Genomic DNA, 114,064 nt, shown 5'->3' with positions numbered 1-114,064 from the left:
TTCAAGTGTCCTATGAATAAAACTCCTGTACGCCAATCCTCTCTATCCTCCCAAATCCTCACCATCCTAATCGAACAAATTAGGAATGGCACCTTCCCTCCTGAGACCCCACTGCCACCTGAAAACCAACTGGCAGCCAATTATAAGGTCAGCCGAGCGACTATACGCAGCGCATTTGACCGCCTGGAAGCAATGGGGTTGATCATTCGTCGCCAGGGAGTTGGGACATTTGTCAGGAAAAGCTCGAATATCTCAAACCTGCTCAACCAGTTCATTGATTTCCCACGTTTGATCTCTGATAACGGCTTCGAACCTGGCTATAAGCAGTTGCGTACCGAATTGATCGCCATGAGCCCCGACCAGGCTGAGAGCTTCAAGCTCAATCCAGGTGATAAGCTCCTAGAAATCGAGAAGCTTTTTTTAGCCGACGGTAACCCGATTATTTACTGCATCAACCATATCCCTGAGTGGGTTTTCAAAGAGGCTTTCCCCGGTGAAGAAATATTTGAACCGGGACTCACGGAACCCATATTGGAATTCCTTGAGCAAAAATGTGGACAGTCAATTTCTTATTACGTCTCCTCGGTTAGGGCCGATATTCTAAAAAACTGCGGTATTCCGAAAATATTCAAAAAGATGGACTCCCTCACCCCGGTGCTTGTCATCGACGAAATCGGATATAACCGTGACGAACAGCCAGTTCACCAATCCATTGAGTATCACCCAGGCAACCGCATGAGCTTCAAATTGATCCGTTCGCGTAACGGGACATAAGTTTTCTTTGCCGGTTTCCTATCCGCGAAGGTTATTGAGCAGATCAATCCGTGATTGTGATGATCCCCATCAACACAGGTAATCCTGTCAACAGAAAACTTGCCTACCCAATTCAACTCATAACGCGAGGATCCCACGATGCCACTCAATGGATTTAAATGCAAAAAACCCTACGAGATCCTTTCAAAGGATGAAATTGAAAGGATCCATCAAGGTTCCCTTGATGTACTGGCAGAAACTGGGATGACCGTCGTACATGAACGTGCCTTATGCATCCTTGAGGAAGGTGGATGCGAGGTAGACCATGACATCCGCCGGGTGAGATTCCCTCAGGCAATTGTGGACTGGGCTATCCAACAATGTCCGGAGAGGTTTTTGCTCAAGGCCCGAAATCCTGAGCTGAGCCTCGATCTGGGTGGAGAAACCGTATATTTTGCTTCCTTCCCAGGATTTACCTGGCTTGACATCGACACCATGGAACGCCATGAAGCCACGGTAGACGAATGCGCCAGGCTTGTGCGCCTTTGTGATGCACTGCCCCTGGTTCACACGTTATGCCAGCCTGTAGCCCACCTGGGAGATAAGCCTCCCCAGGTTGAGCTGGAGTGGGTGCACGCCACCGAGCTGCGTAATACTGATAAAACGATCATGGGCACCGCATTCGGTGGCAGCTCGAAATGGCTGGTGCAAATGGTGGCAGTCACCAATCAGCAAACCTTGGGAGGCATATGCATCTCTTCCCCACTTGCCATACCAGCCGACCAGGCTCAAGGTATAATCGACTACGCTGAATCGGGCAATCCACAACTTATTCTAAGCGGTCCTTCAAAGGGAGCAACGGGTCCGGCAACCATGGCTGGCACACTTGTGCTTCAGAATGCTGAGATCTTGGGAGGAACCGTGTTGGCGCAACTGGTCAATCCGGGCTGTGGCGTAATGTACATGGGATACTCAACCCCCATGGACATGCGCTATGGCAGCATGGCCAGCGGTGCAGTGGAAGTGGGACTCATGGGTGTGGCAACAGCTCAACTTGCCAAGTATTATGGTATGCCATCGGGGGTTTTTTATCCCATGACTGATGCCAAGATTCCAGATCCCCAGGCAATCTTTGAAAAGCACTTGCAGACCTACCTATGTGCCACTGCTGGGGTGAACTACATCATGCCGCTGGGTGGCTTGGATAACGAAGGTTCGCATTCACCGGTGCAGATGATTATCGATCACGAAGTCTGTCGAATGGTGGGAAAAGTTCTGGATGGTATCAAAATTGATGAAGAACACCTAGCCATTGACCTGATCAAGCAAATCGGTCCACCTCCAGGCAATTATCTAAAAACCAAGCATACCCGCTCCCACTGGCAGGAGGAATATATTCTCTCGGATGTGATCGTGCGGGAGAATTATAAAGCCTGGGTGGATGGCGGTAGTCGTGGGATCGTGGAGCGGGCTGCAGAAGTTGCTCGACGCTTGATGGAAACCCACCAACCCAATCCCCTTCCTCCTGAATCAGACCGCGAGCTGGACAAAATCCTCCAGGCAGCTGAAAAAGAGAAAATCAGGCATTGAAATGGGCGGCAATAATGATCCACAACTATCCTGTACCTTTATAGAAAGGTGATACATGCACAACAACCGGCTTCCCCTTATCCTCGATCGCTCTGAAAATGGCCCTTTCATGAAGGAATCTGCCTATGATCTGGCATTGGCGCGCAAGACGATGGAGCTCGTGCGTAAGCATGGCATTAAATTCGACCGTTCTGTAGTCGTCCCATCAGACGATGACATGGCTGACCGTCTGTACCAGGCAGGGCTGGAGCTATTCCTCGATAAGGGTGTTTATAACCAGTCGACTGAGAGATGTATCCAATTCAAGACAGACGAAGTGGAATCTGCTGTAGCCGAAGCACCTGACACCATCACCATGGGAAGTGGCAAGGATGCACGCCAGGTGCGCCATCGAAAAGTCGAAACGGGTGATCCCTGTATCGTCCATAGTGGGCCAACAGGCACCCCATCTTCCGAGCGGTACCATCCATTGATCCTTTTCAGCTGTGCCCAAGAGCCACTGGTGGACGTCCTGGGCGGCGGGTCTGTATCCACCTATATGAACCAGCTGATTATTCCCGGCTCTCCCTCTGAGATCCTCGGCTGTCGCAAGCAGGCCATGGTTGCCCGGCAAGCCACCCTGATGGCTGGGCGGGGCGGGATGGGCATCAACGATGTCGCTGTCCCACTCACCTGTGCTGGAAAGATGTCGGCATACGACCCCGATACAGGTTTGCGCTCTTGTGACAGCATGCTGGTAGCTATCATGCCAGAGCTTAAGACCAATTATGACCAGCTGTCACGTGTAGCCTTCCAGCAGAGCGTTGGAATGCACATTTGCAACCTGATGACGCCGCTTATCGGCGGGTTAGGAGGTGGGGCAGAGGGTACAGCAGTCGTCACAGTCGCCAGCCATATCATGGGGGCGGTATGCTATAGCGCAGCCTATCACGACATGGGTCACATGAGCCTGCGCTGGTCCCACAATACCGACCGCATGGGATTGTGGATCTATGCCATGGTCGGGCAAGCAATTGCCCGCAATACCCCCATGATCACCACCAATGCCATTTACACCCGCAACGGACTTGGAACTGCAGAGCTGCTGTGGGAAGTAGCCGCCTGCGCAATCGCTTGCACCCCGTGTGGAGTCCACCAGATGGGTATTGGCACCACTGGCGGTAAGGAGACTGACCACACCAGCGGGCTGGAAGCGCGCTTCAACGCGGAGGTAAGCCATGCCGCCCTTGCCTTGAAACGCCAGGAAGCAAATGTGTGCGTGCTCAGGTGCCTTGAGTTTTATGAGAAAAGCATGGATCATCCCAACCCAGGGAAACCTTTCCCCGAACTATATAACACCGACTCGGTTGAACCAGGCGAAGCATGGTTATCAACTTACCAGCAGGTACGGGAAAAGCTGATCGAATTCGGCCTGGATATGGAAGGCGCCTGGAAAAGGGCTCGCAAGGTCTCCAAATTCGCATGAATCGCGCAGTGCAATTATCTAAAAAATATTGGGAACATCTGCACCCCTATGCATAACAACTACTTACCCGAAATCGTTAACAGATCAGAAAACGGCCAATTCATGAAAGAGCAGGCCTTTGACATGGCTCTGGCACGCAAGACCGCTGAGTTGGTTAAAAAACACGCCCTGAAATTTGATAAGCAGGTGCTGGTACCATCCGATGACCCCATGGCGGATCGCCTGTATCAAGCCGGACTGGAACTGTTCCTCGAGATGGGGGTCTACAATCAGTCCACCGAGCGGCGGATTACATTCACACGGGAAGAAGTCGAGGCAACCATTGCAGGTGCTCCAGCAGAGGTTATCCTGGGATGTGGCAAAGACGCGGTGGTTGAACGCCACCGTGAAGTCGAGAGCTTTGAGCCCTGCCGTATGCACAGTGGGCCAACCGGCACTCCTACAAGCGAGAAATATCATCCACTGATCTTGCAGTCCTGTGCGCAGGAGACATGGGTGGACTGCCTGGGTGCCGGATCTTTATCTACCTATTTTGGACGGCTGATCGTTGCAGGGTCCCCAAGCGAAATCCTGGCTTCGCGCAAGGAAGCTGCTGTTGCACGCCAAGCCGTTAGCCAGGCTGGCAGACCGGGCATGCACATCGAAGACGTAGCTGTGCCTCTCACCTGCGCCGGGAAAATGGCAACCTTCGATCCCCAATCTGGATTGCGCACATCGGATGGGTTGCTGGTATCTCAGCTGCCTGAGCTGAAGACGAATTACGACCAGCTTTCACGAGTTGCATACATGCAAAGTATCGGGATGCACATCGTAGACCTGATGACCCCCCTGGTGGGCGGGCTGGGTGGTGGTGCTGAAGGTACGGCGGTTGTAACCGTTGCCAGCCATATCCTTGGCGCAGTGTGTTATCGCGTGTCTTATCACTTCATGGGCCACATGAATCTTCAATGGTCGCACAACACCGACAGGTTGGGCTTGTGGATCCAATCAATGGCAGGCCAGGCACTGGCGCGCAACACCCCCATGGTGTGTGTGAATGACCTATACACCCGCTCAGGTCTGGGGACGAGCGAGGTTTTGTGGGAAGTAGCAGCTGGTGCCATTGTCGGCGCAGTCAGTGGAATGAACCAGCACGGCGTGGGAGCAACCTGTGGCACCAAAACTGACCACACCAGCGGGCTTGAAGCCCGTTTCCAAGCCCAGGTAGCCAACGCTACCCTTGGGCTGACACGCGAGCAGTCGAACAGCTATGTGCTGGATTGCCTAACACATTACGAACACAGCCTGGCAAATCCAAAACCCGGTAAGGCCTTCCCAGAGCTCTATAACACCGACACCCTCGAGCCTGGAGAGGAGTGGCTGGGTATCTACTACCAGGTCTGTCAGGAGCTGACCCGCATGGGTCTGGATATTAATGGAGTCCGGAGAAAGGTACAACATGACAATCATTCCCTCTGATCTGCGTGAAAAACTCGACACAGCCTTGCGGGTAGGAGATAGCGACCAGGCTGAAGCCGTTGCCAGGCAAATATTGGAGAATGGCATTGAGCCTCTTGCGCTGGTACAGCAAGCCCTCGTTCCCACCCTGACCGATGTGGGCCAAAAGTTTCAGGATTTTGAGATTTACCTGCCCGAGCTGATGATGGCTGGTGAAGCCGCCGAGCGTGTGACGGCACTTTTGGAAGAAGCAATGCTGAAAGCTGGCAAGGAAAGCCTCTCATTTGGCACGATCGTCCTGGGGCAGGTCGAGGGAGATATCCACGACATCGGACGGAACATCCTGTGCATCTTGCTAAAATCGCACGGTTTCAGGGTAATCGACCTCGGACGTGATGTAGCGGCTAGCGCTTTCCTCGAGGCTGCCCAGAAGGAAAAAGCCGATATTGTTGGCTTATCCGCTCTGATGACCACCGCCTTGCCTGCCCAGAAGAGGACGATCCACCTATTCTCAGAGGTAGGATTGCGCCATCAGGTCAAGCTCATCATTGGTGGAGGTGCCACTAACCAAACCTGGGCAGACGAGATTGGCGCAGATGGTTACGCACCTGATGCGGCCTCGGCGGTTGACTTATGTAAGCGCTTGCTCGACCAGCCATCGTCAATATAGCTATCTACTCGGAGATTTTTCTTATCCTATCCGGGATAACATCCCGCAGACAAGGCAATAATGATGATAAATACCCTTCGAATAATGGATGTTATTCAACGCAGCTTGAGAGGTCCCATTGTAGATGAGGAGCAGTTCGATCGCGAGCATGTCACCCTGGGTCTCCGTCAGGTGGTCAAGCAGTATGGTATTCGTCTGGATCGCTCGCACGTGGTCAACCTTGACAACGAGCTGGCTGACCGGGTATGGGAGGCAGCCCTGGATTTCCTGGCAAGCAGCGGCATCTACTGCCTCGATACCGGCCGGATTATCCAGTTCAACCGGGCTGAGATCGAGCATATCCTGTCAGAAGCCCCCCAGGAGGTAATCCTGGGAGCGGGCGATGATGCGGTACATGAAAAGTACCGCACGATTGGCGAGACCCGCCCACCACTCAACATGGGTGGGCCGGTCGGCACACCAATTAGTGAAGGGCTGTTCATTCCGGTTATGTTGAGCTACGTCCAAGAACCAGGTGTGGACGTGGTCTGCCCCGGAACACTGAGTACAACCAATGGAAGCGATATTCGAACGCGCTCGCCCCTAGAAATCATGGCTGCCTGGCAGGAATGCGACCAGATGATGCATGTGCTCCAAAAAGCTAACCGCCCTGGTATGGCCATCAACTGTGTTCAGATCAGCATTAGCGATGTCGGTTTCCTTTCTGCGATCAGTCGTGGAGGCTATCGTCCAACGGACATGCATACCCTGGGCATGATCAGTGAGCTGAAAATAAATTTTGAGCAGCTCAACAAAGTGGCGCATGTGATCTACCAAAATGGAATCATCGACCCGTTCGCCAACCCTATTTACGGCGGGTTGGGTGGCGGGAGCGAAGGTATTGCTGTGCTCCTGACTGCCGAGATGGTCGCACTTAACCTGGCCTTCATGGCCGTCTGTCACGGATCATCCCCCACTCACCCGTTCAACTTCAATGACACCAGCCGGGAGATCATGCAGGCCACCAGTCTGGCACTGCAAGCCCTGGCACGCAACAGCCATCTGATGACCAATATGACCGTTTCCCCGGTGGGTGGGCCAGGAACCAAGACCCTGCTCTATGAGTGTGCTGCATTCACCACACTCTGCACAGCCTCCGGTATCAGCCGCATCTTAGGTCCGCGCTCTGCCTGCGGTACCGTACAAGACCATGTCTCAGGCCTGGAGGCGCGCTTTAATGGGAAAGTAGCCCAAGCCGCTGCTCAGCTGAATCGCGAACAGGCGGATGAGATCGTCAAACAAGCCCTTGAAAATTATGAGGATTTACAGGATAAGAAACCATTCGGCCGACCTTTCCAGGAGGTCTATGAACGGGATACAATCCAGCCAACCTCGGAATGGCTGGCAATTTACGACGATGTCCTGGAACAAGTCTCCAACTGGGGTTTGCCGGTTACGTAAATAATGCGTGGGCAACCTTGACTGCCTCAATGGCGTTATCGCCATAGGCATTCGCACCTGCCTTATCGGCCCAATCCTGGCTCACCGGTCCGCCGCCCACGATCACCTTGAAGCGGCCCTTGTACTTCTCGTTCTCACGCAGGATATCAATCACGTCCTTCATCGAAGGTAATGATGGCAGCATCAACGCCGAGAGAGCAATGATATCAGCATTAAACTCCACAGCAGCCTTGATCACGCTCGCGGCAGGGACATCCACGCCCAGATCCCTCAGCTCGAAGCCGTTTACTTCAAGCATGGTTTTGACAATATTTTTTCCAATATCGTGCAGATCACCTGAGACAGTGCAGATTACAATCCTCCCCTTCCTAGACTGCGATGGCTCATCCGCCAGGTAGGGCAACAGCACCTCCTGGATCGCCTTGGTTGTGGAAGCGGAGTTCATCAACTCCGGCAAAAAGATATCCAGCCGGCTAAACTGATCGCCTACTTCTACCAGGGTCGGCTCGATACACTCAATGAAAATCTGAGGGACCTTTTTCCCACGATTCACCAATGCCAAGGCTTCTTTGATCCCGCTTTCTTTATCACCGGCGTGAATTGCTTCAGAGAGGGATTGGTATTCACTGTCCATGATTTACCTGCTCTTTCTTCGATTTGTATTTATTGCAGATTCCTCGATTGATAGAGTTCTCAAGGCTCACTAATCATCCATCACTGCTTTTGAAAAGAGATAATCACCTGGCCATTTTCTTGGGGTGCAGGAATGGAGCGATAATCCTATGCTCATGCACATCCACCAGGCCCATGTCAGTCAGACCGAGCTCAGGAACGGTCGGCAAGGAGATGAATGACAGGCTCATAAAAGGTGCAGGCAGCCTGCACCCAAGATCATAGGCTGCCTGGTTCATTTTTTGTAAGGCTTCGATCACCCATCCGGCTTTATGATCGCTCATTAATCCACCAATGGGTAGGGGCAGCTCAGCCAGGACTTCTTCCCCTTTGCACGCCACTAGTCCACCTTGCTGGCGCTCGATTGCCCTCACACAGCACGCCATGGAGGCATCATCAGCACCTACGACCACGATATTGTGGTGATCGTGCGACACAGAGGATGCCAGAGCCCCCATTTTTAGGTTAAAACCATTAACGAATGTGATTCCGATATTCCCATTCTTTCCATAACGTTCGACCACTGCCAGTTTAAGTACATCCCTTTCAAAATCAGCACGAACATAACCATCGACTACTTCAAGAGTGATTATTTCTCTTTTGTTAACGATCTGGTCAGGAAATATCTTGATCAACCAGGCGTCCACTGATGAGCCATCTTCATGTAGGTGGAAATCTTCAGCCTGCCGACCGTGGGTGATCTTTACCGTTTGGCGCAGCCAATTTGGGAATGGAGATGGATGGATCGCGCGGGTCATCCGACCACCTTCAGCCACCAGCTCCCCCTTGAAGAAGACTTTGTCTGGTCGCAGGTCGGTAAGATTCTTGGTGAGAATGATGTCTGCCCATCTCCCTGGAGTCAGGCTGCCGATATTATGCTCCAGGCGGAAGTGAGTCGCCGCGTTGATCGTCGCCATCTGGATCGCCCGCACCGGTTTCAGCCCGATGGATATGGCTTTCCGCAGCATGTGGTCGATATGGCCTTCCCGGGCGATGTCATCGGGGTGCTTATCATCCGTGCACATCATCCAGTGCCTGGTATCTGCTTTTGCCCTGACCAGCCCACCAACCAGCGCTTCCAGGTTGCGTTCAGTGCTCCCCTCCCGCACCAGGATTGCCATGCCCAACGCCAGCCTTTCCCTGGCCTCATCGTATGATATACACTCATGGTCGTCAGCAATGCATGCGCAAGCGTAAGCTGCCAGGTCTTCCCCGGATAACCCTGCCGTGTGACCGTTGGCAATCTTCCCAGCTGCCTGCGCTTCGACCACCTTCATCAAATATTCCGGCAATTTGCCAAGCACCTTTGAGGGATCCAGCTCCCCCAGGCTGATGGTCATTTTCCAGGACAGCATTTTCTTGGTATCTGCAAATCCCAGGCTGCCCCCGGTTGTTTCCAGGCCTGGGGCGGATGGCACGCGCGACGGCACCTCGACATAGAAATGGTATGGAAGCTCACCCGCAGATTTGACGAATGCTTCCAACCCGGCCATCCCTGCTACGTTGGCAATCTCCATTGGGTCAGCAAATACTGCCGTCGTCCCATGCGGTACGATTAGCTCAGCCAATGCGGATGGGGTAAGCAGGGTTGAATCAACGTGCACATGGGTGTCGATCAATCCGGGTAGGGCGAAATAACCCTTCCCATCGATGATTTGCTTGGCGGTTGACTGGCGATTAACACTCGGTGAAACAATCCGACCTCTAAATACCCCTAACGAGGTGGGCTGGATTTCACTTGAATGAACATTAACCAGCTGCACATCACAAATAACCAGGTCAAGCTCCCGCTCGCCGGAAACCGCTGCAACCAATTCAATGATATCGTCGACTGTTTCCAAGTTAACCGTCCAGTTTTACGATAATGCCGTTAAACCTAGTGTGTGCAATTCTTCTTTGACTTCTTCGTAAAGTGCCAGCCATTCCATCCGGGGTTCAAGGGTATCAAGGTCATAGGCCTGGGTAAAAGGTACACCAGGGTTGCCCGCCGGCTGGTTGAAAATATGCTCATACTTGCGGATCAACTGGTTGACGAGTGCATTGGCTGCTTGCCGGTCCAATCCCTGCCGCGTTACTGCCTGCCCGACCTCCCCCATCCAGCGTGCCTCTAATCCGGTGCAGTTCGGCAACAACCCATCTGCGCTGGCCGGACCTTTCAAATGACCTCCAGACACGGTGATGACGATTGCATTGGCTGCCACTTCATAAAGCAACTCCCTGGTGAGGGCGCCACTCTTTGGGTAAATGTCTCCGAAGATGATGCATGGTGCATGTTGAGCGAATGCCTGGCAAACCACACTTTCCACCCACAATACACTCCTGGTGGTCGTGGAAGTATGCCGGATGTGGATCGGATGGCAGCTGTGGAAATCCGAAAGACATGCCAGGTTGGAAAGCACAAATGATGCCACGTTTACTACTGCAGCACCAGGTGCATCCCCGCCAAGCCCACCAACCACAACGCACGCCAGGGATGAGTTGCGCATGCCATATTCGATCGAATTGGCTGCCTTCATCAGGCTGGTATGATCTACCTTTAGCTCGTTCTGCATCGGGATCAGGTGGGCATCGCAAGGCCGCAGGAACTTAAGATTTGCCACACCCACATCACCATAAGCCGAGACGGAGCTTTCGGCCCCCATCAAGCCCATCCCAGGCCTGCCGGTGTATTCGATTGCTTTCCTCAATAACGTTAACTCACGCTGGGTTGCCAGTAGCTCAAGAGGTGTCCCAGTACGCACCTCCCGTCCATCTACCGTAGCTAAAGACCCGGTTGACAGCATATCGATCAGAGGTTCTTTTGCATAACTGGTCTCGATCGCCAGGAAGTATTCCTCGGGTAGCGATGTCCCTGGGCTACCCCCCCAGACCCTGGGAGGCCGTTCATCCATCACCTTTCTGGAAAACAGGGTGCGTGAATCATTCCCCTCACCCATCGTCAGCTCCCCTGGCATTGACTCCATGCCTGCCTGAATTTCTTCCAGGCTGTACCTGGCAACGCAGTGAGTATCCCGAACATAAACCCCCAACTCGGCTGCCAATGCGATCCCAGCCTGGAAGATCGAGTGGATTAAATCGGGATTGTCCGGGATGAGGCATTCCGGTGACCATGCAATATTATATTGTCGCACTAACCGGCGGACTGTAGAGGCGACCCTTTCAAGATCCCAGGTCTCTTCATCCAGGAACTCGCCTTGAATAGAAAGGTCAAGCAGCTGCTCAAGCCTTTCCCGCTTCCACTCTTGCGAGTGGAACATCGATTAACCTTCCTCGCGAATATAGGGATATCCCAGGTGCTTGGGTGCCAGCGACCTGGCCCGGTTAGCCATCAGAACCACGATTGCTAATACGTAGGGAGCTGCCAGCAGAATTTGATAAGGCAGCTGAATCCCAATCCCCTGCAATTGAAGCTGGAATGCATCCATAAAGGCAAATAATAGGGCTGCCAGTAAGATCCTGCCTGCCTTCCAATTGCCTGCGATTACGATCACCAGTGCCAGCCAGCCTCGGCCAGCAGTAATTTCCGGTAAGAAACGCACCAGTGTCCCTACAGTAATAAACGCACCAGCCAAACCCGACATCACTCCACCAAATAATACCGCCAGGTATTGTAACCTGGTCACGTTTATCCCTTTCATGTCCACAGCACGCGGGTTCTCTCCCAGACTGCGGATCGCCAGGCCGGTATAAGTCCGGTAGAGGAAAAATGCAATCACCGGCACCATGATAAATGCAAGGTATGTGAGCAAGCCCTGATTAAAGAAGATTTGACCCAGGTAAGGAATATCTCCCAGGATGGGAATCTTGACCGTTCCCATGGTTTGGATCGTTGGAATGGATTCTGTACTGGTGCCTTTAAAGGCCACCCGGTACCAGAAAAGCGAAATCCCTGAAGCCAGCAGGTTGAGCGATAGGCCGGTCACGGTTTGATCAACTTTCAGGGTGGAAGCCATAAAAGCCATGATCAGACTCATCAATGCCCCGGTCAACATCGCCGCAGCAAGAGCCAATGGGATCGAGTTAGTATGATAAGCCACCAGGAAAGCTGTGAACGAGCTCATCAACATGGTGCCTTCGATGCCCAGGTTCATCACGCCTGACCGTTCTGTGACCAGCTCCCCCAGGGCACCCAACAACAATGGAGTGGCGATTCTCACCGTTGAAGCTAGCACATTAATAATGATCGCGGTTTGTAAAAGGCTAGTCAACACGTTCGGCTCTCCTAACTCGGAAGCGAGTGAATACCTGCGCGCTTAATAAAGATAACAAGACGATCGCCTGGATAGCAGATGTCAAAGCTGTCGGCACACCTGTCGCGATCCTCATCTGTGCAGATCCGTTGATAATTGCACCGAACAAGATCGCCGCCGGGATAACCCCAATTGGGTTTAGTCCCGCCACCATTGCCACGATGATCCCGGTGTAACCGTATCCAGGAGAGAGGTCGGGTCTCAAGCGATATTGGACTCCAAATAGCTCACCGGCACCTGCCAGTCCTGCCAATGCACCACTGATGAACATGGTGAGAATAATTATTTTATTGATATTGATCCCCTTGAATTTCGCTGCCTGTGGGTTTGACCCGAATGCCCGCAACTGAAATCCAAACGGTGTATGGTTCAGGATAAGGTAAACCAGCATACTGCAGAGGATGGCAATTAAAAAGCCGATGTGCAATCGCGAATTCTCAAATAGGATCGGGTAATAGGCATTCCCACTGATGGGTGCTGTTTGCTGGTAATAGGAACCAGGCTCGCGCCATGGACCAACGCCAGAAAGCAGGAAGGACAGTAAATAATCGATAATATAGTTGCCCATCACCGTGCTGATGATCACATCCACATTGAAATAAGCTTTGAGCAAGCCAGCAATCATACCGCCCACACCACCAGTGATAATCCCTGCCACAATGATGATAGGTACAAGGATGAGCGCAGGCAACCCCTCGAAAATGCGGTAAGCCCAGTATCCGCCGATAGCACCAAGGAAGAATTGACCCTCCTGGCCAATGCTCCAGATCTTGCCCTGGAATGCAATCACGGTGGCTAATCCGGTGAGAATTAACGGAGTGGATTTAACCAGGGTTTCCAGGATAGCGCGTTTATTGCCAAATGCCCCTTTGAATAAATTGGCGAATGCTTCTAGCGGGCTGGCGTTAGCCAGCTGGATCAGGATGGCCGAGATAAGCATCGCTGCAATCAGTGCGATGATGATGGCAATAATCCGCCCTATTGGACTCACGTCCTCTCTTTTTTCAATGCTCAGCTTTGCAAACGGTTTCATGAGGCTTCCTTGTCCACAATGCCAGCCATCAAGAGACCGATACTCTCAAGATTAGCTTCATGAGCATCAAATATTTTTAGGATCCTGCCTTTAAACATCACCGCGATGCGGTCCGATAAGTTGAAGATCTCATCCAGGTCCTCTGAGATCAGTAGGATCCCGATGCCGCTTCGTCTCATATCGAGCAGTTTATTATGGACGTATTCAATCACACCAACATCCAACCCACGCGAGGGTTGGTTGGCCAGCAACACATTAAGTGATTGGCGCAGCTCGCGTGCCAGGATCACTTTTTGCAAGTTGCCACCGGAAAGATAGGAAGTACGTTGCTTTATAGATGGTGTCACGATATCAAACTGGGTGACGCTTTCATCAGCGAATTTTTTTATGTAGGATTTATTCAGAAATGGACCTTTGCGGTAGGGTGGATTTTCTTCCAGGCCAAGGATCAGGTTCTCTTCTACGCTGAAATCCGAGATCAGCCCTGAGCCAATCCGGTCATCCGGTACATGCGCAAGACCTTCATTGGCAATCTTACGCGGGTTGAAACTGGCTACATTTTTTCCACGTAGAAGTACTTCTCCGCTCACTGGTTTCCGCACCCCCACAAGGATCTCAAATAATTCCTTTTGACCATTGCCTGCCACCCCTGCAATACTGAGAATTTCACTACGATGCAGGACCAGGTTGATCCCGTGCAATGCCTCCAAGCCCATATCGCTCTTAGCAAACAGGTCTTTTAACTCAAGGATGGGGTCTCCTCGCTTCACCTCATCTTTATTGACTCGGAAAACCACCTTGCGACCAACCATCATATAAGCCAATTGTTCGCTAGTTACGTCTGATGTATTTACTGTAGCAATCTTTTTTCCCTTTTGCAGCACCGTGACCCGATCAGAGACTTCCATGACTTCTCTGAGTTTGTGGGTGATGAAAATAATCGATAATCCCTCATTTTTCATCCTGCGTAGAACCGAGAATAAGCGATCCGCTTCGGGAGGAGTAAGCACCGCGGTGGGTTCGTCGAGGATCAACAGCTTGACACCCGTATACAAGGCTTTAAGGATCTCGACCCACTGCTGCTCACCCACCGAAAGCTGCCAGATCTTGGCATCCAGGTCGATTTTCACGTCATAAAGATCACATAATGATCTTAGCTTTTTTTCAGTGGCTGGTAAATCAAGCAGTATCCCCTTGTGATCCGTGCCCATAACAATATTCTCGATGACGCTTAGTGGTTCGACCAGAACAAAATGCTGGTGGACCATCCCAATCCCTAAATGGATGGCGTCATTTGGGGAATTAAGGTTACAGCATTCACCATTAAAGCGAATCTCACCTTCATCGGGCTTATAGAATCCATATAAGCATTCTGCCAGGGTGGTCTTCCCCGCGCCATTTTCGCCTAATAGACAATGGATTTCCCCTCTGCGGACATTGAAATCTACTTTATCATCGGCAAGCACCAGAGAAAAGCGTTTTGTTAACTGAACCGCTTCGAGTAAATAGGTTTCCGTATCATCAGTGGCGGCAGGAATGTTGTCTTGATCCAAAAAATCCTCCGGTATGGTAGTGCCCTCGTAAATCTTTTAGGATAAGAAAGACGAGGGCACCTAAATGATTGAACCTCTTTTACGTGACTCTCTAAGGTGTAGAAACAGGAACTTCGATATTTAATGCTACATCAAGCTTTCCATCCATGAAATCTTGCTTGGCCTGGTTGAACTTGTCCATACACTCCTGTGGGATCTTGGCATCTACACCATGAAAATCTGCTAGTCCGGATGCTCCATCTTTCATCAGGAACCAGTGTTTTTCAGCTGGTGCGTTGTATGGCTCACCGGTTGCCTTATGGCTATACCAACCATCGATCACCCACTTGATATCAGGATCCCAAAATGCAAGTGCACTGGTGAGTATATTTTCGGGGGCTGCAAAATTGTAATCTTGATATATCCCATAACAAAGGATATTATTCTCGACACATGGCTCGTAGGATTCGGCAATCATATCCATATGATCCACACCTGCCGCGATTTGAGCATTGCCAGCCTCTAGAGCCTTTGCAGGATCATACCAACTCTCAATAAAGGAAACCTTCTGCTTGACATCCGGGTTAACCGACTTGGCACCATCAAAGAAGGCGTTGATTTCATCGTTGACATCATCATAGGCATATGTCCCGACGGCGCCGATGACATTAGTCTTGGTTGAGCAGCCGGCCAGGATCCCCATCAGGTAGGAGGGTTCATGGATGCGCTTGTAAACCCAATAAACATTCCCACCCAGGCCTTCGTTACCAGAACCGACTACCACCCAGGCAATCTCGGGGAACTCATCTTTGAGATTCTTTACCTGGTCTGAATAAGTACTATGAGCCCAGATGATGTCATACTTGCCAGATTCAGCATACGCTCGGAGGACGGTTTCTGCCTCATCCCCCCATACGTTCTCAGTATAGTCCAGGTCAGAAATGGTGAGCCCATGGGGTTTCTCAGCCTGGACCCGTTTATAAGATTCAACAAATGTGCGGTCCCAGGCATTGTCGAGACCTACGGTCAATACAGCGGCCATGTGCATCTCCGTAGGCCCTGCTGCAGGGGCTTCGGTTGCAACAGCAACTGGCTCGGTCTCAACTGGAGCAGGAGCTTGGGTTGCGGTGCCACCACATGCGCTGATCACCATTGAAAGTAGTACGATGATGACTAGCGTTTGCAACACTGACTTTTTATTCATTTTTGGCTTCTCCTCACTTATATATTCGAGATAAATACTTGATGTTGATAGGAATCGTCAAGATAATTTGATTATCCTGATAACACCCTCCCTTCTAATCTGTGCCTCATGGTGAGCCTGCTGAAGAGAGGCGCGTAGATAATATTTAAGTGTTTCGGACACATACGGGGGTAATCAATAACGCTTTCGATCATACCAGCCATAATTTGTTCATCGTGGAGGAATCACCCTTCACCATAATTGATAAAGCGATCTGAGAAGTCCATCTGGCTTATCGGTTTCACAATATCATTAATTATATAGGTATTGAGGCCTCAGACAAAGCTTCTCTGAGAACCACATTATAGTCGGTACGTTGTTTCTCAGGTACGAAAAGGATGAGAATAAAATATGTGTTTAGTTTCCTCTTGTTCATGCCATGATATTGGATATAATAAGTATAATTGTCAGATGTCAGCCATCATACATCAATAATATACCAAATGGCATACTTTGTCAACGAGTATCGTAGATAACCACCTAACAAACGAAATGGATTAATTGTATGGACAGACTTACTCGTTTTCTTGATGTTATCGATAGAGCATATAGTGGCCCGATGGTGGAAGAAGAAGACTTCGACCTAAAGATGGTTGCTGCAGGGGTACAGCGTGTACTCCAAGAATATGACCTCAAATTTGATAAGGGTCATATTATTCAACAGGATGATGCGTTGATCGACCGGACTTTCGAAGCTGGCCTTGATTTTTTAGTTGAGTGCGGAGTATACAACCGTAGCACAGGACGGTTGATAAAATTCAACCGGCAAGAGATCATGGATACCATCGAAGCAGCTCCCACAAAGGTTGTGATCGGCGAAGGCCAGGATGCCCGCCTATACCGCTCCCGAAAAGTAGAAGACCCCACTCCCCCACAGGTGAGCGGTGGGCCGATTGGCACACCTCTCTCAGAGGATCAATACATCACGATCATGCAGTCCTACTGGCGGGAACCCATCCTGGATCTGATCGTCCCTGGGACCTTATCTACAACCTATGGCAGGCAACTACGGGCCAAGTCTCCGCTCGAGATTGCCGCCTCCTGGCAGGAATCTGCTTTTGGGAATGAGGCTGCCCGTAGGGCAGGCAGGCCGGGATTGTCGCGCATGTGCGTGGAGATGTCGATCAGCGACATCGGTCACCTATCATCGATCAGCAGGGGTGGATTTAAGCCTACCGATGTGCATGTCATCCCCATGATTGGCGAGATGAAAACCAATCACGAGCTGCTCAATAAGGTCGCACATAGTATCCATCAAAATGGGGTTATCCTGGGTTTTTATAATCCCATCCTGGGCGGATTGGCTGGGCCGGAAGAAGGCGTGGCTGTGCTCATTATCGCTGGTTGGATCGCCCTGCACATGCTTTACATGCCGGATAGCGTCGAATCATGCCCCACCCATCCATTTTCATTCAATTCCACGGCTCCGCAGATCCTGCGCGCGGTGAGTGTGGCAGCAGCAGCCTTCGCACGCAATACCCATCTGCTGACTGAATTCATGACGTCCCCGGTAAGTGGGCCAGGGACCGAATCTCTGCTATATGAATGCACGGCGATGGCCACCGTGGCTTCTGCCTGTGGAGCTTCGCGTGTTTTGGGTGTCCGCTCGGCGGTGGGGGTTGTGGAAAATCACTGCACCGGGCTCGAAACACGCTTTAACGGCGAGGTAGCCCATGCTGCGGCAGGTCTCAGCCGTTCACAGGCTGACGAGATCGTGAAACGGGCAGTGTCAGCTTACCTACCTCAAGTAGAATCAAAACCAGTCGGCCTGCCGTTTAACGATGTTTATGACCTGCAAACCGTCCAGCCCAAACAGGCCTGGCTGGATGTGTATAACAAGGTCAAAGAACAAGTCTCTGATTGGAGATTACCTCTTGGGTAAAATCCTGATCCATGACTGCCGCTACCTGGTCACCCGCCCGGGCTCGATCGATGGAATCATCGAAGATGGGGCTGTTTACATTGAAGGTTCACAGATTGTGGCCGTTGGGAAGACCCAGGAAGTTAGTGGGCAATACTCTGGACAGCCAGGCATTGATATCCTGGATGCCCGAAATAAAGTCGTGCTGCCAGGTTTGGTGGACGCTCATAATCATGTGGGTGAAGTCCACACCCTGTTGGTGCCAGGCTGGCTGGATCCACCAATCAGCGGAATCTTCGATGCCATGGATCGCATGTACTGGCCGGCCTATAACTGGCTGACCGAGCAGAGTACCTACGACCTGACCATGTTCGGATTAATGCACTTGATCAAGCATGGAGTCACTACCCACTCCGATGCCATGATCTTTCCAGAGGCGATCTATCGCGCATCCGTCGATGCAAAAGCCCGTACCGTCATCTACCCCCAGATGGTCTCCGATGTTCATCTAGCTGATGCACACGATGAGATGGAATACCTGGCTCACTCCGAAGCCGTGATAAGGGATTATCACAACACCGCAGGAGGCTTAATTCAGGTTGGTGTCCATCCCAGTGCCATGTTTAACTGTAGCGAAATGTTGTTAACGCATAGCATGGAAATAGCCCAAAAATATGGTGTGCAGCTCGTCACCCACCTGGCAGAGTCCCCCGAAGAAATGGCAAGGCATATAGAGATGTTCGGCAAGGTCGGCGGTGTTGTACGATATATGAACCTGATTGGTCTTCTTGGACCGAAAACGGTCATCTTCCACGGCACGATGCTAGACGAAGCAGATATCGATATCCTGGCTGAGACAGGCACAGCCCTGGTGCATTGCCCAGTCACGAACGCCTGGTTCGGTCACTGCGCTTACCTGCCCTACATGTTGAAAGCTGAGTTGCGGGTGGGGTTAGGTACGGATTGTATTACCCACAATATGTTCAGCGTGATGAACTCGGTCTTACAGCATCACAATATTATGCCCAGGAGGTTACGTGGTGTTGAGCCTGCCAGGATCTTCGAGCTTGCTACCCTGGGTGGTGCCCACGTGCTGGGCATGGAAGACAGCGTTGGCTCGCTCGAACCCGGTAAAAAAGCTGACCTCATCACCCTCGATTTGCATGATAACTCAAGTCTGTTCCCCTTGAGCCCGCAGGTGCTTTACGACATGCTCACCCTGAATGGAGCAGGCAGTGAAGCCTGCGACGTGCTCGTCGATGGGGTGTTTTTACGCCGCGATTCGAAATTCACTTTCCTGGATGAAGCCGCGATCATCGCCCGTGCCCGAGAGTGGTGTGACCGGTTTAGCCAGGATTATCAACGCATGAAACGAGCAAACCAGCCCATGTACCGTCAAATATTCAATGATTTTCAATACTCCTTTGGAGGTAAGAATGGCACGAATCCTGATTAAAGGCGGTTATCTGATCACAATGGATGATGAGGATCATCGTTTATTTGCTGATATTCTCATCGATGGAAATTCGATCTCACAGATCGGCCCGCACATCGATGCACCCACTGAAAAAGTGATCGACGCCAGTGGAAAGTTAGTGTTGCCAGGCTTTGTCCAATCGCATATTCACCTGTGCCAGTCGCTATTTCGTGGACAGGCAGATGACCAGAGCCTGATCCAGTGGCTGGTGACCATCACCACCCTCGAATCGCACCATACCCCTGAAACGCTGTACGCCTCGGCTCGTCTGGGATTGGCAGAGATGATTAAATCAGGTGCGACCGGCGTGATTGATATGGGCACCCTGCACCACCAGGATAGTGTCTTCCGGGCAATTGAGGAATCTGGCATTCGCGCCCAGGCAGGCAAAGCCATGATGGACCTGACCGAGAACCTACCCCCAGCTCTCCAGGAGACCACCGAAACCTCAATCAAGGAGAGCATGGACCTGCTCCACCGCTGGCATGGGAAGGCGAATGGACGTATCTGTTACGGGTTTGCACCCCGCTGGCAGCTGTGGAATACCGATGGTCTTCTCAAGGAGATCAAGCAGGAAGCCGATCGCCATGGGGCTGGCATCCATGGGCATGCCGGTGAGATCCGTGATGAGGTACCCCAGATGCTCAGGGAGCGCGGCCGGCGCAACCTCAAGTATTTAGAGCATATCGGTGTGGTTGGTCCGAACGTCCAGATGGCGCACTGTATCTGGCTGGACGATGCCGAGATGCGCGTCTTGGAGGAGACAGGAACACACGTCTTGCACTGCCCCTGCTGCAACATGAAGCTCGGCTCCGGGATTGCCATGGTGCCAGAGATGCTGGCGCGCGGCATCAATGTTGCCCTCGGCTCCGATGGCACCCCCAGCAATAATAACTTTGACATGTTCATTGAAATGCGCCTGGCATCACTGATCAATAAATATCGCCTGGGTGCTCAAGCCATGCCTGCGAGGACAGTCTTACGCATGGCAACTCGCAATGGTGCAAAAGCCTTGGATCAGGGTGGTGTCAGCTTCGGATCTTTAGATGCCGGTAAAAAAGCCGACATTATCATTCTGGATAACGGTGGACTGCATGCAGCTCCACTTCCAATGTATGATCGCGACGACCCGGTGAAGCGAATTGTCTCAGCCTACCAATCTGGCAGTGTACGATCCAGCATCATCGATGGAAACCTCGTCATGGAAAATGGCAAACTATTGACTATGGACGAAGACGAAATACTCGCTGAGGCTTCCACTGCGTGGAATGATATCGTTGCGAGGGCTGCAGCTAGTTAGCGCTGGCCATTCCATGTTCCACTGTAATTACCTGGCTCCCCATACTCTCGATGAGCTCCTGGCTGTGCTCCAACAGCATGGAAAGGATGCAAAGGTGATCGCAGGTGGAACGGATCTTATTCCGCAGATGCGGCTGGGCAGGCTTGCTCCACACATTCTGGTGGATCCACGCAGCCTGGCTCTCATCAAGATAACTGAAGTAGATAATGCCATCCAGATTGGAGCGGGCGTCACCCATACCCAGGTGCTGGGATCAGCACTGCTGAAAAACGACTTGCCCGCGTTAGTTAATGCCTGCCAGCAGGTCGGTGGTCCACCCGTACGCAACCGCGGCACCCTGGCGGGTAACCTGGCGAATGCTTCTCCCGCAGCTGACTCGGCCTTGCCCTTGTTAGCTTATGATGCTCAAATCGTGATTTCTCGCCTGGACGGAGAGCGTGAGATACCACTTGATCAGTTCTACCTGGGTCCAGGCCAGTCAGTATTGTCAGCAGATGAATTTATTCACCATATTCAGATCCATAAGCCACCTCCGAAGACAACTGCGGTTTTCATGAAATTGGGCAACCGCCGGGCAATGGCTATTGCTGTCGCCAGCGTGGCTGTCCGGCTATCATTTTCAGAGACTGGGCAGATCAATCTAGCTCGTATCGCCCTCGGATCAGTTGCACCTACTCCTATACGGGCATACCAGGCCGAGTCAATCCTTCTCTCCAACCCTTTGGATGGTTCGGTAATAAAACAGGCTGCCAAGGCAGCTCGCCAGGCAGCAGACCCCATCTCGGACCTGCGTTCAAGTGCTGATTACCGGAGCCAAATGGTCGAAGTCTTGACCAGACGGGCAATTAATCTGGCCATTTATGACTATTCCCCGGAGTTGGTGCATGCCTGAAATCGAACTCCACCTGGTTGTCAATCGGCAGTCGCTTACGGTCAAAGTTGAATCTGGCTGCACACTGCTAGAACTGCTGCGAGATAGGCTTGGTTTGACAGGCACCAAGGAAGGTTGTGGGGCAGGGGACTGCGGAGCCTGTGTCGTTGTCATGGATGGTCTGGCAGTCAATGCTTGCCTGGTGCTGGCAGCTCAGGCGGAGGGAACGGTAGTCATCACCATTGAAGGACTGGCGCAAGATGACACACTCCATCCGTTACAGCAGCAGTTCGCCGATCAGTGGGCCATGCAATGTGGTTTCTGCACCCCAGGTATGCTGATGTCATGTTACGCCTTGCTGCTCACCAATCCCAATCCCACTGCAGGCCAGATTCGAGAGGCAATTTCTGGTAACCTGTGCCGTTGCGGAAGCTACCAGGCGATTGTGAAAGCTGTCCATGCTGCTGTTGAGATAAACGAGGTCCACCGATGACCAAGTACGGTGTAATCGGTAAACCAACCAGGGCGTATGCCAGTCGCGAGATCGTCACCGGGCAGGCGCGCTACTGCCCGGATATCCGCTTGCCAGGCATGTTGGTTGGCAAGCTGCTTTACACAAAGTATCCTTGTGCACGCATTGCCCGGCTGGATGTTAACTCTACCCGGGCCATGCCTGGTGTGGTCGCCGTCCTTACCGCACACGATATCCCCGGCGAGAATAGCTATTTATACGCCCAGCCTGCTGACCAGCCCTTGCTAGTCAACGAGGTTGTGCGTTACCAGGGTGATGCCCTGGTAGCGATCGCAGCAGAGAACGAAGACGCTGCTCAGTCGGCCCTGGAGTCCATCCAGGTGGAATACGAACCACTTCCCGGAATATTTGATGCTGTTGAGGCGATGCAGCCGGGTGCGCAACAGGTGTGGCCCAATCACGGGAACATCGCTGACCACCTGGTTATTAATTATGGGGATATCGAAACTGGCTTCAGACAAGCCGATATCATCCTTGAAAATACTTTTTCCACACCCCTGGTTGAGCATGCCTTCCTGGAGACTGAAGGCGCAGTGGCTTATCCCGATAGTGACGGCACGATGGTCGTGTTTTCCTCCTGCCAGGCACCCCATCGTGACCGCATACAGATCGCCCGTTCGCTCAAGCTGCCTGAGAATAAGGTCAGGGTAATCACCCCCCATATCGGCGGTGCATTCGGCGGCAAAGATGAAGCGCATGTCCAGATCCATGCTGCGCTCTTAGCACAAGCTTCAGGGCGTCCGGTTAGCCTGGTTCGCTCCCGCGAAGACTCCATCCTCACCCATGTGAAACGCCATCCGGTGACCATCCGCATACGCAGCGGAATTACCCAGGATGGAAAGTTGACCGCAGTCCATGCCATGGCAATCGGCGATACAGGCCCTTACCTTAACGCCGGACGGGATGTGATGAATTTCGTGGCAGCTACATTGAGCGGTCCATATTTTGTGCCCAATGCCCGACTGGAAGCTTATACCGTCTTTACCAACAACCCGATCTGTGGTGCCATGCGCGGTTATGGTATCCCCCAAGCTGCCTTCGCTTGCGAAGCACAGATGGATGCCCTGGCGCGCGCCATTAATATTGACCCGCTTGAGATCCGCTTGCGCAATGGAATGGAGACCGGTATGCAGGTTCCCACCGGTGTCACCCTACGGGAGGCTGGCGGTATGAAAACCTGTCTTAACGAAGCCGCCCGGCTCTCAGGCTGGCAGGAGCGCAGGAGTTTAGCTCAGCAACCTGCTCCCCACCTGCGCCGCGGGTGGGGTATGGCATCCATCTGGTTCAGTATCGGTATGGGGCGCAACGTACCCGATCATGCGGCGGTAACGCTGGATATGCTTCCCGACGGCAGCCTCATCCTGCACACGGGTGCTGCAGACATGGGCCAGGGAGTCCACACCGTCCTGGCTCAGATCGCGGCTGAGGGGATAGGTGTCACGCTCGAAGCAGTCAAGGTGGTTACCCCAGACACTGACCGCACCTTCGACGCTGGGCCATCTGTAGCCAGCCGCCAGACCTTTGTCTCGGGGAATGCTGTGCTGCGTGCTGCCCAACCTATTCGTGAAACCCTTCTCCAAGCTGCCAGTGAGTTGACTGGGCTATCTGTGGAAATATTACAGATTAAGCAAGGTCAGCTTCTGGCTGAAGGTGAACTACTCTCGATCACAATTCCTGAGTTGGTCGCAAAAGCCATAGAAAAGGATTGCCAGTTACATGCTGATGGCTATTACGCCATGGAATACCCCGAGCAGCTACCTCCTGGCAGCTATCCATATGCGACCTCGGTGTTCACCTTTGGTACCCAGATCGCCCAAGTGGTGGTAGACATGGAGACCGGCCAAGTCAGCCTCGAGAAACTGGTTGCCGTGCAGGATGCGGGTAAGATTATCAACCCCGGTGGAGCACGCGGGCAAATCGAGGGTGGTGTCATCATGGGATTAGGATATGCCCTAATGGAAGAGTTGCTTGTCGATCACGGTGCCACTCGCAACCTCAACCTGGGCACGTATCTTATCCCCACTTCAAAAGATGTGCCCGAGCTAACCGTGAAAATTGTCGAGGTACCTGAGCCTTTTGCGCCGTATGGTGCCAAAGGGCTCGGCGAACCCCCCTTGACTCCGACTGCGCCAGCAATCCTGAACGCAGTCATTGATGCTATCGGTGTTCCACTATATTCAATCCCACTCACCGCTGAGCGAGTCCTTGGGGCCATCCAGTCAAACAAGGGTGACACTCCCGCAAATGTTGAATAACATAACTTTTGATTTTTGTAAATTGCCAAAGCCTTAGCATGCCTGAAAACCTGTTATTCCACAACGTTATCTTCGAAAGCAAACCAGTTGCTATGGATATTGCCGTCCGCTCGGGGATTATGAGCCAAATTGGTCCAAGTTTATCCACGGATGATTGCCGCGTTATCGATGTCAGCGGTACGATGGCTTCACCGCTCTTCATCGATCCTCATCACCACCTTGATTGTGCATTCCTCTCTGAACCCCCCAACTTATCGGGGACACTGGAGGAGGCTATCCAGATCAATGCCCGCGTGAAACAGAGCCGATCCGTCGAAGATGTTTACGATAAAGCCTGCCGCGCCCTGCGTCTGGCTCTGCAGAATGGTACCGGGTATATTCGCAGCCATACCGATATCGACTCAGTCTCTAAACTCAAGCTTCTTTATCCTATCCTGAAAGCTAAAGAAGAATTCCATGGCCTGGTGGACGTGCAGATCGCTGCTTTTCCACAGCTTGGATTGATTGCTGACCCCGAGAGCATCCAGCTCATGCGAGCAGCTATGCAAGCTGGTGCAGATGTGGTCGGAGGTATGCCACACGCAGAAGCATCACCTGATGATTCGGCCCGCCACATTGAGCTCCTGTTTGAAATAGCAGAGGAGTTCGATGCTGATATCGACATGCACATAGACGAGACCGATGACCCCAACTCGCATACGTTAGAGTTGCTTGCCGACGCCACCCTTTGCCACGGTTATGAAGGCAGGGTCACTGCTGGGCACTGTTGCGCATTAGCCGCTTACCCGGATGACTATGCTGCACAGGTGATCGAGAAAGTTGCCCAAGCGCGGATAAACATTATCACCAACCCACTTATTAATTTATACCTTCAAGGCAGGTACGATCAGCAGCCTGTGCGACGCGGTATCACACGCGTCAAGCAGCTGCTTAAGGCAGGTGTTAATGTGAGCTGCGGCTCAGACGACATCAGTAACCTGTTCTTCCCCTTCGGTCGCATGGACATGCTGGAAGTTGCTATGGTCACTTCGGTCGTTGCCCATCTCACCTGCCCGGAGGAAATCCAAACTGCTTTCGACATGCCACGCAGCCGGGCTGCACACGCCCTGAACCTGCAAGAATATGGCATAATGGTTGGCAAGCCCGCAAACTTTGTCTTGCTCGAAGCTATGACTGCCCAAGCGGCATTGCAGATCCAGCCAATTAAGCGGCTGGTAGTGCGAGAAGGACGTATTGTGGCAAGTCGTGATGTAATCATCAATAAAAATACTACCGAGGACGGTGCTTATGTCAGATAAGGAACTAATCGCTCAGATTACCCAGGCTGTTATTGATGGCGAAAGTGCAACAGCTACCGCTGCCACACGGGCTGCACTGGAGGCGGGTCTTGACCCGCTTCAAATTCTTAATGAAGGCTTGATGTCTGGTGCAGATGAAGTCGGCAAGCGCTTCGAATCAGGTGACTTTTTCCTACCTGAGCTGATGCTTGCCGGGCGAGCCATGAAAGCTGCCATGGAGATCCTCAACCCATCGTTAGCCGGGAGAAACCTTTCTCTCTCCGGTCAGGCAACTGGTAAGGTGGTCATTGGCACGATACAGACCGACATCCATGATATCGGCAAAAATATCGTTGCATCTATGCTAACAGCCGCCGGATTCTCTGTTACTGACCTGGGTGTGGATGTACCGCTCAAGACCATCGTGGACAAGGCAGAGGAAATCGGTGCGCAGATAATCGCCGTATCTGCATTACTCACCACATCCATGCCCTACATGAAAGACCTGGTCAACCTGCTCGAGAACCGCTCTTTGCGTAAAAAATATCTGGTACTGGTAGGTGGTGCTTCGGTGACAGATGCATGGGCACATGATATCGGATCTGATGGCACTGCCCGAAACGCAGCCCAGGCCGTGAGCCTGGTCCGTACCTTGCTGAAACCTGCGTGAGGTGAATATGACTGATTACCTCGAGATTCTTGAACGCTCAAACCAGGGTGAATATATTTCCGAAGAAAGCTGGGACCTGGATAAGGTAGCCCTAACCGCACGTCGCCTGGTAAAAAAATACCGCCTGGAATGGGATCGCAACCAGGTTGTTACCAGTGACTCTACCCTTACGGATGCTATCTATCAGGCAGGCTATGAGATGGCTGTGGAGCTGGGAGCATTCAGCCGCTCGACTGAACGCATTATCCCGTTGACGCAGTCAGAGATTGATGAGGGCATCCGCACCATGCCGCAAACTCTCAGTATGGGAGAAGGAAAAGATGAGCGCAAGCTCTATGCCCGAAAGTTAGGTGACGAACGCGCTCCAATGTTCTTCGGTGGCCCACCTGGCAATCCCATCCCACAGGCATACTTACTTCAAAATATGGTGTCCTACGTGCAGGAGCCCCTAATTGACCTGGCTACGTGCGGCACGCTGACAGAAGTGGATGGGTACCCAGTTCGCACTGGCCACCCGATGGAGATCGTTGCCACTCGCCGCGAGTCACAGATCATGCATACTGCCCTGGAGCGCATTGGCCGCCCTGGGATGGGCATGCTGGGGGCACAGTCAAGCGTCTCTGAGCTTGGCAACCTGGCTGCCACGCAGCCCCGTTACCTTCGCCCATGCGATTCACACCTGATCCCCTTGCTCAACGAGCTTAAGATAGATAACCGCAACTTCTCACGAGTGGTAAATTCATTGGATTACGGCATGATCAACGCCTCACTGGCGTGTGTACTCGTAGGTGGGTTGGGAGGCGGACCACCCGGTTCAGCGGTTATCACCGTGGCTTCATTCCTGGTCGCCAATGTCATCTGCAGAGCAGGCTACCATATCCTGCACCCCATCCACGTGCGCCATATCGCCACTTCCACGCGCGAGGTGCTATGGGTGATCAGTACGGTCGGGCAGGCTTTTGCCCGTAATGCACCTGCCATCATCGTTGCTGACATCTACCCCAAGTCGGGCACAGGGACGAGCGAATTGCTTTACGAGACCGCCGCGAATGCCATTGTCAACAGCACCAGTGCCTGCCATCTGGAAGGCTGTGGCTCAGCCGATGGTGCTCTACCAAACTGCTCTGGCTTGGAGGCGAGGCTTATGGCTGAAGTAGCCCTGACCGGCCACCGTATGAAGATGGACCTTGCTGAAGCCAACCAGTGGGTGCTCATGCTTTTACCATATTACGAGCACGTTTTTACCCAAGAAGGTGGTAACCCTGGAAAGCCATTCGACCAGGTCTATACCCTAGACACCGTCCAGCCAACTAAACATTGGCAGGGCATGTATGATAAGGTTAAAACCAATCTAAGTGAGATGGGCTTGAATTTATAACGATTTCAACCTATTCCTGCAGATAAGGATGGGGCTGACTCCAGTCACTTTTGGGTCAGCCCCGTATAGATATTACTGGATACCTTAAGATAAGTCTGGAGTAAAGAAGTTTTCGTACTTAACACCTAGAATTTCAATAATTTTTATAACTACAACCTAATTTACGCAAGCTTTGTTCGTAAACATACTTTGAGCAAGATCCGGAATAATTCTACAAAGTCCATGCAAGGATTTAAACATCGGGTAAGAATAGGGACCAACCTGAACCATGAGCATTACTCATCCAACGGGTTGCTCATCGCGCCAGAGACCTCCACCAGAGCCGTGCTCATGAGCCAGGCAACGACATGCAAGATTGTAGCCATCCTACAGACATAATCATCTAGCCAAAACGAATAGACCACGCCAGCCAGGAGCAAAATGAAAAACGCGATGGCACTTACCAGTTATTCCTGAAAGAGAAAAACACTGCAGGATACCCTTTGAGCATGGCAAAACAGGCCCCCATTTAAAGCCACAATGGACCATCACCTGCCAGCACAGATCTTCATTGTGCACCTGGTTGGTGCAATAATTGAAATTCGGTAAATGACCATGTGTTTTTAGCTTTCAATGCAGGATTTTTAAAACCACCCAGATCGCCAGCGGGGATTAAACGCTTTTGGTTATTTCGATCAATTCTTCCGGCACATGGACAACGTGGTCTGGCAGCGCCCCAACCAGCTTTCCCACACTTTGATGTCCCCAGCTGACCGCAATGCTTTTAACTCCCGCCTCCCTTGCCTGGCTGACATCGCTCACAGAATCCCCCACCATGAACACCGCCTCACCCCCTGCTGCAAACTGACTCTTCGCCATCAAAATTTTTTCCACCTTCGACCCTGGCATATCCACCCCATATACCGCGCGGACACAAGCTTCCAGCCCGTGTTCCTCCAAAAACACCCTAACATTCCTTTCTGAATTCCCTGTCACCACTGCAAGCACATGACTCGCTGCCAGTTTTCTCACCACCTCCCCCAACCTGTCAAATATCGCGGGCGGCGACTTCTTCTCGGCAAACTTCTCCGTGCACTTGCGGACAAACTCATCCACCAAATTTTCAGGTATCTCGCATGCCCGGCCAAAGGTTGCGAAGGACATCACTTCCAGCTCGCTCAAATCTCTTTGAACCACTGTATGTATCACCCCCAACTCGTCGCAAACTTCCTGCGCAAAGAGCAGCATATCCGCAAGGGTATCGGCAAGCACACCATCAAAATCAAAGATGACGAGGGACATACACATGATTATATTGCGTATCTCCCATAAAGATAGCCATCAAGTGAAAGTATCATCGCCGAAATATTTTCATGTAAATCCACTTGCAAACTCCAGGGGGAGGGTTATATGTGAATTCCGCTACAGGCAGCTAAACAATGTGTGGTGTGTCTGCACTTGGTTATACAAAAGGTGTGGGTTGAGCTCACAAGGTCGAGGAACACCTCAGCAAGAATCTGGTTCGCTCCCACGCCAGACTGGCTGGTGGGGTGAGCATACCGAAGTTACCTGTTGGTCTAGCAGTTTCCATAGGAATGGAAAGAAGCATTATTATTATCAGAAAGTAGGGTAATCTTATAAGGATTACTTTCTGAAATGAAATCTAAAAAGGAGGCAACCCATGACTCGCGTTATATTAGTCCGCCATGGCCAAACAGAATGGAACCGCATCGAGCGCTTTCGTGGGCGCGCTGATGTGCAGCTGAATGAGACTGGTATTGCACAAGCTGAGTCTACTGGACTCCGTATCAGCGGTGAGTGGCAGCCTAGCGCAATTTACTCCAGCCCTCTCTCACGAGCGATGAAGACTGCGGAAGTGATTGCCAAACACTCAAGTTTGTCTGTGCAAGCTCACCCGAGCCTGGTTGATATTGATTATGGCGAATGGCAAGGGTTAACCCCCGATGAGGTGCGAGACCGATGGCCAGCTGCACTGCATGCGTGGTATCACCAACCTGATCAAGCGATTATCCCAGGTGGAGAAAAACTGCCGCAATTACGTTCCCGTGGCATGCACGCTGTAAATGTGCTGTCTGCTCGACATACTGACCAGACCATTGTCTTAGTTGGACACACTGTTATCAACCGTATCATCCTTTTAGGCGTATTAGGCCTGGGTAATGATAGGTTCTGGTACATCAAACAAGACACCTGTGCCATCAACGTCTTCGAGGCCGAAATGGGCGATTTTGTGCTTGTGTCTCTGAACGATACTTGTCATTTGCACAACTAACAACTCACCTGCTTTGACTTACTGGAAGCGTGCAGGGTTTAGTCCGTTACCGACAATATTGCCAGTAGTGAACATGAGGGAGATTCCAAAATTGCTAAAGGTTGGCAAATTTTCTCAAGATGAATTTAAGAGACGTGAATCTCATGGCGAATAACCCTGAGAAGGAAGTATGGTTGTATACCTGTGCACGGAACGGGAAGATATTACAGGTACAATAACTATCGGATAGAGAGTTTTCATTTAAAGCGCGTGTCTGATTTTTGGGTTTTTACCTGTCTTTTTACCCGGTCAAGCCATCCTATCCGGATGTTTTGGATGTGCTCAAAATTTGGTACATAGGGCTTGATATCCAGAAGAGGGGTTTCATTTAGCACATCCAATCGGTCAACATAGATGAGGTTGTTTTCAAGGCGAATAAGATTAACTAAGGAGAGACCGATTGGATTTGGACGGCTGGGGGCGCGGGTGGCAAAGATACCCCTCGGCTCCTTATCGAGGAAGGGAGTCACAATCAGGCGGGATTGGTGTATCTCGTGGAAGTGATACAGTAGATAGACATGGGAGAAGCCTTCCAAATCCTTCAAGCCATCAATAAATTGGGGAAATATTTCGACGGTTCCTGATCCGCTTATGTCACTCGTAGGTTGGATTGGCATATCTTCCAAGCTATCAAACGGGCTATGAATAATACCTATGGGTTGATATTTGATATCCATGTACTTTTTAAGCCTTATTTTAGAGAATGCGACAGCCAACTGAGTATCAATTTTGCTTGGCTTATCGCATGCATGAAAATATATTTAAATCGTAGCAACCAATTAGAACTCTTTCCAGTGAGAATGAAGTGCTTATCGAGCTAGTTTCCGTCGTATCCACTTCTCAATCTCGATAATAACAAATGCCGCCAGACTCACCCCCAAGACATCTAACCATAACCACCAGGGGATGCTGGCACTGCCAAACAAGGTGTTCATAAACGGTGCATAGGTGAAAAGCATCTGCAACAAAACCATCAAGATTGCTCCGCCAATAGCCCATGGATTCGAGAAGAAACCCAGTTGAAATGGGGAACGCGTTAGCGACCGGGCATTGAATAAATATAGAATTTCGACAAATATCACAACATTCACAGCTACTGTGCGGGCTTGTTCAATCGAAGCTCCGCGCATGATCTCATACTCAAACAGGCCAAATGCACCCGCCAGAATGATCAGGCTGACGATCACAATACGCCAGATAATCGTGGGGGTCAATATGGGTGCACCTGGATCGCGCGGTTTTCGACGCATGATATCCGGCTCTTTTGGTTCCACCGCAAGTGTTGTACCCAGGAGTGCCGCGGTGACCATATTGATCCATAAGATCTGGATCGGCAGGATGGGTAGTATTGCACCGGTAACGATCGCTGCCAATAACACCATCCCTTCTCCAAGGTTGGTGGGTAGTGTCCAGGCAATGAACTTGGTCAGATTGTCGAAAACGCTTCGCCCTTCCTCCACCGCTACTTCGATGGTGGCGAAATTATCATCGGTCAACACCATGTCGGCAGCTTCTTTGGCGACATCGGTGCCGGTGATGCCCATGGCTATCCCGATGTTGGCTTGCTTAAGCGCCGGGGCGTCATTGACACCGTCCCCTGTCATGGCAACAATATCTCCATGGGCTTGCAGGGCTTCCACCAGCCGAAGCTTTTGTTCCGGTGCCACGCGGGCGAAGACATTTATCTGATGAGCCTTGTGGACCAGATCAATATCGGAGATTTCTACCAGTTCTGCCCCTGTAAGCACTGAGTCGCAATCCGATGCGCATAAACCGATCTGATTGCCGATTGCTGCTGCGGTCAACGCATGGTCGCCTGTGATCATCTTCACCTTGATCCCCGCTTGTTGACAAGCTAGCACTGCGCTGATGGCTTCAGGCCGTGGAGGGTCGATCATTCCCTGAAGACCGAGCAATGTGAGCTGGGTGATATCCGCATGGCTAATTTTCTGCCTGTCTGGCAATTCCAGGCGCGCAAAGGCCAGTACGCGCATGCCACGGGCTGCCATTTCCTCCATCTCCACTCGAAATTCGGAGCTTGCGCAGGTACTGTTTTCTCCCGATGGCGTCATGGTCCAAGCGCATCTTTCTAACAGGATTTCAGCCGCGCCTTTGATATATACCACCCCGTCTGTATGCAGGGTAGCCATATATTGGTGCTGAGAATCGAAAGGGATAGCATCCAACCGGACAGGGTAGGCCAGTAAATCAGGTGAAAGCTCTCCCTTTCGGGCTGCAGCGATAAGAGCACCTTCGGTCGGATCCCCCTGTACCACCCATCGACCATCCACTTCCACCAGCTGGCTGTCATTGCACAATAAGCCTGCCTGGAGCGTTTCACGGACAGCTTTATCACTCCGCCAATTGCCAATAATACCTCCCTCTGGAATGTAACCAGTACCACTCAAGGTATACTCACCACCCTGGGTACGGATTTCAAGGACCGTCATCTGGTTTTGGGTAAGCGTACCGGTCTTGTCGGAGCAGATGACCGTGGTTGAGCCAAGTGTCTCAACGGCTGGTAGATGGCGGACAACCGCTCGTTGTTTGGCCATTCTGGAAACGCCCAGTGCCAGAGTGATCGTCACCGCGGCAGGTAACCCTTCGGGAATCGCTCCGACCGCCAGAGCAATGGCTGACATCAGGGTATCTACCCACTCTTGTCCTCTAAGTAATCCGATGATAAATGTAATTGCAGCCAGTATCAAAATTACTATTAATATGACCCGGCTGAATTGCCCAAGTTTGCGGGTGAGTGGGGTTTCCAATTCAATTGTGCTTGAAATCAGCTCTGAAATTCTCCCCACCTCCGTTCGATCACCGGTAGCCACGACAACACCGCTGGCTGCGCCAGTCGTGACCAGGGTGGAGGCATAAGCCATATTTCGCCTCTCAGCTAAGACGGCTTCGACCGGAATCGCTTCGTCTGCATGCTTCTCGGCAGGCACCGATTCACCGGTCAGGGCTGCCTCAGTGATCTGTAGATCACGTGAGGTCAATAATCGTAAATCTGCTGGTACCCGCATACCCGCTTGAAGCGAAACCACATCACCAGGGACGAGTTCAGTTGCTGGGATACGGACCACCTGGCTGGTACGTATAACCGTGGCTTCAGTGATCATCGTTTTCGAAAGTGCGGTTAGCGCCTCTTCAGCACGTGCTTCTTGGAGATAGCCAATGACAGCATTAAGAAGAACCACCCCGAAAATCACTACTGCGTCCAGAGGATCTTTGAGCACTGCCGTTATAAGGCTTGCGAGGAGTAAAATGAGGATCAGCGGGTTGTTGAATTGACTTAAAAAACGCGCCAGAGAGCTTTTCCGCTTTTTGGGCGTCAATGCATTTAGGCCAAAATGCTTCTGACGATGCTGGATCTCGAAAAGATCTAATCCCTTGTTCGGGTTTGTTTCTAATATCTCAAGCACTTCGTTACCTGGTAAGTGATGCCAGTGATTATTTATCATTGTGTACATTTATTTGCATCCTACAAAACCCTTAATGATTTTAGTTTGCATGACTTTTTCACTTGGTTAGTGCGCGAACCACTCATAAAAAATTACATACATCACGGTGGCTACTAGACAGGTAACCAACATCACTGGCAGCCCGCGTTTGTTCCACAGATAAGAAGTGATCGGAGTATGAGTTCGTTCCGATAAGTTGGCAACAACAATATTTGCGGTTGAACCGATGATTGTCCCATTACCACCAAAGCCTGCTCCAAACACCAATGCCCACCATAATGGATCTGTGTTCATCCCTGACGCGCCAAGTCCCTGGATAATAGGGATCAGAGCAATTGTAACTGGCACATTATCAACCACAGCTGAGATTCCTGCAACCAGCCAGATTATAATCACACCAAACAAAACTGGTGCGACATTCCCTGCATTATTCAAGACGGAGACTAATGCATCCAATACACCTGTGGCTTTGATTCCTCCTACCATGACGAATAGGGCAGTAAAAAATACCAGGACGCTCCACTCAACCTGTTTGAGCACCTTGGATGGATCGGGACGTACCCATACGAGTGCAATTGCTGCAGCGCATAATGCAATAAAAGCTGGACTGATCTCCAATATGCCTTGAAAGAATAGGACGAATAAAGCCCCTGCCAAAACGATTACTACGCGCCTAGCTGTCACCCGATCGGTAAGGATTTCTGAAACATCCAGCTTGAAGATCGCCGCCGGGTTCTCTGGAAATGTAGCAAGCTCGTTTCGAAAGAGATAGCACATGATCAGCAGGGCAACCAACCAGGCAACTAGCACGATTGGTAAAGAATGGGTCAGAAAATCAACAAATGAAAAACCCGCAGCGGAAGCAATTAATATATTCGGTGGGTCACCTAATAGCGTAGCCACGCCGCCTGTATCAGAGAGCAAGGCTTCCGCCATTAGATATGGCAAGGGGCTGATCCCCAATATTTCGCTGATCAAGATCGTGACCGGCGCAATTAGCACAACTGTAGTCACGTTATCCAAAAACATGGAAAGCACTGTTGTGACCGTCCCTAGCAAGATCAGCAATCGGATGGGCTTTCCACGCGACAGCCGCCCGGCCCACACTGCCAGGTACTGGAAGACCCCGGTCGGTTCTAGCAATGCAACCAGGATCATCATGCCCAGCAATACGCCAAGGGTCTTAAAATCTATCGCGGCAAGGGCTTGTGTCTCAGAATAGAAACCGAGCACGCTGCCCAGCCCAACCATCAGCACCGCACCCGCGAAGGCTACAATCGTGCGGTTGATCTTCTCAGAGAAGATCAGCCCGAGGCAGGCGAGGAATAAAAGGGTGGAGAGAACGATGCCAGTCATGGCTATCCTGTATGTGATATTTTCCATCCATCTAGAACAGCCGCGCAGATATCTACGCGTGACGCCAATCCAACCAGCTTCCCGTCATTTGACACGACTGGTAGATCTAAAAGCTGATGCTGAAGCATTATTGCATATGAACGCAATAAACCGCATTCTTCATCAACGCTTATCACTGGTTGCATCAGGGAAGAAACTGGCCTGTCTAGCAAATGAGATGCCGGACGAGTGGTCTCAACCGCTCCAAAATCGTGGACGAAGTCTACATCATGTATGAAGTTGACGAAATCAGGTAATTCAAGGGTCAGGAAATCATGGACCCCGATTACGCCAACCAGCTTACCCTGACCATCAATAACCGGTAAAACGCCAATGTGGCGCTCAACAACGAGCATGGCTGCTTCCCGAATAGTCATAATCGGCGAAATGGTAGTCACATCACGTTTCATACAGTCTTTGATGATCATAGGACATCTCCGTTAATCATGGAATCTCTGACCTGGGATAGATGGATGTCGCTGTGCAGCCAGATTTACCAGTAAACTGCCAAATTGCCCGTAGGAGTATCCATCCAGCTCAGCTGCTAACACCAGGCTATTACCACAGCTTATATCGGCGTTATGATTCACATCAAGAACATAGAAAACGCCATCTCTTAGTCGCACATCCATGCGAGCATAATCACGACAGCTTGTGGCGCGGTATGCTGAAATTACGATTTTTTCTAGATTTTCTTTTCGAACTTGTGTTAGTCTTGCCGGAAAACACGGCATTGTCACACTATAGGCAAATGAGTTTTTTTCATAGTTTGCCTCAAAAGTACAGAGTCGGTCATGAATATCCGACATGGACGAGAAGTCGATTTCTGCGGGTGGTAATACGTGCAATAGCCCATTCCCAACCACGCCTATATGGAATTCCTGGCCATCAATAAATTCCTCTACAATTGCTGGTTGTTGAAACTCTTTGTAAATATAATTTACACGATCATAAAGCTCAGTATTTGTCATAACTACTGATTCGCGTGAGATTCCATAACTACAATGCTCGAAAGCTGCTTTTACAATCGCGGGAAAATACTCCCATGTAATTTCTTGAGAAGGCATATAGTAATTCCACTGTGGGATGGGTATCCCTTCCCTTTGTAACAAATGCTTGACCCTGCATTTATCCTGACCAAGCGATAATGCAGACGAATCAGCGCCAGTAAAGGTATATCCCATGTGCTCAAGCATTTCCGCAACTAAATACTCACTGTGTGGGACTCCTGGAAGTTCTTCACACCAATTAAAGACGATGTAATCGTTTGGATCAAAACTATTTAGGGGAGAGATCAGGTCATTGGATAGAATATCTATATCAATGACAGGATGCCCGATCACTGATAATGCCCTGATTAATTCGTGTGTTTCAACATCATAATCTGTAATCACCTGCGAGGACCATTTTGGATCCAGGTTATTAATGACAATTACAGGTAAATCTGTGCGCAGGCTTTTTGATTTCATCAAATTTTATCGATTACACCCTCATTAACATATGTAATCAGTTCATTCACACTTAATCCACTGATCCCCAATTTGTTTACAGTGCGACCGCGTCGCCAGTAATCCGTGTGGTGAATTATGCAGGCTATCCGGATGATGCTGTCCATCCCTCTCACAGAGACGCCATAGTGCTCCCCAAGGGAGGCAATCGGTACAAGGCTCATGGGAATATCCTCAAATATATAACGGTGGCTCAACGTACTGGGGGCTTTGATCCCGTAGTAGCCTGGCTGGTTGTGAATCGCTTCATGAAGATCTTCACCGGTAGTGTCGTAAGCGAGTTTTAACCATTCCATTGCTGTGCGGGCGCGTATACCCAATGACGATGCTACGGTGACACGCTCACGGTCGAGAGCTTCAAGCATCCTGGCGACTGAAGGTGTCACCCCATCGATATAGAACTGATAATCGCCATGAGTCGCTTCGATCCACCCGGCATTCAGTAAGGTAAGTGCTGGGTGGAAGATTGCCCCCATGTTATTGAGACCAGTGTGTAGCACATTCACACCATCAATGAATTGCGGGTACGCTTCATTGACTTTCTTCAGCACCTCTTCGGTACGCCTGGCTGGGAGCGCTGCCAAAGGTACAGCTTCTTTAATTCGAAAGATCCTCGCCTGTGCAGGTCCATCAGAACGTGATGCATAGATAAACGTTTCTGCTTCCGCAACGATGACATCCGCTGTGCAATCCATGTCTTGCAAGGTTTTTTCAAATTCCAAGGCGCCACAAGTGCGACCCGGATGTAGCACAATAATTTGCCCATCCTTTAGGTGCGGCCCGATGGATTTAGCGATATCCGCATGGGCTGATGAAGGCACCACAACCATGATCATTTCAGCATCGCTCAGCGCTTCATTAACATCAGAGGTGACTTTTTTCAATTTGGCAAATCCGCTCGTTCCTGGTTCACTGGACTCGAGTTCAATCCCACCACGTTTTTTAATCACCTCGACATGATCAAATGTACGGTTAAACAAAGTGACAGGAAAACCCATCAGCGCCAGATGCGCTGCCATTGCCTTGCCACCGTGTCCGGCACCCATCACGGTAATTTTTGTGTTCATGGTTACATCACTCCTCGGCTAAATATTTATCGATATACCTGATTCAATGACTGTAAACCTGGATGAAATTCATCGCATAAGCCTTGTTTTCAAATAATAGCTCAACCCTCGCGCCATCGAACTGAGCCCAACCTGCTTGGACTGCTCGATGCACTTTATCTGCTCCAAAGTGTTCTTCATAGCACTCCGGGCAATATGGGATCATATGTGTGATGCCCGGAAGGAGGCCAAATCCGATGCTGTACGTTGATAACCAGGGATTATTGATAATCAACCTATCGAAAACAAGATTTTGTTCATATCTATTGCAGGATGAACAACTGTCTGGCCAGACCAGGTCGCTCTTGTTATAAAAGGTAACCACGGTAAATCCACCTGTGGCAGGTCTTGTCTGAGGAATGGCGAATTGCAGCCCTGCCAGCTCACACAATCTTCGTGGGAAACGCTCGTTGATCTTTTGTTGTTCCTGCCGACTCAGAGAAAGCAGATCGATACCACCTGTATTCACACCCCCATGAAGTATGAAAATAGCTTCATCCGTGTCAGCGATGACTATTCTCAAGCCATACGAAATGGCATTTTGGCCATGATTGCTCATCACACATACGTCCACATTTTTGATCTTGCTCAATTTAATCGATTTTATGAGGTAGTTTTTTGCACCAATATCAAGGATGAGCACCCTCTGCGTGGTTAATAAATGCACATTACCGCTGAATTGCACTTCACCAGTTTCATGGCAAACCACCCGCTCGTCAGGCTCAAAGAGGGGTGCTTCCAGCAACAGGTTCTTTCGGAATGCAAGCAAACGCCGGTTGGTCAAACACCAGAGTTCATCGGTGTTTAAAAAGTCGAACAATCTCCTGTGAAAAAGGATTTCTTCTTCAGGATCAAGAAAAGCCATGATTGGCATCAACACTTTCGAAGCAGTTGTTTTCAATGTTCTAATATCCACATAATTGAAGGTGAATATCTTGTTCGTAAACCAGTATTACTTGGACTCCTTATTCATTTGTCCTGTCCGTTCGGTGCCTTCCTAAACCATATGATTGGCTCACCGGTACAACAAACAGGAATCCGGTATGGGGATCGTCTAAATCACCAATCACCTCCTGGGCAGTAGTCACCATTTTGTCCACCAATTCCTGGCTATCGACGACAGAGAGCAGGGTGCGGTGGTGAATTTCGCCAAACTGATATAAGTCATGTATGCTGGGCATCAGTGGAAGATCTTCACTTAGTCCCGCCCGGCGTATGCGCCCCAGTCCAGTGCTCTCAAGGATTGTAATTCCCAATACCCCTAACTCTTCCCAGGCGCTGAGGATTTTTGGACAATCGTCAATATCATCAACAATCAGAACAACCAAGTAATTCATGACTTCGATCCTCCCGGTTGGATATTTGTTCCGTCTGCCTTTTTCTGGTTGAAAACCAATCTTAAAAGAGGGGGGGTGATTAAGATTGTAACAATAACTAAGCCCTCAACAACAGAAAAAATGTTTTGATCAATCAAGCCTAATTCAATTCCTACTGCAGCAACAATTAAGCCCACTTCACCCCTCGACATCATCCCGACGCCAAGCTGTAAGGCTTCTTGCCTGGATAACCCTCCTAAAAACGCACCATAACCAGCTCCTAAGACTTTGCCGATCACTGCAACAAGGAGCATGACCAGGAATAACAATCCACTTTCCCAGGTCAGCCCGCGTACGTTGGCAGATAAACCGATATTTACGAAAAAAACAGGCACAAAGATACTATAAGCTATTGTTGATATGCCATTGTGAATATGATCCTTTGCCGGCGTACGACCAAACCAGATCCCGGCCAGGAATGCACCGGTAATCGCGGCCATATTCCCCAGTGACTCAGCCGTCCATCCATAAAAAAGCATGGTGACGAATGTAAATGCGATCAAGCCCTGGCTTATTGGTAGGCTACCGATCCATTGGCTTAATTTTGGAAATGTATACATGCCGACCAGGGACGCAATTCCAAGGAAAAGAACGACCCTTAATACGATCAACAAGATGCCAGCAATTCCAGCATCCGATGAGGGGAGGGCAAAGGCGGTAAAAATCGATAGTCCGAGCAAGACCAATATATCGTCGAAAACTGCCGCCCCTAATAATCCCACCCCTACGCGGCTACGTAAGACTTTCAGCTCCATCAACGTTTGAGCAGAGATGCTGACACTGGTGGCTGAAAGGATCAAGCCGGTGAAAATTGCCTGCGAAGTATCCATAGAAAATAGGAGACCGGCTAGCGTTCCAAACCCAAAGGGTAAGAGCATCCCCAGCACACCAGATAGCCCAGCCACCTTTCCCGAGCGGAGCAAATCTTTCAAATGAAGGTCAAGGCCAGCCAGGAACATGAGCAACAACACTCCAATCTCGGCCAGGTGTTTTATTGTTTCTTCGATGTGGACATCTGTGAAATAGGGTAGCTCAAAAAGATTGAGCACCGAAGGACCGATGATGATCCCAACAAACAGTTCTCCGAGCACAGCTGGTTGGCCGATACGATAGCTCAGGTATCCACCCAGTTTGGCGGCTGTGATAATAATCGTCAAAGCGATGGCTAGCTGTAAAAAGGGTGTCATAATTGTTACACCTTTTAGCTAGTTAAAGGCTATTGTCAATAACTTCGTCATGATGAAGATCCTTATAATGCAAGACACAAGATGAATACTCCCTTACAACTCATCCGGATAATTTACATGCTTTTCCGTCGACAAATCACGTAAAACAGCAAGCAAGTTCGCGGAAATAACTGGTAGAAGGATTGCCATTCCGAGCGCGATCCATATGATTCCCGGATTTATTTCCGAACCTTGCGGCCATAACAGCAGGAAACCAAATAGAAATAGACAGAGTTTTAACGCATTACGCCAATTTGTGATCAAGTGTTCGAAGCGCGACACACCAATACGCTGTCCTAGAAGCGCTATCAACAAGCAAGCAAGCAAACCAAGGGCTACCTCAGCCCACTGAACAAGTGCCATCGGTTGATGTGTTTGCCAGGCAGTGAAAACGAAGATTCCCAGAAGGACATAGAACGGAACTCTATTATCCAGCTTCGTTGGCACTATCGTTGTTTCTTTATCTTCTGGATGGAAGAGATAAAACTCGATGAAAACAACAACACCAATTAATACAGCAGCAATGGGCGATGTTTTTAACAAATAGGCTACCCAATATGTGACGTAGGCTTGAATTAGTAGAACCCATCGGAAGTGCACCACAGGCATTTTTTTCATAATAGCTATGGCTAAAATCGCCAGAAAAATCCCAATCCCTGCACCGCTAAATAGGGTTCCAAAATATAGAGTGGGTTCGTTCAGAGGAAGTGAGGTTTCGACAAGAAGGAATACCAATGTGAGTGGTCCAAAAACTTCCAATAGGCTGTATGTCTCTCCAGATCTAGATAGATTCCAAAACATGCTGGCAGCGACAATGCCCATGTAGACAGCCCTGAGCCAGAACAATCCTCCAACGAAATACACAATCAATCCAAGGCAGAGAGTAGCTAATAACCAAAGGTAAAATTCTCGCATTGGAAACTTCCACGAGATTTGAAGCGAATTCTGGGCACCTTGCGATAAGATCCACGGAAGGATTAAAGCAAGCAAGAACTCCCACGGGATTTTGATTCTAAAGAATGGGGGGAGTAACGTTAGCAATACCCCACCAATCAAGATGTAGAGGCTAAACTGATGCCTGTCACGCAAACCTATAAGCAGGAAGCCTAGAAGCAAAATCAAAAATAACGCATGTTCATAACCTGCCATTGTTACTCCGATAACCATCAATTTCCAGACCAGTGCCTCCGCTTATTATTCTCCTGCGGTAATACTACGGATGGCTTCCCAGGTAGCTTTCATATCCTGAACATCATTCTTCATAGGTTGGTTTTCGTTTTCTCTTATGAACTCGACTAATTCACGACGCAACAGTTGTAATTTTGATTTGCTTTTAGCGCATAATGTTTGATAAGTTGGCGTGTCCTGCATGAGTTCACTCGCCAGTCGTAAATGAGGCAGGCATAGATAATCAAAAGATGCTAGGTCATTACGTTTTACCTCATTATCAAAAGACCCCATCCAGACCGACAGAGCTTTGCGAGCAGCTCGGTTGCGTTCCTCACAAGCGGGACATAATTGTTGAGATTTACTTGTCAATTTCTTGCCTGAGAGCCATAAGGTCGTTTTACTCTTGGTATGATGGAGAAAGGAAAAGTATTTTTTCCTTGTTTGCAAAGGTTTCGGCTCAGCCTGCAAATCGTTGATATGAGTAAGAAGAATATCGTGGTATACCAATGAAAATGTCAGATCATCATTAACCCCAGAATCTAAAAATCGCCGAAAGTGTTTGAGGCATAAACCACGATTTGCGAGTAAGTCTTGGCGTAAACCTGGCTCTTTCAGGTAATTTTGAAGCAATGTGCTAAAGTAATTCTCTTCAGCAATTATTCCCAGGTGGCATATGGGACACCCAGGTTGTTTGATTGCATTCAATAGCTCAAGATAAATATTACCAACCACCATATACCATAAATCCTCCAGTAAACCTATAAAATTAAGGCTTACATCAGTTGGTAAGTTATATAAAAAGACTTCTATTTTTTGATCGGAAATCAGGAGTGATTTCCACCGGTGGATTCGCGGATCAGCAGCTTGGGCTGATACACCACCCGGCGTTCGGGGATAACAATTCCATGGATTTCAGAGATTAACATCCTTACTAGTTGGCGAGCTATGTCATAAATCGGAATATCCAGTGTAGTCAAGGGGGGCTCAGTATATCTAGAAGCCTGCACACCATCAAATCCCGCTACAGCTAAATCTCGACCAATTTGTAAATCCATTTCATGGGCTGCATGAAGGACCCCGAACGCTGTTTCGTCATTGATACAGACGATGGCATCAGGTGGGTCTGGAATGGAAAGCATACGTTTTGTTGCGAGATAACCACCAGAACTGGTCAGATCTCCGCCTATGACCAGGGTGAGGTCGTATGGTATTTCTGATCTTTCCAAGCCTTGCCGGTAACCATCATATTGGTCAGCCTGAATTTTCAATTCAGACGGCCCGCCCACAAAGGCGATACGGCGGAATCCGTGCTTATCCAGGTGCGCTATAAGTTCCGACATGCCTCCTTGCCGGTTGACCTCTACCCGTGGATAATCGTCTTCATCCAGGGTGTTTTCCAGGGTAGAATAAGGCACCCCTTGTTTTGATAGGAACTTCACCCGCCAATCATGCAAGTGCAGATGGGTCAGGATAAAACCATCCACCTTGCGGCTTTGTACCCAGTTCTGGTACATGCGTTTTTCTGCTTCTTCACCAGGTGGTGCAATAGATATAAGTAGATCGTAAGGATGTAGTGCAGTCTCGTCACCTAACCCGGCAATAAATTCAGAGAAGAATGGATCGGCAAACCGAGGTGTATTAGCTGGCAAAATATACCCGACTGCATCTGCTTTTCCCCGTCTCAGATGGCGCGCAGCCTGGTTTGGAACATACCCCATCTCATGGGCTACTCGGATCACCCTCTGCCGTGTTTCAACGGAGATATCTGGATAACCATCCAGGGCGCGTGAAACCGCCCCAATAGATAATCCCATTTTTTTCGCAATATCTCGAATCGTGATAGGCATTTAACAATCCTAATGAATACTGAAACGTTTCAGTAAAGTATATTATAAAGGATTTACTCCCCTTTTACTAGCTCCTGAAGCTGAATATCTTTTTTACTTGAGAAATTGTAATAACCTGAGGGTAGCCAAATTTATTCACATGAATTTCCCCAAATACACCTTAGTACGCGAATTTAGGTACAGCCGGTTGGCTCAGATTTAAACTGTCCAATCGATCGAGTACTTCGCTTGCAGGAAGATGGTGCCAGACTTTGCCAAGCTAACTGCTCATCGTAGCAGACAGATCAAAATTAGAAATGAGACTACCGGTGCGCGTTAAACTTGGGAATCAATACCGGCGTTCGTTTTTTATAGGCTTCATAATCTGCCTGGCCGCCCCATATCTGGTCAGCCTTCTTTTCAAGCAGTGGAATGCCACTAACGCGAGTCAGAAGCAGGGTGACAAATATTGGAGAGATCAGGGCCACCCACTGCCAGCCCTGCAAAACCGGCAGTGTGATGAGCATGATGCCAATCCATAAAACGATCTCTCCAAAGTAGTTCGGGTGGCGGGAGCGAGACCACAAACCCGAGCGAATGAACTTGCCCTTGTTATTGGAGTCGGCATTGAAGCGGCTTTTTTGATGATCAGCTATGACTTCCAGCGTAAAACCGAAAACCCACACCAGGAAGCCAATCAAGGCAAATAGGTCCAACTCTTTGCGATTGGTTGTGGTAATCGTGACCAGCACACCTACCATGGATAAGGTAACCCACAAGCCTTGCATCGTCCATACGTTCAGGAAACGGATAAATGAAGGTTTGATCTCATCGAAACGATCATCCTTACCCGCTTTTCGTATGCGCCTGAACAGGAAGGTACCCAATCGGACCGCCCAGATCACGACTAGAGCCCACACCAGGATCGCCCTGCCATCCAAGCCGGTGCTTAATAACAGGGCCAGTGTGCTGACAGTAATATACGTGAGGCTGCCTGTCAGGTCAAAGAACTTCTCGGTTTGCCGTAAGTACGACGGGATAAAGACCAACCATTGGATAAGAATGGTCAGGCCAACCAGCAGGGCAAAGACCGGAATCCCTGCGATCTGGCTGCCACCCTGGCTACCGGCAATCGCCACCAACATGCCGATCACAATCAAAACTGGCAGAACGAAGAAAGCATTACGATCAGATGATTTCACGATATAAATACCTGTTTGTTTCACTCATGATTCAATCAGTATGTATGCTTACATTATCAATTTATCCCACTTGTACACCAATAATCTTTAAACCATGGGGTCTTATCTCATTTTTTTACACGAATTACAGCAGCTTATCATGAAGCTCGACGAAACCTCAAAATTGTAATCAATTTGGTGCCTTAAGTTAAGTAAGGCCAGGACGGTTCGTATAACCCCTCTCCATATAATCGGCCAATTATTTAAGTATCCAGCCGGGTTCACGTGAATCAAGCCAAAACCTAAACAGACTAATCAGAGCCAGGGTGCCGGCTCCAATCACCCAGGCTAGCTTATTCTTCGAAGAGGCGATACTTACGTAGACCAATTTGCTTACCCTGTAGAGCCATGTTGATATCAAATATACTGAGAATGATAGGGAATCTGAAAACGGGAAATAGACATGAATGAGTCTATAGCATGAATAATCCGGTCACAGTTGAGCAGCGTTTCATAACGCTGCACAGTACGCGAGTGTGATGCTTGTTTGGTTTTTTGGTATCACGATAACTCATCAGCGAATCCATGATTTACATCGCGGTGATGGCTCTCATCTGCGCGGACGACAATTATCACGTCTCTCAACCTTGAATCCAATGCCAGGTTCCAATAATCAATTGCTATTTTCGGTGCAGGGGCGTTGGCTATTTTTCCACTGTCTATATCATTAAGGTACTCTGTGTAGCTATGGATTGCTTCCTCTTCAAAATAACCCACGACACGATGAGCAGTTCTTGACGATATTAAATATAGTAGAAAGAATCCGTTGAAGAAAATTCCCTGAGCCACTAGAATTATCAGACGCTCCAACCGCGTCGGTTGGGTGAAGTTTATAAAGGTCATCAAGTGCATGCGCTCGTTTTCGGCTTCTTCGAGCAAGGTACGGATCCAGCCTTTATCGCTTTCCATGCGACGCAAAGCACGCAAATGCTGTAAAACGCCTCCAACCATGCCCGGGACTGCAGCAACCGTTTCCAGGACAACCGCTCGGTTACCATAGCGACGAGCAAAAAAAATATCTGCGAAGAAGCGCGCCAACTTGGTGACAGCAAGTGCAAATCGATCCGAAATACTATCAGGTGAATGATGTCGTTTCAGCGAAATTTCAGTAGTCATTGAGGGTCTCCTATAAAGTTTACCTGCTCTGGTACGTTCTATGGCTACTATGTGAAAATATGTGAATATTATGCCATAACAATAGGATGACGAATAAATTTCTGGTTGTTTACAATTGCTTCAGGCTGGCAATGCCATTATTCGGTCATTTTTAAGGCTAGCATTTAGAATTACACACCTATTATGCACCAAAATCCGTCCGTTTCATGGTTTCTCCTCGCGCCATCTAATATGCATTTCGGCAACTTACTTGGAAGTGGGACAAAATTACATTTTAGAGACCACTCTGGTGCCTCAAGAGGGGTGGATCATAACGAATCTTACCACCCCTCTCTTATCAACCGATAATTTCACCTTTTCGAATCAGCGTTATCATGCAATGGCTTATAACCGGTTTTTTACTATACAGGTGCCAGGGTGCCAGCCCAGATCAGCCAGGCAAGGACGGTCTTCGCCGACAGGCTTAGGATGATATAGACGCGCTCCCCGAACAGGTAATCCTTCCATGGGCCGATCTTCTTATACTGAAGAACCATGTTGATGGCGAAGATATTGAAAAAAACAAACAATGTCGGGACAATGGTGTAAACAAACGGTGGTGGTTTGGCTTCCCCAGAATTGACCGCGCCCACGAAGTAGAGCATGATCACGATCCATGGGACAATCCCAGCAATGCATCCATAGATAAAAGCCGTCCAGTTTGTTTTCTCGGTGTGCTGGTTGTGCAGCTCCATCATGATGCCAAACAGATTCATCGTGGCGTTCACGGCGAAGATTAAGATAATTGCGCCAAGATCCCAGATGCCGACTAGCATGCCGATTAATACGATCATCAATGAAGAACTTAGCGCATATTCATAAAAGCGAGTGGAGTTCATGCCCGTCTTCAAATTTTTCACATAGCGCTGGTACCCAATTGTAGCCAGGTAGAAGTGTGCTACAGCTGAAATCAACAGGAAAAAAGCCACGGCGATACCAAACGGAACCTCATAAACTAGCTCAGCGTTAGGTTTCAGTGAACGAGTAGCGATATCGAAGTTCAGGAAATTAGTATAGATGGGGTAAGTGGTGTCATTGCTGACCGCGATCATAAAGATACCCTGGATAAGGTGCAGGATTCCCATTCCCAGGTTGAAGCGTCGCAGTCCGGTATACTTGCGCTCCATTACACTTGTTGAACCATCTGTTTCGTTACTTGTGGTTACCATTTAATATCCTCCTCATATAAAGAGATTTATTTATTACTGATTATCATATTAATTTAGCCGCTTGCCCGCTAGAAAACTGATGTAACTTACCAGAACGCTCAAGACCATTCCCCAGGCCATGTCTATCACGGTGATCAGTACAGGCCAGTTTTTCACGGTTGCTAGATTGGTCAGGTCGTAAGTGGCATAGGTAACCAGCCCAAACAATACCGCCCGGAGAAGGGTTGCCTTAAGTGAGCTATCTTGCAGCCCAGGCACGACAACAAATACCAGGATCCCCAGGATAAACAGCAGGTAGAAAAGTACCGCGGCGACCCAATTGGTTGTGGGAGCAAACAAGAAACCAAGATAACTCCGATAAAGTGTTCCTGCTACAAGTCCAAGCCAGACTATATCGATCACGAAGAATGTAATCAGAGTAATAAGGTATAGTTTGATATAGGATCGCACTATATAAGCTCCTTGGGTATACTGTCTTCTTTGAGTTTTGAGCTTGTTGCGTGAGCTGCGATCTGATCGATGAGCTTCTTATAAATCAATTTATGAAGTGGGTAGACCGCATACCAGTACAACCATCCCAACATTCCCTTGGGAGCAAAGAAAGAAGTTTGCAATAACAATGCACTTTCCTTACCTCTAGGGGTGACATGCCACTCTAGCCAGGCGATTCCTGGCATTTTCATCTCACTACGCAATCTCAACAAATGTCCCGGCTCCAGGGTTTCAACCCGCCAGAAATCAAGTGCATCTCCCACCTGCAATTCATCAGGATCGCGACGCTCACGCCGAAAGCCAACTCCACCAAATATCTGGTCCAGAAAGCCGCGCAGCTTCCATACCCACGTAATAGCAGGCCATCTACGCTTTCCCCCCAGGCCGGTGAAGGTATGATAAACAGTTTCTGCAGAAGATGGGACAACACGCTTGTGGAACTCCAAAATCATGCCTTCGTGAACAGTCATGGTTACGGCAGTTCCATCACCCCATGTGGCACTTAGGTAGTCAATCCAGGTGGAATCAATCTTCCCCGGTTCCAAGTCGGTGAGTGCCCGCTCTACCGATGTACGATAATCTACCGGCTGGACGTGGGGGAATAGCTGCCTGGCAATCGGATCGTGCACTGTGCTTTCGGTGCGCAATCCTTCTATGAGTGGGCGTGCCAGGGCTGATGAGATGGGAGTGACCAAGTTGACCCAGTAGGATGATAAACGCGGCGTTAGAACCGGTACAGGCACCATCCAGCGTTTAAGACCCCGAACCTCGGCATAAACTATCATCATTTTTCCGTAAGTAATGATTTCAGATCCTCCGACCTCGATAATGCGCCCAGAGCTCTCCGGCACATCTAGCGCTGTCGCCAGGTATTCCAAAACTTCCCCAATCCCAATCGGTTGAGTGGGCGTATAGACCCAGCGTGGGCAGATCATTACCGGTACACGCTCGGTCAGATATCGGATCATTTCAAAGGAGATGCTGCCAGAACCCACAATGACTCCAGCTCGAAATTCAGTTACTGGGATACCGGAACTACGCAGAGCGTCACCCGTTTGCAGGCGCGAGCGCAGGTGTTGCGATAAATTGGATGTGGTTTCAGCCAGACCACCAAGATAGATGAGCTGCTCGACTCCAGCCTCGCAGGCAGCCGTGCCAAAATTATGGGCTGCAACTAGGTCAAGCTGGTGAAAGCCAGAGCCGGCTGACATGCTGTGGATCAAGTAGTAAGCCGCGGATACTCCTTGCATGGCTGGCCCAAGAGTATCTGGCTGGAGCACGTCTCCTGTAACGGTCTCGACGGCACTGTGCCAGGCATATCTATGCAAGGGGGCCGGATCGCGCACCAGGCAACGGACGCGGTATCCTGGCTTTAACAACCGGGGAACAAGTCGCCCTCCAATATACCCGGTTGCGCCGGTCACCAAAATGAGACGATCTTTGTTGTTCTCCGACACCATTCTTTGCCATTGAGTACGAGGTTCATCGCTTGCGACCCGTTCCAATCATTCCTTCGCTTTTGGGGCGAGTTGGAGAAGTACCTGACGTAGAGCCATGTCCCCCTCCTGAGTATATGGACCGCGAGTGCGGAAGTACTCATACCCCTGGCGGTCTACAACTAATAAGTATATGTGCTCTTCATCCGGCATATCCAAAGCGGAGCGAAAATCCCTTTTATCGAGATACAGCGTGATCGTACGTTCACGGGTTTTTGGATTAGGGGTGCCAGCTCGCATGCCTTCATTGATAAACATCTTGTATAAAGAATTCCTGGTCTGTATGGTTGGCAGCTCATAGTAAGCCAGATAGTCAACCTGCTCTTCCATTTCCCTGACCAATGCCATCCAGGAATCTACCTCCGTCTGCTGCCACTGTTCAAAAGCGATAAAAACAAGATTGAATCTGCCTTGGAAATCCCGAGGCAGGGTCAGCTTCTCTCTGAGCAAGTTGGATCCGGTTACTATAGGAAATGTCATTTCTATGACTATCCCAAGATTTTTTGTAGAGATACTATTCTCAGAAGAATAATACCATCCAAATCTACTTTTTCGCTGTCAAATATTAAATTAATGTTGCCCACTTGATTCCCTTTACCAGAATTCCGGATGGAAAGAATCATCTTTCGGTGATTACTGACTTGATGCCTTAGAGATTGGCTTTATTGATTAAAACCAGTTTACCCTGGAAAATTCGTTACCGTATCAAAAAAATAGTTAAGATAGTAAAAAAACAGTTTTTGCATTATGATTATATGTAGATCCTAAATTATTTAAAGCTCCTCGATAATCAGACTTAGGAGGTGGTTACCACAGAGAAATCCTGGTGGAAATATTCTTTTTCAATTGACAAAAATTTTCTAATAGCAGTTGATCATTTCATAAAAGGAGGATGATTCTGTGAAAAAGTACCTACGTATTCCCATTTTTCTTTTAACGGGCATAATGCTTGCCTCTCTCATTGCAGGTTGTGCACAGGCAACAACACCGACACCAGAAGTTATCACCATAGAAAAAACAGTGGAGGTTACCAAAGAAGTCGTTGTTACTCCCACCTCAGCGCCTCTTCCCGAAGGCAGTAAAATCATTTTACGAGTGGGCACTGGCGACAGTGGTGAAGGACTAAACCCACATCAAGAGATCATTGCCGAGTTTGAAAAACAAAATCCTGATATCCTGGTGCAGCTTGAGGCTGTTTCAGGAAATGACTATTACACCCGCCTGTTGACCCAAATTGCAGCTGGTGACGCACCAGACATTATCCAGATTGGCGATGATGCCGTTCCTATGTTTGTTTCAAAGGGAGGGTTCCTGCCCCTGGATGATTTTATTGGTGGGAATTATGCTTTAGATACCAGTATTTACCTACCGGGTACGTTGGATCCTGGTAAATACCAGGGCGTACAATATTTCCTGCCCAAGGACTTCTCGCCTCTGGCCGTCTATTACAATAAGAAGATTTTTGATGAGTACAACGTAGCTTATCCAAAAGATGATTGGACCTGGGATGATTTCCTGGCAACAGCACAAGAGCTTACCAAGGATGTCGATGGCGATGGTCAGACCGATATCTGGGGTGCTCAACTGTCTGCCAATTGGACCAGCGGATTTGAATACTGGGTGGCAGCTGCTGGCGGTAGCCTGATCAGCCCTGATGGCACGAGCTATGTTGGCTACATGGATTCTCCAGCGACGATAAAGGCAGTGCAGTTCTATGCTGATTTATATAACAAGTACAAAGTAGCCCCTCCACCTGCTGATTTTAACTTGTGGGCTGGTGGCAACCCCGAGTTCGAGTCAGGGAAAGCTGCCATGCGCCTGTTCGGTCGCTGGCCCCAAACAGGCCTGCTCAGCAATCCGAACGTGGACCTGGGTACAGTAGAAGTACCCGCTGGTGATGTGAAAGCCAACGTGCTATTCTGGGGAGGCTTTGGCATCTTCAGTGGCTCAAAGAATCCTGAAGCTGCCTGGCGCTTCCTGAAGTTCTATGTTGGTGCTGAAGGCTCGGAAATCTGGAAATTACACGCTATCCCGCCTGTCGCCGCCGTGGCAGAAGCTGCCGGTATGACAACTGATCCGATTGAAGGTGCCTGGATCCGTGGGCTTGATTATCTGGCCCCTCGGGCGTATGTATCCACCGATTACTGGGGAGAAACAGGCGACCCTGCACTGCGTAAAGCTCTTGAGACGGTATTGATCGATCCTAGTGCGGATGTAGCACAAGTTATGCAAACCGCCGCCCAGGAAGCTCAAGCTGCATTGGATGAAAAACTGAAATAACAATTTCTGACCTGGGAGTGCCCACATGGACATGGGCACTCCCACCTACCCCCCTAAGGCATCCCTTCGTTTATTTCCTCCCATGAACTTGGCCTCAATCAAAACCGGCCTGCGTATCTCCAGGCTAAAATTGCGTCAGCGTGAGGCTGTCTTCTTCTATCTATGCATCTCTCCATGGCTAATTGGTTTCATTTTATTTTATCTGGGGCCTATCCTAGCCTCGTTTTATTTCAGCTTGACCGAATGGGATCTACTGACTTCACCCCAGTTTGTAGGAATGGACAATTATATACGCCTGTTCACCAGGGATACGCTGGCACTCAAATCATTCCAGGTTACCCTGGTATATACCTTGGTCTACGTACCAATGGATTTGATTTTTGGCTTGTCGCTGGCTCTCCTGCTTAATCAAAAGTTACGCGGAATCGGCGTATTCAGAACTGTATATTATTTGCCATCCGTGCTGAGCGGGGTTGCCTACGTTGTAATGTGGATGTGGATGTTCAACCCTCAACATGGCTTGATCAATACCCTGCTCTCTTATATTGGTATTCAGGGACCTCGTTGGCTGCTGGACCCTAAATGGGCATTGAGCGCCTTGATCATGATGTCTTTATGGGGCGTTGGCCGGACAATGATAATATTCCTCGCAGGGTTACAGGATATACCTATAGTTCTGTATGAAGTTGCAGAGATTGATGGTGCGAATCGTTGGAATAAATTCTGGAAAGTAACTTTGCCCCTGCTGACGCCATCGCTTCTATTCAACTTGATTTTCGGCATTATTCTGACTTTTCAAACCTTTACCAACGCTTTTGTAGCAACAAACGGTGGACCGTTGGATTCGACCCTCTTTTATGTGCTCTATCTGTATCGCAAGGCTTTTGAACACCTTCAGATGGGGTATGCATCAGCCATGGCCTGGGTGCTTTTCTTAGTCGTTTTAGGCTGTACATTAGTGATCTTCATGACCTCAGGTAAATGGGTGTTTTATCGCAGTATCGGAGAATGATGGATGGCTTCTAGAAATTCATTTAATGAGCAAGACTATTTGCACCCTGCTCATTGGCGTAGGAATATCTGGAACCTGATCGTTTATTTGATGTTGATTGTGGGCTCTTTGATGTTTATCCTGCCACTCTTTTGGGCTTTGTCCTCCTCTTTCAAATCTGATTACCAGGTCATGCAGTATCCCCCCCAGTGGATTCCCAGTCCATTGCGCTGGCAAAATTATCCGGAAGCGCTGACCTATGTGCCTTTTGGACGTTTTGCCCTCAACACCCTTTTTATCGCTGCCCTGGCTATCCTTGGAAATCTTTTATCCTGTACCATAATCGCATATGGATTTGCACGGCTACGCGCGCCAGGCAAGAATTTCTTCTTCATCCTCATGTTATCGACCATGATGCTGGTTGAACCTGTCCGGATTATTCCGTTATATATTGAATTTAATACGCTTGGATGGATAGACTCTTACTTGCCACTGATCGTGCCAGCCTTCTTTGGCAGTCCATTTTATATCTTTTTATTAAGACAGTTTTTTATGAATATTCCCCTCGAGCTTGAAGAAGCCGCCTTGATCGACGGTGCTAACCGATTGCAAATCCTATGGAAGGTGATTTTACCGCTCTCAAAGCCAGCTTTAGCCGCCATCGCCATATTTAACTTTCAAGGAGTATGGAACGATTTCTTGTATCCATTAGTGTTCTTACACAAACAATCAAACTATACCATCGCCTTGGGACTAAATTTCTTTCGAAGCACATATACCGTGCACTGGGGATATTTAATGGCAGCTTCAATAGTTGCGTTGTTGCCCATGGTAATCATCTTCTTCATTGCTCAACGATACTTCATCCAGGGTATCACATTTACCGGGATAAAGGGGTAATTTTTTCATAAAATACCCCAAATAGAGCCTGTGGTTGATAGCATGCATGTTTGTAATATAAACATCCTGGTGGTTGTGGCACAGGCTGACAATACATTCTCCTTTCATTGAGGTACGATTGTGAAGAATGCTCAACCCAATATACTGAGCAGGTGTTGATATATCATTCTATGCTTTTTTTGTTCGTGCCACCAGGCTGTCGATGAATACATCAAAGCGCAATGTGTTGAGCTGCCCATTAAATCAGGCGGTCAAGTAGGATTTATTCGCAGGGAACCTGGCAAGTCTTGTTGATTCCACAACTAAGCCTTATAAAGAGATGGCTGTCTTTACTGAAACCAGTTAAGCCAGCTCATGATAACAACCAAGGAGCACAGAGTAGAAGCTCTGATTCAGATTGCATTCGCCACAGGATTACGGGAATCAGAAATTCTAGGCTTGCGGTGGACCGACCTTGATCGGATGAAGCAGTCGTTCAAGGTAGAACGCTAGCTGGAGCGTCTGCATGGCGAAGGTGGCTAGTATTCCGGTCCCAAGACATCGTACGGGAACGTTTGTACAATACTTGCAAGCAAAACGATCTAGAGATTACGCCAGCATTACGAACGACAGCGACAGAACGTAAAGCGGTTGGAGAAAAATGGATTGAGTTCGATCTTATGTTTCCTTCGCATGTCGATACGCAGATTCACCAACATAATCTCCTGCATGATTTTCAGCACCTCCTAATGCAGGTAAGTAAACATAACTTCTGAATTCATGATCTGCGCCACACAAGCGCCTCCCTATTGCTCAACCATCATGTCCCAGTGATCATAGTATCGAGACGACTAGGGCATAAAACGGTATCGATAACGAGCGATGTTTATGGTCATCTCCTACCCACTATGGTGGATGAAGTCGATGAGATGATCGACGACCTGGTGACATTGACCGAAGTAAAGCTAGATAAACCCATTTCTGTCGATAGATAATATTAATCATGGTCGCAGCCGGTTACAGCAAATTTTATCCCTGTAGATAAAATCCTTCGTCATACCCCCATATATATCCGTAATTGAACAAAAACCCCCGCCTAAGGGGGTAATTAAGTGGACCTGGAGGGATTCGAACCCTCGACCTCTTCAGTGCGATTGAAGCGGGAAGGGTATTCCGCTAGTTCCGATGCCTATTTTTGGTCTTTTTACCCCTATAAATCCGGAAAAATGGGGTAAAAACCGTCCAAATCTTGATTATTTACCATGCTGAGCGCTTCTGGTTGCACACGGTTGCACACGGTTGCAAACGGCATGAAGAAGGAAATGCAGCCCTAGCTCTGTCCTGAGGCATAAGTCCATCCCCAATGTGGTTGATGGATTTCCTTGATTCAAATCCCTAACCATCAGAATAAATTCCCATATTGGGTCAAGGAACAACGGATGTTCCTCATCGTTTCGGTGCAGGAAAATACCAATATTTAAATCAGTAAATAACATACAACCAAACTAAATAATTAGAAAAGGATATCAATATGTTCAAGGAAAAGGATTTTCAGGATAATGTCTTAAGAATCAACACACTCCTCAAAGCTAAAGATGTGGCTGAAATATTGAAGATCAGCCGCGCGATGGCATATACTTTGATGCAAAGAGGAGAAATCCCTACGGTCAGGATCGGAAAAGCTCGACGTGTCCGTCCCGAGGATTTAATAAAATATATCGAAAGCAATACAAATTCGTTGAACCCATATTTTGAATAGATAAGTAGGATAATCCACAGCCCTTTCTTGGTTAATTGACCAAGAGAGGGTTGTGGACACTGGTGTAAACTAATAATTCATCCACCTCTTAGTATCGAAGGATTAAATGGTCTAGAGAAAGTAGAAAAAGACATCTATTACGTCTAGGAAACTATGTTATTAAATGCTCTTTAGAACACATTTGTGTTCAAACCCTGCCCCCAGTATGAAGCAATGAAAGGCAACCCGGAACGATAAAAACACTTCACCATCTGATTAAGAGATGCAGAATATTTATCCTATACAATATTGACAGTAATTTTTTGGTTATAGAATCTATTTTATGGAAGTATTTTTACCTACCTGCTGAGCGAATCGATTGATTTACAATAAAACTGCACCACACATGCACGATGTCAGGTTAAGAGTGAGAATGAGAAGATCAATAAAATAACTTAGCCGGTATGCGGTGGTCTACTTGTATAATCTGAGATATATTGCTACTAGCTAGATACTCTCCAAAGGATATCAATTTTCCTCGTATTTAAGAAAATGGTGCATGTCCGGCCAATTTATAAAAGTGATGAATATAGCAATCTCGTACCAGGTTCAATGAGCAGGATTGGTGACATACTAGGTTAGATGATCTCTCTGACACTAGTTGGTTCATCTCTAAAACTTTAGTAAAAAAACCTACTATGACCCTAATCCGGAGATGTTTTAAATTATATTTTAACAATCATCGTAGTCAATGAATCAATCGTTGATGCTATTTTTAGTGTTTATTCTACCGGTAGGGCAGTATAAAACGATTGGGCACGATTCGCACTTTGGGGATTTAGGAGTGCAATAGGTTCGACTAAGCATTATCATCCCGACGTGCAGATCCTTACGATATTTTTCTGGAATCGAGGCTTGTAATTTGTTTACATTTTTATCAGTAAGTTTTTCGCCTTCTTTCGCCCAACCCAAACGCTTGGAAACACGAAAACAGTGCACATCGACAGGGAAGACTGGAATATCGAGAGAGTACACCATCACACATCGGGCTGTTTTGAGGCTAATTCCTGGAAGAGATGTCAATAATTTCTCGACCTCGTCTCTAGTCATTTTCCTCAAAGGTTCAAGAGTAACCGTACCAAATAGTTTATTTAATTTCGCTGAAGACTCGATGATGTATGAGGCCTTCTTATGTTGAAGACCACCGAGTTTGATAGCGTCACTGACGTCTTCGATCCTAGCAGATCCAAGATCATCGTGATCTGGAAACTGACGTAACAAGGATTCGAATGCGGTGGAATAATTATTCGGAGGGGTTCTCGACGAGAGAATGATATACAATAATTCTTCGAATGGATCTGGTCGATTACCTAACGAAGGACGCCCAAATGATCTAACGAGCTCATCCGTTATTTTATCGACGTTTGGAAAATATGAGCTTCCATTTTCCATCCTCGTATCTCATATTTTATCCACTATATTTAATAGTTCCGACACTGCTTTATCTTTTTCGATATATTCTTGATAACCTTGCAATGCATCTGTAATTAGTTGATCGTAAAGAACATATCGAGCTCCTTCCAAGGATAAATGCTGAATATTAGTCTCAGGTTGACTCTTTGGTTCAGGATGATCTCCGAGGATGATTATGGATTCAATTATAGGCTTCTCATCAGGTAAGTGGGATTTTAAACATTTTTCCAATGCATTCCGATATTTCCTGATTTGAGGGATTAATTCATCTACGGTTACCTTCCGATCGTATTTCTTCAATTCAACGATAATGTGTTTTCCTGCTGCAGTTTTGTACCGTATGTCGATCCTGCCTTCTTTCTCCTCTTTAGTCAATTTCGCAGTGACGGCGTTGAATTCTTTTGTAACTGATTGCTCAATCCTTTGATTCGTCGATGCTCTATCCCATGAGGGATGGAGCAACCACAAGTGGTCGAAGATATGCTCTTGAAGGACCCTCTCCTTCACTGATGGCTGACTATCAGCTAGTTTTACTAGCTTCTGGATTACTGCCAAACGCCCTTTTACGATGGTGTGGTACTGAACACGTTCGATCTCGTCGATGCCATCGAAAAATCCTTTTATAATCGCAAAGTCGTTTTCATCCTGTATTAGTTCGAACGTACTCAAAGAATCAGTCAATCTCAATCTTTCGAAAGCGAGGATACTAGATCTATATAGTTCACGTTTCGATTCGTCGTCTAATCCCTTCAAAGATTCGATTCTTGTGAATAGCTTTTTTGCGATCTCTTTCTGATCCTTACCAATTTTCAAAAACCACTCTTTGATCGCGGGATTTTCCAGTGCTTTCTTTTCTGCAATTTTTGATCGAAATTTGCCCCAATCGGTATTTACAGTGTCCAAAGAATCACTTAGGAATTTTTTGACGGCTTCGTAACGAGGATCGTCTTCTTTGACGTGTTGCCTATCACTAGTAACGAGATCTGCCTGCTCTTCATCATCCATGAATTCAGCATCGATTTCACCAATCAAATACTTCGAAAAGACACCACCCTCTTTAAGATCCTTTAGAACGTCTTCTTGGATCAATTTCCCTCGTGCGAAAACGACGATTGCGTTATTTTGCTCGTCGATATCATCCTGTGTCTTCACTGTACCTAACCATCCTTCGACCTTATATCTTTTAGTTCTATCGACCACGTCATCTAATAGTTTAGAGGATTGTAAATTAGGACATTCTTTAAGATATTCTTCACTTTTTTTCCCGAAATACCAGAGGAATTCGATCTTAGGAAAGAAATCTCTATCTTTCGCCGATATTGATTCGCCATCGACGAACACTTCGAAATGGTACTGAAGGCCGATGATGCTAAATCTACGAGCGAGTCTTCTCCTCATCGATGTTTCTAATGCACTAATGTTCTTCTTGAGATTCCGCAAGACAATCTTCGTTCCAGTTTCGATAACAATTAGACCTGGTTCTAACGGTTCTGGATAATATTTATTACCTCCTGTGAGCTGCTTCTCCATATCGTCGACATCCATGATGAATCCGCTTCTATCCCCATCTTTGACACTCTGGACTTCGACCGTATTCGCTATAGAGAAAACCGATAGTTTTCCAATTCCTTTCCTTCCCATGACCTTACGACCATACTTTGGAGTGACGATAGGTTCGTGCTTTCTCCTGAGATAACCAACAGTCAAATATCTAGAGTTCAATTCTTCCGATGACATCCCGTGGCCATCATCGAGGATGGCGATCTCGCCTTTTGACGAATCGATTTCGATATCTACTCTGGATGCATCAGCATCGTAGGAATTGGCTACTACTTCTGATAGGACAGCAGGCACGTTACTATATAGTCCTACACCCAGATGTTCGAGGGCATCTAGGGTTATCGTCATCTCATATTTGTGGGTGCTAGATTCATCCATCATATTTCTCCAAGTGGCGCCTTATACTTCGTGCAATAACCCTACCCAGATCTACAGGTACCGCATTCCCAATCAGTCTTGCAACTGCATCGAAATAAACAGGTTTTCCAGGTTCTACGAATTTGTAATCGGCTGGAAAAGTCTGTAATAGGGCTGCTTCTCTAAGTGAAATCGCTCTATTTTGTTCGGGGTGACCGAACCTACCATTTCCATACCCGTGGCATTCTGTGGTGATCGTCGGAGAAGGTTGATCCCAAGACATCCGACCATAAACGCTTCTATACGATGCTCCAGATGCTTTCTTGTGGCAAGCAGCAATCAGATCTTCCCTCCAATCCCTCCAGGTTCCCCCTGGGTAAGAAGATCTGATCCGGCGCAGATTGATTTCAGATAATCTACTCGACCTGTGGATCGGATCCACTTTACTGATCTCTCCAGCTTCAATGTGCTCAAGATGATAAATCGTATCCCTGACTGTCTTATATTTATCGGAAGGATATTGAGGATCTTCGAGATTCACTTTTCCAAATTTAGATGCAAAAAAAATGAGGCGAGTGCGTATTTGAGGGATCCCATACTGAGGGCAGAATACCTCGGGATATTCCGAAATATAATAACCAACTTGCTTCAATTTTGTCACGAATGCATCGTAAACTCTTCCTTTTTCGTAGCGCACTAAATCGGGGACGTTCTCCATCGATACGACCTCGGGTTTAATACTGCAGATTAAATCTCCAAATAGATCAATCAATTTCCATTTCTCTCCTGGACTATTTTTCTTCTTGGTATAAGACGAATAAGGTTGACAAGGAGCACACCCGACGAAAATTTTGTTATGATTTTCGGGAAATAGATTCAGTATCTCATTGGGGGTTGTTTCTTCAATCTTCTTCAAATTGAATCTAGAACCGGGGTTATTAGCCTCATAAGGGTATTTACAATTCTCGTCTGAATCGAAACCTGCCACAACGGGAAAACCTTCCAAGAGGAAGCCATGTGTCATTCCCCCTACCCCAGCGAACATCTCGACTACAGTATATCCTTTCACTTTTTGCAATCTCTCCAGATTTCAATTGGTACTGGTCTCATAGTAGTTATTTTACTGGGAAATCTAGATCCCGTAATAGTATATCAACGATATGAACGAGTTATAAGGAATTGAGAAAAACAAGCAATCGTAAACGTTTTCCTCTCAGATTATAGAGCACATGAGGTTAACAAAAAAGGGGTAGCTAAAATTCTAATGTAGAAAATTTGTGGTTGGATAATTAGTAAAGTTGGGCGAAGGATTTGTTACAGTTAAAATCAAAATGAAGGGCGAAAGCAACTAACCTGGTAGAGCGAGTAGTGAAAAAAAGGGAACAAAATTTTCGTGATTACCTGTGAGTAGATGTGCCTACTACTGGTTGCCTCGGAGGATATCGGCTTCTCTCGACAGAAACCCAGGAATCTTCGTGAGCCTGGATGCACGGAAAAACAACGCTACGAGGACTTACTAAGCTCAATCTTCATCCGGCATTATGGAAGGCAAAGACGCATAATTCGCGATACAGTATAACCAGATTGTTACTACTGGCATGCAAGCGATAAATATGTCATATTATGGAATCCGGAATGTAATCGTAAGGACATGTCTCGAGATCAATTAGACAAGATTGCCAATAACCTTATCGAGTTCGGTAAGACGATCGGACCAGCCGAGCTTTTTCCAGTTGTCGAGCCTAATACATATGGCTTGGTGGTCATCGATCCCTATGCCTTCTGCATCAATCTCTACAACCAGTTAGACTGCTTATCCTCGGCTATTTTCTTAGCGAAGACCCAGTTTTATACTTACTTCGTAAGTTTGCTTTTTTCATTGATGATTCTGGAAAAAACGGACCCACGTATCCAGTTTCGTGAATCCTTGATTCCGGTACCACCAATAGCATGATCCCACTTATACATTCTACCCTCAAGCGAAGAAATATCTCTGCTGGCAAGTTCGTTATTTCCGCCTAAGAACCCCACAATAACATCATCGCCCATTTTCTCGCACAACTCGACAATCGATTTAAAATCAGTACGATCTGCGAAGTTCACAGCCCGATCCGTCTTCGGTACATGTGCAGATTGGCGATTACGCACACGCTGGGAGGAGTCATCAAGCGAACAAAGATGACTTCGGATGATGGTCCACTCCTTTGCAAAAGAACCTGTGATGGTATTTGATAACATCCCGAATGTGAGAACCTTGTCCGCGTGCCCTTGTACATTACACTCTACACACTTGGGAACCAGATAGATGATTTTTACATCGTGACATTCGGAAATTTTATCCTTGTATTGTGACACCTTTTCTAATATGTACTGGTACTTCCCATACTCTTTAGATGCACCTTTCAACTGTTCCAAGTCTTCGATAAGGAATGAGCCACCCTCACTTCTGATAGCCCTTTGTTTATTGTGATAAATCGCGTTCTGGTCTGCATCAACAGAGGTGTCAGATGTTTTCAGCTCGACGAAGAGGAGTTGTCTGCGTACTGTGTTGTACATAAGCCAATCAATATTAGTGGATTGCCTGTTACCTGATTTTTTGAGTGGGAACTCTGGGCAAATCATGGCAACAGGTCCAGACAAATCCGGATCATCCTTAAGGGTTTCAATCAGAACATCCTCTAAGAACATACTCAGAATGGGACCTACTGCTCGCTCAATCTGTGCTTTGGGGATCATCGCTGCTTCCATGATGTGATCCATGAGTGTCTCGACGAATGATGCACGCATAGCTTTCTCCTTTACCGCCTCTAGAAGCATCTTTCTGATTATTATAAACCTAGCATAAATTTAGTTTACAGATCATAACCACTGACCGCTCTTGAGAGCCCTTTTCTGCAAAATTTCTCTTCGTCCTAGGCTCGACCCTCTGGTATAAATTTAACTCAAAATCTATGTTGAGATGTAACTACTCAGCCAGTATCATGAGCTGAGCAGTTACCTTTTATGTAAATCACCATGAGTGATAAACTTCGGGCATGACAGATGGAGTGTATACCCCGATTATAGGTTAATCAAAAATTAGCGTAATGTTGTGCAATTATTCCTTGTTGACAACTTTCACACAATCTCTATGGGAAATCCCTACTGCACTGTATTTTTTGAGTTTATCAGAATAGGTGCCACCTTCTAAGTATTTCTTAACTCCCTCAACAGACTGAGCCAATGCTTCTTCCCAGGTACAATCGAACTGCCAGGAGTAATAATCGCGCCCTGATGAAAACACTTCATCCCAGGTCCACTTGTTGTCGTTTTCATCAAATCTGCTTGTTGTCGTTAATTGCAAAGACCAACGATTACTTTCATCCTCGTATAGGTTAAAACTTATCGCTACAGCACCCTTAGTCGACATATGCTTTAGTATCGGGTTCAGCCATTTTTCAAACTCCTGATACTGGAATTCTTTGATATTACTTTCTAATTTATGAGACTCTTGGGCAGCAATACCAAGCTGCCAGAACTGATCGTCGTGAACATCGCACCCTCCAAGGATGAGAAAATATAGGCTGATTGCCTCCTGGCGAATTTCTACAACCTTTTCAGCATTGTGAAGATTTTCTTTATGGAAATAGCCATTTCTGTGTTTATCGCGCCAATCATCGATAGTTTTAACTATATGCCGCTTTACAAAATTCGAGACATTGAAAATCCCGCTGTTAGATTCAATGAAAGCATTAAGAGATCCAAGCGTCGTATCAATGCGTTCCTCGTTATCAGTTGTGTACTCGGCAATTGTATTATCCCGTGTTCTAATCTTCTTTCCCTGATCCTTGGAAAACTGAATAACAGTGAACAGGAGCTGTTCCACCGATTTTAAGTATCCAGACACGATTCCTGTCTGGTCAAGACTATTCGTCACTTGATTCAATCTGTATAGCCACTCTGAACTAATGAAACTATCGGCAAATGATGCATCACCTGTCATCGCCTTATAAAGTCCTCGACTAATGTAGTTGTTATATAGGATTTCAACCTGGCTTTCAAAGATATCTTCCGGTATAAAATCCCGATAAGGGTATTTGCACAGCATATCTGACACGCTTTCCTTGAAATGTTCGATTGCGTCATCGGTCGGCGTGATAACAGTGTTGTAGCCTATTAGGCACCTAGCGCGTTCGTTAAATTCATTTACATAGTCCATAAACGCAGAAAACTCTTCGGGTCCAAAGTACGAATCAAAAATGTCTTTTAGCGTACATAAACGTATAGAACTTCCACGTTTTTCCTTGATTTGATTCGGCACGCTGATGATGTCTTGATAAGCTAGCTCATCTGGGTTATACATTTTTACAACTTTCACGCAATCAACATCATATTTTTCAAGGTTCTTTGATACATAATTTGATCTGCTTGGAAAATAATAGCCTACTTTCCGGCCATCTTCCATCATGACAAAAGAAAACGGTGAGAACTTCCACGGCTCACCCCGAATCATTTTGGAAAACTTGGGGTCAACAGGGTAAGTGTCGTACGGTATGTTGTTTTCCTCAAACAAATTAATTAGTAATTCTTCTACTGCATAGACCGCTCTACCCTCATTAACAGATACTATAGATTCATACAGACTGTAATCGCTATCACCAAGGTCAAAAATCGGTGCAAGCGCAGTTTTTTCCCTGTCATAGCGTCTAGACAATGCATCTTTACTTTCTTTTATCTGCTTAAGTAGTGAATCAAACGTATATTGATACAGATCGCTATTATCCATAGCTACCTCCACTTCTATAGAGCAGCTCTCGATCGTTGCTTCTCGGCTATCTAGCACCTTTTGTGCTTTTATCTGGAAGGCATCCTTTACATCCGCAGCAATGTAACTTGCATCATTCTTGATGGCAACTAAAAAATTAGCAATGCCCGGGAAATTGATACGTAGAATTACGCCCTTCGTAAAGGCGGCTTTATCCTGAGGATGATTTATGTACGATCTGATTAATGCATCGGATATATCAATAATTGTAAACGTCCCACTAGAGATGGTGACCAATCGGGCTATACATCTGTTATGACGAGGCAGGAAGTTGCGCTGCTCCAGCCTATTGATTTCTCTAATAGACTTGATATCTTTATTCTTAATTTCCAATAGCAGCCTTTTGATGAAGTAAAAACCATGTACTAAACAATAATTTATTATGACAGGCACAGTCTGCTTGATCAGATGTTTGCCGATGCCTATCTCTGTCCGCAGGTCGATCCTGACTAAATCATTTAGGCCTTCATGTGGAATAGCTGTCCCATTGAATAGTTTTGATATCCATTTTGAAAATTCAATTCTTTCGTCCTTGTAATTGATCATAATTTTTTTAATCAAAGGCAAGGTAGAGGCTTCCTTTAGCATTGATAAAACCGGCCCAGGAATACCCGTCCCTATTCCCGATGATTGGCTAGATCCTGCCATGTCACTAACAAGGTGAAAAAACCAGTTTACAACACCAAAAAAGACCTTATCTTCAAAGGTATTGCCAATAGAGTCTGAAGCTGGAATCACTAGATGCAGTAAGTCGCCATTGGTATCAGTGCCATAACCTTCACCTGTGAACTGCGTTATTATTGAGCATATCAAGCCAAAAGGAGATGTATGATGAGAAAAGTCGCGCAAGTGGTGCTGCAGCGTACCGCCCAAATCTGAGGTCAATTTATCTGAAGGGTTAGGGTATTTCTCTTCTAGATATCTTATCGCGTCCTCAAGTCCGTCCTTGTTATAACCTTCGTGTTGGGCCACTTTTACTACAAACTGGTTCACCTGTGTCTGTCCCCAAGACTGAGCATTAAGTAAAGATAATTCGCCTACCCAAAAAACATCCATCATTCCTGTGAGCACACCGACTGAAGCGGCAAACAAACAATCCCACTTATCTGCCTTTATAACAGATGTATCGTCCTCTGCGAATACGGAAGAGCTGTATTTTGAAGATGTAGTTTGTAATATGTTACCGTACTCAACGTTAAAGGTCTGATCTTGCATAGACGAAATTTCGGACTCGATAATTGTTTCTTCTTCTTTCCCTGGCAAATTTTTGGTAATTTTATCCATCCTATCTTGTCCTCCTGGTAAAAATGTCATAGCTAAACAAATCAGAAGATACTATTATGGTAACCGCTCAAGCGGGTGAGGAAAACCGTGTCTGAAGGAAATGTGCGATTGTTTCTATGCCTGAGCAGCTACGATGTGACTATCTTTTGTCTCGGTCCGTTATGAGCCAAGCACCGATGGTAGAACATTGTTAATGACTGGTAAGACCGTCGATCGATTGTTTCAATATAGCCAATTAGGGATTCCCAGGAAACTGCCTCAATATGAATTATTTCGATGGTTGGTGAAAACCAGATATCGACCCAATCACCTAGTTCATTTGAGAAGGATTTCGCACGTGCCTGTACTGCTTTTTTGATGGCATCTTTGTTCAGCATCTGAGTAAATATGCCAGCATTGGTTTGTTTCTCAGGAGCCACAACTAAAAATGCAAGGCTCGTCATGATTGATGGTGGACGATTAGCCCTTTGTAGAAGTTCGGTTATACAAGCTACATTTCTAGCTGCCTGGTTATAATTTGGTGCATTCCGGGTTCCACCTGATAATGGGCTGTAGATCTTAGCCTCAAGAACAATAAGTTGCGTCGCATCAGCCAGTAGCATAGCATCAGCTTTGGCACTTCCTCCAATAGAAATGTGACCTAGAATCCCATCTGCATGGGTACGGGCTTCTGCTCTCGTATCGCCACGGTAGCGGGGTCTGAATGGAGAGGGCAGCAAAGCCTCTGAAAACCAGGTAGACTTTGGCTGTAATAATAATGGCTGGTCCATGTTATAGTTTCTCGAGTACCAATCAAGCACTAGTCTCAGTAACCACCCCTCGTTGAATATCAGCGTGGGAGGAAAATTAGCCGGCTCGACTACCGCCGAGTCGATCAGTTTATGAACACCATCAAGCATAATAACCTCACATTTCTGCTCTTCTAAGAGCCATGCTTATCCGCATCAGTACTAAACTCTGTCAGCTGCGTACAATCGTATATTCGATATCTTAAATCTCAGACTTTTTTGGTCTTGCGAGCATTGCCATAACATTGTAAACAGACGGAATTGTAGTTAATCTCTCTGTGCGATCCAAACGATTAAGTTGTACACCAGTGATTCCTTCCCACTTTTTAATATCAGAAGCCATATAATAAATAACATCTCCAAGATCAACGGTTTTAAAAACGTGCAACCATTGAGCATTATCCACGGGTAATACAATTTCAGGTAAAACCGAAAAAAGTATTTTACTGGCTCCAACGAGACCGTAACAAGTATCCCCCATTGTGTACTGTAAAAGTTCTTTTGTGATTTGCCAGATTTCCGCGATTACGCCGTTCCGCTCTCGATCACTTAGTTCTATGATATACCTGTCTCGGGATAATCCACTTTTCCGTACTGCATTGTTTATTTCTATCAATCGAGCTCCAATTGCAATCCAACAGCTATGTAATATCTCAGCTGAGTTCTCATGAAATGGTCCTCTTCTGGTCATTCCAAAATTTGATAATAGACGAGATGGCCATTTATAGAATATTTGTCCATCGCTATCCAGAACCTTGGAATTATGGATTGTTTCATAAATCGTATTACTATAACTATTCCCAAATTTATTAATTCTTTCTCTTATCTCGTCGGGACTTTTAAATTGACCATTTACATGGAATAGTATTTCATTAGGACTCATTTTGCCTCTGTGAATTTATACAGATTCAACAATATTGCTTTGATTATATGGACGACTTAATTGCTCTATTATGGTCTTTAATCATTTTTCTTCATGAGGGATATGCTATGATTTGTCTATATTCGCAGCGGTTGAGCAAACTAACACAATAATTGGTTATTGCTGGATCTTTTGGAGAATGCATATACCGAACCGGTCATGTAAATTATTGTAGTACTTTACGTCTTTTTTTATTGTTGATTAACCGCTTCTCCCTCAATTTTATTAAAGATATGCCTATACTTGTGCCTTTATTGACTTCATCCTGGGCAATCAATCCTAATAGCAGTAATTCTCTAATTTTCTCACCTGTCCGATGCCACCTGAGACGATTGCATCTTGTACAGGCAGGTAGGTAATTGTCTACAGAATTTTTTCCACCTTTATCGCGCTGGATGACGTGGTCGACTTCCCAGTATCCTGATAAATCTCCATCATGCCATCCACGTTTTTCGAATTCCACAGGATCCCCACAGAAGTGACAGTGACCCTGCGTCTTCTCCCATATTTGCCGCAATTGCCTCTCGTACATAAAATCATTTCGCTCCAGGAAATCTAATATAGTCACACGAATTCTTCAGTCGTTCACAATAATAACAAGGTGCTGCTCCAGTGCGGCTGATTCAACCAGGTGCCACTGTTTATCTTTTTACCGGGGATTAGCATTTTCGTGGTTTACCTAATTAATCGGAATTAATAAGAAATCACATATATGTTTGTGAACCCAGTTCCTACTCACATCTTTTCAACCATTCAAGTGTTTTTGCAACAGCCTCCTCAATTGCTTTTTTATCGGATGTATAGATCCCTGGACCGCTTACATGCTTGTCGTTCCAAATCCCAGCTTCACTTACGACCCGATTGGTACAATCACTTCCCAGCCATGTCTTGGATAAATGGCATCTTTTACAATAAGCGATCGTGCTGATGCAATGCCCTTCCAATCGGCATCTTTTATTTTTATCATCGACTAGGATAAATTTATAGCTTATATCGTTGCGTATCCACTCGGTTATCTGTTTTTCCAGGGAGATCTCCTTATCAATATCCCGAAGGTGTTTTTTCTCCATTCGATTATTTTTCTTAATAAAGTCAATTTCCCAGACTCCAATATATGGATCGCCAGAGCGATTTAATATTGCTCTACCGATATGTTTCCGGAAAATGCTACGGTCAGAAGCTTTCGGTTGGTCATTGCGGAAATTCATCCACTTATCGGATGGCGAAAAGTGTTGCCCTAACCGTTTGGGTAAGTTCCCTTGCCCTGTATGGCTACCTACTCGGGTGATTCGCAGCTTGTTTCCTTGTGTACTATGTGCCTCACAAACCTCGTACATGAAATAAATCCCATTCGGGGGAATGCAATCCTGCCGATAAGGATACCTATACATAGGAAGTGGTTCAAATATTCGATGTAGCCATTCACAGTTATCATTCATCTCATCACCTTATCTCAGCTACATGAGAGAAAAGATTGATCAGCATTCCTTGTTTCCTTGCATCTTGGACCAGCTTTTTATATAGCCGATGAAATCTTGTAGGCAGATGGTAGAACCAGATTTCATCATATCCAATCAATTTTTCACCAAAATTCTTCAGTAATACTTGATATTCGTTTTCTGTGACTGCTGAAGGAGACATGTCATACCAAGGGATAACATCGCTTGGTAATACAATACCATATTTATCCGAGAAGATCGCCCAATTGGCGTGGCATTGCTTGCATCTGCTGACAAAGCGTTGGATAAACGCTGCGGTATAAAGCCTATCCGGGGTGACCTTTTTGTTGGTACCTTGCAGTGCGTCATCCTTCTTCCAAGAGCAATGCGTGATATATATTTTGCCCACCATATTATTCCTTTCAAACGATTGGTCTGCCTAATTAAAGCAGATAATCTTCCATGATCCGACCGAATTTTCGTAAATCAAGCGGCTTGCTAAAATACGCATCACCACCGCCCCATAAGAACATTGGCTCGACCTCGTCAACGGTAAGCATAAAAAACAATGTTTCACGCAGTTCTTTACGCCGGCACAAATCCCAAGTCATATTTAAACCGCTCAAGCAATCATTGTATTTTAGATTATCCGTAATAATAACCTGGGGAAATACGTGCAGGGCTAATTCTACAGTTTTTTCTTCCGACGTGGCGATCTCAACTTGGCATCCCATCCTTTGGATGAATCTCTGGTTGAATCGGATAATCGCTGGATCATCTTCGGATATTAGAACTAATGGCGGGATATGTAAACCTGGTATGACTCGGTGTACATAATGCGTTCTTAAAGGTAAGCCTTGCATGGATGCAGCAGCTTCCCGCGCATGACGACGTACCCTATTGGAATTACTGGCAATCATTGCTAATATATCAGCAAAAGCAGGTCGATAATTAAGCTCGGATAGGGCAGTGCAAGCCCAAGCTCGTACTCGACTATCGGTGGCTTTGAGCAAACTACGGCAAGGCTCGGCGAACAGAGGATCCTTGAGAGCTGCCACAACCATCACGGCTCTCCAGGTGGCATCGGGGTTTGCACCAAGGACAAGATTGCTCGTCCAAAAAGAATAAGGACCGTATGCTTGGGCGATATCCAGGATGGATTTGCAGAACTTTGGGTCTTGAAAGGAAGTCATATCGATAACTTTACCTAATACTTATGCCCTTATAAACCTATTAATTGGTTGTTTACTGCGGAAATACACCCACCACACACAATCAAACAGCTCAACCCGGTGCCGTTTCGGCTCAATTACACTCAAGCTGGGCCATACTTCCTTGTTTTCCGGGCGAGTCAGGTCATAGTAGATCCATTCCAACGCAGTGGTTATTATTTTTCCTTCCCTGACACTATCGTTACGAGCTGGCTTATTCCACCACTTAGGATACATATACGCACCAAAAATTGCCTGGTTATCAAGGATGGGTATAAGCGCCGGCCGCTTTTTGTGGAGCACCTTTGTGGCGACTGAAGCAGTAATACCTGGTAGCTGAGCCAGCTTGGCGATTAATCCTGCCACTAATATACGCTCGTCAGTTGAGGTGTTTTCAAGTGGTTTAGCTGGAAGATCAGCCAGGTCAATGGACTGAATGTGTTTCTGAAGGCTGTAGAAGGCTCTCCACCCGACGCGAGAGTTCATCAACAGGGTGACCGCCAGGTCTTCAGGAAGGATTTTGTTCGCTGGGGTTATCGGTCCATAGTCCAGATAGTCATAGCCGGTATCCTTCCGATATTGCAGAAGTAAACTATCTGCATCTGGTATTACCCGGTCAATGTGACCTGCTCCCAAGGTTAGAGTAACCATCATTCCCTTTCCTTCCCTTAGCTTCCTTCACTCCAACGCAATGCCAATTAAATTTCAGCTCTCAACATTAACATGATTAGCCTGTCAATCTGTTCATCCACGACGTATATACACTTCGAAAATAGCCTGGAAGTCCTGGATGGGTCTGGGCATAACCCCGGGAAATTGTGATAATGGATCTATGATCTTTCCAACTCAGCCAGGTAAGTCCGGTATGATATTAATGCAGCGATTATCGGGCCAAGCAATATGCCTATACAAAATGCCCACATGATTGAATCTTGAGGCAGCATCGCCATGATTGATAGGAATAACATATAAACCAACAAACATGTGATCAATCCGATTAACCCTTTGACTGCAAGGGGATTAGTCAACCCGGGTTTCTTCGAATGCTTATTGATGACAATCTCCCGACTCGGACCGATCACTTTAATTCGAGCTAGAGGTGCAACATTTCTTAAAAAAATATATGATCCTAGAACAAATCCTATTGTAGTAACCAGGAAGAGAACCCCTATTCCAATTGAATTACTAGTATTGGTATAGCTTGGGAATGCAGTAGCCATGATAATTGCGCCAATAATTGAGAAACCTATTAATAATAATAAACCAAGCGAACAACCTTTAGCCAAAGCGCCAAACCCTATTCCAGGTGCTTTCATAGCAGGAGCTGCAGCAATAGAAAAAATTGATTGTGTAGTGGATGATACTGCGAGATTAGGTTGAGAAGTTACAACAGGCTGTACCAGACCAGTTCCGGCAGGTAGTATCGTCGGCACCCCTGCGGATTGTTTGGGGGATGAGATTGATCCGACGATTTCCTTTCCTAGCGCAGCTATGCCGGCAAACAGACCAGTCAATGCGAGCAATAATCCTGCAAATAGTCCTGTTTTTACAGCAGAGCCAGTAGAAGGCTGCTGCTGAATTGAAGGACTCATTTTTATAGCATTCTTTCTGGCTTGTTCTACAGCTTTCTGTATATCCTTTTCAAGCCTGCTAATCTGTTTGGTTAGAGCTGCCTGCTCTTGGGCCAACCTGTTCACATACTCCTTGGTCACGCTGTTCTGTGGCATTTGTTTTACGGTATTTAGATCCCCATTAACCAAGGCGAGACGGTTCTTCAGCGATGCGAGCTCATTCTGGTTTACCGCCAGACCCGGCGAGCTCAACATGCCTGATACACGTTTATTCTCCAGCTGCATCCACGCGTCGGTTACTGTTATCTTCCGGTCTGATAATTCCTTCAAAACCCCTTGCGTTTCAGGGGAAGAAGCCATCTGACGAACTTTTGCTTCATCTTCATTCAAAAGGCGTAAGTAACTCTGCGCTTCATTCAGATCGTCAAGAGGGAGGGTTGAGACATTAAATGTCTGTAAACCATTCTTAATCATGATGGTGCGTAAATCGAATAATTCTTTCCTGACACGCCCAATCCGAATATCTAAATCATAATTGAATTGTTTTTTCTGAGCGGCAGAGAAGTCCGTATGGGAAAGCAGATTTCTCTGAGTATTTAGCCAATTGAAATAATCTTCTGCAGTTTGAAGGCGAGAATTTATATCCTGCGGACCCAGGGCAGCAACATTTAACCGCTTTCGGTAAAGCTCTTCCAAGGTATAAAACTCGATCCCACGCAGGTTACTAATCTGTTTCTGGATTTTTGGGGACTTCTCAGATCGCTCCAGCCCTCGAATTTCCGCCTGTAGATTTCCCAGCTTCATCTCTGCCATCGAAATCTCCTGAGTGGCTTGTAAGCGCTGCAGCTCGGTTCGGGTAACTAGCGTGTTCTCTCGGATGACCTCCTGGGTTCCAATACCAGTATCCTGGATGGCTTTGGTGAGCTTCTCGACAGCTTTCAGACCAATATATCCCTCACCACGCTCAACGGCGAAGAATGACCCACACGCAGCGCAGTTGATATATTCAACATCGTCTGAAATTGCGATCGGCGATCCACACTCTGTGCAGTTGGTTTTCTTTAGCTCCATTGTTTTCTTATTCCTTTAAAATTTATATCAGCTTGGTCATGATTTCGAGGTTATTTTTAAAAGGGTACGTGATCTTCATGATGCAACATCATTACCAGTATAATCGTTGGAGAGGCATTTACATTTATCGAGGATTAATTATCAATTATCTGATCTTCTTCCACCAGGGCTCTTTAGTGTGATGCACTTCCTGGGTATGGTTCACTCGGTCTCACCTGATCACTATTTTCCCTCACGCCTCGCACTAATAAAGCCAAAAATCACAAACGAAATGCCCTCGTAGAAACGCATCCAGCCCTTCATTTCACAGCCATACAACTACGAATGCGAGGAAACAATTTCCCGGAGAAAGCCTAACATGCCTAGGAATCTTCTATGTAAAGCAAGCAATTCCTGATCTGTATATTCCTGTTTTTGGCGATGCTCGTCGGCGTTCAGCAATGCCATTTGGTTTTCGAAGTCTTTCACAAGGAAGTCAACGAAGGTGGAATTATTATGGTTTCTCGCGATATATTTAAGCCTTGTACTGCGGAATGGTTTACCGTCCTTATCGTAGTGATTTGGATCCTTGGTCCATTGCTTAACATCGATGTCGGGAGCTAGCAGATGCAACACGTGAGTAGATAATTCTCTGTGACTGCTGGCAAAATGACGAAAGTGATCGGGGTTTTGAGAGTAGATTGTTTGCTCAGCGCCATGTAGCATATTAGGGAATGATGGATCTAAGCTCTCCAACCAACTCGATAACTCGGTTGTTTCTGGTGCGATGACATCATATTGAGTTTCGTATGAAGTTTCGTCAACAATATGCGCTGCTACGATCGATGTATTGTGCATCTCGATCGTTGGGAAGTACCTTACTGAATCAGGCAGAACTGCAAACCTTTCTACGGGAAGGATATCTTTCATCAAGGTTTGGTAGCTTGAAATCGTACCTCCCACACTTTCTAATATGCTTTTCTGTGTAGATACAACCGAGGATGATTGGATTTTTGCTATTTCTTCAGCAATGTCAAGGATTGGGGGTTGAAATCGATAGATATCCCCCACTTGATCCATGATGCGAGTGTCTAGGGCGCTTAGTATTTCGCTGATTCCGTCAACCTGACTAGATTGGTCGAGCATTTCTTTTAGAGAGGTAGCCAACTCGATTTGCAGATCTCTCAAAGGTTCTATTATGCTCGAGATATTTATAGAGATTGCCCTGGCAGACTCGGATAGCAACTTTGCAAGCTCTTTTTCTTGGAGCCGAACAGCCTGGTAAAACCGGACTTCAGGAACGTTTATGTCAGTTAATCGTTCGTACTCATCTTCGCACCCCCATTCTTCCACTGCAATCTCGATTAAGCGGTATCGGTCTTCGCTAGAAAATGACAGATAATCACTTTTGTCGCTCTCTCTCAGCATCCACTCGACTACTTTTTGGGCTAATAAATGCTCTTTGTCTCCCTCAGCCGAATGCTCAACACTTTTTTCGATTTCTTGGACCATCCCCAACGATAGGTAGGCTGCAAGTACCGTCTTTCCACTGGGTAATTGATACGCTTTAGAGCCATTATTCCCTTTTAGTATCTCATTTCTTGTCAGAGGTTTCTTCGACTCGTTGCCTTCGTCCGTCATTAAGATCTTCCTCCCAGGGCAGAAACTAACTCACCTCAGCTTCTTCCACTCCACTTTCTTGCCTCGATTTGCCTCAAAAGCAAGGTTATCCTTTGTAAACCCCAACATTTTCTTCCTGTTGAACAAACCAGCCAATTCAAGAAAATTCTCTTTGGGCGTATAACACATAAGAGTATGGATTCGCCAATAATTCATCCTTCCTATCTAATAAATAATTTAGACGGTTAAAAATAATCTCGCTGCCTCCTAATAAAGCAATAGATAGAGGCGGGTTAGGTGTTATTAGGTTAGGACTAATCGCAAAAATTGCAGAAAAGAGATGTGATGCAACGGATCGTATATTATTTTCTTTCAGCCTAATTGTTAAAGTATTTATCGCAGGTTGTATATTGTTGGTAAAAATATCGTGGACATGTTGTTCCAAAGCGTCCATAGATTGAACGTTGGGATCGATGTCTTTGGCAAGACGACCTACTTCAGCCCGAAACCTGCCTAATTCGTCACTGTACTTTTCCCGAAAGTTTATCAATGACTCCAATGGCGTGTCTGGTCCAACTTTTACTGTTTGCAGAGCCATTCTCGCTAATAATGCTTCACCTAGTTTTTTCCCCTCAGATTTTGGATTGTCTCCTCTTTTCACTCTATTATTTAAATTTTCATACCATTCCAGGTGAGTAAGTGGGGAGTATCCTTTTTCTCTAGCGATACTCGCTGACAATAAGGTCATGTAATAGATAACTGAACTTTTATCAAAAATTAACCATTCACCATTCTGAATGACCTTACCACTCGCTATCAATTCTTGTGCTAAATTTTCTCCGATCTTATATCTATTAAGTTTGGACAATTCGGTGGTTGTATTCAAGGCTGGTAACTGTTGGTACTTTGATCCCGCTGGCAATAAAATACGAGTTGCTTCCGGCGCTTGGAGATAATCTAGGAAATTTTCCGATGCTTCTCTTACACAAGGATCCCAAGGCTGTACAAATTCAGGAATCAATATATTCTGTTGTCTTAAAAATTCACAATCTTGCGATTGATAATTTTCTGGATAATTACCTGGAACGATAGTGGAAATTTTTTCCCAATAGAGGATGGCTGTTTTTAGCCATGCGGGATCATATATTTCTATCCAAGGATAGTAAAGTGCATGTGTGAAGGCCATTTTTTACCTTTCTTTTAAAGTTAATAGCCATACTTACCTTATCTTCTTCCACTCAGGCGGTCTTCCTTGATGTACATCCCGAGAATGGTTCTCCTTCTCATATCCCAAAACCATCTTGTCGCACTTCAGGCACCTATAAACGCTGAAGTCGATCAAGCCAGGTTGGAGCTGCTCAGGTTCTGGTTTTTCTTCCACGGGCGGGGGAACAATGGCTGGGGTGGCTTTTGGGATTGGACCTAATTCCTCCTCCTGGAGAAAGATATTCGCCGTTTGCATCTGTACAGTTGGGGTAATAGTCGGTACTGCCGGCTCTACCCCCTCAAGCCGGTTCCATGCCTCCAGCACCAACCGCCGTGTACGGTATTCACCAAACTGACGTATTTCCTTATCTTTAAGCACCCGGAAGGTTTCGCCGGGGAAATCACTGCCTTCGCAGCGATATTTATACCCTGCGGGATCTAATGGATTTTTTACTTCTTCCCAGGGATCAAGAATATGCTCTAGCTCACGAGATGTCAGATCCGCTGGATCGAGAATGTAGCGCAATTGCTTATGGTTTAATCCATAAAGTTTAGCATAGTAGACATCCATTTCAGCTTGTAATAAGGCACGTCGTTCTTCATTCCAAGGGAATGGCTCACCTGTGTAACCCAAATCTTCAGCAAAAGGTTTTAGGTCATTAGCTGTGTAAACTAGTTCAAGAACCCGTGGTTTAATAAAGCCAAAGTCTGTAGATGTGTAGACATTTGGTGGAAGAATTGGGATTTGCTTCATAGTAAAATATTTGAAATGTAGTCCTCCCACTTTTTGCCTTGCAATATAATCAGATATGATAGTGCATAGATTACCAATTAATGCGACCAGCAAATTAACCTTAACACCAGGGAGAATTAACAAAAACTTATCACTTACACCAGAATAAGGAATTACACTCGCAATTAGAGTTCTAGCACTTGCACGAGCATCAGTTACATCTCGCCAACCCATTAACCATTTATGGGTCCAATTTCTTTCATGTAGAATTTTTCTTACAGCATTCTCATTGACCCAATAATATGGGAATGTCAAATAATCTACATCATGTAGTTTTTCATCGCGGATTATTGGCAATACATGAATTCGTTCACCAAATGGTGCGTCACTAAAGTCGCCGTGACGATGATTATAGATATAGACCATTTTGGCTTCATATAGTGGAATAAAAATCTCACTATTTCTCAAGAAATAATTTTCGTTTAGTGCATAACCATTAGTAATAAGATCATTCTTCGTTTTAAATAAATCAGAATCGTTTGCACTATCAAACATACGCAAAAATCGAATTCCCCAAGGATTTGTTGATTCAAGCTCAATATCAGAATCAAGCATCAATACAGGAATATGCGAATATATTGTTTTAGTAATTTCGGCATCTTGATGTGTCTGGAAAATCGGACAGGTTTTGGTATTCGGATTGACTTGGTAAATGTCTTTAGGCGAAAGGCTAAATACACGTCTGATATCACTAAGGTCAGCAATTCTTTTACCCTGAAATAGAAAACGGGTTTTATCTACTTTTTGATTTTTACCCACAATTGTAGTTAGAGCAAAGCGTATCATGTGTCCTTGCCCTGCACCAGAAAAAAAGCCTTCATTTTCAAATTCAAAAAAACTTTCCAATGATTGACAGGAAACTAAAGAACCAAAAAAGTCCTTTGTTGTATTATCAATTGCAAGTCCGGATGGAACAATGAAACCAGCACGACCCCCACTAGATAAAATAATTCTAATAGTCTCAGAAAATAATGCATATGTATTCACATCTCCAATACCTGTTAATGGGAAACGACTACTGCTACGTACGAATTTTGATGAAGCATCTGCTACATGCTTAGCATCCACGAAAGCAGATGCAAGCGCAGGATTATTAATGGGTAACGAATCAATTAATTTCTGACGAGCAGTCTTATTGGGAGCTCTAGCAATTTCATGGTCGGAAGAGGCGAAAAATTCTTGCTCCTGAAGTTTAATTCGCTCCCAGGGAGGATTGCCCAAGACACAATCGAAACCAGGGTTTTCCTTGTTAAACACATGTGGGAATACCAGTTCCCAATGGAAGAAATGTAATTCCTCCGACATATGCCGTACTTTTTCAACCAATGTTCTTTCCAAACTCCGACCTGATCGAAACATGACCAGTTCTTGTTGGGTGGGGGCGATCATGTGCTCCGCATCGTTCTTAGGAGTGAACCAGAAAAAAGCTGCTATCCACAGGTCATATTCCAGCTTTTTCTGTTGGTATTGATGGTCAGAAAGCATAGAATGATAAGAATCAGCTTTTGATTGCACTTGATCGACGGAGTCTTCGGGTAATGAATCAACCGATTTTGCCTTTTGTGCCATCCAAGTTACTAGGTCTTCATCGGATGTCAATTCAGTCACTTTCCAGCGGAATCCCAGCTGCCCGCCTCTCTCACGTTTATTGCGTTTTTTTAAAGCTGCAGCGGTGGTTTTATCATCTCCAAAGGCTGGATCGAAGGCTTCATCAGGGATCTCACGGATATCCAACCCGGGTGATACGCCCACCAGGCTATCACCGCATTGGATATGTGCGTCCAAGAACGAGAGCGGTTTGCCTGGTTCGATCGATTCTAGCCATAAACTGACCTTGCACAACTCGACCGCCATCGGGTTTACATCCACTGCGTAAATACAGTGGGCAATCACCTGGCGCAGGGCACTGCGCAAGACAATAGGTGGTGGTTCATCACCTCCCGATTGGATCTGCGCCACCCGGCGAGCAATGCGGTTAGCTGCCGCGATCAGGAAATGACCCGACCCGCAGGCAGGGTCACAGACTTTGAGATCAAGCAGTGCAGCCTGTTGAGCTTCGCTTGCTTGACCGGCGTTCTTAATGGCTTGCTCGATCACCGGGTTGAGGGCTGAATCGAGCAGCACCTGGATCAAGCTGGAAGGGGTGTAATAGCTGCCGGTGGTCTTGCGCTCGTGGCCAGATGCGCTGGTTAGCTCGAAGGTGCCGGCATCACTGTTTATAATTGGATGCAGCTCGAGCAGAGACTCATACACGCTGCCCAACTCCTCAGGTCCCAGGTTTTTATAATCAACAGCCCGACGGCTACTACCTTCTGTCGTAAACGCCAAAGATCGAACGGCATTTAATAATGATTGATTGTCTATCTGGCTGGCCTCCAGGTCAGGCAGAGCTTTATCCGAAAAGAGAAAGCCGTTCAACACAGGTAAACCTAATCCAAGTAGTGGTCTGTTTAATTTTCCCTTACCCCCAAGAATATCTGTCACGAGATTAAACATCTGCCATAGATCAGCATGCCTTCCGGATCGCCGCCTTTCAGCCAGGTGGCGCAAGCGTGCAGTTGAATAGTAGCGCATATAGCGATCACGAGCTGTCGTTTCAGCCTGGGGGTCGAGTAATAGATCGCGGTCTTCAGCAACAAATAGGAATATCAAGCGATAGACCTGGCGCAGAAGTTGGCGGTAAAAATCCTGAACATCCAATTCTCCAGAATGAAGATTCTTGCGTAATGCCTGGTTATGCGGATGGGCGAGAAAACCGCAACCCAATGCGGTTATTGCTTCTTCTACACCATTGCGCAATTGATCTAAGGCACGCGTGCCACGTTCCGAGGCAGCCTTCGACCATTTTTCTAACCAGCATCCTTCAGTTTTGCCTTCGATCGTTTCAAATCGGGATTGATGACAGAACAGCCACAGCAGCACAAAATCTGAATAAATTTCCCCTTCAAACAGTTCTTCCAAATCAAATTCCAGGAAAGCCTGGCGGGTCAGGCTTAAATTATCTCGTAGGATTCGCAACCGTAAACCATTAGAGACGATCCCCCATAGGTGTTCGTCTGATACATTGAGCAGCTCCTGTACCAGGCTGTGCGGGCTGGAGCGTGATGCCCCTGCTACTCCAGTCGTTCGGCTATCAAGATCAACCCCACATCCTACTAAATGAATAGGTACTTTTTCCCAACCATGCGAGATAGGATAGGGTTTACCCTCAATCTCTATAGCCTTTGTTACTGCCAATCGTCCGTAATTCAATTCTTGGAAGAGGGGTAATAGCCAGCGCTCACGTGTCAGGGTAGTACCCGGGTCACCTTTACTCAAGCGGTTCCTGCTGGTCTGGAACGCTGCCCACGCTCCCTGTAGGCGGTTCCAGGAGCGGTTTATGGCCTCGTTGAGCTTCTCACTTTCAGCAAGATGATAATCGGCTGGGGCAAGACCACCCAGCTCTTTATCACCGGATAAGACGCGCTGAAGCAGATCGGGAGGAAGTAGAGACCCTTCGGTATGGATTGAGGTGAAGATATTGCGTGAACGGGTTTGCATGTGATATTTAGTAATGGAGGATCTTGTTAATTGGTGCATCCCTGTACAGACTAAGTAGATTGACCTTCTCATCTGGGCAATCTAGTAATTTTAAAATCCAAATTTCAACTAATTTTTGGACTCTGTTTAGGTCAAAATCACAAAGATCGCCCCGATCTATTAATCCTGTATGAATAAGAAGGTTTCTTCTAGTTATTATTTCTTGAAATTCTTTCGATTCGTCAATATTAGGTGGCCAAACTAGGCTTGTATTTACACCCTGAATATTCAATAAGAAAAGTAATCGATCTAAAAAACTACGTCTATTCAATTCAGGAATTTTTTTAGAAATTCCATTTGCAATATCAATGTCCAAAATTTCTTGAGTAATTAAATCCTTGATTTTGCTTGATAGATGCTTAAAAGACCGCTTTCCAAGCAAATGATCTTGCTCGTAGAACGATCCTATACCATCAACCATACTTTCTAGAGCAGCATATGCATTTACTAAATGTGTTTCCACATATCCATCTTCATAAGAGGTGAGAATGTACGGAATAGTTCGGTCAATAATTTTTTTATATGGAGATGCTTTATAAGTGGATATTAAATTACTAAAGACACCTTGTTGAAGTAAACGGGGATGAATTAATGGGCGTAGAAAATTCTGTTCGGAGGGCAAGTTGTAAAATCCCCCCCATGTACGATATCGTGCATATGCATATGAGTTCGAATTATCATCCGATATTCTTGCAGTAGCTTCAGTACACACAATACGTTTTCGGCCAATAAATGATAAGAGGTTTAGATCCTCATATAGAAATCTTGGCAATTGAAATAAAATTGCTTTAATCTCTGTTTCAATTATTGGAATTATTGTAAGAAAAAGCGAGTTAGTTCTGATTTTAATAGATGTGTGTCGATCATTTTTATCAGCATTGACAAATTCGTAATAATCAATGAGTTTAGCCTTTCCCTGATTATTCTCCCAATTAATGCCGTTTCTTTCCACTTCATCTCCAAGCCTTGTAGTAGTCCCATCATAACTTTGTATGTACCGCCATTCCGGCAATATGACTGGGCTTTGAGATGTGATAGCGTGCACATGAATAGTTTGATTTGGTTTAGAGGTCGCCTCAAGATTTCCTTTAATAAATATGTCAACCGAGCCGTCTAGATGGTTAGAACCCGTTATCTGATATGGTCGGATACCCATCATCCATAGTGACTCTCCCATTTCGGTTTTCCCATCAAACCAAATAGAGTATGGATAACGCATTGAGGAATCAAATACTTCAATAGCGTCATTCTCTTCAGACCATACCTGAATATCGACGGGATCATCAGAAAACGATTTGTAGTTTCCAGTTAATTGAACCGGAACAGATTTTTGTCCAGAATGGTATAAACCCTGTGCAAAAAAGTTGTTATTGGTTTGGTAATTGATCATCTACTTTCCCATTGGTAAATAAACATAAATCCCTATAACATCTGGCGGGAGCTGAGGCTCGACCCGATAGGTCACATTTCGGATCTTGGATGCTCTCCGTACGCGTTGGTGAGCTTCCAGTAATTCCTTCCCTCGCTGCACGGCTACCTCATCCAGGTGTGGGCGAATAGCATCAAACCCCTCCACAACTTTCTTGACGAAATCACCGGCTTGTTCTGAGTTGATATTTGCGTCTGGCAGGTAACTCAATAGGGTTTCTGATGCAATCGTGTCCAACCATTCTGCGTTTTGGGGTGAGCCGGTGAACGCGATTGCCTGGCAATCTTCCGCCAGCAGCGGTTTTTCTTGTTCTCCTTGGATGGTTACAATATGATAGCGGAAACGCACCAGGGTCAGCGTTGTCCGCCGGTCAACCTGAGCTGTGCGGATAGCTCCACAACGACGGGCAGGAATTTTGATCTGACGATCACCTGCCAATGGATCCAGGGCAGATTCCATAACATAACTTGATAGACCCTCCACCAAGGGGTGAGTGCGTGTGAGATACAACTGACCTTCTTCGAATGGTGATTCAAACCGCGCCTCAAATACTTCCATTTGTTTTCGATCTCGATTGAGGATATCCCGCAGTCCTTGGGGGGTTTCCTTCAGGTCCACCTTCATCGTTCCGTTACCGCTGACAGCCGCCCCCAAGGCGCGAAAAGCATCCTTCGTGAATGCGGCCACATCCACACCTGAGCCGACTGCTGCTTGAGCAGCATGCAGCTCCTGGGTGACTTCCTCCACCTTGATGGTCTCCTGGGCAAACAGGGTACGGGAGCGTTTTTCACGCTCAGAATCAGCTTCCCATTTTCCGTACAAGTCTTCCTTTTTCGGTTTAATGAATTCATCAAAACCGGGAAGGTAACCCTGAAATACATTCGGACCGGAACGTAACAATAATCCCTCGAAAATGGCTTCGATCACCTCTTCTGTATTCCCCGGCACAGGTATCGATATTCCAAGTGAGCTGCGGATGGTTTTGTGTTTTCGAAGCAGCACGTCCAAAACTACGCCATCAATCTGATTATCAGTGCCATAATACGTCAGAACGCGAACAATCTTTTTCTTCTGCCCATAACGATCCACTCTTCCTTCCCGTTGTTCGTGACGAGTGGGGTTCCATGAAAGGTCGTAATGCAGCACAGCATCAAAGTTGTCCTGCAAGTTGATGCCCTCACTCAAACAATCCGTGCAGACCAGAACCCGTTTTGGAGATTCAGCCAGCTGAAGGATGCGTTCTTCACGCTCGGATGGCGGGAGCACACCGGTTACCGAAACAACATCCACATCTTTCGGTAATCGCTGCCGCAGCTCTGCTGCTACATAATCCGCTGTGGGAATAAAGCGGCAGAACAGGATTGGTCGGAAACCATCCATCAAAAGGTCTGTGACCATTTCGACGGCTTTTTTTAGTTTCTCATCCTTATCACCTGCCAAGGTGTTAGCAATCCGCGCCATTTCGAGCAATCGCTTACGGTTGCGTTGAGCTTCGTCTTCCTCGCCACCCGGATCGCCACCTGGAGCTACATCGATGCCTTCAGCACTCTCATCTTCAACCATATCGAGAATGGTTCGTCTACCGATCTCATCAGCCTCTGCAGTTGTCTCAGCATCCACCGTTGCTGCCCGATTGCGGAGGGTGGCAGAAGCAGCCATTGGGCTGGAAGCTAGCGAACGCAACAATGCCAATGCCGACCACCAACGCACCCGTTGGTGGAATAGACCACCGCTTAGATCCTGTACAGATTCGCGGACATATTCCAATACTCGCTCGAATAAGCGTTTGTATTCTGGCGACAGCTTATAGGATGATTCACCCTCTTCTCGGTCAGGGAAATGGGTTTCAGCATCCATGTAATGGCGGATATCTGCACGCTGCCTTTGAATAAAATAACCAGCTAAACGCTTGCGGTAACGCTCGTTCTCAGATCCAGTTAGATCTTCCGGAAGACTTGCAAAATCTTCATCGAGGAATGTGAGTAATGAGCGAAATGCATTTTCCTTACCACTGTGGGGGGTGGCAGTAACCAGGAGAATATGGCGCTTTGGATTTTCTGCCAACTTGGTGATTAGCTCGTAACGCAAATGCCGGCCCTTTTCCTGGCCGAAGGCACAGGTATGGGCTTCATCAACAATAACCAGCTCAGGGCAAGTGCGTTTGAAATCATCCCGGCGCTTTTCGGTTTTGATAAACTCTGTGGAAATCACTACATATGGGTACAGGTCAAAGATTGTCTGATCTAGGCCCATCAGGTTCCTTTCGAGCTTTGGAGCGGTGCTTGGCAGAACCAGTTCGGCTTCGATGTGGAACTTATCACGCAGCTCGCCCTGCCATTGTTCAGCCAGCGCCGGCGGGCAGAGCACAGCCAGGCGTTCAATCTCCCCACGATCAAGTAACTCGCGTGCCACGAGGCCGGCTTCAATAGTCTTTCCGATGCCTACATCATCAGCGATCAGCAATCGCACCGGATCAAGTTTGAGAGCCATTAGGAGAGGTACAAGCTGATAGGGTCTCGGGTCAAAAGCCAACCTGCCGAATGAGCGAAATGGTCCTGCACTCGATCGAAAGCCCAGGCGAACTGCATCACGCAGCAGCCGGGCAGAGCGATAATCGCCAACCTGGAAAGGGTCGGGCAAGTTGAAAGTTGCTGGTTCGACCTTTTCTAGCGGAAGGTAAATCCCCGTGATTTCATCATCAGTGCCCCCTAGAGGGCGGAGGACAAGCAAATTTTCTTCCGATTCAGGCAAGACCACCCACTCTCGTCCACGCGCTTTGACCAGGGAACCAACTGTAAAATGGTTCAGCAATCTAACCATCCCTTCTCCATAGCCAATCTATATGCTGTACAAAAATTATTAGGGGATAGCATCATTGCGAATTGCCCCCAAACCCATTTACCAATTACTCTTGGCTTTTTACCGATAATGTAATATCCCAACCGCAGCTCAATACTTCCTTCTTTCTCAAACTGAATGCGTTGAATATAAATCGCTTTTTTTGGATTGGTTGATTGATGAAAGCTAATTTCATCCAATATGGTGAAGAATCGGATATCCCCTTTTATATCTATCGTCTTCCTTCGTTTACCAATATTAGATGGCAAAGGCGGTAGATCTATCGTCTTTACGTCCTCTTTGATATCAATGAGTATTCTGTCTTTCATAATTAGTCATCACCTTTGTGATGTACTCCAAAAACTGTTCCATATTTCGTAAAATTCTCTTGCCAATCATTTAAAATACCAAAGCGGACGACGGTGTACCCAGCGTTCTCCAGATTCTCTAATTGGTTTTGATCACGTTCCTGGCGATCCGGAAATAAATGGTGATAACCATCAACATAAACCACCAGATTAACTTTCTCGTAAAAGAAATCTGGTCGGGTGTTGCATGCCTCAATCAATTTTTGGGCATGGCTGGGAAGATTGTAATTGTGCTCTTCAAGGTAGTCCAGCCAGGATTTTTCAAGATTAGACTGGCATAAATTACGCAAACGCTGGAGATGCTCTGCCCGTGAGATTAACATTGGTGAGATAACAGCCGTTGCGGATGACATTTCGATGAGGATCTCTTTGATCGACTGGCGATCCAACAAGCGGTGGTCCATTTGGTTATAGTAACTCATCAGGCAGTTATAGCAAGCAGCCTCGCAATTCTCTTCTGCCCCCACAGCGCGGTGGAGGTCTTCACCAGTGCTTGGATTAAAATGGCATAGGTTTAATGCTTCCTGAGATACTTCAGCAAAGGACAGCGGATCATCCAAAAGGCGTCTCAATACGCCAGCGCCGCCCTCGGCAGATTCATAGAATAAGATTAAACGCCGCTCATCTGGTGTAGGCAAAGGCTCTGCAGTCAGCTCATCGTCCTCCAGTTGATAGTGAACTTGAATTGCGGCTTTTAACGCGGCCTGCAATGAAGCCATCTCATGATCTTCCAGAGCTTGATCCGGTTCAAACAGCAGGCAATTTTTAGTGTCCTCTACGTATGGAATGACCCTCATCGTTCGGACCGACATGGGATCGTCGGGTTCGTCTTGCTCTTCAGATTGTTTCGCCCAATAGCCTCGCTCAATATCCAACATAAAGCCAAGCTGTGCGGGGTTCGCTCGCCGGCGCCATCCGATGTTGATTCGCCATAAAGTGGCAGCGTTGGCATAAGTCAGGCGGGCGATTTTTTTATCTCCCACCATTAGGAGGGCATCCTGGCCAACCGGTTCACCCGACGCCGATGCCTGGAACCGAACAGCTGTGCGCAGCTCATAACCTTGCCGCATGCGTTCTTCTTCGTCGGAACTGATCCGGTCACGCCGACGTGTAGAGACATTCTGTAATCGGAACAATGAAACCATCGGCGGGTCCAGTAAAGCAGAACAGCGTTCACAACGATCTACACCATCACCTTTACTAATTGGATGGTAGTAGCCGCATACCGGACATTGCTTGGCGCGATGCGTTGCTAAACCCTCACCGCTATCTGAGACTGGCAAACTGACTTTATTGATGATGTACCGTGACCCTTCGTGATAAATAATCGAACGAGGGCCAAATTCAGAAATCGCCAGGAAACGTGGTCGTGACAAGAATTCGTCTTTATCCCCCTTGATCCATCTACCTGGAATGTATGCTGAAAGTGGAAGGCGTGGGAATGAATATCCAGGTAAGAACCCCTCACTGGCAAAATACCGATATGAGTAGAAATCCGATTGGATAAGGTTCTCAGCTTCTGTTAGCAGCTCGATCTGGCTTTCAGCTTCCTGGCGTAAACGTTTTGCCAGATCGTGATCGATTCTACTCCGAGTGTGATCATCGATAATCTTTTGCTGAGATTTTTGCTGCGCTTTTGCGGTTTTATACAGTCCTCTCCAGCGTTCGCAAGCCAGGTTGAATTGAAGTGGAACTTGGTTTAATACGTCCTCAAGCCAGGTTTCAGTATACCAATCTGCGTGCTTGAGAATGCTATCAATACTGTTCAGTATTTCTTGTCCCCTTTGAAAGGCTTTTTTACGCGTCCCCTCTGAACTCAAAGCATCCTGCACGGAATCCAGTGCCTGTAAACTAGGCTCATTGCCTGACAGGTCAAGCAAATCCTTTAATGATCTCCCTAGAGGCAGACCGGACTCAGCCAGCCATACAGAATGGATGTGGGCGCGAATTAAGTCCTCATTTGCCAGGTCCAATCGAGGTGGTATGACTGCTCCAGATACCATCAATTTAGGTCGCTTGAAATAATACTGATCATGTGGGCTACCCATTGTGCAGTACGTGAAGACCAGAGCAGGTTGACCATTTCGGCCGGCGCGTCCACTTCGTTGAGCATAATTCGAAGGAGTCGGAGGAACATTACGCATGTTTACTGCATTCAGTTCGGCAATATCAACGCCCAGCTCCATTGTTGGGGAACAATATAGGATCGGTAGATCTCCACTTCGGAATAATTTTTCTCGTTCTTCACGAATTTCACTCGGCACTTGAGCAGTATGTTCATGAGATACCAAGCCGTGCAGCTCCTCTGAAACAGATCGATAAAAATCAACGAAAAATGAATTGGTTCGTCCACCTTCTAGGGGCAAGCGAGGTACTCGAATGGGATCATGGAATGCTTTTTTCCCTTCACCATATTTCCAAATCAAGGCTGAAGCTGGGATTTGATAACCGTGCGCTTCGCCCGGCTCTTTGGCCTCATGAACAATTTCTACCAAACCACCTAATCGTAGAGCTTCCAATATTTGTTGGGTAATCGCGGCAGTTTCTTGGGTAGTTATTTTCTCGTGATAATCATGAAAGGTGGTAGAGCGCCGTATATATTGACCGTACCCACTTCGACTTGAGAGAAATACATTGCCACCATACTCTTCTTCCTGCCTTCTTGATCTTGGAAAAAGAATGGCGGCATGTTCCATTTTTTCCTTTTCATCCATTGCCCAGGGCTGCCTGAGCCGTTGGCTGCTCAGCTGGCGTAAACTATCTTGGTGCGTCGGGTTTAGATAATCTACCTTTATTGCCAATTCTCGACGCATATAGTCCAGCAATACTTTGCACACCTGGTAGCGTATCTCCGGTGTAGCTCCAGCCAGAGCAAGGTGAGTTGATTGCCAGAGATCTTCTGCTGCACATACTTCATCCAGTGATGTGTAATGAATTTCAAGTAAACCACATTGTTCCAGGTTGGGGGATGTAATCCGCCAACCTCGCTTCAAGTCTCGATAGATGCGGTAACCCAGCACCTCGCGTAGTGCCCGCTCGGTTTCAGCCTTCTGGGCAAATTGAACATCTGGAACAGCAGCATAGAGAGCGATGTTCAGATTAAGGGCTTGAAAGACATGCTGGGGAAGAACCTCATGGTGAATGCCAACTTTACCAGCTGCTTTAACGGCACGGAATAAAGCAGAGCGCAGCATGGAAATTTCAACGAAATCATTGAAATGTCCGGCTTGTAGGCTGGCATCCTGGCGGTTGTCCATGAAGCTCAACAATTTTATAAACTTTTTGCGTTCAGCTTCGGGCAGATCGATCAACAAATCCTTGAAATTGCGATAAAGAGCAAGACTCAATATCGTTGTATCTGTACTTCGACCACCGGAACTTAACTCGGTTAGTTTTGAGAAATCAGACGATTGACGAGAGCCATAGACAACCCCGCAATTCAAACAAAAGCGGAACGGGGTAGAGACAAATTGCACCTCTAAGCCGGCTTCCGAGACTTCGCCAAGCGGATTAATTTGAAACTTTTCTGGGAGATGCTTGCGATGACCCGACCGCACCCGGAATCCACCATCGAATTCCTCCACCCAATCCTCGGGTAATTTGTTAACCATCTCGTTGTATTCATTTGGCCAGGGTTCCGAGCTGTTGAAATATAGGAATCCTGCCTTTTCATCACCTTCACTGTTTCGTTCTCCGAACTCACGCGAATGAAAAAGAGTTGAACCAGTGTCCCTATCTCGTATTTTTCTAACCACATAATACTCTTGCCCACACTCGCGACAGAAGACGAGGGGTATTAATACTTTGTTGCGATCATCAGGGACATATTGCTGACCGTTGATAGTGATATAGCGATCATTTTCCGGTTCCAGCGATGCATACACTGTATCGCCTCGACTTATGAATTGATGCAGGCGAAAAGCAAATGTGGGCATCCCAGTCTCAGGATTGGTAATGTTGTAACCAGCAAGCAATGTAGCCATCAAGGTAGCAGCACATTTGGTTTCTAATAGACCAGTTATGTCACTTAGCAGCCTGGCAAGTCCGTCGTTACCCCTGATGCTGCGTGGTGTAGCCCGCACTAGCCGGCCATTTTTCGGATCAACACTGACACCCATCGTACTTTCTATCCATCGTGCTAACGGATGCTTAGTTAATTCCGAGAAGGAAGTCGGTATGGCGGGGTTTTCAATGGTTTGTCGTAGTGATTCGATAAAATCACGATCTGTTGGTTCGAATTCGACCGTTGAGCGCTGTAAAGTCTCACCGATCACATACTCTGGGAGGACTTTTTCCCCAAATAATAATGATGCGACCTCTGCAACTTGCTTTCGTTGCTCTTCATAACTACCGACGCCTGCTAATGTAGCTGAGGTACCAACGCATTGCAGATCAGTCGTACTGAGTATGTTTCGCACACGGCGGATTAGCATAGCGACATCAGCTCCCTGACGACCGCGATAGGTATGCAGCTCATCGAGAACGAGGAAGCGAAGACCTTGAGCAGCATTTACCAGTGTCTTGCGTTCTTCGGGGCGCGTCAGGATTAATTCCAACATGACGTAGTTGGTAAGTAGGATGTCTGGAGGATGAGACATAATGCGTTGCTTCTCTTCATCTGTCTCTTGGCCTGTATAACGTTCAAACGTCACATGATGAGTTCCTTCGGGGAATCCTAGGTTAATAAATTTACGCAACTCACCCAGCTGGCTGTTAGCCAGAGCATTCATCGGGTAAACAATAATTGCTTGAGTTCCCCTGCCACTTCCATGTCGTAGGATGTAATCAACGATGGGAATGATGTAAGTAAGAGATTTTCCTGAGCCGGTTCCAGTCGTCAAGACGTAATCCTTACCCAGTTGAGCGATCCGGAGAGCATCTTCCTGATGCTTATGCAATCGGAGAGGTAAGTTGTTTAGATTCTCAGAATTCTTGCGTCTAAAAATCTGCTTACAGATCTTGTGAAGAAGTCCCTCGTCGACAAGTTCATCGATCAAGTGACCAGGTTGAAATGCCGGATTGAGCTGGATAAGTGCCTCAGGCCACAGCAGCCCACTATCTAATTGATTATTAACATATTCACGAATTCGGTGGTCACGGATCTGTATAAAGCTGGAGATATATTTTGAATAGTCGTCAACCAATGAATCACGTAAATGGAATATATTCATTTGATTTCACCTTAGAAAATAAAACGCCCAGCCTCTTGCGAGATCCGGGCGCCCCTTTTTTTAGTATGTTAGCTGACGCGTCCTTTGTGCGCTTAGGCTGTAACTATAATTTTTTTCAAAATTCGTGAGATTGAACTTGTTCCTAATTATATGTTATTTCGATGGAATATTACAATTATGTGACGCAAATGTAACAAAGTCAATTTTACTTTCTAACAATCCAGATACCTGTCAATAACTGGGTTCGTTGAGATTATTTGTTTTTGACCTTTATAACTTCGATTCTCTGCTGTTATATATTCTCTATAGGCTCTATAGGTTATCAAGTTTTTATGGAAGCATTGCATAATGCGATTCATGTGTAGTATAGTTAGAACATATGAGTGATTTATATGAAATTGTGGTCAGCTGGTAAATTCATGTAAATGGTTCGACAAATTGTTTGAAAGGAGAGGTTATGTCCAAAGTACGCAAGTCCTCCACTAGCTTAACAGTTCGAATAATTCCTTCTGAGAGGAAGGCAATAGAGCAGTTAGCTGATCGCTTGGGTTGTAACATCAGCGATGCTGTCAAATTCTCACTTTATGAATCATTTCACAAAGCTAATATTCCATTTGTTGATTTTCTACCACCAGATCAAACACAACCATTAAATAATTCGCGATAGTTTAAACAAAAACCCGGCCTGGCAGCCGGGTTACAACGATGCACAATCGGGTTGGGATCATGCATATCGATTATAGCATATCGCATACAAGGCAGGATGATCAATCTAGGGATCCGCTGATCAACCTAATTTCGTCCATAGGCACAGCAGCCCAAGTCTTTATGATCATCCTTTATCTTGACCCAAGACCTGTGGGAGAAGGATATATTTCTCAAGCGTTGGGGATTGCACCAGAAACAGCTAGAACCCACTTAAGAAAATTATCAAAATTAAATTTAGTTGCTCGTAGTGGCCGGTATTCCGGATATCGATCCATATGGAGGGGTGCTCAACTTGTCCTGCCTGCTAATAACTCTAATTTAACAGAAGGGAACGCGGAAATTCCGCGTTCGAATACAGATAATATGCGGTCAAATAATATCGATTCAACAGGGAGATCCGATCTTGGAGAAGGTCCAAACGGGAGCGCGGAAATTCCTCACACGAGCACAGAAATCCTGCAATCAAGCGCGGAAAATCTGCTTTCATCTGTTACTACTACTGCTGAATTAATATTAAATACTAAAAATCTAAAAGAAGTAGTAGTAAATAATGATTCTCAAAAAGATATCTTGAGAACTTTGTATAAGTATCGAATCGGGAAAAACAAAGCTGAAGAGTTATCAAAAATCCCTCACATCACACCTGCTTTGATTGAGGAAACAGCAAGAAAACTTCGGGCACGCGGAAGATTTTCAACCCCACTCCTCATCCATTGCCTAGAAGACGACCCTCCACCTTCACACGAGGCTTATTATCAGCCTAATCACCCAGTTATAAATAACATTGCTGAATCAGAGTCATCAGTAACAGACTTCGAGGTAGTTAATGCTGAGTCCGAGGAAGAAGAATTGGAGTCAATCAATAACCCTATTTGGGAAAAGCTGATCGATACTCTTTCTAGTAATCAGCGGCTAAGTAAAACATTTAAGCAGCAATTGGACCGATGCATAGATTTTATTATTAGTGATGAGTCAGTGATTTTAGTTGTCGATGATCATTACAGCTATCAATGGTTGGAGTCAAACGCTAAAAAAATAATTGGTAATGCTTTGGTTGGCATATTAGGGCGACGTGTAGCTGTTACCCTTGATGAGTTTGTGGATGGATCCTGATAATCAATGAGAAATTTAATGTATCCCTTGGGAATCTCGGCAATAAAAAAATCATTTGAAAAATACTTCATTTTCGGACGACCTTATTAAGGAGGTGATATGCTTGATGTAAAAGCCAACACATATTGGGGGGAGGGGGTCAATAATGTTTTGAGTCGGGGAGCTCAGAGCGGGCGGGGTGGTTCGCACAAAATTTTTTCGTTTTTTGAAGAATTTGATTTTTTGAGGAATCTGGGACATTTAATGATAACGCCGGATATAGAAAGTTACTGGTTAGAGAGAGTAGACAGGGAAGAACCTTCTTTGAGAATAATATTGATCATCAAACGATGCATATTGGCGAGGAAAAGCATGCCAATTGTGCCCACTAGATCTTGCTCTTAACCTAACAATTTCCAGATTAGGGTATAGCTCTCTGGGGAATGAGCAGGGAATGACTAGCTAAGGTAATTATCTGCATCGTACACATCAGAGCCTTTTGATAAGAATCGATAAGACCATATGAAGTAATAAGAAAGAGGTGCTAAAAATGGAAAACAATCAAAAATTCGGTCAGTCAGAAAATCTTCATCAACCTTTGTTGACTGTAATGGAGGTCGCCTTTCGGTTACACATCAGCCGCAGCCATGCCTACTTTTTGATGCAGCGAGGTTTTATCCCATCTATTCATATCGGGAAAAGCCGGAGGGTTCAGGTTCAAGATCTTCAAGATTATATTTCACGTAATAGAGATTCTTCGAATAATTACTAGCCAGTCATTTTTTAACTTGAATGAATGGTGCTTTTCTTCCTCGCACACACTGTCCAGGGTTTCCTATTAGAGTTAAAATGCGTAGGTACTCTCGAACCTTAACAACCTATTCCAGGACAGGGTTTACGGGTCTGCATTTCCTTTTACTCTTTTTCCACGGGAGGAAAGGAAATGACTAAAAAGCGAGGAAACGACGAAGGCTCCATTTTCAAAACACCCAATGGTAGATGGCGTGGACAAATTTCGCTTGAAGGACATCGTCAGAGCAAGATATTTTCCACACAGCGAGAGTGTATCGATTGGGTCAGGAAAAACCGCAACCAAATCAGTGATGGTCTGACCTATGCCAGTACACAGCTTACCCTTGGTGAATATCTGGATGGTTGGCTCACCAATAAAAAAGCTACAAGGCGGTATGCGACCTGGATTCACTATCAGTTGCTTGTCCAGCGATATATCAATCCGGCTCTGGGAACCATGAAGCTCAAAGATCTTCGCACTGTTCATGTCCAAGGATTAATTAATCAGCTGCTGAACTCAGGTACCGGCATTTATACAATACGGAAGATGAATGATGTTTTAAAATGCGCTTTGAACTTGGCGATCAGACAGGATATGATCATGCGAAACCCATCCAAATCGGCTGTTATACCTGAAAAACCTCACAAGGAAATGAAAATCCTTTCTGAGGATCAGGTAAGCCGGCTTCTGGTGGCCGCGAAGGGACACAGATTGGAAGCCCTTTTTCACGTAACAGTAACAACAGGAATAAGGGAGTCTGAAGTTTTAGCCTTGAAGTGGCCGGATGTCGATTGGGTTAAACATACATTGAAGGTTGAACGACAGCTGGAGCGTCCACACGGCGAAGGTGTTCAATTTACGCCACCAAAGACAGCCTTCGGAAAACGATCGATCAAGTTAGGCAATATATCGGTTGAAGTGTTACGCGAGCACTTCGATCGACAGCAAGCTGAAAGGATAGCAGCTGGAAGCAAGTGGAACGAATTCGATCTGATTTTCCCCTCTAGAGTCGGTACCCCCATTCACCAACGCGATCTTCAACGGACTTTCAAGATACTTCTCAAACGAGCTGGACTTCCACCTGTAAGGTTTCATGATTTAAGGCATTTCTCAGCTTCGCTGTTGCTAAACAATGGCGTACCTGTAATCATCGTTTCACGCCGGCTTGGACATGCGAGGGCATCTATAACGAGTGATGTATACGGCCACCTCCTACCCAACATGCAGGATGAAGCAGCTGAGCTGATCGATGGTCTGGTAACATCGACCGAGGTAAAGCCAGATGATCCCATATGGGTCAAAAAGATGAATGGATTCCGGTTGCACACGGTTGCACACGAAGAGCCTTTAACCCCCGAATTGCAAAAAATAATGAACGATAAACCCAAAAACCCCATATAATAGCAGAATTGCCGGCTAATTAGTCGGCAATTGGGGGAAAATGCATGAATTTTTGTGGACCTGGCGGGATTCGAACCCGCGGCCTCTTCAGTGCGATTGAAGCGCGCTCCCAACTGCGCTACAGGCCCATTCAAGCAGCAAGATTGTATCTTAGGGGGTTTGCACTGTCAAGACAATCCTAAGTCCATAGGTCTGCAGGCTATCACAGCCTGCTCAATCACGCTATAATTCCGGAAGGTCATTATAGGAGATCATATGAACCCCGGAGATATTCCATCATTCCCTTCTGTATTTAAAAAACGGCAGGCAAAATTAGGCGCGGTGCTAACTGATACCCAGTTAGATAGCCTGATCCTCAACCCCGGACCCAGCCTTTTGTACCTCACCGGATTGCATTTTCATCTGTCCGAGCGCCCGGTTCTGGTGTTCTTTTTCCCAAATGCTACCCCGCTCATCGTTTTACCAGAATTGGAGCTTCAAAAGTTGAAGGACCTACCCTATGAAATCCAGGGTTTTCCCTATGGAGAAGATCCTGAAACCTGGGGAAATAGTTTCCAGGAGGTGATCCAGGCTGCCAACTTGGGTAACCAGCGTAACGGGGTGGAACCCAGGCAAATGCGACTGCTTGAATACCGATTGCTCGTTGAAGCTGCTCCAAAAGGAGAATTTATCCCGGCAGGCGAGAGTGTCTCGACGTTGCGCATGTATAAGGATGAAGACGAATTATTCGCCATGCATAATGCGGTTCAAATCGCACAGCAAGCGCTAAAGGCTACTTTACATCAGGTGAAAATCGGCATGACCGAGCGTGAAGTGGCTGCGGAGCTAACCCTGCAACTTTTCAAGGCAGGCAGTGATCCGGAAATGCCGTTCGCGCCTATTGTTTCTGCTGGGTCTAACGCCGCCAACCCACATGCTACTCCTACAGAACGCAAACTCACGGCTGGTGACCTGCTTGTCATCGATTGGGGTGCAAGCCACTCCGGTTATATCTCTGATATTACGCGGACTTTCGCTATTGGTAATGTAGATCCCGAGTACGAAAAAATTCACCAGATTGTCTTGCATGCAAATGAGGCAGGCAGAAGCGCGGTGCGACCTGGTATACCCGCTGAAGCCGTCGACCATGCTGCCCGTCGGGTCATCGATGCATCTGGTTACGGAAAGTACTTTACCCACCGAACCGGGCATGGATTAGGGATGGAAAGTCACGAAGACCCCTACATCCGTGATGGCAATCGTTTGTTGCTCACGCCAGGCATGACCTTCACCATTGAACCTGGCATCTACCTGCCCGGAAGAAATGGGGTGCGCATTGAGGATGATGTAGTCATCACCCAAACAGGGGCAGAATCGCTGACCGATTTCCCCAGGGAATTTACGCAGCTATTCTAATTCATCAATCGAAAACTGATCAGTAAGGAGCAAGTTTATATGATCATCCCAACTGCAGAACCCTTCTTTTTTCCAGGCAACCGGACAGGTTGCTTGTTGGTCCATGGGTTTACTGGTGCTCCAAAAGAAATGCGCTGGATGGGAGAATACTTGCGTGACCAAGGCTATACTATCCTGGGGGTCCGATTAGCTGGTCACGCCACCCGCATCGAAGACATGATGCATTTGCAGTGGCAGGATTGGCTGGCATCTGTGGAAGATGGTTATCATCTCCTTAAAGGTTGCGTTGATGAGGTTTTTCTCATCGGTTTATCCATGGGCGGTATTCTTTCCCTCTTGTTTTCTTCACAACACCCGGTGTCGGGAGTAATTGCCATGTCGACGCCCTACGAGCTACCCGATGATCCGCGGTTACCATTCGCAAAAATACTTGCCCCGATAATGCCCAAGGTAGAAAAAGGTCCCCCTGACTGGCGCAACCCTGAAGCGGCTAAAGACCATGTGGAATACCCTTATTTCCCAGTCAAAGGTATCATCCAGTTGCGCGACCTGTTGGCCGAGATGCGGAATTCCCTCCCCAGCATTAAAGCACCCGCTCTCATCATCCAATCCCGGCAAGATACAAGCGCAGTCCCTGCCAGCGCCGAGAAGATTTTGGCTGCCCTGGGTAGCAGCGATAAACAGGTCTTTTGGGTGGAAAATAGCGGTCACGTGATTACACGCGAGCCTGACCGCTTCCTTGTCTTTGCAAAAGCTGATGAATTCATAAAACGAGTGAATGGTAAGTAAACTAATATATGAGCCGTGATCTGATCCTGCTCAGCCTCTCATTGATGACCTGGGGAGTCGGAGAGGGTATGTTTTTTATTTTCCAGCCGCTATACCTGCAACAGCTCGGTGCAGATCCATTGACCATCGGGATTATATTAGGCGCGGCTGGGATCGCCATGACCATCGCCCATATCCCAGCCGGACACTTGGCAGACCGGATTGGAAGGAAACCACTCCTGCTGGCGTCATGGATCATGGCCATGTTGGCTACCTGGATGATGGCCCTCTCCCCATCCCTGCCATTCTTCGTGATTGGTCTGCTCATGTACAACCTGACAGCCTTTGTTTCATCACCGTTGAGCAGTTATATCACCGCCGCCCGCGATAAACTAAGTGTCGCCCGGGCGCTCACCGTAGTCTCCGCTTTTTATAACGGTGGAGCGCTGCTAGGTCCATGGCTAGGGGGCCAGGTGGGTGAAAGGTTCGGTTTGAGGACCATCTATTTCATCGCAGGGGGTATTTTTATCTTTTCCTTGATCATCTTACTATTTATTAAATCCCAGCCTGTGGAAGTCGTCAACGCGGATGACCAGGGGAATGTGAAATTTATCGATAGAAAGTTCGTCACTTTCCTGGGTGTGATCTTGTTGGCGGGATTTTCTATGTACCTTGCCCAACCCCTCTCAGCGAACTACTTGCAAAATCAGCAAGGTTTCTCACTGGAATCCATTGGCTTATTGGGTTCAATTACCAGCGCGGGAATTGTGATATTAAACCTGGTGCTGGGTAACTTCAATCCGTTTATTGGTTATTTATTGGGACAACTTTTCGTAGCTCTTTTCACCATCATCATGTGGAAAGGCACCAGTTTTGCCTGGTATTGCGTGGGATATTTCCTGGTCGGCGGTTTCCGCATGGCGCGCTCACTGGCCACTGCCCTCACTAAGAATTTAGTCCACCAGGCCAGGATGGGGCTGGCGTATGGCATTACCGAAACTATCGGCTCATCTACGGTCATCCTCGCCTCACCCGTTGCGGGATACTTATACCAGATCCAACCCACCCTAATGTATATCGTCGGATTTTGCCTGATCCTCATTTCGATGCTAGTCAGTACTTTATTTATCCCACGCCCACAGCCTGAGACCTAATTTGTATTCATGTATATAATTAGTCTATATCAAAGCAAATACAACCAGATTATCTAGTCGGGGAGGCAATATGGAGACGATCTATACCTACGGTTTGCTAATTATTATGTGGTTCCAGAACCTTGGGCTTTGGCTTAGCCCTGTGATGAAATTTTTTACTTTTCTGGGATCAGAGCAATTCTACCTACTCGTTGCTCCAGCTATCATTTGGTGCATCGATGCTGCCCTGGGTTTACGCTTGGGTTTGTTCTTGATGATCAACGGGATGGTGAATGCTGCCTTAAAAATTGCCTTGCATATGCCCAGGCCATACTGGTACTCAACCCAGATAAAAGCCCTGGGAGGTGCGGAGAACTCCTTTGGCGCACCATCCGGGCACGCCCAGAATGCAGTGGTGGTTTGGGGCACGCTGGCAAATCACATAAAAACTCGCACTGCCTGGATTATCGCCATAATCATCATGTTCATGATTGGCCTCTCGCGCATCTACCTGGCAGTCCACTTTCCTCATGATGTGCTATTGGGATGGATTGTTGGGGCAATCATGCTGTGGCTCCTGTTACGTTTAGAGAAACCAGTAGTAAAGTGGATTAGAAGCTACTCGCTCGCTGTGCAACTTCTCCTGATCTTCCTGTTCTCCCTTGGTTTAATTTTCCTGGTAGTCATCGCCCAGCTCACCCTAACTAGCTGGAGCGTACCTGTTGATTGGGTAAACAGTGCCCACCTGGCGTTCCCTGAAGAACCTGCCGTTACCCCTCTGTCATATCACAATGTTTTATCAAGCCCTGGGGCTTTCTTCGGCCTTGCTGCTGGTTATATCTGGATATTGCACTTGGGTGGATTCACCACCCGGGATCGCTGGCACAAATTAGTGCTACGCTATATCTTTGGCGTTCTCGGCGTGCTGATCCTGTACCTGGGCCTGGGGTCCCTCTTCCCTGAATCCGAAACATTTCTTGCCTATGCTCTCCGTTATGTCCGTTATGCACTGATCGGGTTTTGGATAGCCGGCTTTGCTCCCTGGCTTTTTATTAAATTACGTCTAGCATCCCGTGCAAAATAACCCTTGGCAACAAAAAAGGCCGGCATGATGATCATACCGGCCTTTTTACTTTATATTAAGTACTACTCTTCTTTCTTGTCCTGCATGTCCTTGATACGGGCATTGACAACCTCAGTTGCAATATGAGCAGGTACATTCTCATAATGGTCAAATTCCATGGTGAAGATACCCCGTCCGCCGGTCATCGAGCGTAAATCGGTGGTATAGCGTTGCATTTCAGCCAACGGAACCTGAGCTGTCACCACGGAGTGACCTTTTTCAGTGTCCATGCCCTGGACACGTGCCCGGCGGGTATTAAGGTCGCCGAGGATATCACCCATATTGGCTTCTGGGACGACGATACGCACATTCATGATCGGTTCACGCAGCACCGGACCAGCATCCTTGAAGGCCAGCTTGAAGGCTTCACGCCCAGCAGTTTCAAAGGCGATGGGTTTCGAGTCTACAGGGTGCTCCTTGCCGTCATATACAGAAACATGGACATTCAAGACGGGGTAACCAGCGATCACGCCTTCCTTCATCACACTGCGAACACCTTTCTCGATAGCGGGCATGAAGCTATTGGAAATTGCACCACCAAAGACATCATTGGTGAATGAAAATTCTTCTTCCTGGAAAGGCTCAACGCGCATGAAGACTTCAGCGAACTGGCCCGCACCACCCGTCTGTTTCTTATGACGGTACTGAGAAGCAGCCTGTTTTGTGATGGTCTCCTGGTATGGTACTTTCGGTATTTCAGTAACCAGGCTGGTCTGGAATTTACCCTCAGCCTTGCGGATGGCAACATCGATATGTTGGTCACCCATTCCCTGCAGGATGGTTTGATTGGTGCTTGGTTCCTGGCGCCAGCTGAGTGTCATATCCTCTTCACACAGGCGAGTAAGGGTTGGGCTGATCTTGGCTGAATCGGCCTGAGTTTTGGGGAAGACCGCCACACTAAATAATGCGTGTGGATAGGTCGGCATAGCCAATGTCAGGGGATGACCCTTATCACAGAAGGTATTCCCGGTAGCCGTGGAATTTAGTTTAGGAACAGAGGCGATATCACCAGCATGGATGAGCTTCATGGGGAGCTGCTCCTTGCCTCGCAACAGGTGAACTGTGCCAAAGCGTTCTTCAACACCCTTGGTCTGGTTCCACACCCGCGAATCGGAGCTGACCGTCCCTGAGTAAATTCTAAAATAGGTGATCCGTCCAACAAAAGGATCAGCAGTTGTCTTCCATATATAGGCTCCCAGGGGCTCATTATCTGCGGGCTTTAGGGTTTCGTCACCGTCCTTACCCTGAGCAACCGCCAGCGAAGCGTCTTTAGGTGAAGGCATCAGGTTAACCATGGCATCCAGCATAGACGCCAGGCCAATCTCGGCTGAGCCAGCCGCAACGAATACCGGCACCCATTCGCCTGCCAAAACTGCCTTTTTAAATCCGCGCAGGATTTCCTCAGCGGTCAATTCTGAACCTTCAAGATATTTTTCAAGCAGGGAATCTTCACCTTCGGCGGCAGCTTCGATCAATTGCATACGGGCGTTCTCGACTTCATCTTTATATTCTGCAGGGATTTCCTGGGAACTCTCCCCTGCCCCCGCATAGGCTTTCATGGTAAAAAGGTCTAAAACACCCTTAAAATCTGCCTTCTCACCCCAGGGAAGCTCAACCGGGATCAGGCGTTTATCGGAAATCTCTTGCACCGATTCGAAAGCTTTTCGAAAATTGGCATTGTCGCGGTTCATTTTGTTGATTACAACCATGCGCGGCAATTTGAAGGTATCGCAGTAGGAGAGGGCGATTTCTGTTCCAACTTCTGCACCTGCGACAGAGTCCACCAAGACGGCAGCAGCATCTGCAATACGTAAAGCTGAGATGACCTCGCCAACGAAATCGGTGTAACCGGGAGTATCCAACAGGTTGATCTTGCTACCCTTATACTCGACCGGGATCACCGAGGTAGATAATGATATTCCGCGGCGGATCTCCTCCTCTTCGAAATCTGAGGCTGTTGTTCCATCTTCAATCTTACCCAAACGGGTAGTTGCGCCAGTGAAGTGTAAAAATGCTTCAGCCAGCATCGTCTTCCCAGCACTGCTGTGTGAGACGAGCGCAATGTTCCGAATGGACTCAGTCGTATATTCTTTCATTATGAAACCTTCCTTTTATCAGCTAAATTCAGACAAACCTTGATTTTACAGGAAACAAGGCAAGTTGTCAAAGCTTTGCCCCAAATTGTTATTCAAACTTGAAAAGTGAACTGTTCAAGCCTGAAAAGTGAACCGTTATCAGTTGAAAAGTGAACACCTCCTCCATGATAGATTTGAACCAAAAAGAGGTCATCATGGATCAAATTCACAAGCGTTTCACCGTTGAGCAGGTAAAAATATTATTGAAAAGCTATACCCAAGGCACAATCACTCGCTCTGAATTAGAAGAGATCCTGCATATTAGTAAAACCAGGTTCTTTGCAATGCTTAAAGAGTATCGCCAGAACCCAGAAGCTTTCTCGATCGCTTACCGCCGAACAACGCCTGCCCGTTTATCACCAGACATAGAAGCGGCAATTGCTGAAGAATTATTACGGGAAAAGGCCTTGATAGAAAATCCCGAACTTCCGATTTCCAATTACAACTACCTGGCCGTACAAGATCGGCTGAAGACGAAAGGGATCACCGTCTCTGCTACGACGATCACCAAACGAGCTAAAGAGATGGACTGTTACCTGCCTCATCGCAAGCACAAAGTTCATGACCGAGAAGTGATCACCACCACCATCGGAGCCCTGATACAACATGACGCTTCTACGCATCGCTGGTCACCTTTTGCTGAACAGAAATGGACCCTGATCACCTCCTTGGATGATTACAGCCGTATGCTGCTTTTTGCTGATTTCTTCACTCAAGAGACATCCTGGGCTCATATTCAGGCAGCTCAGGCTGTCCTACAGGCTTTTGGTCTTCCTTTGAGCTACTATGTGGACAATTTGCGCGTCTTTCGCTTTGTACAAGAGCGCGACTCGGTCTGGCGAAAACATGTTCTCCTTACCGATAATATCGATCCCCAATGGCGCCAGGTCATGCGTCTGATGAGCGTAGATGTCACCTATGCCCTCTCGCCACAGGCCAAAGGCAAGGTCGAACGACCCTATAGATGGTTACAGGATCGTATTGTTCGCACATGTGCACTGGAAAAGCTTACCACCCTGGATGAAGTGCGTAGCGTCTTGCGCAATGAGGTCGATCGATACAACAATCACCAGGTCCATTCTACGAACGGTGAAATTCCCAATATACGTTTTGAGAAGGCCAGAAAAGCAGGTACCAGCCTTTTCCGCCCTTTTGCCCTACCAAAACCTTACACCTCGTCCAAAGATATATTCTGTTTACGGGACATGCGTACTTTGAACGGTTATCGTCGCATATCACTCTTCAATCAGGAAATCGAGGTTCCACATGTTCCATTACGGGAAGATGTGGAACTGCACATGGTTCCCAATCTTGCAAAACAAGTGCGTGAAGTTCGTATCTGGTGGAACAGGAAACTTGTCCACTCCCTCAACCTGCCACTTGCCAATCTTAGAGTTCACTTTTGAAGTTTGAATGAGTTCACTTTTCAGGTTTTACTAACAAGCTTTGCCCCAAATTAACCAACAGATTAGCATCTTGATAGGGAATAAATTGGAGTAAAATAGTCCACATGATGCGAAAAGTATTCTTTAACCTTGCTTATCTCCAAAAACCGGTATGGGATACTGGGATATCTCCACCTGAGCTGCTTGATTTTATCGCCTCCCACGCTCCAGGTAGGGCATTAGACCTGGGATGTGGAACGGGAACGAACGTGATCACCCTGGCAAAACAAGGGTGGGAGGTGATCGGCGTGGATTTCGTCAAGCGAGCCATTAATATTGCCAGGAAGAACGCTGAGCAATATGGCGCTCAGGCTGAATTTCGTGTAGATGATGTGACCCGCCTGGGGAATATCACAGGCAAGTTTGACTTGATTCTCGATATGGGTTGCTTTCATAGCCTGCCAGCCTCTACGCGCCAGGCTTATATTCTAAAAATTGACCAGCTCCTGGCGGATAGGGGTACCTTCCTTTTATATATGTTCATGAAGGCGATCCCGGATAATGCTGGACCCGGAGCCACTGAAATGGATATAAATTTCATTACACAAACCCTACAGCTGGTAGAGCGGAAAGACAGCACAGAAAGAGGCATACGCCCCTCAGCTTGGTTCGCGCTCCAGAAAAAATCAGATGGGAAGGGCAGGTAGAATCATCCAGTGAAGGTTTTATTCCTGTTCCTGGATGGGATTGGAGTGGGGGAAGCAAATCCACACATCAATCCATTTGCCAGGGCGACACTGCCCATACTGGACCAGCTCTTAGGGGGGCACAATATGATGACCCAGGACCAGCTGGTTATGAGCGCTCATAACCCCCAATTTATTAATACCGAATGGGCCTCATTATTCGCTCTGGATGCCTGCCTTGGGGTGGAAGGCTTGCCACAGTCTGCTACGGGACAGGCAGCCCTGATGACCGGAATGAATGTTCCAGCCCTTATTGGCTATCACGACGGCCCCAAACCAACCCCTGCCATAATTAACCTGCTGGAAAAGAGAAACTTATTAACCCAATTAATCATGGGAGGCAAAACAGCCAGTTTGGTCAATGCCTTTCCACCACGCTATTTTCAATCCATTGATGCAGGCTACCGCATTCCCGGAGTAATCGCCTTATCCATGATCCAGGCTGGTATCCCGTTGAAAACCGAGATAGATTTACGAAATGATAAGGCTATCTCGGCTGATTTCACCGCCGAGGGCTGGAGAAGCCATCTCGGTTACATCGATACCCCTGTGCTCAACCTTGAGCAAGCTGGTGAAAGATTGTGCTGCCTGGCAAGCGGTCATGATCTTACAGTCTTCGAATATTGGCTAACCGATATCGCCGGTCACCACCAGGAGATGGATGATGCAGTTCACTTGCTCGAGCTTTTTGACAGGGTTCTGGGGAGCCTGGTTGAGGCATGGGATCATGAAAATGGTCTGATCCTGCTTACCTCTGACCATGGAAATATGGAGGATTTGAGCACCCGCCGCCACACACGTAACAATGTACCCCTGTTGCTCATCGGGGCAACCGAATTGCGCCAGGCTTTTATCAGAAAGTTATTCCAATCACGCGGTTCCAAGCAAAGCCTGGATTTAACAGATATCGCCCCCGCTATTCTGGATATTCTGGGTATTTCTAAAGTTTTAGATGATGCCCACCTGTTTGCCGACCTCGGAGAAGATGTCTAAAACCCGATGCAGTTGTTCATCGGTATGAGTGGCCATGTAGCTTGTCCGCAGCAGCTGCTTTCCTTCGGGTACTGCGGGTGATACAACCATATTCGTGTAAACACCTGCCTCAAACATGGCTTTCCAGACTATCGCAGCCCGCTTGTCATCACCGATAAATATGGGAATGATCGGCGAGACCGAATTACCCGTATTGAAACCCAGCTCCTGATAGTTTTTGCGCATAAACTCACCGATATCATTAACTCGCTTCACCCGTTCAGGCTCTTCACGCATGACCTGTAAAGCTGCCAGCGCGGTGGCAGCATTGGCCGGCGGGATGCTGGCACTAAAGATAAGCGAGCGGGCATGATGCTTAATATAATGGATAATATCCTCGTCACCAGCGATATATCCACCGAGGGACGCCAGGGATTTACTAAAGGTCCCCATGATCAAGTCGACTGCGCCAGTTAGCCCAAAATGAGCTTCGGTTCCCCGGCCACCACCCAGCACACCCAGCGCGTGGGCATCATCGACCATCAACCGTGCTCCATACCGCTTGCATATCCTGGAAATCTCGGGCAGAGGGGCAATATCGCCCTCCATACTGAATAGCCCATCCACAACCACCAATCTCCCTACGCTCTCATCCAATCCTGCCAAAACACGCTCCAGATCGTCGATATTATTGTGCTGGAAGCGCTTTACCTTACCCCAGCCCAAACGTGCTCCATCAACGATGCTGGCGTGATCATCCCGATCGAGCACCACCACGTCATTCCGGCCAACCAGGGAGCTGATCGTGCCCAGGTTAACCTGCATACCTGTCGAGAAAACCAGTGCTGCTTGCTTGCCTACCCAAGCAGCCAGCTCGTGCTCAAGCTGCTCATGCAGCTCCAGGGTACCATTCAAAAAACGAGAGCCGGTACAGCTCGTGCCATACTGTTTAATGGCATCAATCGCAGCTTGCCTGACTTTCGGATGCGTAGTTAAGCCCAGATAATTGTTCGATCCAATCATGATCAGGCGCCTGCCCTTACAAATTGCTTCGCTGCCTTCGTTACCTTCCATGGGAATAAAATAAGGGTAATACCCCGACGCAATGAACTCTTTTGCATATGTAAATTCAGAGCACTTATCGAAAATATCCATGTTTCATGCCTCTTTCAAGTTCGGATTTTTCTTGCGGTTAGCCTTGGCAACTATTTGATCCATTACAGATGCCAACGTACCCCCAACGATGTTATTGAGCAGATAGAGTAATTTTGTCTCAGCACCCGGCAAAATTTTATACTGTCCATGCTCAATACCCGTAATAATAATTCTAGCGACGTCGTCAGCTGACATAACCTTGGTATTACCAGCCAGTGCCTTAGTTTCAGGTGGCTTGACCTTATTTTCATACTCGAGCTGAGCTGTTTGTGTATCACCTGGGAATACGACCGAGACGCCAATCCCGTATAGCTTCAGCTCTTGCCTTAGCGCATCAGAAAAACCGCGCACAGCAAACTTCGAAGCACCATAGGCGGTGTAGCCAAACGTGCCGATAAACCCGGCAACTGAGGAGATGTTCACAATATAACCACTACCCCGACTCACCATGCCTGGCAAGAGGGCTTTGGTAGCATAGACCGTTCCAAAGTAATTTACCTGCATCATCCAATTGAAAATGGAGAGATCCAAATCCTGCACATAACCTGGGTGAGCAACCCCAGCAGCATTGATCAGAATATCTGGTGTACCCGATTGCTTCATGATAATCTGCATCGCCTTTTGAACACTATCCCAATCCGAAACATCTGCAGATATCGTTGCAATTAGCTGTTCTTTGTTCTCACGATACTTTTCTACTTCGGTAAGCGCAGAATCCAACAATTCCTGGCGCTGGGCTAACAGGCATACGTGCATGCCCCTCATTGCCAACGCACAGGCAACAGCCTTACCAATCCCGCTCGACCCACCCGTAACCAGGGCAACTTTTCCCTTCCCTAACTGCGCTTTGATTTTCATATACTCATTAACCCAAAGAATTCCAAAAGGTTATCCCCAGCAGATTATCGCGTTGTTATTAAATTCATCCGTGGTTGTTTAGAGAAAAAGATTATACCTGCGATTGGGTATAAAATATAACGTTATTAATTATTAACCGCAATATGAGGTATTCGTCGATATTGGAAATACCCTTGACTTCGTCAATCTGAATCATATGTTTGAGATGCAGTATCATTAATGATTAGAATCGCCCGAGTCCTGGTTCTAACAATGGTAATGAATAATTTGATGAATAGTACAAACTTCCATGCCAACCCTCTCTGACCGTTTACGAGCCCTGGGAGTAAAGGTAGGCACCCAGGATCTTCCTGCTCCCCAACCCAGAAGGAAGCATCCAGTCGAAGAAATCGTACCTGGACGTTTCATCGAGGCTGGCAATGGCCGGGCGTACGTGATTGAGCAAGACTTCCCAATCAGCTATCTCCAGGGTCAGATCGGATTGCGGATTAATACCAGGCCACTGACGATCGCTGAATGGGCGGGTGAAATAGGAATCGCTGACCAGGAACCGGAGAGTCTGGTTTTCCTGGACACTGAGACTTCAGGGCTGGCGGGTGGAACCGGAACCTTTGCTTTCCTCATTGGAGTTGGCCGGCTGGACCCTGAAGGCTTTCACCTGGCCCAGTATTTCATGCCTGACCCCCTGGATGAGCCAGCCTTGTTACTGGCATTGGAGCAGTTCCTGGCACCCAGCCAAACCATCGTAAGTTTTAATGGAAAATCTTTCGATGTACCCCTGCTAAACACGAGATATACATTGCAGGGGTGGAAATCACCCTTCATGGATCTCTCCCATGTTGATCTTCTACATTTGGCCCGCCGTTTATGGCGAGACCGGTTACCCAGCCGGACTTTGGCGAACCTGGAAGTCCAAATCCTGCATGCCAACAGGACAGATGAGGAGATCCCAGGTTGGATGATCCCCCAGATCTACTTCGACTATTTGCGGGATGGAGATGCCCGACCCCTGCAGCGCGTGTTTTACCATAATGCTATGGATGTAGTTTCCCTCGCTGCGCTCCTGAATCATACCTCCGCCTTGTTGGAAGATCCGCTGGTCCGGGTAGGCGGAGAATTTGCAGACCTGGCTGCTGTGGCAAGGTTGCTGGAAGAACTTGGACACACGGATAAGGCTTTGAGTTTGTTTGAGACCTGCCTTGCTCAAGGGCTGCCGGAGAGAATTTTTGACGACACCCTACTCCGCCTGGCACTATTACATAAGCGGACAAATAATTACAAGGCCGCCATACTGTTGTGGGAACAAGCAGCCAAACGAAAACAGATGTTTGCCTTTGAAGAGTTGGCCAAATATTACGAACACCATGCTGAAGACTTAGATCTAGCTCTCCGTTGGACCCAGGAGGCTTTAGATCTACTAGAAGTCATTGAGCTTCCGACCAACGAGAAGCTTCAATGGCAATCTGAATTTGAACACCGCCTGGAGCGATTGAAGCGAAAAAAATCAACCGCGTTAAAATAAGAGGGCTGCCTATCGAGACAAGCAGCCCTTCTACTCATCCGGTAATCAACCTAAGGCATCCAGCTGTTTTTGTAACAACTCAACCGTTTCTTTAAAAGTGAGCAGTTTCTCCCTTTCTTTCAGGACAATTTCTGCCGGGGCACGCTCAGCAAACGAGCCGGCAAGCAATTTTTCCAGGCGGTTGCCTTGGGATTCAGCTTCAGCTAGCGCCTTGGTGATGCGTTCACGTTCCTCGGCCTTGTCCACCAGACCTTCGAGTGGTAAGAGGATCTCCACGGGTCCGATGGCGAGCCCAATTTGATCTTCTCCCTTCGGTGGCAGACTGGCTGAAACCTCAAACTTGCCTGGGTCTACCAGGGCAAGGGAGCAGATGACATTTTTCTGCTTCAGGAACAGCTCAGTCTTATCACCCGCAGCCAACAATGCTGGGATACGTTTACTCGGCTTGACGTTCTTTTCAGCTCGAATATTTCTGATTGAACGAATTACCTCCTGAACCAGGCTGAAATCGGTAGTAACCTGGTCTTCCCAACCTTCGGTCAGGCGCGCATCAGGCCAGGCAGCGATAATCAGGTGTTCGTCCCAGCTGGAAGAGATATCCGAAAGTGGGCTGCCTTGTAAGGCCTCTCGCAACGTGTCCCAGATCTCCTCGGTTACAAACGGAGTAAATGGGTGAAGCAAGCGTAAAGACAGATCCAACACTCGCACGAGGGTTGCAGCAGTGGAATAAGCACGCGCTCCGCCTTCCAGCATCTGCAACTTGGCCACCTCGATGTACCAGTCGGCGAACTCACTCCAGAAAAAGTCATAGATCTGCCGTCCGGCTTCACCGTATTGGTAGGTCTGGAACAAGCGCTCTACATTGCGGATGAGCTCCTGGGTGCGTGACCAGATCCAGGAATCTGCCAGAGTCCACTCCAGTTCTGTCGATGGCTTGACGGTCACCTTTTCCAGGCTGGTGATGATGAAGCGGCTGGCATTCCACACCTTGTTGATGAAATTACGATTGGGTTCAACCTGCTTGATGCTGGCATTCATGTCCTTACCGGGTGTGGAGCCCACCAGCATGGAAAACCTGAGCGCATCCGTGCCATATTCATCCATGACGATCAATGGATCAATGACATTATCATAAGATTTACTCATCTTTTTTCCTTGAGCATCCCGGATGATCCCATGCAAATAGATCTGGCTGAACGGGATATTGCCGGTAAATTCAAGGCCAAACATGATCATCCTAGCTACCCAGAAAAATAAGATGTCGTAGCCTGTTTCCATCATTGTCGTCGGGTAGAAATAGCAGTAATCTGGAGTCTCATCTGGCCAACCCAGGGTGGAGAAAGGCCACAGGGCGGATGAGAACCAGGTATCCAAGACGTCCGAGTCCTGCTCGATGTTTTTACTCCCACAATGGGCACACGTGGTTGGATCAGTCCGTGAGACGGTCACATCACCGCAAGCTTTACAGTACCAGACTGGAATGCGGTGGCCCCACCACAGCTGGCGTGATATACACCAATCCTGGATATTTTCCAGCCAGTTGTAATAAACCTTGGTGAAGTGATCGGGTACGATGCGAATGCGACCCGACCTGACCACTTCCAGGGCTGGTTCTGCCAGTGATTCCATGCGTAGGAACCACTGCATTGAGATCATCGGCTCAATGATCTCCCCCCCACGCTGCGAACGGGGGATATTCATCAAATAATCCTGCTCTTTAATCACCAGGCCTGCAGTCTGCATGTCTTCCCACAGATGCTTACGGCAATCAAAACGATCCTGGCCTCGGTACGGTCCACCGTTCTCATTTACTCGCGCATCTGGATCCAGGACAGAAATGATCTCCAAGCCATGCTTCAGACCTATCTGGTAGTCATTTGGATCATGACCTGGGGTGATTTTTAATGCGCCGGTTCCAAATTCACGATCAACATACTCATCCGCGATCACGGGTATCGTTCGCCCCAGGATGGGAACAATCACTTTTCGGCCAACGTATTTTCGGTAACGCTCATCTTCGGGATGAACCGCCACAGCCGTATCCCCCAGGATGGTTTCTGGCCGTGTGGTAGCCACCGGGATAAATTCGTCTTTTGAGCCCGCCAGCATGTATTTAAAGTAATACAGCTTACCCATCTCTTCTGAATATTCCACTTCCAGGTCAGACACGGCCGTCTTCAGACCTGGGGACCAATTGATCAGCCTCGGACCACGATAAATCAAACCTTTTTCGTATAAACGCACGAAAGCTTCACGTACCGCGCGCGAGAGACCTTCATCCATGGTAAAGCGCTCACGACTCCAGTCACACGAAGCACCCAGCCGGCGAATCTGGCTGGTAATGATGCCACCATACTTGTTCTTCCATTCCCAGGCTCGTTTAAGGAATTCTTCGCGGCCGATCTGCTCGCGAGTGATCCCCTCGCGGCGTAATGCCTTTTCGATCTGTAGGTGTGTGGCAATGCTGGCATGGTCGGAACCTGGAACCCACAAGGATGGAATGCCCTTCATGCGATGATAACGGATCATCAAATCTTCCAGAGAGACGAATAATGCGGAACCGAGGTGAAGCTCGCCCGTGATATTGGGTGGGGGAATAGAGATCACGTAGGGCTTTCGAGTCGGATCGAAGCCGGGTTTATTGGGATCATTCACCGGCGGGAAGTAACCATTCTCCTCCCACATCCGGTAAATTCTGTCTTCGGTGGAGTTAAAATCGTATGCTTTCGGTAGATCGATCATGATAAAAACCTCCTTTACTGCTCATTTACTTAAATAAAAATCCTTCCGTCCATATGAGGACGAAAGGCTCAACTTTCGCGGTACCACCTCACTTCACCAGCTATCCTGGTGCACTCGCCCTGACAAACATCAGGTTACGCTGTAACGGGCTTACCCGTGTCGGTCTACTAAAGCCAGGAAGGCACGTTCTTCGACAGTTCTACCAGGCGACATTCGGTGGAAATTGCTGAGTGAGGCTTTCAGCCAATGGCCTCACATTCTCTGACAGCGCATCAATCGCCTACTCCTCCTGGTAATGCTACTGGATATTAATTTCCGTGATTATACCCATTTTCTAATGGGTGGTCAATCATATATCCGGGCACTTCCTTGCGAATTCATGACAAATGGACTTGACTTTTGGGTTTCATTTGTGCTATCCTACAGGACGTTATTAAAGGAGTGGCAGTGTCACTCCATCTCTCATCTTTCATCATAAGAAGGTGGAGAAATAATATATTTATGGATCAGGATCGGTTACCATGCAACGTGAGCGCGTAGCTGATAATGTATATTATTTTCAAAGCGATGTGTATGCCCAGGTAACTGCTGGTGCAGTGATCGGCCCGAACTGGGCAGTGGTGATTGACACCCTGGCCATCCCGGAAGAGACCCTTCAGATCAGGGATTTTATCGAGCAGGATCTTAATCTACCTGTGCGATACGTGATCGACACACATTATCATGCTGATCATGCCTGGGGAAATTGTTTCTTCCCAGGGGCCACCATTGTCGCCCATGCACTCAGTCGTAAAGAACTGGCAGGCAAAGGACAACAATCTTTGCTGGAAGCGCGCAAGCAAAATCCCTCTTTCCGCAGGGTAAAGATCGTCCTGCCCCAATTGACCTTCGATGAAAGCTACCTGATTCTCCGAGTAGGTAAGAAGACGTTATCCATGTTCCCACTCCCCGGCCCGTGTGCGGATAATATCGGCGTGTTAGTCGAAGAAGACCGAGTGTTATTCGCCGGCGATGCTTTCATGGCGCTGCCCTATATCGTGGATGGTAATATCGATGACACGATCGCTTCCCTGAAAAAAATCAGCAAAATGGGCCTGGAAAACGTTGTTCCAGGCCACGGTGATATTGTGTTGAGAGGCGAGATCGACGGGGTAGTCAAGGAAAACCTGGCTTATCTATCTGCGCTGCGTAAGGCAGTAAGAAAAGCAGCCCGCCGCAAGTATCCCCAAGAAATCCTATCGGAGATCGGTGTGGAAGACTGTGGTAAGAGCCGAGTGTTGATCGGTGGCCTGGCGGAGGAGTTGCATCGTCGTAACCTGCGCGCTTTATACTACCAGATGTATGGTGCGCTTCCCAAAGCCAACCCACTTGAGGGTGATGAAGAGTATTTTGATGAAGAGGAAGAAACTTCAGAATAAGCTATAGTGAAGGTCGGCGTTTTTTCGCACGCAACCCAACAACCCGCTCAGTTCCATTGATCAGCCGCTGAATATTTGGCCTTAATGCCAAAGCCAAGGCGCAGAAAGACAGCAGTCCGTAGACAGCATACTGCCACGGACCAAAACCCATCCAGGCTCGATAAGCGAATATCAAAGTTGATAGCAGCGCCACACTTAAGGTGGTTACTGAGGCATATCCCCCGAAATAATAGATCAAACCGCAAACCGGCAGGATGATAAGTACGCTGGGGAACCATAATCCAATCGATCCACCCAGGCAAGTAGCTCCCCCTGCCCCGCCGCGGAAGCGAAGCCATCCTGTTTCCTTTCGTTCAATCAGGAAAACTGAATAATTATGGCCAATGATTGCCAGAAAGGGAGCCAGTACCTCCAGCCAGACGTGAACCCCTGGGACAAGAAGGTGACTTACAAAGACTGCACTCACACCTTTGAGAACGTCCAGGATGGCGGTCGCCAGTCCTGCCCAGATCCCCGCAGCACGCATGGCATTCGTCCCACCTGTACGACCGCTCTCGACTGAGCGAATATCCTTACCTGTTGAGAGCTTTACGATGATCAAACCACTGGGAATCGAGCCAATGATATACGCTAAAAGTAAAGCAAGAAAAATATAAAGCACCATTTAGATTATGAATTTCTCCTGACTCTCTCTCGTAGTTTAATCAACCCAGGCAAGTTTCCAAAGTTACGCATTGCTAGAAATAATGAATGGGACCTCGCTTACGCTTGCACCAGATTCCATCAAGAAGGCACGACACTGCCAATGATTGCTGAATTGATACAAGATCAAATAGACGATACCAGGAAAAGTTAGTTCGGCAGTATCGGTCGCCGATGGCTGACTGATTCCCTGCGGATGCGAATGATAGACGGCGAGGACATCCCATTGCTGTTTTTCTGCCAACAGGAAAGCTTCTAATTCCTCCTGTGGGTCCATACGGAAGCGGTATGGGTCATGTAGCACGTTTTCTACAGGGATAATCATCCTGGCCTGGTTATGCTCGCCGAGCACAAAACCACAGGCTTCCTCAGATAGCCTAGATTTCACATCTTCCAACAGCTGAGCCCAATGGCTGGGGGATAGGATAATCCCGGAAAAAGACGGGTTCATCGCAGGACCAATGCCGCGCTCCAGGCAACAACCAGGCTAATTACTGGCTCGATAATCACATTTCGGAAAGGTTTTTCTTCTATAAGATTACAAAAAAGGCTGATCAGTGCATTGGAAGGACCCAGTAATACCAACCCAAAAGCCACCGGCGTCAGGGGCCAATAATTGAAAGCTGCCGCAACTTGCCCGATAAGGAAGGCGATAATCGCTGATTCATAGATAGTCCAAATGCCATGCAACCTAAGATTGGTGACCCGTAGGCTCACTAACCAGGCAGCAAACACCAGGGCAGGCACATTGAATAGCAGACGAACTTCAGCACCTCGCAAAGCACCTGCGAACAGGAGGAATAAGGCAAACGAGGTAGCTGATAATGCAGCACTGGCCCAGGGCAAGCGTACATCCTGGAGATCAACAGCAATATACTCAGCGATCAGAACCAAGACTAAAATCACCGCCCCGCTGATCAACCCTATCCACCAACCCACACCGACCGGTACACCACCCAGAGGAATCCCGATCGCCAGAGCCGTCAACGCAGGGAGGATGGAGTGAACCAGGCTTTGCCTGCCTTCATTCGCCGGGTGGCTACTCATTAGCCAGTTTGCCCCAGCAGCAGTCATTAGGGCAACCAGCACAGCGGTAATCAGATTAACATTAATGGTGAAGCCGATATATAAACCCGGCAATTGCTGAGATATTTGCCAGGCAGGCAAGTTGATGAAACGGGCAAGAATATATGCCATTACGATCATTGCAGCTAACACGCTCAGGTGATCAATATTAGGCAGATTCTGAGCGTCTCGATGAGATTCCATAGCATGATTTTACTCCCCCAACGGTAAATTACCAAGAAGCCTGATTGCCTTGACGTATTTCTACCAATAGCTTAGCATTGCCTGTGTGAGGATAGCATGCGAATCGGGATGATGGCTGATCTATACAAGCCACATATCAGTGGTGTGACCAACTCTATTGAGTTGAGTAAGCGCTGGTTGGAGAAGGAAGGCCATGAAGTCTACATCTTCACATTTGGAGACGACGAAATGGTGGATGATGAAAAAAACATCATTCGCACCAGTGGCCTTGCCGTGGTGGACACGGGATTCTATCTCAACTTGCATTACAGTAAAGCTGCCCGCCAGTTGCTTTACTCCATGGACATCTGCCATATCCACCATCCATTCGTCAGCGGTTCTCTGGCCATGCGCTATTGCGTGCCTCGCAACATCCCGATCATATTCACCAACCATACCCGTTACGACCTGATGGCCCAGGCGTATCTACCGATCCTGCCAGATTCCATCGGAGACGCAGCATTAAAAGCATATTTATCACCCTTCTACAATGCCTGTGACCTGGTGATCGTCCCGACCTTGAGCATAAAACACGTGCTTGAGGATCATTTTGGCCTGGTTACACCCGTTGATATTATCCCAAACGGCGTAGACCTGACAGCTTATCGGCAGAAAATCCTGCCGGTTGATCGGGCGCAATTCGGTTTTTCAAAGGAGGATGTCATCTCGATCTATGTGGGCCGTTTATCACCGGAGAAGAATCTCACCTTGCTTCTGCGCGCTTTTTATGGTGTGGCGATGACTTACAAGAACGTCCGCTTGCTTCTTGTGGGGGAGGGACCCGACCATGAGAATCTGGCTGCACAGGTGAGGCATATGAGCCTGGAAAATAAGGTGCATTTCACCGGGCTGGTTGACTATCGCGACATCCCGCGCTACCTGGCATCAGCAGACATATTCGTCACCCCCTCCAGTGCAGAAACGTTCGGGTTGTCAACAGTAGAAGGAATGGCTGCCGGCCTGCCTGTTTTGGGAATCGATGCACCGGGAAGTGGAGATATCATTGAAAATGGGATAAATGGATTGGTAACCTCAGATGACCTGGCTGAATTTACTGCAAAGCTTGTGATGCTCTCGACCAGCCATGAGATGCGCCGAACCATGGGGGAAAATGCAATAAAATCCTCCGAAAAGTACGATATTCAGACCACAACCAACGCCACACTCCAGCATTATTGTCGACTAATCGAATCAACAAAGAAGCGAAAAAAGAGCCCGCGCTACAGGTTTACTCGCTTTTTTGACAGGTTTCGATGAAATCAACCCGACTGCGTACTTTAGGTAAACACGGGGAATCAATCGCTGCCGAGTATTTAAAAAATAAAGGTTACACAATCCTTGAGACCAACTGGCACTCATCATACGGCGAAATCGACCTGGTTGCCAGCCAGGCTGGGGTGATCACCTTTATTGAAGTAAAAACCAGAGCAAGCAAATCATTTGGCCCCCCTGAAGTATCAATCACGCCGCGTAAATTAGAACACATGCGTAATAGTGCCGAGTACTATATGGCAGAGCATCCGGGAATTACAAATGAGTGGCGCATCGATGCAATTGCCATCCAGCTACAGACCGGCAATTTACCACCTTTGATCGAACATTTCGAGAATGTCGTCTCCTGAAGCGAGCCAAGATATCTCAATAGAAGAACCCAAACAGGCAACGGTTCCCCTTGTAGTCATTCTTGGACCCACTGCCTCGGGTAAGACAGAAATATCCATTAAACTTGCCAGGATGCATAAAGGGGAAATTGTCTCTGCCGATTCACGCCTTTTCTACAAGGGTATGGATATCGGGACAGCCAAACCTACACTAACTGAGCGAGCACTCGTTCCTCACCATCTGATCGATGTCGCTGAGCCTGACCAATCCTGGAGCCTGGGGCTATTTCAATACGAGGCAAGTCAAGCAATTCGCCAGATCCATGCGCGAGGGCATCTGCCTTTCCTGGTAGGTGGCACGGGACAATTCATCCGGGCAGTCGTTGAAGGATGGAGAATGCCTGCCGTCGAACCTGATCCCCTGCTGCGAAACGTACTTTCACGCTGGGCAGATACCATCGGTGCACAGGCCATCCACACCAAGCTCGAGATCCTGGACCCAGTGGCAGCTCACTCCATTGATCCCACCAATATCAGGCGCACGATTCGGGCTTTGGAAGTGATTTTTTCCACCGGCAAAAGGTTTTCGGATCAAAAAGAAACCGGGTACAAGCTCTACCAGACATTACTTATCGGGTTAACCTATCCGAGGGTTGAGCTTTACCAGCGAATTGACGATCGCATCCAAAAAATGATGGAGGCGGGTCTGATTGATGAAGTCAGAACATTGCTTAACCAGGGATATTCACCCGACTTGCCGACCATGACGGCTATCGGTTATGGGGAGATTGTTGCGTACCTGCAAGGAGAAATATCGCTGGATGAAGCGGTAATCCTGATGAAGCGCCGTACGAGAGAATTCGTAAGGCGCCAGGCGAATTGGTTCAAGGAAAACGACCCGGAAATCCACTGGTTTCAATCGGGAGCGGATCCAATCGAGGCGATATCCAGGCAGATTACAGAGTGGCTGAGCCGAAATAATACCAGCTAGCAAATTAGCTCCTTGTGGACGAGAACTCTTTGGGTTGCTCTTTGGATTGCTAATTGACATCCACCCTTTAAAATCCTATACTAATATTGATCAATCAATCAACCATTCTGCCAAAGGAGGAGAA

General features: G+C 47.3%; 91 protein-coding genes and 1 tRNA gene. 38 read left to right on the top strand and 54 right to left on the bottom strand.

Translation table 11 applies throughout. From position 1 onward, the window contains the following. The first annotated feature begins 12 nt into the window (after positions 1-12). The 6 genes from C3F13_08595 (at position 13) to C3F13_08570 (ending at position 7,355) form a co-directional block, all read left to right on the top strand. On the top strand, positions 13-774 hold the full coding sequence (locus tag C3F13_08595) for a hypothetical protein (protein PWB53948.1): 762 nt from the start codon (positions 13-15) through the stop codon (positions 772-774). A 138-nt stretch (positions 775-912) separates the two neighbouring features. Next, complete coding sequence (locus C3F13_08590) at positions 913-2,343, top strand: hypothetical protein (protein ID PWB53947.1); 1,431 nt, start codon at positions 913-915, stop codon at positions 2,341-2,343. Between the two features lie 55 nt (positions 2,344-2,398). Further along, positions 2,399-3,808, top strand: a complete 1,410-nt coding sequence (locus C3F13_08585; GenBank protein ID PWB53946.1) for a hypothetical protein — start codon at positions 2,399-2,401, stop codon at positions 3,806-3,808. A gap of 48 nt (positions 3,809-3,856) precedes the next feature. Beyond that, complete coding sequence (locus C3F13_08580; protein ID PWB53945.1) at positions 3,857-5,266, top strand: hypothetical protein; 1,410 nt, start codon at positions 3,857-3,859, stop codon at positions 5,264-5,266. Then, complete coding sequence (locus tag C3F13_08575; GenBank protein ID PWB53944.1) at positions 5,223-5,915, top strand: cobalamin-binding protein; 693 nt, start codon at positions 5,223-5,225, stop codon at positions 5,913-5,915. The genes C3F13_08580 and C3F13_08575 overlap by 44 nt, the downstream gene beginning before the upstream one ends. A 60-nt stretch (positions 5,916-5,975) precedes the next feature. Then, entirely contained in the window at positions 5,976-7,355 is a 1,380-nt protein-coding gene (locus C3F13_08570) for a hypothetical protein (GenBank protein ID PWB53943.1), read from the top strand. Here C3F13_08570 and C3F13_08565 read toward each other — a convergent pair. From C3F13_08565 to C3F13_08535, 7 genes are all read right to left on the bottom strand, one after another. Further along, positions 7,348-7,989 (bottom strand): hypothetical protein, encoded by a 642-nt coding sequence (locus tag C3F13_08565; protein PWB53942.1) that lies wholly within the window; start codon positions 7,987-7,989, stop codon positions 7,348-7,350. The two genes, C3F13_08570 and C3F13_08565, sit on opposite strands and share 8 nt — an antisense overlap. Before the next feature lie 103 nt (positions 7,990-8,092). Continuing rightward, positions 8,093-9,868, bottom strand: coding sequence for an adenine deaminase (gene ade, locus C3F13_08560; protein PWB53941.1), 1,776 nt, complete (start codon positions 9,866-9,868; stop codon positions 8,093-8,095). Positions 9,869-9,883: 15 nt separating this feature from the next. Further along, the gene (locus C3F13_08555; protein ID PWB53940.1) at positions 9,884-11,284 is read right to left on the bottom strand and encodes a hypothetical protein; all 1,401 of its coding nucleotides are present in this window, start codon (positions 11,282-11,284) and stop codon (positions 9,884-9,886) included. A gap of 3 nt (positions 11,285-11,287) precedes the next feature. After that, positions 11,288-12,235 (bottom strand): ABC transporter permease, encoded by a 948-nt coding sequence (locus tag C3F13_08550; GenBank protein PWB53958.1) that lies wholly within the window; start codon positions 12,233-12,235, stop codon positions 11,288-11,290. Then, positions 12,228-13,310 carry an ABC transporter permease gene (locus C3F13_08545; protein PWB53939.1) on the bottom strand — a complete coding sequence of 361 codons (1,083 nt, stop codon included), beginning with the start codon at positions 13,308-13,310 and terminating at the stop codon, positions 12,228-12,230. Before C3F13_08545 ends, C3F13_08550 begins: the two co-directional genes overlap by 8 nt. Beyond that, positions 13,307-14,848: an ABC transporter ATP-binding protein gene (locus C3F13_08540; GenBank protein ID PWB53957.1), complete on the bottom strand. Its 1,542-nt coding sequence runs from the start codon at positions 14,846-14,848 to the stop codon at positions 13,307-13,309. The genes C3F13_08545 and C3F13_08540 overlap by 4 nt, the downstream gene beginning before the upstream one ends. A gap of 106 nt (positions 14,849-14,954) precedes the next feature. After that, a complete protein-coding gene (locus C3F13_08535; GenBank protein PWB53938.1) occupies positions 14,955-16,046 on the bottom strand; it encodes a BMP family ABC transporter substrate-binding protein in 1,092 nt (363 codons plus the stop codon). A 544-nt stretch (positions 16,047-16,590) separates the two neighbouring features. Here C3F13_08535 and C3F13_08530 point away from each other — a divergent pair. From C3F13_08530 to C3F13_08490, 9 genes are read left to right on the top strand one after another with little or no spacing between them, the layout of a single operon-like run. After that, positions 16,591-17,967 (top strand): hypothetical protein, encoded by a 1,377-nt coding sequence (locus C3F13_08530; GenBank protein PWB53937.1) that lies wholly within the window; start codon positions 16,591-16,593, stop codon positions 17,965-17,967. Then, positions 17,867-19,402, top strand: coding sequence for a hypothetical protein (locus tag C3F13_08525; protein ID PWB53936.1), 1,536 nt, complete (start codon positions 17,867-17,869; stop codon positions 19,400-19,402). Before C3F13_08530 ends, C3F13_08525 begins: the two co-directional genes overlap by 101 nt. Then, positions 19,383-20,723: an N-ethylammeline chlorohydrolase gene (locus C3F13_08520; protein PWB53935.1), complete on the top strand. Its 1,341-nt coding sequence runs from the start codon at positions 19,383-19,385 to the stop codon at positions 20,721-20,723. The genes C3F13_08525 and C3F13_08520 overlap by 20 nt, the downstream gene beginning before the upstream one ends. Beyond that, positions 20,692-21,615 carry a hypothetical protein gene (locus C3F13_08515; protein ID PWB53934.1) on the top strand — a complete coding sequence of 308 codons (924 nt, stop codon included), beginning with the start codon at positions 20,692-20,694 and terminating at the stop codon, positions 21,613-21,615. Before C3F13_08520 ends, C3F13_08515 begins: the two co-directional genes overlap by 32 nt. Further along, positions 21,608-22,087, top strand: a complete 480-nt coding sequence (locus tag C3F13_08510; protein PWB53933.1) for a (2Fe-2S)-binding protein — start codon at positions 21,608-21,610, stop codon at positions 22,085-22,087. The genes C3F13_08515 and C3F13_08510 overlap by 8 nt, the downstream gene beginning before the upstream one ends. After that, positions 22,084-24,381, top strand: a complete 2,298-nt coding sequence (locus C3F13_08505) for a xanthine dehydrogenase (GenBank protein ID PWB53932.1) — start codon at positions 22,084-22,086, stop codon at positions 24,379-24,381. Before C3F13_08510 ends, C3F13_08505 begins: the two co-directional genes overlap by 4 nt. 38 nt (positions 24,382-24,419) lie before the next feature. Next, the gene (locus C3F13_08500; GenBank protein ID PWB53931.1) at positions 24,420-25,679 is read left to right on the top strand and encodes a cytosine deaminase; all 1,260 of its coding nucleotides are present in this window, start codon (positions 24,420-24,422) and stop codon (positions 25,677-25,679) included. After that, positions 25,669-26,328 (top strand): hypothetical protein, encoded by a 660-nt coding sequence (locus tag C3F13_08495; GenBank protein PWB53930.1) that lies wholly within the window; start codon positions 25,669-25,671, stop codon positions 26,326-26,328. The genes C3F13_08500 and C3F13_08495 overlap by 11 nt, the downstream gene beginning before the upstream one ends. Positions 26,329-26,335: 7 nt before the next feature. Continuing rightward, on the top strand, positions 26,336-27,706 hold the full coding sequence (locus tag C3F13_08490) for a hypothetical protein (protein PWB53929.1): 1,371 nt from the start codon (positions 26,336-26,338) through the stop codon (positions 27,704-27,706). Between the two features lie 651 nt (positions 27,707-28,357). On the opposite strand, the gene C3F13_08485 is transcribed toward C3F13_08490, so the two are convergent. After that, the gene (locus C3F13_08485; protein PWB53928.1) at positions 28,358-28,993 is read right to left on the bottom strand and encodes a hypothetical protein; all 636 of its coding nucleotides are present in this window, start codon (positions 28,991-28,993) and stop codon (positions 28,358-28,360) included. 373 nt (positions 28,994-29,366) lie between these two features. Between C3F13_08485 and C3F13_08480 the strand changes: the two genes are divergently transcribed. Beyond that, positions 29,367-29,978, top strand: a complete 612-nt coding sequence (locus tag C3F13_08480) for a histidine phosphatase family protein (protein ID PWB53927.1) — start codon at positions 29,367-29,369, stop codon at positions 29,976-29,978. Positions 29,979-30,214: 236 nt separating this feature from the next. Here the strand turns inward: C3F13_08480 and tsaA are convergent, their stop codons facing one another. The 18 genes from tsaA to C3F13_08390 all read right to left on the bottom strand — a co-directional run bounded on the left by tsaA (position 30,215) and on the right by C3F13_08390 (position 49,121). Beyond that, positions 30,215-30,694 (bottom strand): tRNA (N6-threonylcarbamoyladenosine(37)-N6)-methyltransferase TrmO, encoded by a 480-nt coding sequence (gene tsaA / locus C3F13_08475; GenBank protein PWB53956.1) that lies wholly within the window; start codon positions 30,692-30,694, stop codon positions 30,215-30,217. 132 nt (positions 30,695-30,826) lie between these two features. After that, a complete protein-coding gene (locus C3F13_08470) occupies positions 30,827-33,490 on the bottom strand; it encodes a carbonate dehydratase (protein ID PWB53926.1) in 2,664 nt (887 codons plus the stop codon). Between the two features lie 57 nt (positions 33,491-33,547). Next, positions 33,548-34,864: a citrate transporter gene (locus C3F13_08465; protein ID PWB53925.1), complete on the bottom strand. Its 1,317-nt coding sequence runs from the start codon at positions 34,862-34,864 to the stop codon at positions 33,548-33,550. Then, on the bottom strand, positions 34,840-35,304 hold the full coding sequence (locus C3F13_08460) for a hypothetical protein (GenBank protein ID PWB53924.1): 465 nt from the start codon (positions 35,302-35,304) through the stop codon (positions 34,840-34,842). Before C3F13_08460 ends, C3F13_08465 begins: the two co-directional genes overlap by 25 nt. A gap of 12 nt (positions 35,305-35,316) precedes the next feature. Next, positions 35,317-36,345, bottom strand: a complete 1,029-nt coding sequence (locus C3F13_08455; protein PWB53923.1) for a hypothetical protein — start codon at positions 36,343-36,345, stop codon at positions 35,317-35,319. Beyond that, entirely contained in the window at positions 36,345-37,451 is a 1,107-nt protein-coding gene (locus tag C3F13_08450; GenBank protein ID PWB53922.1) for an NADP transhydrogenase subunit alpha, read from the bottom strand. Before C3F13_08450 ends, C3F13_08455 begins: the two co-directional genes overlap by 1 nt. A gap of 43 nt (positions 37,452-37,494) precedes the next feature. Then, entirely contained in the window at positions 37,495-38,391 is an 897-nt protein-coding gene (locus tag C3F13_08445) for a hypothetical protein (GenBank protein PWB53921.1), read from the bottom strand. A 64-nt stretch (positions 38,392-38,455) separates the two neighbouring features. Continuing rightward, positions 38,456-38,827 (bottom strand): hypothetical protein, encoded by a 372-nt coding sequence (locus C3F13_08440; GenBank protein PWB53920.1) that lies wholly within the window; start codon positions 38,825-38,827, stop codon positions 38,456-38,458. Next, positions 38,824-40,053 carry a cation:proton antiporter gene (locus C3F13_08435; GenBank protein PWB53919.1) on the bottom strand — a complete coding sequence of 410 codons (1,230 nt, stop codon included), beginning with the start codon at positions 40,051-40,053 and terminating at the stop codon, positions 38,824-38,826. The genes C3F13_08440 and C3F13_08435 overlap by 4 nt, the downstream gene beginning before the upstream one ends. A gap of 93 nt (positions 40,054-40,146) precedes the next feature. Beyond that, positions 40,147-41,259, bottom strand: coding sequence for a hypothetical protein (locus C3F13_08430; protein PWB53918.1), 1,113 nt, complete (start codon positions 41,257-41,259; stop codon positions 40,147-40,149). Positions 41,260-41,286: 27 nt separating this feature from the next. Then, positions 41,287-41,997 carry a hypothetical protein gene (locus C3F13_08425; protein ID PWB53917.1) on the bottom strand — a complete coding sequence of 237 codons (711 nt, stop codon included), beginning with the start codon at positions 41,995-41,997 and terminating at the stop codon, positions 41,287-41,289. Positions 41,998-42,086: 89 nt separating this feature from the next. Next, entirely contained in the window at positions 42,087-43,109 is a 1,023-nt protein-coding gene (locus C3F13_08420; protein ID PWB53916.1) for a hypothetical protein, read from the bottom strand. Between the two features lie 302 nt (positions 43,110-43,411). Continuing rightward, entirely contained in the window at positions 43,412-44,290 is an 879-nt protein-coding gene (locus C3F13_08415; GenBank protein ID PWB53955.1) for a hypothetical protein, read from the bottom strand. 540 nt (positions 44,291-44,830) lie between these two features. Next, positions 44,831-45,445, bottom strand: coding sequence for an oxidase (locus C3F13_08410; GenBank protein ID PWB53915.1), 615 nt, complete (start codon positions 45,443-45,445; stop codon positions 44,831-44,833). Positions 45,446-45,846: 401 nt separating this feature from the next. Further along, entirely contained in the window at positions 45,847-46,611 is a 765-nt protein-coding gene (locus tag C3F13_08405) for a hypothetical protein (protein PWB53954.1), read from the bottom strand. Between the two features lie 90 nt (positions 46,612-46,701). Further along, positions 46,702-47,106 carry a DUF2177 domain-containing protein gene (locus C3F13_08400; GenBank protein PWB53914.1) on the bottom strand — a complete coding sequence of 135 codons (405 nt, stop codon included), beginning with the start codon at positions 47,104-47,106 and terminating at the stop codon, positions 46,702-46,704. Further along, positions 47,103-48,605: a DUF2867 domain-containing protein gene (locus C3F13_08395; GenBank protein ID PWB53913.1), complete on the bottom strand. Its 1,503-nt coding sequence runs from the start codon at positions 48,603-48,605 to the stop codon at positions 47,103-47,105. The genes C3F13_08400 and C3F13_08395 overlap by 4 nt, the downstream gene beginning before the upstream one ends. A 45-nt stretch (positions 48,606-48,650) precedes the next feature. Further along, the gene (locus C3F13_08390) at positions 48,651-49,121 is read right to left on the bottom strand and encodes a hypothetical protein (protein PWB53912.1); all 471 of its coding nucleotides are present in this window, start codon (positions 49,119-49,121) and stop codon (positions 48,651-48,653) included. A 420-nt stretch (positions 49,122-49,541) separates the two neighbouring features. On the opposite strand from C3F13_08390, the gene C3F13_08385 reads away from it, so the two are divergent. The 6 genes from C3F13_08385 (at position 49,542) to C3F13_08360 (ending at position 54,550) form a co-directional block, all read left to right on the top strand. After that, the gene (locus C3F13_08385) at positions 49,542-50,921 is read left to right on the top strand and encodes a hypothetical protein (GenBank protein ID PWB53911.1); all 1,380 of its coding nucleotides are present in this window, start codon (positions 49,542-49,544) and stop codon (positions 50,919-50,921) included. Positions 50,922-50,952: 31 nt separating this feature from the next. Then, positions 50,953-51,933 carry an ABC transporter permease gene (locus C3F13_08380; GenBank protein ID PWB53953.1) on the top strand — a complete coding sequence of 327 codons (981 nt, stop codon included), beginning with the start codon at positions 50,953-50,955 and terminating at the stop codon, positions 51,931-51,933. Between the two features lie 3 nt (positions 51,934-51,936). Then, a complete protein-coding gene (locus C3F13_08375; protein PWB53910.1) occupies positions 51,937-52,812 on the top strand; it encodes a sugar ABC transporter ATP-binding protein in 876 nt (291 codons plus the stop codon). A gap of 354 nt (positions 52,813-53,166) precedes the next feature. Continuing rightward, entirely contained in the window at positions 53,167-53,304 is a 138-nt protein-coding gene (locus tag C3F13_08370) for a hypothetical protein (protein ID PWB53909.1), read from the top strand. A gap of 263 nt (positions 53,305-53,567) precedes the next feature. Beyond that, complete coding sequence (locus C3F13_08365) at positions 53,568-53,786, top strand: hypothetical protein (protein ID PWB53908.1); 219 nt, start codon at positions 53,568-53,570, stop codon at positions 53,784-53,786. Between the two features lie 536 nt (positions 53,787-54,322). Next, positions 54,323-54,550, top strand: a complete 228-nt coding sequence (locus tag C3F13_08360) for a DNA-binding protein (GenBank protein PWB53907.1) — start codon at positions 54,323-54,325, stop codon at positions 54,548-54,550. A gap of 735 nt (positions 54,551-55,285) precedes the next feature. Here the strand turns inward: C3F13_08360 and C3F13_08355 are convergent. From C3F13_08355 to C3F13_08260, 20 genes are all read right to left on the bottom strand, one after another. Beyond that, positions 55,286-55,981: a hypothetical protein gene (locus tag C3F13_08355; GenBank protein PWB53906.1), complete on the bottom strand. Its 696-nt coding sequence runs from the start codon at positions 55,979-55,981 to the stop codon at positions 55,286-55,288. A 9-nt stretch (positions 55,982-55,990) separates the two neighbouring features. Next, complete coding sequence (locus C3F13_08350) at positions 55,991-57,943, bottom strand: hypothetical protein (protein ID PWB53905.1); 1,953 nt, start codon at positions 57,941-57,943, stop codon at positions 55,991-55,993. Beyond that, positions 57,933-58,964: a DNA (cytosine-5-)-methyltransferase gene (locus C3F13_08345; protein ID PWB53952.1), complete on the bottom strand. Its 1,032-nt coding sequence runs from the start codon at positions 58,962-58,964 to the stop codon at positions 57,933-57,935. Before C3F13_08345 ends, C3F13_08350 begins: the two co-directional genes overlap by 11 nt. Positions 58,965-59,773: 809 nt before the next feature. Continuing rightward, positions 59,774-60,706, bottom strand: coding sequence for a hypothetical protein (locus tag C3F13_08340; GenBank protein PWB53904.1), 933 nt, complete (start codon positions 60,704-60,706; stop codon positions 59,774-59,776). 310 nt (positions 60,707-61,016) lie between these two features. Beyond that, positions 61,017-64,007: a hypothetical protein gene (locus C3F13_08335; GenBank protein PWB53903.1), complete on the bottom strand. Its 2,991-nt coding sequence runs from the start codon at positions 64,005-64,007 to the stop codon at positions 61,017-61,019. 128 nt (positions 64,008-64,135) lie between these two features. Further along, on the bottom strand, positions 64,136-64,906 hold the full coding sequence (locus C3F13_08330) for a hypothetical protein (protein ID PWB53902.1): 771 nt from the start codon (positions 64,904-64,906) through the stop codon (positions 64,136-64,138). A gap of 91 nt (positions 64,907-64,997) precedes the next feature. Beyond that, positions 64,998-65,678 (bottom strand): hypothetical protein, encoded by a 681-nt coding sequence (locus C3F13_08325; protein ID PWB53901.1) that lies wholly within the window; start codon positions 65,676-65,678, stop codon positions 64,998-65,000. A 205-nt stretch (positions 65,679-65,883) separates the two neighbouring features. Continuing rightward, positions 65,884-66,249: a hypothetical protein gene (locus C3F13_08320; GenBank protein PWB53900.1), complete on the bottom strand. Its 366-nt coding sequence runs from the start codon at positions 66,247-66,249 to the stop codon at positions 65,884-65,886. Positions 66,250-66,448: 199 nt separating this feature from the next. Then, positions 66,449-67,156: a hypothetical protein gene (locus C3F13_08315; GenBank protein ID PWB53899.1), complete on the bottom strand. Its 708-nt coding sequence runs from the start codon at positions 67,154-67,156 to the stop codon at positions 66,449-66,451. Positions 67,157-67,160: 4 nt separating this feature from the next. Beyond that, positions 67,161-67,568 carry a hypothetical protein gene (locus C3F13_08310; GenBank protein ID PWB53898.1) on the bottom strand — a complete coding sequence of 136 codons (408 nt, stop codon included), beginning with the start codon at positions 67,566-67,568 and terminating at the stop codon, positions 67,161-67,163. Positions 67,569-67,599: 31 nt separating this feature from the next. Then, the gene (locus tag C3F13_08305) at positions 67,600-68,349 is read right to left on the bottom strand and encodes a hypothetical protein (protein PWB53897.1); all 750 of its coding nucleotides are present in this window, start codon (positions 68,347-68,349) and stop codon (positions 67,600-67,602) included. A 21-nt stretch (positions 68,350-68,370) separates the two neighbouring features. Then, positions 68,371-69,021 (bottom strand): hypothetical protein, encoded by a 651-nt coding sequence (locus tag C3F13_08300; GenBank protein PWB53896.1) that lies wholly within the window; start codon positions 69,019-69,021, stop codon positions 68,371-68,373. Positions 69,022-69,197: 176 nt separating this feature from the next. Beyond that, positions 69,198-71,009 carry a hypothetical protein gene (locus C3F13_08295; GenBank protein PWB53895.1) on the bottom strand — a complete coding sequence of 604 codons (1,812 nt, stop codon included), beginning with the start codon at positions 71,007-71,009 and terminating at the stop codon, positions 69,198-69,200. A 318-nt stretch (positions 71,010-71,327) separates the two neighbouring features. After that, positions 71,328-72,629, bottom strand: a complete 1,302-nt coding sequence (locus C3F13_08290) for a hypothetical protein (protein ID PWB53894.1) — start codon at positions 72,627-72,629, stop codon at positions 71,328-71,330. Between the two features lie 136 nt (positions 72,630-72,765). Further along, positions 72,766-73,794 (bottom strand): hypothetical protein, encoded by a 1,029-nt coding sequence (locus tag C3F13_08285; protein PWB53893.1) that lies wholly within the window; start codon positions 73,792-73,794, stop codon positions 72,766-72,768. Positions 73,795-73,827: 33 nt separating this feature from the next. Beyond that, complete coding sequence (locus tag C3F13_08280; protein PWB53951.1) at positions 73,828-78,147, bottom strand: type II DNA modification enzyme; 4,320 nt, start codon at positions 78,145-78,147, stop codon at positions 73,828-73,830. Between the two features lie 7 nt (positions 78,148-78,154). Further along, the gene (locus C3F13_08275; protein PWB53892.1) at positions 78,155-79,576 is read right to left on the bottom strand and encodes a hypothetical protein; all 1,422 of its coding nucleotides are present in this window, start codon (positions 79,574-79,576) and stop codon (positions 78,155-78,157) included. Continuing rightward, positions 79,577-82,435, bottom strand: a complete 2,859-nt coding sequence (locus C3F13_08270; GenBank protein PWB53891.1) for an ATP-dependent helicase — start codon at positions 82,433-82,435, stop codon at positions 79,577-79,579. Next, complete coding sequence (locus C3F13_08265) at positions 82,420-82,782, bottom strand: hypothetical protein (GenBank protein ID PWB53890.1); 363 nt, start codon at positions 82,780-82,782, stop codon at positions 82,420-82,422. The genes C3F13_08270 and C3F13_08265 overlap by 16 nt, the downstream gene beginning before the upstream one ends. 2 nt (positions 82,783-82,784) lie before the next feature. Next, on the bottom strand, positions 82,785-87,992 hold the full coding sequence (locus C3F13_08260; GenBank protein PWB53889.1) for a hypothetical protein: 5,208 nt from the start codon (positions 87,990-87,992) through the stop codon (positions 82,785-82,787). A gap of 705 nt (positions 87,993-88,697) precedes the next feature. On the opposite strand from C3F13_08260, the gene C3F13_08255 reads away from it, so the two are divergent. The 4 genes from C3F13_08255 (at position 88,698) to C3F13_08240 (ending at position 91,986) form a co-directional block, all read left to right on the top strand. Continuing rightward, complete coding sequence (locus C3F13_08255; GenBank protein PWB53888.1) at positions 88,698-89,813, top strand: hypothetical protein; 1,116 nt, start codon at positions 88,698-88,700, stop codon at positions 89,811-89,813. A gap of 99 nt (positions 89,814-89,912) precedes the next feature. Continuing rightward, the gene (locus C3F13_08250; GenBank protein ID PWB53887.1) at positions 89,913-90,197 is read left to right on the top strand and encodes a hypothetical protein; all 285 of its coding nucleotides are present in this window, start codon (positions 89,913-89,915) and stop codon (positions 90,195-90,197) included. Positions 90,198-90,402: 205 nt separating this feature from the next. After that, positions 90,403-90,564 carry a hypothetical protein gene (locus tag C3F13_08245; protein PWB53950.1) on the top strand — a complete coding sequence of 54 codons (162 nt, stop codon included), beginning with the start codon at positions 90,403-90,405 and terminating at the stop codon, positions 90,562-90,564. A 171-nt stretch (positions 90,565-90,735) separates the two neighbouring features. Next, entirely contained in the window at positions 90,736-91,986 is a 1,251-nt protein-coding gene (locus C3F13_08240) for a hypothetical protein (GenBank protein PWB53886.1), read from the top strand. 52 nt (positions 91,987-92,038) lie between these two features. Here C3F13_08240 and C3F13_08235 read toward each other — a convergent pair. Next, a tRNA-Ala gene (locus C3F13_08235) sits at positions 92,039-92,114 on the bottom strand. A gap of 127 nt (positions 92,115-92,241) precedes the next feature. Here C3F13_08235 and C3F13_08230 point away from each other — a divergent pair. From C3F13_08230 to C3F13_08215, 4 genes are all read left to right on the top strand, one after another. After that, a complete protein-coding gene (locus tag C3F13_08230; protein PWB53885.1) occupies positions 92,242-93,381 on the top strand; it encodes an aminopeptidase P family protein in 1,140 nt (379 codons plus the stop codon). Positions 93,382-93,420: 39 nt separating this feature from the next. After that, a complete protein-coding gene (locus tag C3F13_08225; protein ID PWB53884.1) occupies positions 93,421-94,170 on the top strand; it encodes a carboxylesterase in 750 nt (249 codons plus the stop codon). An 8-nt stretch (positions 94,171-94,178) separates the two neighbouring features. Then, positions 94,179-95,303, top strand: a complete 1,125-nt coding sequence (locus C3F13_08220; protein ID PWB53883.1) for a hypothetical protein — start codon at positions 94,179-94,181, stop codon at positions 95,301-95,303. A gap of 70 nt (positions 95,304-95,373) precedes the next feature. Continuing rightward, complete coding sequence (locus C3F13_08215) at positions 95,374-96,366, top strand: hypothetical protein (protein ID PWB53882.1); 993 nt, start codon at positions 95,374-95,376, stop codon at positions 96,364-96,366. Between the two features lie 62 nt (positions 96,367-96,428). On the opposite strand, the gene C3F13_08210 is transcribed toward C3F13_08215, so the two are convergent. Continuing rightward, complete coding sequence (locus C3F13_08210) at positions 96,429-98,501, bottom strand: elongation factor G (protein PWB53881.1); 2,073 nt, start codon at positions 98,499-98,501, stop codon at positions 96,429-96,431. A gap of 164 nt (positions 98,502-98,665) precedes the next feature. On the opposite strand from C3F13_08210, the gene C3F13_08205 reads away from it, so the two are divergent. From C3F13_08205 to C3F13_08195, 3 genes are all read left to right on the top strand, one after another. Then, positions 98,666-99,946, top strand: coding sequence for a hypothetical protein (locus C3F13_08205; GenBank protein PWB53880.1), 1,281 nt, complete (start codon positions 98,666-98,668; stop codon positions 99,944-99,946). A gap of 104 nt (positions 99,947-100,050) precedes the next feature. Then, positions 100,051-100,632 carry a hypothetical protein gene (locus C3F13_08200; protein ID PWB53879.1) on the top strand — a complete coding sequence of 194 codons (582 nt, stop codon included), beginning with the start codon at positions 100,051-100,053 and terminating at the stop codon, positions 100,630-100,632. Positions 100,633-100,641: 9 nt separating this feature from the next. Further along, positions 100,642-101,664 carry a hypothetical protein gene (locus tag C3F13_08195; GenBank protein ID PWB53878.1) on the top strand — a complete coding sequence of 341 codons (1,023 nt, stop codon included), beginning with the start codon at positions 100,642-100,644 and terminating at the stop codon, positions 101,662-101,664. On the opposite strand, the gene C3F13_08190 is transcribed toward C3F13_08195, so the two are convergent. After that, positions 101,620-102,798 (bottom strand): 8-amino-7-oxononanoate synthase, encoded by a 1,179-nt coding sequence (locus C3F13_08190; GenBank protein PWB53877.1) that lies wholly within the window; start codon positions 102,796-102,798, stop codon positions 101,620-101,622. The two genes, C3F13_08195 and C3F13_08190, sit on opposite strands and share 45 nt — an antisense overlap. 3 nt (positions 102,799-102,801) lie before the next feature. Further along, positions 102,802-103,656, bottom strand: a complete 855-nt coding sequence (locus C3F13_08185) for a short-chain dehydrogenase (protein PWB53876.1) — start codon at positions 103,654-103,656, stop codon at positions 102,802-102,804. Between the two features lie 289 nt (positions 103,657-103,945). Between C3F13_08185 and C3F13_08180 the strand changes: the two genes are divergently transcribed. Further along, positions 103,946-105,178 carry a hypothetical protein gene (locus C3F13_08180; protein ID PWB53875.1) on the top strand — a complete coding sequence of 411 codons (1,233 nt, stop codon included), beginning with the start codon at positions 103,946-103,948 and terminating at the stop codon, positions 105,176-105,178. Between the two features lie 45 nt (positions 105,179-105,223). Here the strand turns inward: C3F13_08180 and C3F13_08175 are convergent, their stop codons facing one another. Then, a complete protein-coding gene (locus tag C3F13_08175) occupies positions 105,224-107,920 on the bottom strand; it encodes a valine--tRNA ligase (protein PWB53874.1) in 2,697 nt (898 codons plus the stop codon). A gap of 521 nt (positions 107,921-108,441) precedes the next feature. On the opposite strand from C3F13_08175, the gene C3F13_08170 reads away from it, so the two are divergent. Continuing rightward, on the top strand, positions 108,442-109,338 hold the full coding sequence (locus C3F13_08170) for a hypothetical protein (protein PWB53873.1): 897 nt from the start codon (positions 108,442-108,444) through the stop codon (positions 109,336-109,338). A 1-nt stretch (position 109,339) separates the two neighbouring features. Here C3F13_08170 and C3F13_08165 read toward each other — a convergent pair whose 3' ends face one another. The 3 genes from C3F13_08165 to C3F13_08155 form a co-directional block, all read right to left on the bottom strand. Next, entirely contained in the window at positions 109,340-110,002 is a 663-nt protein-coding gene (locus tag C3F13_08165; protein ID PWB53872.1) for a hypothetical protein, read from the bottom strand. Between the two features lie 63 nt (positions 110,003-110,065). After that, the gene (locus C3F13_08160; GenBank protein PWB53871.1) at positions 110,066-110,491 is read right to left on the bottom strand and encodes a hypothetical protein; all 426 of its coding nucleotides are present in this window, start codon (positions 110,489-110,491) and stop codon (positions 110,066-110,068) included. Beyond that, complete coding sequence (locus C3F13_08155) at positions 110,488-111,309, bottom strand: hypothetical protein (GenBank protein ID PWB53870.1); 822 nt, start codon at positions 111,307-111,309, stop codon at positions 110,488-110,490. Before C3F13_08155 ends, C3F13_08160 begins: the two co-directional genes overlap by 4 nt. Before the next feature lie 96 nt (positions 111,310-111,405). On the opposite strand from C3F13_08155, the gene C3F13_08150 reads away from it, so the two are divergent. From C3F13_08150 to C3F13_08140, 3 genes are read left to right on the top strand one after another with little or no spacing between them, the layout of a single operon-like run. After that, the gene (locus tag C3F13_08150) at positions 111,406-112,605 is read left to right on the top strand and encodes a hypothetical protein (GenBank protein ID PWB53869.1); all 1,200 of its coding nucleotides are present in this window, start codon (positions 111,406-111,408) and stop codon (positions 112,603-112,605) included. After that, on the top strand, positions 112,602-112,970 hold the full coding sequence (locus C3F13_08145) for a YraN family protein (GenBank protein PWB53868.1): 369 nt from the start codon (positions 112,602-112,604) through the stop codon (positions 112,968-112,970). Before C3F13_08150 ends, C3F13_08145 begins: the two co-directional genes overlap by 4 nt. Beyond that, positions 112,957-113,940, top strand: coding sequence for a tRNA (adenosine(37)-N6)-dimethylallyltransferase MiaA (locus C3F13_08140; protein PWB53867.1), 984 nt, complete (start codon positions 112,957-112,959; stop codon positions 113,938-113,940). The genes C3F13_08145 and C3F13_08140 overlap by 14 nt, the downstream gene beginning before the upstream one ends. The last annotated feature ends 124 nt before the right edge of the window (positions 113,941-114,064 follow it).

It is taken from the genome of Anaerolineales bacterium (genome assembly GCA_003105035.1).
Taxonomy (GTDB): Bacteria; Chloroflexota; Anaerolineae; order Anaerolineales; family UBA4823; genus FEB-25.
Note: the sequence above shows the minus strand (reverse complement) of the source record. Positions and strands in the feature narration are given on the sequence as shown.

What these genes read in the sequence shown, in the direction of transcription:
- C3F13_08595 (PWB53948.1), top strand. Translation starts at nt 13, where the DNA reads ATGAATAAAACTCCTGTACGCCAATCCTCTCTATCCTCCCAAATCCTC.
- C3F13_08590 (PWB53947.1), top strand. Translation starts at nt 913, where the DNA reads ATGCCACTCAATGGATTTAAATGCAAAAAACCCTACGAGATCCTTTCA.
- C3F13_08585 (PWB53946.1), top strand. Translation starts at nt 2,399, where the DNA reads ATGCACAACAACCGGCTTCCCCTTATCCTCGATCGCTCTGAAAATGGC.
- C3F13_08580 (PWB53945.1), top strand. Translation starts at nt 3,857, where the DNA reads ATGCATAACAACTACTTACCCGAAATCGTTAACAGATCAGAAAACGGC.
- C3F13_08575 (PWB53944.1), top strand. Translation starts at nt 5,223, where the DNA reads ATGGAGTCCGGAGAAAGGTACAACATGACAATCATTCCCTCTGATCTG.
- C3F13_08570 (PWB53943.1), top strand. Translation starts at nt 5,976, where the DNA reads ATGATGATAAATACCCTTCGAATAATGGATGTTATTCAACGCAGCTTG.
- C3F13_08565 (PWB53942.1), bottom strand. Translation starts at nt 7,989, where the DNA reads ATGGACAGTGAATACCAATCCCTCTCTGAAGCAATTCACGCCGGTGAT.
- C3F13_08555 (PWB53940.1), bottom strand. Translation starts at nt 11,284, where the DNA reads ATGTTCCACTCGCAAGAGTGGAAGCGGGAAAGGCTTGAGCAGCTGCTT.
- C3F13_08545 (PWB53939.1), bottom strand. Translation starts at nt 13,310, where the DNA reads ATGAAACCGTTTGCAAAGCTGAGCATTGAAAAAAGAGAGGACGTGAGT.
- C3F13_08535 (PWB53938.1), bottom strand. Translation starts at nt 16,046, where the DNA reads ATGAATAAAAAGTCAGTGTTGCAAACGCTAGTCATCATCGTACTACTT.
- C3F13_08530 (PWB53937.1), top strand. Translation starts at nt 16,591, where the DNA reads ATGGACAGACTTACTCGTTTTCTTGATGTTATCGATAGAGCATATAGT.
- C3F13_08525 (PWB53936.1), top strand. Translation starts at nt 17,867, where the DNA reads ATGTTTATGACCTGCAAACCGTCCAGCCCAAACAGGCCTGGCTGGATG.
- C3F13_08520 (PWB53935.1), top strand. Translation starts at nt 19,383, where the DNA reads ATGGCACGAATCCTGATTAAAGGCGGTTATCTGATCACAATGGATGAT.
- C3F13_08515 (PWB53934.1), top strand. Translation starts at nt 20,692, where the DNA reads ATGATATCGTTGCGAGGGCTGCAGCTAGTTAGCGCTGGCCATTCCATG.
- C3F13_08510 (PWB53933.1), top strand. Translation starts at nt 21,608, where the DNA reads ATGCCTGAAATCGAACTCCACCTGGTTGTCAATCGGCAGTCGCTTACG.
- C3F13_08505 (PWB53932.1), top strand. Translation starts at nt 22,084, where the DNA reads ATGACCAAGTACGGTGTAATCGGTAAACCAACCAGGGCGTATGCCAGT.
- C3F13_08500 (PWB53931.1), top strand. Translation starts at nt 24,420, where the DNA reads ATGCCTGAAAACCTGTTATTCCACAACGTTATCTTCGAAAGCAAACCA.
- C3F13_08495 (PWB53930.1), top strand. Translation starts at nt 25,669, where the DNA reads ATGTCAGATAAGGAACTAATCGCTCAGATTACCCAGGCTGTTATTGAT.
- C3F13_08490 (PWB53929.1), top strand. Translation starts at nt 26,336, where the DNA reads ATGACTGATTACCTCGAGATTCTTGAACGCTCAAACCAGGGTGAATAT.
- C3F13_08485 (PWB53928.1), bottom strand. Translation starts at nt 28,993, where the DNA reads ATGTGTATGTCCCTCGTCATCTTTGATTTTGATGGTGTGCTTGCCGAT.
- C3F13_08480 (PWB53927.1), top strand. Translation starts at nt 29,367, where the DNA reads ATGACTCGCGTTATATTAGTCCGCCATGGCCAAACAGAATGGAACCGC.
- tsaA (PWB53956.1), bottom strand. Translation starts at nt 30,694, where the DNA reads ATGGATATCAAATATCAACCCATAGGTATTATTCATAGCCCGTTTGAT.
- C3F13_08470 (PWB53926.1), bottom strand. Translation starts at nt 33,490, where the DNA reads ATGTACACAATGATAAATAATCACTGGCATCACTTACCAGGTAACGAA.
- C3F13_08465 (PWB53925.1), bottom strand. Translation starts at nt 34,864, where the DNA reads ATGGAAAATATCACATACAGGATAGCCATGACTGGCATCGTTCTCTCC.
- C3F13_08460 (PWB53924.1), bottom strand. Translation starts at nt 35,304, where the DNA reads ATGATCATCAAAGACTGTATGAAACGTGATGTGACTACCATTTCGCCG.
- C3F13_08455 (PWB53923.1), bottom strand. Translation starts at nt 36,345, where the DNA reads ATGAAATCAAAAAGCCTGCGCACAGATTTACCTGTAATTGTCATTAAT.
- C3F13_08450 (PWB53922.1), bottom strand. Translation starts at nt 37,451, where the DNA reads ATGAACACAAAAATTACCGTGATGGGTGCCGGACACGGTGGCAAGGCA.
- C3F13_08440 (PWB53920.1), bottom strand. Translation starts at nt 38,827, where the DNA reads ATGAATTACTTGGTTGTTCTGATTGTTGATGATATTGACGATTGTCCA.
- C3F13_08435 (PWB53919.1), bottom strand. Translation starts at nt 40,053, where the DNA reads ATGACACCCTTTTTACAGCTAGCCATCGCTTTGACGATTATTATCACA.
- C3F13_08430 (PWB53918.1), bottom strand. Translation starts at nt 41,259, where the DNA reads ATGGTTATCGGAGTAACAATGGCAGGTTATGAACATGCGTTATTTTTG.
- C3F13_08425 (PWB53917.1), bottom strand. Translation starts at nt 41,997, where the DNA reads ATGGTGGTTGGTAATATTTATCTTGAGCTATTGAATGCAATCAAACAA.
- C3F13_08420 (PWB53916.1), bottom strand. Translation starts at nt 43,109, where the DNA reads ATGCCTATCACGATTCGAGATATTGCGAAAAAAATGGGATTATCTATT.
- C3F13_08410 (PWB53915.1), bottom strand. Translation starts at nt 45,445, where the DNA reads ATGACTACTGAAATTTCGCTGAAACGACATCATTCACCTGATAGTATT.
- C3F13_08405 (PWB53954.1), bottom strand. Translation starts at nt 46,611, where the DNA reads ATGGAGCGCAAGTATACCGGACTGCGACGCTTCAACCTGGGAATGGGA.
- C3F13_08395 (PWB53913.1), bottom strand. Translation starts at nt 48,605, where the DNA reads ATGGTGTCGGAGAACAACAAAGATCGTCTCATTTTGGTGACCGGCGCA.
- C3F13_08390 (PWB53912.1), bottom strand. Translation starts at nt 49,121, where the DNA reads ATGACATTTCCTATAGTAACCGGATCCAACTTGCTCAGAGAGAAGCTG.
- C3F13_08380 (PWB53953.1), top strand. Translation starts at nt 50,953, where the DNA reads ATGGGCACTCCCACCTACCCCCCTAAGGCATCCCTTCGTTTATTTCCT.
- C3F13_08375 (PWB53910.1), top strand. Translation starts at nt 51,937, where the DNA reads ATGGCTTCTAGAAATTCATTTAATGAGCAAGACTATTTGCACCCTGCT.
- C3F13_08370 (PWB53909.1), top strand. Translation starts at nt 53,167, where the DNA reads ATGATAACAACCAAGGAGCACAGAGTAGAAGCTCTGATTCAGATTGCA.
- C3F13_08360 (PWB53907.1), top strand. Translation starts at nt 54,323, where the DNA reads ATGTTCAAGGAAAAGGATTTTCAGGATAATGTCTTAAGAATCAACACA.
- C3F13_08355 (PWB53906.1), bottom strand. Translation starts at nt 55,981, where the DNA reads ATGGAAAATGGAAGCTCATATTTTCCAAACGTCGATAAAATAACGGAT.
- C3F13_08350 (PWB53905.1), bottom strand. Translation starts at nt 57,943, where the DNA reads ATGATGGATGAATCTAGCACCCACAAATATGAGATGACGATAACCCTA.
- C3F13_08345 (PWB53952.1), bottom strand. Translation starts at nt 58,964, where the DNA reads ATGTTCGCTGGGGTAGGGGGAATGACACATGGCTTCCTCTTGGAAGGT.
- C3F13_08340 (PWB53904.1), bottom strand. Translation starts at nt 60,706, where the DNA reads ATGCGTGCATCATTCGTCGAGACACTCATGGATCACATCATGGAAGCA.
- C3F13_08335 (PWB53903.1), bottom strand. Translation starts at nt 64,007, where the DNA reads ATGGATAAAATTACCAAAAATTTGCCAGGGAAAGAAGAAGAAACAATT.
- C3F13_08330 (PWB53902.1), bottom strand. Translation starts at nt 64,906, where the DNA reads ATGCTTGATGGTGTTCATAAACTGATCGACTCGGCGGTAGTCGAGCCG.
- C3F13_08325 (PWB53901.1), bottom strand. Translation starts at nt 65,678, where the DNA reads ATGAGTCCTAATGAAATACTATTCCATGTAAATGGTCAATTTAAAAGT.
- C3F13_08320 (PWB53900.1), bottom strand. Translation starts at nt 66,249, where the DNA reads ATGTACGAGAGGCAATTGCGGCAAATATGGGAGAAGACGCAGGGTCAC.
- C3F13_08315 (PWB53899.1), bottom strand. Translation starts at nt 67,156, where the DNA reads ATGAATGATAACTGTGAATGGCTACATCGAATATTTGAACCACTTCCT.
- C3F13_08310 (PWB53898.1), bottom strand. Translation starts at nt 67,568, where the DNA reads ATGGTGGGCAAAATATATATCACGCATTGCTCTTGGAAGAAGGATGAC.
- C3F13_08305 (PWB53897.1), bottom strand. Translation starts at nt 68,349, where the DNA reads ATGACTTCCTTTCAAGACCCAAAGTTCTGCAAATCCATCCTGGATATC.
- C3F13_08300 (PWB53896.1), bottom strand. Translation starts at nt 69,021, where the DNA reads ATGATGGTTACTCTAACCTTGGGAGCAGGTCACATTGACCGGGTAATA.
- C3F13_08295 (PWB53895.1), bottom strand. Translation starts at nt 71,009, where the DNA reads ATGGAGCTAAAGAAAACCAACTGCACAGAGTGTGGATCGCCGATCGCA.
- C3F13_08290 (PWB53894.1), bottom strand. Translation starts at nt 72,629, where the DNA reads ATGACGGACGAAGGCAACGAGTCGAAGAAACCTCTGACAAGAAATGAG.
- C3F13_08285 (PWB53893.1), bottom strand. Translation starts at nt 73,794, where the DNA reads ATGGCCTTCACACATGCACTTTACTATCCTTGGATAGAAATATATGAT.
- C3F13_08280 (PWB53951.1), bottom strand. Translation starts at nt 78,147, where the DNA reads ATGCAAACCCGTTCACGCAATATCTTCACCTCAATCCATACCGAAGGG.
- C3F13_08275 (PWB53892.1), bottom strand. Translation starts at nt 79,576, where the DNA reads ATGATCAATTACCAAACCAATAACAACTTTTTTGCACAGGGTTTATAC.
- C3F13_08270 (PWB53891.1), bottom strand. Translation starts at nt 82,435, where the DNA reads ATGGTTAGATTGCTGAACCATTTTACAGTTGGTTCCCTGGTCAAAGCG.
- C3F13_08265 (PWB53890.1), bottom strand. Translation starts at nt 82,782, where the DNA reads ATGAAAGACAGAATACTCATTGATATCAAAGAGGACGTAAAGACGATA.
- C3F13_08260 (PWB53889.1), bottom strand. Translation starts at nt 87,992, where the DNA reads ATGAATATATTCCATTTACGTGATTCATTGGTTGACGACTATTCAAAA.
- C3F13_08255 (PWB53888.1), top strand. Translation starts at nt 88,698, where the DNA reads ATGCACAATCGGGTTGGGATCATGCATATCGATTATAGCATATCGCAT.
- C3F13_08250 (PWB53887.1), top strand. Translation starts at nt 89,913, where the DNA reads ATGCTTGATGTAAAAGCCAACACATATTGGGGGGAGGGGGTCAATAAT.
- C3F13_08245 (PWB53950.1), top strand. Translation starts at nt 90,403, where the DNA reads ATGGAGGTCGCCTTTCGGTTACACATCAGCCGCAGCCATGCCTACTTT.
- C3F13_08240 (PWB53886.1), top strand. Translation starts at nt 90,736, where the DNA reads ATGACTAAAAAGCGAGGAAACGACGAAGGCTCCATTTTCAAAACACCC.
- C3F13_08230 (PWB53885.1), top strand. Translation starts at nt 92,242, where the DNA reads ATGAACCCCGGAGATATTCCATCATTCCCTTCTGTATTTAAAAAACGG.
- C3F13_08225 (PWB53884.1), top strand. Translation starts at nt 93,421, where the DNA reads ATGATCATCCCAACTGCAGAACCCTTCTTTTTTCCAGGCAACCGGACA.
- C3F13_08220 (PWB53883.1), top strand. Translation starts at nt 94,179, where the DNA reads ATGAGCCGTGATCTGATCCTGCTCAGCCTCTCATTGATGACCTGGGGA.
- C3F13_08215 (PWB53882.1), top strand. Translation starts at nt 95,374, where the DNA reads ATGGAGACGATCTATACCTACGGTTTGCTAATTATTATGTGGTTCCAG.
- C3F13_08210 (PWB53881.1), bottom strand. Translation starts at nt 98,501, where the DNA reads ATGAAAGAATATACGACTGAGTCCATTCGGAACATTGCGCTCGTCTCA.
- C3F13_08205 (PWB53880.1), top strand. Translation starts at nt 98,666, where the DNA reads ATGATAGATTTGAACCAAAAAGAGGTCATCATGGATCAAATTCACAAG.
- C3F13_08200 (PWB53879.1), top strand. Translation starts at nt 100,051, where the DNA reads ATGATGCGAAAAGTATTCTTTAACCTTGCTTATCTCCAAAAACCGGTA.
- C3F13_08190 (PWB53877.1), bottom strand. Translation starts at nt 102,798, where the DNA reads ATGGATATTTTCGATAAGTGCTCTGAATTTACATATGCAAAAGAGTTC.
- C3F13_08185 (PWB53876.1), bottom strand. Translation starts at nt 103,656, where the DNA reads ATGAAAATCAAAGCGCAGTTAGGGAAGGGAAAAGTTGCCCTGGTTACG.
- C3F13_08180 (PWB53875.1), top strand. Translation starts at nt 103,946, where the DNA reads ATGCCAACCCTCTCTGACCGTTTACGAGCCCTGGGAGTAAAGGTAGGC.
- C3F13_08175 (PWB53874.1), bottom strand. Translation starts at nt 107,920, where the DNA reads ATGATCGATCTACCGAAAGCATACGATTTTAACTCCACCGAAGACAGA.
- C3F13_08170 (PWB53873.1), top strand. Translation starts at nt 108,442, where the DNA reads ATGCAACGTGAGCGCGTAGCTGATAATGTATATTATTTTCAAAGCGAT.
- C3F13_08165 (PWB53872.1), bottom strand. Translation starts at nt 110,002, where the DNA reads ATGGTGCTTTATATTTTTCTTGCTTTACTTTTAGCGTATATCATTGGC.
- C3F13_08160 (PWB53871.1), bottom strand. Translation starts at nt 110,491, where the DNA reads ATGAACCCGTCTTTTTCCGGGATTATCCTATCCCCCAGCCATTGGGCT.
- C3F13_08155 (PWB53870.1), bottom strand. Translation starts at nt 111,309, where the DNA reads ATGGAATCTCATCGAGACGCTCAGAATCTGCCTAATATTGATCACCTG.
- C3F13_08150 (PWB53869.1), top strand. Translation starts at nt 111,406, where the DNA reads ATGCGAATCGGGATGATGGCTGATCTATACAAGCCACATATCAGTGGT.
- C3F13_08145 (PWB53868.1), top strand. Translation starts at nt 112,602, where the DNA reads ATGAAATCAACCCGACTGCGTACTTTAGGTAAACACGGGGAATCAATC.
- C3F13_08140 (PWB53867.1), top strand. Translation starts at nt 112,957, where the DNA reads ATGTCGTCTCCTGAAGCGAGCCAAGATATCTCAATAGAAGAACCCAAA.